The sequence below is a fragment of the Rhodanobacter sp. FW104-R8 genome (assembly GCF_001617365.1).
Classification (GTDB): domain Bacteria; phylum Pseudomonadota; class Gammaproteobacteria; order Xanthomonadales; family Rhodanobacteraceae; genus Rhodanobacter.
The window spans coordinates 1-100,393 of record NZ_LVJR01000022.1; the positions used below are offsets into that span (position 1 = coordinate 1).

At 68.5% G+C, this 100,393-nt stretch carries 85 protein-coding genes, 1 tRNA gene, 1 other RNA gene and 1 riboswitch; of the genes, 42 read left to right on the plus strand and 45 right to left on the minus strand.

Going from position 1 to position 100,393, the window contains the following annotated elements; translation table 11 throughout:
* Positions 1-180: 180 nt before the first annotated feature.
* From RHOFW104R8_RS06075 to RHOFW104R8_RS06085, 3 genes are all read right to left on the minus strand, one after another.
* The gene (locus RHOFW104R8_RS06075; RefSeq protein WP_068094995.1) at positions 181-1,614 is read right to left on the minus strand and encodes a M20/M25/M40 family metallo-hydrolase; all 1,434 of its coding nucleotides are present in this window, start codon (positions 1,612-1,614) and stop codon (positions 181-183) included.
* A gap of 179 nt (positions 1,615-1,793) precedes the next feature.
* Positions 1,794-2,204: a large-conductance mechanosensitive channel protein MscL gene (mscL, locus tag RHOFW104R8_RS06080; RefSeq protein ID WP_068094992.1), complete on the minus strand. Its 411-nt coding sequence runs from the start codon at positions 2,202-2,204 to the stop codon at positions 1,794-1,796.
* Between the two features lie 90 nt (positions 2,205-2,294).
* Positions 2,295-2,981, minus strand: a complete 687-nt coding sequence (locus RHOFW104R8_RS06085) for a fumarylacetoacetate hydrolase family protein (RefSeq protein ID WP_068094990.1) — start codon at positions 2,979-2,981, stop codon at positions 2,295-2,297.
* Between the two features lie 226 nt (positions 2,982-3,207).
* Here RHOFW104R8_RS06085 and RHOFW104R8_RS06090 point away from each other — a divergent pair, with 226 nt between their 5' ends.
* The 4 genes from RHOFW104R8_RS06090 to RHOFW104R8_RS06105 all read left to right on the plus strand — a co-directional run bounded on the left by RHOFW104R8_RS06090 (position 3,208) and on the right by RHOFW104R8_RS06105 (position 7,994).
* Positions 3,208-4,449: an efflux RND transporter periplasmic adaptor subunit gene (locus RHOFW104R8_RS06090; RefSeq protein ID WP_082823545.1), complete on the plus strand. Its 1,242-nt coding sequence runs from the start codon at positions 3,208-3,210 to the stop codon at positions 4,447-4,449.
* Positions 4,450-4,588: 139 nt separating this feature from the next.
* Positions 4,589-5,275 (plus strand): ABC transporter ATP-binding protein, encoded by a 687-nt coding sequence (locus RHOFW104R8_RS06095; RefSeq protein ID WP_068094988.1) that lies wholly within the window; start codon positions 4,589-4,591, stop codon positions 5,273-5,275.
* 214 nt (positions 5,276-5,489) lie between these two features.
* A complete protein-coding gene (locus RHOFW104R8_RS06100) occupies positions 5,490-6,656 on the plus strand; it encodes an FtsX-like permease family protein (RefSeq protein ID WP_068094985.1) in 1,167 nt (388 codons plus the stop codon).
* 12 nt (positions 6,657-6,668) lie between these two features.
* The gene (locus RHOFW104R8_RS06105) at positions 6,669-7,994 is read left to right on the plus strand and encodes an ABC transporter permease (protein WP_201028699.1); all 1,326 of its coding nucleotides are present in this window, start codon (positions 6,669-6,671) and stop codon (positions 7,992-7,994) included.
* A 113-nt stretch (positions 7,995-8,107) separates the two neighbouring features.
* On the opposite strand, the gene RHOFW104R8_RS06110 is transcribed toward RHOFW104R8_RS06105, so the two are convergent.
* From RHOFW104R8_RS06110 to RHOFW104R8_RS06120, 3 genes are all read right to left on the minus strand, one after another.
* A complete protein-coding gene (locus RHOFW104R8_RS06110) occupies positions 8,108-9,496 on the minus strand; it encodes a short-chain fatty acid transporter (protein WP_068094997.1) in 1,389 nt (462 codons plus the stop codon).
* 355 nt (positions 9,497-9,851) lie between these two features.
* On the minus strand, positions 9,852-10,763 hold the full coding sequence (gene yedA / locus RHOFW104R8_RS06115) for a drug/metabolite exporter YedA (protein WP_068094983.1): 912 nt from the start codon (positions 10,761-10,763) through the stop codon (positions 9,852-9,854).
* A 78-nt stretch (positions 10,764-10,841) separates the two neighbouring features.
* Complete coding sequence (locus RHOFW104R8_RS06120) at positions 10,842-11,117, minus strand: hypothetical protein (protein WP_063089744.1); 276 nt, start codon at positions 11,115-11,117, stop codon at positions 10,842-10,844.
* Between the two features lie 78 nt (positions 11,118-11,195).
* Between RHOFW104R8_RS06120 and RHOFW104R8_RS06125 the strand changes: the two genes are divergently transcribed.
* Positions 11,196-11,564, plus strand: coding sequence for a Rieske (2Fe-2S) protein (locus RHOFW104R8_RS06125; protein ID WP_068094980.1), 369 nt, complete (start codon positions 11,196-11,198; stop codon positions 11,562-11,564).
* A 40-nt stretch (positions 11,565-11,604) separates the two neighbouring features.
* Here the strand turns inward: RHOFW104R8_RS06125 and RHOFW104R8_RS06130 are convergent, their stop codons facing one another.
* Together RHOFW104R8_RS06130 and RHOFW104R8_RS06135 are read right to left on the minus strand one after the other, a co-directional pair.
* Entirely contained in the window at positions 11,605-12,873 is a 1,269-nt protein-coding gene (locus RHOFW104R8_RS06130; protein WP_068094977.1) for a nucleotide sugar dehydrogenase, read from the minus strand.
* Positions 12,874-12,974: 101 nt separating this feature from the next.
* A complete protein-coding gene (locus RHOFW104R8_RS06135; RefSeq protein ID WP_068098601.1) occupies positions 12,975-14,792 on the minus strand; it encodes an SLC13 family permease in 1,818 nt (605 codons plus the stop codon).
* 318 nt (positions 14,793-15,110) lie between these two features.
* On the opposite strand from RHOFW104R8_RS06135, the gene RHOFW104R8_RS06140 reads away from it, so the two are divergent.
* Positions 15,111-15,458, plus strand: a complete 348-nt coding sequence (locus RHOFW104R8_RS06140) for an endonuclease domain-containing protein (protein ID WP_068090135.1) — start codon at positions 15,111-15,113, stop codon at positions 15,456-15,458.
* A gap of 175 nt (positions 15,459-15,633) precedes the next feature.
* Here RHOFW104R8_RS06140 and trmB read toward each other — a convergent pair whose 3' ends face one another.
* From trmB to RHOFW104R8_RS06160, 4 genes are read right to left on the minus strand one after another with little or no spacing between them, the layout of a single operon-like run.
* On the minus strand, positions 15,634-16,338 hold the full coding sequence (gene trmB, locus RHOFW104R8_RS06145; RefSeq protein ID WP_068090137.1) for a tRNA (guanosine(46)-N7)-methyltransferase TrmB: 705 nt from the start codon (positions 16,336-16,338) through the stop codon (positions 15,634-15,636).
* A 53-nt stretch (positions 16,339-16,391) separates the two neighbouring features.
* Positions 16,392-17,192, minus strand: a complete 801-nt coding sequence (locus RHOFW104R8_RS06150; RefSeq protein WP_068090139.1) for a thiazole synthase — start codon at positions 17,190-17,192, stop codon at positions 16,392-16,394.
* Positions 17,193-17,225: 33 nt separating this feature from the next.
* The gene (gene thiS, locus RHOFW104R8_RS06155) at positions 17,226-17,522 is read right to left on the minus strand and encodes a sulfur carrier protein ThiS (protein ID WP_407071432.1); all 297 of its coding nucleotides are present in this window, start codon (positions 17,520-17,522) and stop codon (positions 17,226-17,228) included.
* Between the two features lie 40 nt (positions 17,523-17,562).
* Positions 17,563-19,842 carry a FecR family protein gene (locus tag RHOFW104R8_RS06160; RefSeq protein ID WP_068090141.1) on the minus strand — a complete coding sequence of 760 codons (2,280 nt, stop codon included), beginning with the start codon at positions 19,840-19,842 and terminating at the stop codon, positions 17,563-17,565.
* Between the two features lie 207 nt (positions 19,843-20,049).
* Between RHOFW104R8_RS06160 and RHOFW104R8_RS06165 the strand changes: the two genes are divergently transcribed.
* The 8 genes from RHOFW104R8_RS06165 (at position 20,050) to RHOFW104R8_RS06200 (ending at position 26,789) form a co-directional block, all read left to right on the plus strand.
* A tRNA-Gly gene (locus RHOFW104R8_RS06165) sits at positions 20,050-20,123 on the plus strand.
* 33 nt (positions 20,124-20,156) lie between these two features.
* Positions 20,157-20,612: a RimK/LysX family protein gene (locus RHOFW104R8_RS06170; RefSeq protein ID WP_068090143.1), complete on the plus strand. Its 456-nt coding sequence runs from the start codon at positions 20,157-20,159 to the stop codon at positions 20,610-20,612.
* Positions 20,609-21,532 (plus strand): 30S ribosomal protein S6--L-glutamate ligase, encoded by a 924-nt coding sequence (rimK, locus tag RHOFW104R8_RS06175; protein WP_068090145.1) that lies wholly within the window; start codon positions 20,609-20,611, stop codon positions 21,530-21,532. The genes RHOFW104R8_RS06170 and rimK overlap by 4 nt, the downstream gene beginning before the upstream one ends.
* A gap of 304 nt (positions 21,533-21,836) precedes the next feature.
* Positions 21,837-22,322, plus strand: coding sequence for a hypothetical protein (locus RHOFW104R8_RS06180; RefSeq protein WP_068090147.1), 486 nt, complete (start codon positions 21,837-21,839; stop codon positions 22,320-22,322).
* Positions 22,323-22,379: 57 nt separating this feature from the next.
* Positions 22,380-22,775 carry a BlaI/MecI/CopY family transcriptional regulator gene (locus RHOFW104R8_RS06185; protein WP_068090149.1) on the plus strand — a complete coding sequence of 132 codons (396 nt, stop codon included), beginning with the start codon at positions 22,380-22,382 and terminating at the stop codon, positions 22,773-22,775.
* A complete protein-coding gene (locus RHOFW104R8_RS06190; RefSeq protein ID WP_068090151.1) occupies positions 22,775-24,511 on the plus strand; it encodes a M56 family metallopeptidase in 1,737 nt (578 codons plus the stop codon). The genes RHOFW104R8_RS06185 and RHOFW104R8_RS06190 overlap by 1 nt, the downstream gene beginning before the upstream one ends.
* Before the next feature lie 324 nt (positions 24,512-24,835).
* Entirely contained in the window at positions 24,836-25,522 is a 687-nt protein-coding gene (locus tag RHOFW104R8_RS06195; protein ID WP_068090153.1) for a response regulator transcription factor, read from the plus strand.
* The gene (locus RHOFW104R8_RS06200) at positions 25,506-26,789 is read left to right on the plus strand and encodes a HAMP domain-containing sensor histidine kinase (protein WP_068090155.1); all 1,284 of its coding nucleotides are present in this window, start codon (positions 25,506-25,508) and stop codon (positions 26,787-26,789) included. The genes RHOFW104R8_RS06195 and RHOFW104R8_RS06200 overlap by 17 nt, the downstream gene beginning before the upstream one ends.
* Before the next feature lie 276 nt (positions 26,790-27,065).
* Here RHOFW104R8_RS06200 and RHOFW104R8_RS06205 read toward each other — a convergent pair whose 3' ends face one another.
* The 4 genes from RHOFW104R8_RS06205 to ahcY form a co-directional block, all read right to left on the minus strand.
* Entirely contained in the window at positions 27,066-27,983 is a 918-nt protein-coding gene (locus RHOFW104R8_RS06205; RefSeq protein WP_068090157.1) for a branched-chain amino acid transaminase, read from the minus strand.
* A gap of 53 nt (positions 27,984-28,036) precedes the next feature.
* Positions 28,037-28,615 (minus strand): DUF4124 domain-containing protein, encoded by a 579-nt coding sequence (locus tag RHOFW104R8_RS06210; RefSeq protein ID WP_068090159.1) that lies wholly within the window; start codon positions 28,613-28,615, stop codon positions 28,037-28,039.
* Positions 28,616-28,640: 25 nt separating this feature from the next.
* Positions 28,641-29,465, minus strand: a complete 825-nt coding sequence (gene metF, locus RHOFW104R8_RS06215) for a methylenetetrahydrofolate reductase [NAD(P)H] (RefSeq protein WP_068090162.1) — start codon at positions 29,463-29,465, stop codon at positions 28,641-28,643.
* Positions 29,466-29,713: 248 nt separating this feature from the next.
* Positions 29,714-31,150: an adenosylhomocysteinase gene (ahcY, locus tag RHOFW104R8_RS06220; protein ID WP_068090163.1), complete on the minus strand. Its 1,437-nt coding sequence runs from the start codon at positions 31,148-31,150 to the stop codon at positions 29,714-29,716.
* Between the two features lie 80 nt (positions 31,151-31,230).
* A riboswitch (S-adenosyl-L-homocysteine riboswitch) is annotated at positions 31,231-31,324 on the minus strand.
* 95 nt (positions 31,325-31,419) lie between these two features.
* Here ahcY and ppc point away from each other — a divergent pair.
* Positions 31,420-34,125: a phosphoenolpyruvate carboxylase gene (ppc, locus tag RHOFW104R8_RS06225; protein WP_068090165.1), complete on the plus strand. Its 2,706-nt coding sequence runs from the start codon at positions 31,420-31,422 to the stop codon at positions 34,123-34,125.
* Positions 34,126-34,274: 149 nt separating this feature from the next.
* Here ppc and RHOFW104R8_RS06230 read toward each other — a convergent pair whose 3' ends face one another.
* From RHOFW104R8_RS06230 to RHOFW104R8_RS16890, 7 genes are all read right to left on the minus strand, one after another.
* Positions 34,275-34,544: a GIY-YIG nuclease family protein gene (locus RHOFW104R8_RS06230; protein WP_068090167.1), complete on the minus strand. Its 270-nt coding sequence runs from the start codon at positions 34,542-34,544 to the stop codon at positions 34,275-34,277.
* Between the two features lie 4 nt (positions 34,545-34,548).
* On the minus strand, positions 34,549-35,178 hold the full coding sequence (locus RHOFW104R8_RS06235) for a glutathione S-transferase family protein (RefSeq protein ID WP_068090273.1): 630 nt from the start codon (positions 35,176-35,178) through the stop codon (positions 34,549-34,551).
* 160 nt (positions 35,179-35,338) lie between these two features.
* The gene (locus RHOFW104R8_RS06240) at positions 35,339-37,201 is read right to left on the minus strand and encodes an ATP-binding cassette domain-containing protein (protein WP_068090170.1); all 1,863 of its coding nucleotides are present in this window, start codon (positions 37,199-37,201) and stop codon (positions 35,339-35,341) included.
* Between the two features lie 80 nt (positions 37,202-37,281).
* Positions 37,282-37,830, minus strand: coding sequence for a DUF6933 domain-containing protein (locus RHOFW104R8_RS06245; RefSeq protein WP_068090172.1), 549 nt, complete (start codon positions 37,828-37,830; stop codon positions 37,282-37,284).
* Entirely contained in the window at positions 37,827-37,973 is a 147-nt protein-coding gene (locus RHOFW104R8_RS17570) for a hypothetical protein (RefSeq protein ID WP_161487736.1), read from the minus strand. Before RHOFW104R8_RS17570 ends, RHOFW104R8_RS06245 begins: the two co-directional genes overlap by 4 nt.
* Positions 37,974-37,991: 18 nt before the next feature.
* Positions 37,992-39,281, minus strand: coding sequence for a restriction endonuclease subunit S (locus tag RHOFW104R8_RS17300; RefSeq protein ID WP_153021628.1), 1,290 nt, complete (start codon positions 39,279-39,281; stop codon positions 37,992-37,994).
* Positions 39,278-41,521, minus strand: coding sequence for an N-6 DNA methylase (locus tag RHOFW104R8_RS16890; RefSeq protein ID WP_082823546.1), 2,244 nt, complete (start codon positions 41,519-41,521; stop codon positions 39,278-39,280). The genes RHOFW104R8_RS17300 and RHOFW104R8_RS16890 overlap by 4 nt, the downstream gene beginning before the upstream one ends.
* A 91-nt stretch (positions 41,522-41,612) precedes the next feature.
* Here RHOFW104R8_RS16890 and RHOFW104R8_RS06260 point away from each other — a divergent pair, with 91 nt between their 5' ends.
* Positions 41,613-42,677 carry a GSU2403 family nucleotidyltransferase fold protein gene (locus RHOFW104R8_RS06260; protein WP_068090176.1) on the plus strand — a complete coding sequence of 355 codons (1,065 nt, stop codon included), beginning with the start codon at positions 41,613-41,615 and terminating at the stop codon, positions 42,675-42,677.
* Between the two features lie 50 nt (positions 42,678-42,727).
* On the opposite strand, the gene metK is transcribed toward RHOFW104R8_RS06260, so the two are convergent.
* The 9 genes from metK to RHOFW104R8_RS06305 form a co-directional block, all read right to left on the minus strand.
* A complete protein-coding gene (metK, locus tag RHOFW104R8_RS06265) occupies positions 42,728-43,927 on the minus strand; it encodes a methionine adenosyltransferase (protein ID WP_068090178.1) in 1,200 nt (399 codons plus the stop codon).
* A 199-nt stretch (positions 43,928-44,126) separates the two neighbouring features.
* On the minus strand, positions 44,127-44,957 hold the full coding sequence (locus RHOFW104R8_RS06270) for a class I SAM-dependent methyltransferase (RefSeq protein ID WP_068090180.1): 831 nt from the start codon (positions 44,955-44,957) through the stop codon (positions 44,127-44,129).
* A 103-nt stretch (positions 44,958-45,060) separates the two neighbouring features.
* A complete protein-coding gene (gene dusB / locus RHOFW104R8_RS06275; protein ID WP_068090275.1) occupies positions 45,061-46,047 on the minus strand; it encodes a tRNA dihydrouridine synthase DusB in 987 nt (328 codons plus the stop codon).
* 39 nt (positions 46,048-46,086) lie between these two features.
* Positions 46,087-46,758, minus strand: coding sequence for a hypothetical protein (locus RHOFW104R8_RS06280; RefSeq protein WP_068090183.1), 672 nt, complete (start codon positions 46,756-46,758; stop codon positions 46,087-46,089).
* Positions 46,759-46,871: 113 nt separating this feature from the next.
* Complete coding sequence (locus RHOFW104R8_RS06285) at positions 46,872-48,149, minus strand: nucleoside permease (protein ID WP_068090185.1); 1,278 nt, start codon at positions 48,147-48,149, stop codon at positions 46,872-46,874.
* A gap of 119 nt (positions 48,150-48,268) precedes the next feature.
* Positions 48,269-48,853 carry a uracil-DNA glycosylase family protein gene (locus RHOFW104R8_RS06290; RefSeq protein ID WP_068090277.1) on the minus strand — a complete coding sequence of 195 codons (585 nt, stop codon included), beginning with the start codon at positions 48,851-48,853 and terminating at the stop codon, positions 48,269-48,271.
* Between the two features lie 65 nt (positions 48,854-48,918).
* Positions 48,919-50,292 carry an FAD-binding oxidoreductase gene (locus RHOFW104R8_RS06295; protein WP_068090187.1) on the minus strand — a complete coding sequence of 458 codons (1,374 nt, stop codon included), beginning with the start codon at positions 50,290-50,292 and terminating at the stop codon, positions 48,919-48,921.
* A 27-nt stretch (positions 50,293-50,319) separates the two neighbouring features.
* Positions 50,320-50,676, minus strand: a complete 357-nt coding sequence (locus tag RHOFW104R8_RS06300) for a YraN family protein (RefSeq protein WP_068090189.1) — start codon at positions 50,674-50,676, stop codon at positions 50,320-50,322.
* Complete coding sequence (locus tag RHOFW104R8_RS06305) at positions 50,676-52,598, minus strand: penicillin-binding protein activator (protein ID WP_068090191.1); 1,923 nt, start codon at positions 52,596-52,598, stop codon at positions 50,676-50,678. Before RHOFW104R8_RS06305 ends, RHOFW104R8_RS06300 begins: the two co-directional genes overlap by 1 nt.
* 81 nt (positions 52,599-52,679) lie before the next feature.
* Between RHOFW104R8_RS06305 and rsmI the strand changes: the two genes are divergently transcribed.
* The 17 genes from rsmI to lpxC all read left to right on the plus strand — a co-directional run bounded on the left by rsmI (position 52,680) and on the right by lpxC (position 71,164).
* Positions 52,680-53,516, plus strand: coding sequence for a 16S rRNA (cytidine(1402)-2'-O)-methyltransferase (gene rsmI, locus RHOFW104R8_RS06310; protein WP_068090193.1), 837 nt, complete (start codon positions 52,680-52,682; stop codon positions 53,514-53,516).
* 89 nt (positions 53,517-53,605) lie between these two features.
* An RNA gene (rnpB, locus tag RHOFW104R8_RS06315) (RNase P RNA component class A) lies at positions 53,606-53,972 on the plus strand.
* A 324-nt stretch (positions 53,973-54,296) separates the two neighbouring features.
* Positions 54,297-54,743 carry a division/cell wall cluster transcriptional repressor MraZ gene (mraZ, locus tag RHOFW104R8_RS06320; protein WP_068090196.1) on the plus strand — a complete coding sequence of 149 codons (447 nt, stop codon included), beginning with the start codon at positions 54,297-54,299 and terminating at the stop codon, positions 54,741-54,743.
* 42 nt (positions 54,744-54,785) lie between these two features.
* Positions 54,786-55,727 carry a 16S rRNA (cytosine(1402)-N(4))-methyltransferase RsmH gene (gene rsmH, locus RHOFW104R8_RS06325; protein ID WP_068090198.1) on the plus strand — a complete coding sequence of 314 codons (942 nt, stop codon included), beginning with the start codon at positions 54,786-54,788 and terminating at the stop codon, positions 55,725-55,727.
* 5 nt (positions 55,728-55,732) lie between these two features.
* Positions 55,733-55,993, plus strand: a complete 261-nt coding sequence (gene ftsL, locus RHOFW104R8_RS06330; protein ID WP_201028701.1) for a cell division protein FtsL — start codon at positions 55,733-55,735, stop codon at positions 55,991-55,993.
* Complete coding sequence (locus RHOFW104R8_RS06335; RefSeq protein WP_068090203.1) at positions 55,993-57,807, plus strand: penicillin-binding protein 2; 1,815 nt, start codon at positions 55,993-55,995, stop codon at positions 57,805-57,807. The genes ftsL and RHOFW104R8_RS06335 overlap by 1 nt, the downstream gene beginning before the upstream one ends.
* Entirely contained in the window at positions 57,804-59,312 is a 1,509-nt protein-coding gene (locus tag RHOFW104R8_RS06340) for a UDP-N-acetylmuramoyl-L-alanyl-D-glutamate--2,6-diaminopimelate ligase (RefSeq protein WP_068090205.1), read from the plus strand. Before RHOFW104R8_RS06335 ends, RHOFW104R8_RS06340 begins: the two co-directional genes overlap by 4 nt.
* On the plus strand, positions 59,309-60,682 hold the full coding sequence (murF, locus tag RHOFW104R8_RS06345) for a UDP-N-acetylmuramoyl-tripeptide--D-alanyl-D-alanine ligase (RefSeq protein WP_068090207.1): 1,374 nt from the start codon (positions 59,309-59,311) through the stop codon (positions 60,680-60,682). Before RHOFW104R8_RS06340 ends, murF begins: the two co-directional genes overlap by 4 nt.
* A complete protein-coding gene (mraY, locus tag RHOFW104R8_RS06350; RefSeq protein WP_068090209.1) occupies positions 60,672-61,775 on the plus strand; it encodes a phospho-N-acetylmuramoyl-pentapeptide-transferase in 1,104 nt (367 codons plus the stop codon). The genes murF and mraY overlap by 11 nt, the downstream gene beginning before the upstream one ends.
* Entirely contained in the window at positions 61,775-63,016 is a 1,242-nt protein-coding gene (ftsW, locus tag RHOFW104R8_RS06355; protein ID WP_068090211.1) for a putative lipid II flippase FtsW, read from the plus strand. Before mraY ends, ftsW begins: the two co-directional genes overlap by 1 nt.
* Positions 63,013-64,101 carry an undecaprenyldiphospho-muramoylpentapeptide beta-N-acetylglucosaminyltransferase gene (murG, locus tag RHOFW104R8_RS06360; RefSeq protein ID WP_068090213.1) on the plus strand — a complete coding sequence of 363 codons (1,089 nt, stop codon included), beginning with the start codon at positions 63,013-63,015 and terminating at the stop codon, positions 64,099-64,101. Before ftsW ends, murG begins: the two co-directional genes overlap by 4 nt.
* Entirely contained in the window at positions 64,098-65,537 is a 1,440-nt protein-coding gene (gene murC / locus RHOFW104R8_RS06365) for a UDP-N-acetylmuramate--L-alanine ligase (protein ID WP_068090215.1), read from the plus strand. The genes murG and murC overlap by 4 nt, the downstream gene beginning before the upstream one ends.
* 2 nt (positions 65,538-65,539) lie before the next feature.
* A complete protein-coding gene (locus RHOFW104R8_RS06370) occupies positions 65,540-66,490 on the plus strand; it encodes a D-alanine--D-alanine ligase (protein WP_201028702.1) in 951 nt (316 codons plus the stop codon).
* Positions 66,487-67,221: a cell division protein FtsQ/DivIB gene (locus RHOFW104R8_RS06375; RefSeq protein WP_068090219.1), complete on the plus strand. Its 735-nt coding sequence runs from the start codon at positions 66,487-66,489 to the stop codon at positions 67,219-67,221. Before RHOFW104R8_RS06370 ends, RHOFW104R8_RS06375 begins: the two co-directional genes overlap by 4 nt.
* A gap of 10 nt (positions 67,222-67,231) precedes the next feature.
* The gene (ftsA, locus tag RHOFW104R8_RS06380; protein ID WP_068090221.1) at positions 67,232-68,464 is read left to right on the plus strand and encodes a cell division protein FtsA; all 1,233 of its coding nucleotides are present in this window, start codon (positions 67,232-67,234) and stop codon (positions 68,462-68,464) included.
* Between the two features lie 124 nt (positions 68,465-68,588).
* Positions 68,589-69,776, plus strand: a complete 1,188-nt coding sequence (ftsZ, locus tag RHOFW104R8_RS06385; protein WP_068090223.1) for a cell division protein FtsZ — start codon at positions 68,589-68,591, stop codon at positions 69,774-69,776.
* A 473-nt stretch (positions 69,777-70,249) separates the two neighbouring features.
* Positions 70,250-71,164: a UDP-3-O-acyl-N-acetylglucosamine deacetylase gene (gene lpxC / locus RHOFW104R8_RS06390; RefSeq protein ID WP_068090225.1), complete on the plus strand. Its 915-nt coding sequence runs from the start codon at positions 70,250-70,252 to the stop codon at positions 71,162-71,164.
* Positions 71,165-71,346: 182 nt separating this feature from the next.
* Here lpxC and RHOFW104R8_RS06395 read toward each other — a convergent pair whose 3' ends face one another.
* A complete protein-coding gene (locus tag RHOFW104R8_RS06395) occupies positions 71,347-71,829 on the minus strand; it encodes a DUF721 domain-containing protein (protein WP_068090227.1) in 483 nt (160 codons plus the stop codon).
* Between the two features lie 27 nt (positions 71,830-71,856).
* Between RHOFW104R8_RS06395 and RHOFW104R8_RS06400 the strand changes: the two genes are divergently transcribed.
* Both RHOFW104R8_RS06400 and secA read left to right on the plus strand, forming a co-directional pair.
* A complete protein-coding gene (locus RHOFW104R8_RS06400; protein WP_068090229.1) occupies positions 71,857-72,786 on the plus strand; it encodes a M23 family metallopeptidase in 930 nt (309 codons plus the stop codon).
* A gap of 180 nt (positions 72,787-72,966) precedes the next feature.
* Positions 72,967-75,705 (plus strand): preprotein translocase subunit SecA, encoded by a 2,739-nt coding sequence (gene secA / locus RHOFW104R8_RS06405; protein WP_068090231.1) that lies wholly within the window; start codon positions 72,967-72,969, stop codon positions 75,703-75,705.
* A 74-nt stretch (positions 75,706-75,779) separates the two neighbouring features.
* On the opposite strand, the gene RHOFW104R8_RS06410 is transcribed toward secA, so the two are convergent.
* The 9 genes from RHOFW104R8_RS06410 to RHOFW104R8_RS06450 all read right to left on the minus strand — a co-directional run bounded on the left by RHOFW104R8_RS06410 (position 75,780) and on the right by RHOFW104R8_RS06450 (position 85,090).
* Entirely contained in the window at positions 75,780-76,631 is an 852-nt protein-coding gene (locus RHOFW104R8_RS06410) for a symmetrical bis(5'-nucleosyl)-tetraphosphatase (RefSeq protein WP_068090233.1), read from the minus strand.
* Positions 76,632-76,646: 15 nt separating this feature from the next.
* Entirely contained in the window at positions 76,647-77,030 is a 384-nt protein-coding gene (gene apaG / locus RHOFW104R8_RS06415) for a Co2+/Mg2+ efflux protein ApaG (RefSeq protein WP_068090235.1), read from the minus strand.
* A 59-nt stretch (positions 77,031-77,089) separates the two neighbouring features.
* A complete protein-coding gene (gene rsmA / locus RHOFW104R8_RS06420) occupies positions 77,090-77,884 on the minus strand; it encodes a 16S rRNA (adenine(1518)-N(6)/adenine(1519)-N(6))-dimethyltransferase RsmA (protein WP_068090237.1) in 795 nt (264 codons plus the stop codon).
* Positions 77,885-77,942: 58 nt separating this feature from the next.
* Positions 77,943-78,938 carry a 4-hydroxythreonine-4-phosphate dehydrogenase PdxA gene (pdxA, locus tag RHOFW104R8_RS06425; RefSeq protein WP_068090239.1) on the minus strand — a complete coding sequence of 332 codons (996 nt, stop codon included), beginning with the start codon at positions 78,936-78,938 and terminating at the stop codon, positions 77,943-77,945.
* Positions 78,939-78,951: 13 nt separating this feature from the next.
* Positions 78,952-80,295, minus strand: coding sequence for a peptidylprolyl isomerase (locus tag RHOFW104R8_RS06430; protein ID WP_068090241.1), 1,344 nt, complete (start codon positions 80,293-80,295; stop codon positions 78,952-78,954).
* Positions 80,296-80,329: 34 nt separating this feature from the next.
* On the minus strand, positions 80,330-82,711 hold the full coding sequence (locus RHOFW104R8_RS06435; RefSeq protein WP_068090243.1) for an LPS-assembly protein LptD: 2,382 nt from the start codon (positions 82,709-82,711) through the stop codon (positions 80,330-80,332).
* Between the two features lie 258 nt (positions 82,712-82,969).
* Complete coding sequence (locus RHOFW104R8_RS06440; RefSeq protein ID WP_068090245.1) at positions 82,970-83,890, minus strand: histone deacetylase family protein; 921 nt, start codon at positions 83,888-83,890, stop codon at positions 82,970-82,972.
* Positions 83,891-83,898: 8 nt separating this feature from the next.
* Entirely contained in the window at positions 83,899-84,471 is a 573-nt protein-coding gene (locus tag RHOFW104R8_RS06445) for a cob(I)yrinic acid a,c-diamide adenosyltransferase (protein ID WP_068090247.1), read from the minus strand.
* A 7-nt stretch (positions 84,472-84,478) separates the two neighbouring features.
* Positions 84,479-85,090 (minus strand): hypothetical protein, encoded by a 612-nt coding sequence (locus RHOFW104R8_RS06450; protein ID WP_068090250.1) that lies wholly within the window; start codon positions 85,088-85,090, stop codon positions 84,479-84,481.
* Between the two features lie 89 nt (positions 85,091-85,179).
* Here RHOFW104R8_RS06450 and ubiH point away from each other — a divergent pair, with 89 nt between their 5' ends.
* Genes ubiH through RHOFW104R8_RS06465 form a run of 3 tightly spaced genes read left to right on the plus strand, consistent with a single transcriptional unit; the run spans position 85,180 to position 88,569 of the window.
* Positions 85,180-86,409, plus strand: coding sequence for a 2-octaprenyl-6-methoxyphenyl hydroxylase (gene ubiH / locus RHOFW104R8_RS06455; protein WP_068090252.1), 1,230 nt, complete (start codon positions 85,180-85,182; stop codon positions 86,407-86,409).
* Entirely contained in the window at positions 86,406-87,716 is a 1,311-nt protein-coding gene (locus tag RHOFW104R8_RS06460; RefSeq protein WP_068090254.1) for an FAD-dependent oxidoreductase, read from the plus strand. Before ubiH ends, RHOFW104R8_RS06460 begins: the two co-directional genes overlap by 4 nt.
* A gap of 58 nt (positions 87,717-87,774) precedes the next feature.
* A complete protein-coding gene (locus tag RHOFW104R8_RS06465; RefSeq protein ID WP_068090256.1) occupies positions 87,775-88,569 on the plus strand; it encodes a dienelactone hydrolase family protein in 795 nt (264 codons plus the stop codon).
* Between the two features lie 736 nt (positions 88,570-89,305).
* Here RHOFW104R8_RS06465 and RHOFW104R8_RS06470 read toward each other — a convergent pair.
* Positions 89,306-90,766, minus strand: a complete 1,461-nt coding sequence (locus tag RHOFW104R8_RS06470; protein ID WP_068090258.1) for a GTPase — start codon at positions 90,764-90,766, stop codon at positions 89,306-89,308.
* 184 nt (positions 90,767-90,950) lie between these two features.
* Between RHOFW104R8_RS06470 and RHOFW104R8_RS06475 the strand changes: the two genes are divergently transcribed.
* The gene (locus RHOFW104R8_RS06475) at positions 90,951-94,478 is read left to right on the plus strand and encodes a hybrid sensor histidine kinase/response regulator (protein ID WP_068090260.1); all 3,528 of its coding nucleotides are present in this window, start codon (positions 90,951-90,953) and stop codon (positions 94,476-94,478) included.
* A gap of 1 nt (position 94,479) precedes the next feature.
* Here RHOFW104R8_RS06475 and RHOFW104R8_RS06480 read toward each other — a convergent pair whose 3' ends face one another.
* Entirely contained in the window at positions 94,480-94,899 is a 420-nt protein-coding gene (locus RHOFW104R8_RS06480) for a DNA polymerase III subunit chi (RefSeq protein WP_068090262.1), read from the minus strand.
* 94 nt (positions 94,900-94,993) lie between these two features.
* Positions 94,994-96,484: a leucyl aminopeptidase gene (locus tag RHOFW104R8_RS06485; protein ID WP_068090264.1), complete on the minus strand. Its 1,491-nt coding sequence runs from the start codon at positions 96,482-96,484 to the stop codon at positions 94,994-94,996.
* A 100-nt stretch (positions 96,485-96,584) separates the two neighbouring features.
* Here RHOFW104R8_RS06485 and lptF point away from each other — a divergent pair, with 100 nt between their 5' ends.
* From lptF to ltaE, 3 genes are all read left to right on the plus strand, one after another.
* Entirely contained in the window at positions 96,585-97,700 is a 1,116-nt protein-coding gene (gene lptF, locus RHOFW104R8_RS06490) for an LPS export ABC transporter permease LptF (protein ID WP_068090266.1), read from the plus strand.
* Complete coding sequence (gene lptG, locus RHOFW104R8_RS06495) at positions 97,697-98,797, plus strand: LPS export ABC transporter permease LptG (protein ID WP_068090267.1); 1,101 nt, start codon at positions 97,697-97,699, stop codon at positions 98,795-98,797. The genes lptF and lptG overlap by 4 nt, the downstream gene beginning before the upstream one ends.
* 73 nt (positions 98,798-98,870) lie before the next feature.
* Positions 98,871-99,890, plus strand: coding sequence for a low-specificity L-threonine aldolase (ltaE, locus tag RHOFW104R8_RS06500; protein WP_082823548.1), 1,020 nt, complete (start codon positions 98,871-98,873; stop codon positions 99,888-99,890).
* Positions 99,891-100,393 lie beyond the last annotated feature (503 nt).

A 100,393-nucleotide genomic window follows, 5' to 3' on the forward strand; every position in this document is an offset into this window, starting at 1 on the left:
TGTCTTCGTCATGTCGTTCTCCTTGCGTGGATTGAATCACACGGCAAGGGATACGTTTCTCGCGGGCAAGGTCAGGGGTTCGCTCTTGATCTTGCAGCGAAGAGCGACCCCACTCTCCGCAAGGGATTCCCTTCGGTCACAACCCTCCCCTGCATTCGCAGGGGAGGGAGCAAGGCGGGATTACTCGCCGGCGCCATCCTTCGCGAACGCACCCGGCGCGGAGCCGAAGTCGCCATTCGCCTGCGCGGCCATGTACGAGAACGCCGCGTACACCGCCACGTTTTGCGCCAGCTCGGCGGGGTCGATCTTGTCCAGCGTGTCGTTCGGGGTGTGGTGCCAGTCGAAGTATTTCGTGCCGTCCTGGGTCAGCGACAGCGCGGCCATGCCCTTGGCGTGCATCTGCGACAGGTCCGAACCGCCGCCGCCGGGACGGGTGGCGTCGTAGGCCACGCCGACCGGTTCCAGCACCTTGGCGATCTGGCCGATCGCATCGCGCGCCTCAGGCTTCACGCTGGCGCTCATGCGCCAGATCTTGCCGGCGCCGAAGTCGGATTCGGTGCCGAGCTGGAACTTCGCCACCTCGGCGCCATGCTTGTCGGCGTAGGCGCGGCCGCCCCACAGGCCCATCTCCTCGTTGGCGAACGCGATCACCCGGATCGTGCGGTCCGGCCGCCGCGGCAGGTCGCGGATCAGCTTGCCGGCCGCCATCGCGATCGCCACGCCGGCGCCGTCGTCGATTGCACCGGTGCCCGGGTCCCACGAGTCGAGGTGGCCGCCGATCGCCACCACCTGGTCGGGATGCCTGCGGCCGGTGATCTCGCCGATCACGTTGGCGCCGGTGTATTCGCCGGTCACGCCGCAGTCGAGGTCGAGTTTCAAGGTGACCGGCTTGCCGTAGGCCAGCACGCGTTCGAGCTGGTCGGCATCGGGATTGGTCAGCGCGGCGGCGGGGATCGCTTTGGCCGGGTCGCGGAAGCCGGTGACGCCGGTATGCGCGGCGCGCTGGTGCTCGTCGGTACCGGCCGAGCGCAGCAGGTAGCCGGCGGCGCCCTTGGCCTGGGCGATCACGGCGCCCATCGTGCGCACGGCCGAGCCCATGCCGTAGCCGTGGCCGTCCTTCGCGCGTTCCATGCGGTAGCCGACGTAGACGATCTTGCCCTTGATGCCGGCCGGGTCGGCTGCCTTCAGCGCGTCCAGCGTGTCGAACTTCACCACCTCGGCGGTCAGTCCGCCCTTCGGCGTGCCGGCCGAATAACCCAGAGCGGTCAGCGTCAGCGGCTGCGGGAACGGCGACACGATCGCGGCGTGCTCGCTGCGGCGCTCCCACAACGGGTAGGTCACCGCTTCGGTGTAGACCTTGTCGTAGCCGAGCTCCTTGAACTTCGCCACGGCCCAGTCGCGTGCGCGCTGGTCGTTCGGGCTGCCGGCCAGGCGGGCGCCGACTTCGGTGGTCAGCGAGGCGGTGACCTTGTACGCGGTGTCGTCGTGCAGCGCCTTGTCGCGCAGCTGTTCGGCCGTCTTTACGGCCGTGGCGGGAATCGTGGTGTTGGCGGCGCTGGCGATGCCGCTGGCCAGCAGGCCGGCAGCAAGCAGGGTGAGGGGAAGACGGCGCATCGGGGGACTCCGCGGAGGAAACCCCGATTATGGCGTTGTTGCCCGTTCCCGCTTAGGCCAGAAGTCATGGATGGCCGAGTGCCGCTTCGTAGCGGCGGGCAGTGCCCGCCGCTCTTGCCTGGTTGTGCCGCAAAGAGCCGGCGGGCAGTGCCCGCCCTACGAAGCCATGGTTTCTCTCGTTATGGCTTGTTCTTCAGCAAATCGCGGATCTCGGTCAGCAAGGCCACGTCGGCCGGCGGCGCGGCGGGTGCCGCCTCTTCCTTGCGGCTGAGCTTGTTGATCGCCTTGACCACCATGAAGATCGCGAACGCGATGATGATGAACTGGATCAGCGTGTTGATGAAGGCGCCGTACTGGACCGCCACCTCGGCGATCTTGTGCTTCGGATCGCTGTCGTCGCCGGGCTTGAGCACCCACTTCATGGCAGAGAAGTCGATGCCGCCGGTGAGCCAGCCGATCGGCGGCATGATGATCTGGTCGACCAGGGAGGTGACGATCTTGCCGAACGCGCCACCGATGACCACGCCGACCGCCAGGTCGATGACGTTGCCACGCATGGCAAAGGCCTTGAACTCGCTGATCATGCTCATGCTGCGGGTACTCCCTCTGGTTGGGCCGGATGGCGGGACGACTTTAGCGCGACAACCTAGGTGCGCACAGATGAAGGCGGCGTGGAAGCGTCAGACGACGCGTCCGTCCAGTTCGGCCACGCCGACCAGTTCGGCGTGGAAGCGGTCGCCGCGCCGCAGCGCGGCCACGCCGGCCGGGGTGCCGGTGAAGACCAGGTCGCCGGCTTGCAGCTCGAACAGCGTGGACAGCGCCGTAAGGATGTGCGGTACGTCATGCACCATCTCGCCCAGCGTGGCCTGTTGGCGCAGCTCGCCGTTCACGCTGAGCCGCAGCACGGTCCGCGCATCCACGGCGACTTCGCCGGCCGGGCGCAGCGCGGAGACCGGGGCGGAGTGGTCGAAGCCCTTGCCCACGTCCCACGGGTGGCCTTTCGCCTTGGCCTGTGCCTGCAGGTCGCGGCGGGTCAGGTCCAGCCCCACGCCATAGCCCCAGACCAGGGCGGCGGCTTCGCCCGGGGCGAGGTCACGGCCGCCGGCGCCCAGCGCCACCACCATCTCCACCTCGTGATGCAGGTCGGCAGTGGCCTGCGGATACGGCACGTCGGCGCCGTCGGCGACCACCGCGTCGGCCGGCTTGCAGAAGAACATCGGCGCGGACCGGTCCACCGTGGCGCCCATCTCGCGCGCGTGCTCGGCGTAGTTGCGGCCGATGCAGAACACCCGGCGGATCGGGAAACGCCGGTCGGAGCCGATGATCGGCAGGCTGGGGATGGCGGGCGGGGCGATGGCGTAGTTCATGGCCGCAAGCGTAGCAAAGCCTGGCCGGGCGTGGCCGGAACAAGACGTCGAACGGCGGCGTGCCGCGACGTGTCGATCCCGCGTGTTCCCGTTCGTCATCCATGGGGTGGCGACGGGATGCGGATGACAGCTGTCACCGCCGGTGGTTGATGTCATGCTCTGGCCGCGCGCCGGCTGGGCGTCCATGATGCCCCCTGTCACCTTGAACATGGCCGTTTGAGCAGGAGTGGATGTGGGCAACGCCGAACTGTTGAAGGAATTGCGCATCGAGCGCCACCAGCGCGAAGACCACGGCCGCCATCCGGGTCGCTGGCCGTGGATCGCCGTCGCCGTGGGGGTGGTGCTGTTGGCGCTCGGCGGTGCCGCATGGCTGTTCGTCGGCCATCGCGTGGTGGCCGTGCAGACGGCCCTCGCGGTGGCGCCCGGTGCCGGCAGCGAGGCGGGCGCGGTGTTGCAGGCGACCGGTTACGTCACCGCGCGGCGCCGGGCCACGGTGTCGGCGCAGATCACCGGCACGCTCACCGCGGTGCTGATCGAGGAGGGCGACCACGTCACCCAGGGCCAGGTGCTGGCGCGGCTGGACGACAGCGGCTTCAAGGCCGGCCTGGCCGCGGCGAAGGCGCAGGCCGATTCGGCACAGGCGCAGGTGGCACAGATCCAGGCGCAACTGGCACAGGGCATCCACGACGCCGCGCGGCTGGAGTCGCTGGCCGCCCGCGGGCTGGTGTCGAAGCAGGCCGCCGAACAGGCGCGCACCCAGGTCGACAGCCTGCGCGCGCAGCTCAATGCGCAGCAGCAACAGGCCAGGGCCGCCGTCGCCCAGGCGGCGGTGGCGCAGGTCAACTTCGACTACTGCGTGGTGCGCGCGCCGTTCAGCGGCGTGGTCACCACCAAGGATGCCCAGGTCGGCGAGATCATCTCGCCGCTGTCCGCCGGCGGCGGCTTCACCCGCACCGGCGTGGGCACCATCGTCGACATGGATTCGCTGGAGATCGACGTCGACGTCAACGAGGCCTACATCGGCCGGATCAAGCCCGGCATGCCGGCCGAGGCGGTCCTCGACGCCTACCCGGACTGGAAGATCCCTGCCCACGTGGTCGCCATCGTGCCCACCGCCGACCGCGGCAAGGCCACTATCAAGGTGCGCGTGGCGCTGGAAAAGAAAGACGCCCGCGTAGTGCCCGACATGGGCGCGCGGGTGTCGTTCCTGGAAGAAAAACCGAAAGCCGCCGCCAGCGTGCCGCAAGGTGTGCTGGTGCCGGCCACGGCCATCGTGCAGCGCGACGGCCGCAGCGTGGTGTTCGTGCTCGACGGCAACCGGGTGCGCCAGCGCGCGGTGAATCCCGCGGCGCAGGCCCATGGCGATTTGCGCCTGCTGCCGGCCGCGGTGAAGCCGGGCGACAGCGTGGTGGTGTCGCCGCCGGCCGAACTGAAAGATGGTTCGGACGTCCAGATGAAGAAACCGTAGTTCGCTCCACCCCGTCACGCGTAGGAGCCCGCTCGCGGGCGATGCTCCAGCTCTGGATGCCCTTGGATGGAAGATCAAGGCAAGAGCATCGCCCGCAAGCGGGCTCCTACGGAAAATCCATGTTCATCGGAGAACTGCCATGGGTACGCTGATCGAGATCAAGGATCTTGCCAAGACCTACGAGCGCGGCAAGCAGAAAGTCGAAGTGCTGCACCACGTCAACCTGGACATTGCCGAAGGCGATTTCCTGGCGCTGATGGGGCCGTCCGGCTCCGGCAAGACCACCTTGCTCAACCTGATCGGCGGGCTGGACGCGCCCAGCGCCGGCAGCATCAGCGTGGGCGGCCAGCGCATCGACCAGCTGGGCGGCGGCGCGCTGGCGAAGTGGCGCGCGTCGAACGTGGGCTTCGTGTTCCAGTTCTACAACCTGATGCCGATGCTGTCGGCGCAGCGCAACGTGGAACTGCCGCTGCTGCTGACCAAGCTGTCGGCGGCGCAGCGCAGGAAAAATGCGGCCATCGCGCTGCAACTGGTCGGCCTGGCCGATCGCGGCAGCCACAAGCCGGGCGAACTGTCCGGCGGCCAGCAGCAGCGCGTGGCGATCGCCCGCGCGATCGTCTCCGACCCGGAGCTGCTGGTCTGCGACGAACCCACCGGCGACCTCGATCGCCAGTCCGCCGAAGACGTACTCGGCCTGCTGCAGCAACTCAACCGCGAGCACGGCAAGACCATCGTGATGGTCACCCACGATCCGAAGGCCGCCGAGTACGCCAGCCACACGCTGCATCTGGACAAGGGCACCCTCGTCGAACAGGCGCTGGCGTGATGGAGACGCTCGGCTTCCTGGCTCCTTCCCCTGCGTGCAGGGGGAGGTTGGGAGGGGGTAAGGCTTTTGACCTTGCGGCAAAGAGCGACCCCACCCCGGCCCTCCCTGCGACCGAAGGAAGTCCCTTTAGGGGCGTGCAGGGGAGGGAGTACATCCCCGGCTTCTGCGCCATCGTGCAGCGGAGCGGGCCTCGTGATCCCCAGAGGATTCCGTCATGAAATACCTCCACCTGATCTGGGCCGCGCTGTTCCGGCGCAAGACCCGCACCATCCTCACCCTGGTGTCGATCGCCGCCGCATTCCTGCTGTTCGGCATGCTCGATGGCGTACGCACCAGCTTCGCCAATGCCGGCAAGAGCGCGGCCGGTGCCGAACGCCTGCAGACCGGCTCGAAGCTGTCGTTCATCCAGCCCTTGCCGTCGGCGTTGCAGGCGAAGATCGCGAACGTGCCCGGCGTGAAGGACGTGGCCTCCGCCAACTGGTTCGGCGGCGCCTACCAGGACTCGCACAACCAGATCTTCACCTTCGCGGTCAGCCCGAACTACATCGACATGTACCCGGAGATCACCATCACGCCGGCCGAGCGCAAGGCCTTCGAAAGCACCCGCACCGGCGTGCTGGTCGGCGACGTGCTGGCGAAGAAGTACCACTGGAAGGTCGGCGACAAGATTCCGCTGATGTCGAACATTTTCCCCAATCGCGACGGCAGCAAGAACTGGACCTTCGACATTGCCGGCATCATGCACGCCAGGGATCCGGATCACGGCGAGTTCCTGCAGGGCGGCATCCTGATGCACTGGAAGTACTTCGACGAGTCCAACCCCTATAACCAGGGGCAGGTGGGCTGGTACGTCAGCCGCGTCGCCGACCCCGCCCAGGCTGACCAGGTGGCCCGGGCCATCGATGCGCTGTCGGCCAATTCCGACCATGAGACCAAGACGCAGACCGAGCAGGCTGCGATGGCATCGTGGATCAAGCAGATGGCGAACATCGGCCTGATCGTGTTCTCGATCATGGGCGCGGTGTTCTTCACGCTGGTGTTCCTGACCGGCAACACGATGGCGCAGGCAGTGCGCGAACGCACCTCGGAGCTGGGGGTGATGAAGACCATCGGCTTCTCCAGTACCAGCGTGCTGATGATCGTGCTGGCCGAATCGGTGCTGCTGGTGCTGCTCGGCGGCGTGCTGGGGCTCGGCCTGGCGGCGGTGCTGGGGCCGGTCGCCAGCGCCGGCAGCGGCGGCGTGATCAACATGCCGCCGGTGCACGCGGGCAGCTGGCTGCTGGGTGTGGGCCTGATGGTCGCCATCGGCCTGCTGGTGGGAGCACTGCCTGCGCTGCGGGCGATGCGCCTGAACATCGTCGATGCGCTGGCCGGCCGCTGAGGAGAATCCGTCATGGGCAAGTTGAAATCGTTTCTGCGCGGCCTCGGCCTGTGCCTGATCGTCGTCGTCGGCATCGCCGCATGGACCGTGCTGCCGTGGCCGGCGCTGCTGGCGCTGGCCGTGCTGTTTGCGCTGTGGATGCTGCTGGCGCGCACCGGCCGGCAGGCCGGCTCGGTCACCCGCGTCGGCGTCAGCACCCTGCCGCAGCGCATCGGCACCTCGTCGGTCGTGGTCATCGGCATCGCCGGTGTGGTCGCCGTGCTGGTGTCGCTGCTGGCGATGGGCGTGGGCTACCGCGAGACGTTGGACAGGAGCGGCAGCGCCGACACCGCCATCGTCCTGCGCGGTGGCTCGGCCTCGGAGGTGTCCTCGGTTCTCGATCATGCGAGCACCACGGTGATCGAACAGGCACCGGGCATCGCCCGCGATGCCGCCGGCAAGCCGATCGCCTCGCCGGAGCTGGTGGTGGCAGCGAACCTGCCGCTCAACGACGGCAGCGGCGACGAGGGCAGCGTGCAGGTGCGCGGCATCGGCGACGAAGCCTGGACGCTGCGCCCGGAGGTGAAGATCATCGCCGGGCGCAAGTTCACGCCGGGTCTGCGCGAACTGGTGGTGGGCAAGGGTGCGCAGCATCAGTTTGCCGGGCTGACGCCGGGTCGTGAAATCAAGCTGGGCAGCCAGGCCTGGACCGTGGCCGGCGTGTTCGAGTCGGGCAACGCGATGGACTCGGAACTGTGGGGCGACGCCAACGTGGTCGCCGATACCTACCGCCGCGGCAGCAGCCGCACTTCGGTGTTCGTGCGCCTGACCAGCCCCGCCGCCTTCGACGCGTTCAAGGCGGCGCTCGCCGGCGACCCGCGCCTGCAGGCGGACACCAGCACCACGCTGGACTACTTCCGCAAGCAATCCGAGGGCGTCACCAAGGCGATCACCATCATCGGCATCGTGGTCGGCGTGATCATGGGCATCGGCGCGGTATTCGGCGCACTCAATACCATGTTCGCGACCGTCGCCGCGCGAGCGCGCGAGATCGCCACGCTGCGCGCCATCGGCTTCCGCGGCCTGCCGGTGGTGGTGGCGGTGATGCTGGAGACCATGCTGCTGGCGCTGCTCGGCGGCGTCATCGGCGGCCTGCTGGCATGGCTGGTGTTCAACGGCTACAGCGCATCGACCCTGGCCCAGGGTACGGTCGGCACGCTCAGCTTCAAGCTCGCGGTAACGCCGGCGCTGTTCTGGACCGGACTCAAGTGGGCGCTGGCGATCGGCTTCATCGGCGGCCTGTTCCCCGCCGTGCGTGCGGCGCGGCTGCCGGTGACCACGGCGCTGCGCGAGCTGTAACGCCGGCGGCGAGGTGGTTCGGGGCGTCCGGCTTCGTAGGGCGGGCACCGCCCGCCGCTCTTCATCAAATTGGATGCAGAAGCTGGCGGGCATTGCCCGCCCTACGTCTGCTCTCAGGGCATCACCGGCGGCACGTAGGTCAGGGTCAGCCCCAATAGCCACAGCATGCCCAGCACCAGCGGCACGTGCACCACCAGCTGCACGAACGTGTAGCCCACCACGTCGCGCGCCTTCAACCCCAGCACGCCGAGCAGCGGCAGCATCCAGAACGGGTTGATCAGGTTCGGCAGCGCCTCGGCCGCGTTGTACACCTGCACCGCCCAGCCCAGGTGCACGTGCAGGTCGTTCGCCGCCTGCATCACGTACGGTGCCTCGACCAGCCACTTGCCGCCGCCGGACGGCACGAAGAAGCCGAGGATGGCCGAGTACGCGCCCATTACCGCGGGGAAGCTCTCGGTGCCGGCGACGTGCACGAACAGGTTCGACAGCCGGTGCGCCAGGGTGGCGCCGTCGGCGCCGGGCACGTGGGTGAGCAGCGCGGCGATGCCGCCGTACAGCGGGAACTGGATCAGCACGCCGGACGTGCTCGGCACCGCGCGGCCCACCGCATCGAGGAAGCTGCGCGGGCGCCAGTGCAGCAGGATGCCGAGGGTGAGGAACAGGAAATTGTAGGTGTTGAGGTTGGCGATCGCGGTGACCGCCGGCTTGCTGGCGAACTCGTGGCCCAGCCAGCCCAGCCCCAGCAGGCCGATCGCCAGCGCCAGCAGCGGGCTGTACTCCAGCCACTCGCCCGGCCGCGTGCGCGGCGGCAGCGCCGGCGTCGAGCTTTCCACCACGTCGAAATCCTGCGCAGTGCGCGCATTCGCGTCCGACGGCGCGGTGTACCAGCAGATCAGCAGCGACACCACGATCAGCACCGCGGTCAGCACGATCGACTGCCACAGGAAGATCGTCTGGCTGAACGGCAATACGCCGGTGATCGCCAGCAGGCCCGGCGGCATGCTGGCCGGGTTCGCCTGCAACTGCGCCGCCGACGAGGACAGGCCCATCGCCCAGATCGCGCCCAGGCCGAGGTAGGCCGCCGCACCGGCGGCACGGTAATCCATGCGCAGATCCTCGCGCCGCGCCAGCGCACGCACCAGCAGGCCGCCGAACACCAGCGAGAAGCCCCAGCTCAGCAGCGAGGCCAGCATGCTGACCAGCGCGATGTACACGATCGCGCCGCGACCCGTGCGCGGCGCCCGCGCCAGGACGTCGATGAAGCGCGCCACCACCGGTGCGGTGGCCAGCACGTAGCCGCCGATCACCACGAACGCCATCTGCATGGTGAACGGGATCAGGCTCCAGAAGCCGTCGCCGAATGCATTGACCGTCGCCGTTGGTGTGGCGCCGAAACCGAGGGCGGCCAGTGCCACCACCACCACGCCCAGCGCGGCGAACACCCAGGCATCCGGAAACCAGCGCTCCGACCATGCCGCGCTGCGCAATGCCACTCGCGCCATCCAGCCGTCCTGTCTCGCGTTCATGCTGCTCTCCGCCGGTGAATCACGACATCGTCGCGCCGCGGCGGCGGGGCGGGCAAGCCGACCATGGTCTAGCTTCAATGAAGCGAAACCAGCGCCGCCGCCAGGCGGCGCCACGTTGCCCCTCTCCCTGCAAAGCGGGGGGAGGTTGGCGACCGCAGGGAGTCCTTCGGGTGAGGGGGTAAAGCTTTTGACTTTGACTTTACGGCGAAGAGCAACCCCGCCCCGACCCTCCCCTGCGACCGAAGGAAGTCCCTTTGGGGCAAGCAGGGGAGGGAGTAAAAGCTGCGCCGCTCTGCTCCTTTCCCTGCTTTCGGGGGGCAAGGCTTCTGACCTACCGCTTCTGCTTCGCCAGCGTGATCACCGCCACGCCAGCCAGGATGATCGCCATGCCGGCCAGGTCGAACGTGCCTACGTGCTCGCCGGCCAGCAACACGCCGAACAGCACCGCCACCGGCGGGTTCACGTAGGCATAGCTGGTGGCCAGTGCCGGGCGGGTGTGTTTCAGCACATACAGGAACGCGCTGAACGCGATGATCGAACCGAACACCGCCAGATAGGCCAGCGCCAGCGTGGCGCGCATGGTCGGGTGCGCGGGTAGGTGTTCGCCGCTGGCGAAGCCCACGGCCAGCAGGGCGACGCTGGCGCACAGCATCTGCGCGGCGGTGTTCATCGGGCCCGGCGGCATCACCCGGCGCCGGCTCCACACCGCGCCGAACGCCCAGGCTGCGGCCGCCGTCAGCAGGGCGGCCGCGCCCAGCGTCGAGCCGGCCAGGCTGCTGCCCAGGTTCAGCACGATCACGCCGGCGAAGCCGATCGCCAGGCCGATCGTCTCGCGCCGGTGCGGCCACTCGCCGTACATGCCGGAAAACAGCGCCGCGAACAGCGGCATGCTGGCCACCGCCACGGCGGCGATGCCCGAACTCACCCTTTCCTCGGCGAAACACACCAGCCCGTTGCCCATGCCGAGCAGCAGCAGGCCGGTGATTGCCGCGTTGCGCCATTGCTCGCGTGTCGGCGGCGCCATGCCGCGCCAGCGCAGGAAGCCGTACAGCAGCACGCCCGCGCACAGGAAGCGCACGCCGGCGAGCAGGAACGGCGGCCAGCTTTCCAGCGCGAAGCGAATGCCCAGGTAGGTCGAACCCCAGATCACGTAGAGCGCCAGCAACGCCAGCGGAATCAGGACGCGGGAATCAGTCGGGCTGCGCGGCGTTTCCACCGCGACGGAGGCAGGCGTGTCGGACATGGGGGCGGATCGTGTGGGGACGGCGCATTATCCGCGCGTCCGTGCCGGCTGTCCGCAGCAGGTTGTCGAAAAACGCGATCAGTGCGCGACCGGCCGCCCCTGGCGAATCACCACAAACTCGCCTTCCAGCACGGCCGGCTGCGCGTGCGCGTTGGATGCCGCCAGCTTTGCCGGGGCGCGGCCCTGCCTCCACTGGTGCACGGCCAGCAGCACCAGGCCGCCGACCAGCAGCACACCGGCCACCACCAGCCCGAACACCAGCAGCACGCCAAGCACCACCACGCCCAGCAGCAGCGACAGGGCACGGGCCAGCGGGTGGCGGGAGCGACGCAGGGAAGGCATGGCGAAGTACATGTGTTAAAAATCCGTGTGGTAAAATCAACGACTTACGCGTACAACCATGGGGCCATCCGGCCCGCGAGGCAAGTGCCGATGGATACATCCTTTCCCGTCGAATCGTCCAGCCGCCCGCTGCTGTGCCGGCTGGACGAGATCCCCGACGGCGGCGCCACCGCGGTCGATGCCGTGCTGGCCGATGGCGAGGAAAACCTGATCCTGCTGCGCCGCGGCGCCGAAGTGCGCGGTTACCTCAACATATGCCCCCACGCCGGCCGCCGCCTCGATTACGCCCCCGGCAAGTTCCTGCTGAAGAACGACACCCTGATCTGCGCCGTGCATGGCGCCACCTTCGACCGGGCCGACGGCCTGTGCATCGCCGGCCCGTGCCGCGGCGAGCACCTGCGCGTGGTGGCGGTAAGGGTGGAGGCGGGCGAGGTGAGGCTGGCGCAAGACACCGCCTGATCAGGCACGGTCGGCGGCCGGCCGCCGATGCGGACAGAGACTACAGCCGGCCGTCGACCATGGCGGCCGGAAGCAGGCTCTTGATATCGAACAGGGCGCAGTGCTCGCGGCCGAAGCGGCGGATGCCCTCGCTGCCCAGGTCGAGGAAGGTCTGGTGCGCCACGGCCAGCACGATGGCATCGTAACTGCCGGCAGTGGGGGCATCGACCGGGTGGATGCCGAGTTTCTCCTTGGCCTCGGCGGGATCGGCCCAGGGGTCGTACACGTCCACCCGGGCATGCGCGGTTTCGAGTTCGCGCACGATTTCCACCACGCGGGTATTGCGCAGGTCCGGGCAGTTCTCCTTGAAGGTCAGGCCCAGCACCAGGATGCGCGAGTCGACCACGTGGATGCGCTTGTTCGCCATCAGGCGCATCACCCGGTGCGCCACGTGAAGGCCCATGCGGCTGTTGATGCGGCGGGCGGTGAGGATCAGCTCGGCGTTGTAGCCGAGGATGGTGGCCTTGTGGGTGAGGTAGTACGGGTCCACGCCGATGCAGTGGCCGCCGACCAGGCCGGGCTTGAACGGCAGGAAATTCCACTTGGTGCCGGCGGCGTCGAGCACGTCCTGGGTGTCGATGCCCATGGTGTTGAAGATCATCGCCAGCTCGTTGACCAGTGCGATGTTGACGTCGCGCTGGGTGTTCTCGATGACCTTGGCCGCCTCGGCCACCTTGATGCTGGACGCCTTGTGCGTGCCGGCGGTGATGATGCGCCGGTACAGCGCGTCGACGAAGTCGGCCGTCTCCGCGGTGGAGCCGGAGGTGATCTTGGTGATCGTGGGCAGCCGGTGCAGCTTGTCGCCGGGGTTGATCCGCTCGGGGCTGTAGCCGCAGGTGAAGTCGTGGTTGAAACGCAGTCCCGAGACCCGCTCCAGCACCGGCACGCAGATCTCCTCGGTGGTGCCGGGGTAGACGGTGGACTCGTAAATCACGATGTCGCCGCGCTTGAGCACGCTGCCGATGCTGGCGCTGGCGCTTTCCAGCGGGCGCATGTCCGGCCGGTTCGCCTCGTCGACCGGGGTGGGCACGGTGACGATGAACACGTTGCACCCCGCGATGTCCCGCACGTCGGTGGTGAAGCTGAGCCGGCCGGCCGCGGCGAGCTCTTCGGCCGAGGTCTCGAGCGTGTGGTCGCGGCCTTGGCGCAGTTCGTCGACCCGGCTGGCACTGGTGTCGAAGCCGACGGTGTCCAACTGGCGGCCGAACTCCACTGCAAGCGGCAGCCCGACGTAGCCGAGCCCGACGAGGGCAATCCTGGGTTCGTTCACGCGATTTCCCCTGTTTGCGGAAGGCGACGCATCATGCGGCGCGCGGTCTGGCGGCGAAAATACCAGCGATGCGGGCCGCTGTCGCTTGCCCGGCGCGTATTTCAGCGGAACAGCAGGTTGATCGCGAGCAGGGTGACGACGAGGACCAGGAAGGTCAGCGGCAGGCCCACGCGCAGGAAATCCTTGCCCTTGTAGCCGCCGGGGCCGGTGACCATCATCAGCGCGGGATGGCCGGAGCTGAGCAGGAAGGTGTTGGAGGAGGACACCGCCACGATCAGCGCGTAGGCCGAGGGGTTGCCGCCGGTGGCGACGGCCACGCTGATCGCGATCGGCACCATCATCACGGTGGCGCCGACGTTGGACATCACCTGCGAGAACAGCAGGGTTAGCACGGCCAGGCACAGCTGCAGCAGCCACGGCGACGCGCTGCCCAGATGCTCCAGCACCACCTGGGCGATCCACGCGGCGGTGCCGGTGGCGTCCATCGACCAGCCCAGCGGGATCAGGCAGGCGGTGACGAAGATCGTCTTCCAGTTGATCGCCTTGTACGCCTCGTCCATGTTCAGCACGCCGGTGAGCAGCATGCCGATCGCGCCGGTCATCATCGCCACCGACAGGTCGAGGTTGGTGAACAGCGCCAGGCACTTCGCCAGCACGAAGAAGCCCACCGCCTGCCAGATCTTGCCGGGGCGCTGCTGCTCCTTGGGGATGTCGGTGACGACGACCAGGTCGCGGTCTTCCGCGGCCAGCGACAGGTCGCGCCAGTTGCTGTGCAGCACCACGGTGTCGCCGGCGCGCAGGCTGACCGAGCGCACGTCGTCGCGCAGTACCTGGTCGCCGCGGTTCACCGCCAGCACCGAGATGCCGAAGCGCTTGCGCAGGCGCAGCTCGCCCACGGTGTGCCTGATGAAGCGCGATACCGGCGGAATCACCACTTCGGAAATGCCGGCGCGGGTCGGGTTGAACAACTCGCCGAGCTGGCGCATGCGGGTGGACAGCCGGCACAGCTGGTTGTTGGCGAACTGGTTCAGCTGCTCGCGCGGGCCGAGCACGCCGAGTACCGAGCCGACCCAGATCACAAGGTCGGCCGGCGGCGCCATACGCGCCTCGTTGCCGCTCTTGATCGCCAGGATCAGCGGGGCGCCGTGCAGTTGCTCCACCTCGCCGATGCTCATGCCGACGAGCGGGCTTTCCGCGGTGACGGTGAGCTCGGCGGTTTCGCCGACGATGCCGTAGGTCTCGGCGAAGTAGCTCTCGGTGCGCCCGGGCGTCACCTTCAGCCGCTCGTCCTCGTGCCCGGGCAGCAGCCTGTGGCCGAAGAAGTAGAAATAACCCACGCCCAGCAGCGCCAGCGCCAGGCCGATCGGGGTGACGCTGAACAGGCCGAACTTCGGGATGGTGTGCGCGCCCGGCGGCAGGTTCACGTTGGCGCTGGCGATCAGGTCGTTCAGCACGATCAGCGGCGAATTCGCGATCAGCGTGGTGTTGGTGGCGGTGAGGATGCAGAACGCCATCGGCAGCAGCAGCCGCGACAACGGCACGCCGGTGCGCGCCGCCAGCCGGCTGCTGACCGGGATCATCAGCGCCGCCAGCGCCTGGCTGGGGATCACCGCGCTGAACAGGCTGGCAACCAGGTTGATCACCATGCCGAGGCGCGATTCCACGCCACGCGCCATGCGCATCACGAAGTTCGCGGTGAGGCTGAGCACGCCGGCGCGGTCGAGCCCCTCGCCCATGATCATGATCGCGATGATCGCGATCACCGCGTTGCCGGCGAAGCCGTTGAAAACGCGGTCGGATGGGATCAACCCGGTCAGCCCGATCACCACCACCACCAGCAGCGCCACCATGTCGGCGCGGATCCACTCCAGTACCAGCATCAGCATGGTGAAGCCCACCAGCCCGAGTACCAGGACCATTTCGGGGGTGAGCGAGAGTGCCACTAGCCGACGTCCCGGAAGGGCAGCGGGCTACGGCGGATACGGCGGGGCAGTGGAAGCTTCACGCTGCTGTCGATTCGTCCCTGGGCGGATGACCGTGAGTATAAGCGGGGTGGTGCGCTAGCTGGTGAACCCAAGGCCAAGAGCGAACCCCTCCCCGACCCTCCCCTGCCTTGCAGGGGAGGGAGCACAACACAGTGGCGTGAGAGTACTGATTTTTGCTCCTCCCCCTGCCTGCAGGGGGAGGTTGGGAGGGGGTTAGGCTTTTCCGCATTCAACCCCAGCGAAGGACTCGCCATGCAGCGCATATGGATCAATGCCCGCCGCCTGCGCAACGACAGCACCGATGCCGAGCGTCGTCTGTGGTACTTCCTGCGCCGACAGCAGCTGGGCGGGCACAAGTTCCGCCGCCAGTATCCGCTGGCTGGCTACATCGCGGACTTCGTCTGCGTGTCGGCGAGGCTGGTGGTCGAGCTGGATGGCGGGCAGCATCTCGATGCGCTGGCGTACGACCAGCGACGCACCGCGGCCTTGCGGCGCGAAGGTTATCGCGTGCTGCGCTTCTGGAACGACGACGTGCTGCTGCGCACGGAGGATGTGGTGGCGGAGATTTTTCGGGTGCTGGAGGAAAGGTCAAAAGCTTGACCCCACCCCAACCCTCCCCTACTGCGTAGGGGAGGGAGAACAGCTGGCATCGCTTCCTCCCCAGCTTGCCGGGAGAACAGCTGGCATCGCTTCCTCCCCTGCTTGCAGGGAGAAAAACTGGCATTGCTCCCTCCCCTGCGCAGTAGGGGAGGGCCGGGGTGGGGTCGCTCTTCGCTCAAACCTTCCGGTACAACAAATCCCACACCCCATGCCCCAGCTTCAGTCCGCGCCGCTCGAAGTGGGTTTCGATGCGCCATTCCGGCTTTTCGGCGTACTGGCCCGGGCCGGTGGCGTTGCGCCAGCCCGGGGCGGCTTCCATCACCTCGAGCATGTGCTCGGCGTAGGGCTGCCAGTCGGTGGCCAGGTGCAGCAGGCCGCCGGGGGCCATGCGCGAGGCGAGCAGGGCGACGAAGGCCGGCTGGATGATGCGGCGCTTGTTGTGGCGCTTCTTGTGCCATGGGTCGGGGAACCAGATGCGCGCCTCGGCCAGGCTGTCGGCGGCGATCTCGTGTTCCAGCACCTCGACCGCGTCGTGCTTGTACAGCCGCACGTTGGCGGCGCCGCGCGCGGCCAGCGCATTCATCAGCCGGCCCACGCCGGGGCCGTGCACCTCGACGCCGATGAAGTCGCGCGACAGGTCGTGCTCGCTGGCCCAGGCCAGCGCCTCGCCGTTGCCGAAACCGATCTCCAGCACCAGCGGTGCCCGCCGGCCGAAACTGGCGGCGAAATCGTGCGCCGCGCCGCGGTAGTCGATACCGTAGCGCGACCACAGCGTGTCGAACGCGCGTTGTTGCGCCGGCGTCATGCGCCCCTCGCGCAGCACGAAACTGCGGATGCGGCGCAGGTGTTCGGGAGCCTCGTGGTGGGGCGTGTCGGTCATGCGGGGTCCGGGGAGGGCGGCTTCCAGCACCTCCCGTGCAGAGGAGCCTGGGCTCAGCCGATGGTGCCGTCGATCGGGCTGGAGGCGGAGGCGTAGCGCTTGCGCGGGATGCGCCCGGCCCTGAACGCGGCGCGGCCGGCCTGGATCGCCAGCTTCATCGCATGCGCCATCAGCACCGGGTCGCGCGCGCCGGCGATCGCGGTGTTCATCAGCACGCCGTCGCAGCCCAGCTCCATCGCGATCGCCGCGTCGGAGGCGGTGCCCACGCCGGCGTCGACGATGATCGGCACCTTCGCGTTCTCGATGATCTCCAGCAGGTTGTAGCGGTTCTGGATGCCCAGGCCCGAACCGATCGGCGCGGCCAGCGGCATCACCGCGACGCAGCCGATCTGCTCCAGCCGCTTGGCGAGGATCGGGTCGTCGCTGGTGTAGACCATCACCTCGAAACCGTCGGCGACCAGTTCCTCGGCGGCCTTCAGCGTCTCCACCACGTCGGGGAACAGCGTCTTCTGGTCGCCGAGCACTTCCAGCTTCACCAGCCGGTGGCCGTCCAGCAGCTCGCGCGCCAGCTTGCACGTGCGCACCGCATCGGCCGCGTTGTAGCAGCCGGCGGTGTTCGGCAGCAGGGTGAATTCGCCCGGCGGCAACGCATCGATCAGGCTGGGCGCGGAGGGATCCTGGCCGATGTTCACGCGGCGGATCGCCACCGTGACGATCTCCGCGCCGGCAGCCAGCGAGGCGGCGCGCGTCTCGTCGAAGTCCCGGTATTTGCCGGTGCCGGTGAGCAGGCGCGAGCCGTAGCTTTTCCCGGCGATGATCAGCGGGTCGGTCGGAGCGGTGGTCTTGAGGTTCATGCGGGACTCTGGGGTGCGCAAAACGGGGCGGATTCAGCCGCCGCCGATGGCGTGGACGATTTCCAGCCGGTCGCCGTCGGCCAGCAACTGGCTGTCATGCCGGCTGCGCGGCACGATTTCCTGGTTCAGTTCCACGGCCACGCGGCGACCGGCGTAGCCGGCCTGTTCCAGCAGCCGGGCGACGCTGGTGGCGGAGTCGCAGTCGCGCGGCTGGCCATTGAGGATGATCTGCATGCGGACATTGTAGCGGCTGGCGTCGCGCTTTACCGGCGGCGGCCTCGAAAGCCGCGCCCGATGCCGCATCCCGGCCGCCACCGGGACGACGGCCATCGCGGGCGGGACTCCTGCGCCCCGCACGAGCGAGACGATGTCAGTTCTGCTGCCGGTCCTCGCTCTCGCGTGGCGCGGATTTGCGCGGCGGTTGCCGCGGCTCACCGCGTGGCGGCTGCGGCGCTTCCTGGACGCGTGGCGGCGGGTCGAAGCGCGGCGGTGCGGGCTGGTAGGACGGCGGCGGTCGCGGCGGCTGCATCATTTCGCGCGGTGGCGCGGCCGCAGCCGGCAGTGCTTCCTCGCGGACATAGCCGCGGGGTGTCGGCTCCTGGCGTTGGAAGCGCGGTGCCGGTTCGGAGCGCTGGAAGCGGGGCTCCTCGGCAGCGCGCGCACGCATGGGGTCGCGTTGCATCGTGCGGTCTGCCGGCGGCTCGTAGCGAGGGGTGCGTTCGGTGGTCGCCGGCACCATCTCCCGGTCGGCCAGGGGCGCGCGCCGGATCTGCGGCATCGGCGGCAGCGCGGGGCCGCCGGTGGTCGCCGGGCCGGCCCGGTCCGCAGGGGCGATGTAGCTGACGCCCGGCCGCGGACGATCGGCGATATCACCGCCACGCGGGTGGGCGAAGCGCGCGGAGCGCAGTTCGGCACCCTCGCGCGGCGCGGGCGGGTTGTCCTGCGCCGCGGCCGGACTGATCCGGTTGACCTCGGGGAGCGTCGCGGCGGGAGCCGTCGGCTGCCGGAACCCGTTACCGTCGCGTCCCGCGAACTCCGGGCGCGACGCGGCCGGGCGCGTCGCGCGATCGGCATTGCCGTGCGCGTTCAGCATGCGCACGTTCGGGCGGAAGGCGTCGTCATGCTCCCCGTCGGCCACCTGGGCGGCCCGGCCGCGGGCGACAGCTTCCGGCGTCATGCCGGGCGGGGCATGGCGCGCCACCACCTCCCGCTCGAAGCCGCCGGCCGGCAGGTCGCGCACGTGCGCGCTGCGCGGCGGCATCGCGCTGCCGGCGACCACCGGGGGCGGCCGGTCGGCGCCGCGCACCAGCACCGGGGCATCGGCCAGCTTGCGCGGGTCGACACGGATCCGGTCGCGCTGTACGCGGCTGCCGTCGGCGAAGGCATTGCCCGGCATGGCGGTGAAGCCGCGCGGCGCCATGCGGTTGGCGTAGCCGGCCTCGCGGAACGGGCGGCCCGCGCGGTAGTAGTTGTACTGGTTGTCGATGTTGTTGATGACCGTGGTGCGGTTGATGGTGTTGTGCACGTAGATGTTGGTGACGTTGACCCGCGTGTAGTAGTTGCGGTCGCAGTGGTACCACGGGTTGTAGACCTCGCCCGGGCCGAGCGGGAACCAGCCCACCGGCGCGCTGCCGATGCCGATCGACCAGCTGCCGCCGCCGACGAACGCAACCAGCGCCGGCGCGTAGATCGGGCGCACGCTGACCGGGCCGGGGATCCAGCCCCAGTCGCCACGCACGTAAGCCCAGCGCCCGTAGTGGTAGGGCGCGAAGCCCCACGGCGCGTCGTCCACCCAGGTCCAGCCCCACGGCGCGATCCAGGCCCAATGGCCGGTGCGGTACGGCGCCCAGTCGGGGTCGACATGGCTCGGGAACCACACCGCGCCGTATTCGCCGGTGTCCCGCCAGCTGCCGTACTGGTCGAGATCCTGGTAGCCCACCACGTCTTCCGATACGTAGCGGCGGCTTTCCGACCGCACGTAGCGCCGGTCGCGCCCGTTGACCCAGTCGTCGAACGTATCGCCGTCGTCGATGTCGGTGATCGTCACCGTCGCCAGGCTGGCGTCGGTGAAGCGGTAGCTTCGGCCGGGGTTGATCGTGCGCTGCGCGTTGTTCTCGCCGAACACGGTGGCGTCGCCGTCGAATGCGGTGACCCGGGTGCCGCCGTTGCGGTCGTCGATGTCGACGCGGAAGGTGCCGGGCCGGTCGACCACCAGCGCCACCGTCGGCGTGTCGATCTCGTAGCTCTGGCCATTGCCCAGCCGGCGCACGGTGAGGCTGAGCGTGCCGCGGGTCAGTTCGAGCTGGGCCAGCTTGTCATTGAGGTCGAGCAGGCCGACGTCCGTCCGGTCGTCCATGCGCAGCGTGCCGCCGCCGAATTCCAGTTCCGCGCGCGCGTTCCGTGCGGTGGACAGCTTGTCGCCGGTGGTCAGCGGACGGTTGAGGTTGGCGTCGCTCCAGCCCTTCGCGCCGGCCGGCAGGAACCCGAGGTCGCCGGCGATGTACGACAGCCGCGCCACCCGGCTCGGCGGATCGATGCCGTCCGGGCGGGATTGCGCCTGGACCAGTCCCGCCGCCGCGCACAGCAGCACGATCGCCAGCGCTCGCCAGTGACGGCGCCACGGGGCGGACAACTCGGCAAACCTGGGCATGGATGCTCTCCTCGCGAGCGAAGGCGGGTGCGGCACGGGGTTCCGTCCGACACACCCGCCTCAACGTGCATTGGAGTACAGGTGATGACCGCGTGGGAGATCCCCGCCCGCCGCCGTTCAGCACGCGTTGGCCCGGCAGGCGCCGGCAAGGAGGGGCGCGCGCGCTTTCCAACTGTGCGAATCCCGGGTTAACATCCGCCGGCCAAGGCGGGTGTAGCTCAATGGTAGAGCTGTAGCTTCCCAAGCTACTGACGAGGGTTCGATTCCCTTCACCCGCTCCACTCCCCGATCCCCGAACGACTCCCCGAACCCACATGGCGGATCTGATCACACTCGGCTGGCGGGAGCGGCTGGCGTTGCCGCAGCTGGGCATCGGCGTGCTCAAGGCGAAGCTCGATACCGGGGCGCGCAGCAGTTCGCTGCATGTGGACACCCTGGAAACCTTCCTGCGCGACGGCGCAACCTGGCTGTGCTTCACCATCCATGCCGGTCGCCGCCAACCGCTGGAGATCCGCTGCGAGGCGCCGGCGCTGGATCGCCGCGCGGTGACCGACACCGGCGGGCGGCGCACCGAGCGCTGGTTCATCCGCAGCGAAGTGCAACTGGCCGGGCAGCGGTTCGACGTCGACATCAACCTGACCGATCGCCGGCATATGCTGTTTCCGATGCTGCTGGGCCGCAGCGCGCTGAGCGGGCGTTTTGCGGTGGACCCGGCGCGTTCCTACACCCAGTCACGGCCGCCCCGGGTGGCCACGGATCTTTCTGCATGAAGATTGCGATCCTGTCGCGCAATACCCGCCTCTATTCGACCAAGCGGCTGGTCGAGGCCGCCCGCGTGCGCGGCCATGTGGTGCGCGTGCTCGATCCGCTGCGCTGCTACGTGCGCATCGCGCCGGGCGCGTCATCGATCCGCTACAAGGGCCGGGAGGTGCGCGACATCGATGCGGTGATCCCGCGCATCGGCACGACCAGCACGTTCTACGGCACCGCCGTGCTGCGCCAGCTGGAGATGATGGGCGTGTACACGCCGAACCCGTCCGATGCGGTGCTGCGTGCGCGCGACAAGCTGCGATGCCTGCAGATCCTGGCGGCGCAGGGCATCGACATGCCGGTGACCGTGTTCGGCGACAACCCGGACGATGCCGACGACGTGCTCGCCCTGCTCGGCGATCCGCCGCATGTGATCAAGCTCAACGAAGGCAGCCAGGGCACCGGCGTGGTGCTGGCCGAGAAGCATGCCGCGTCGCAGAGCGTGATCGAGGCGTTCCGCGGCCTGTACGCGAATTTCCTGGTGCAGGAGTTCATCGCCGAGGCGCAGGGCAGTGACCTGCGCTGCTTCGTGGTCGGCAAGAAGGTGGTGGCGGCGATGCAGCGCGACTCCAGCCCCGGCGATTTCCGCGCGAACCTGCACCGCGGCGGCAGCGCGACCGCCGCCACGCTGAGCGCGGAGGAAAAACGCATCGCGGTGCGCGCGGCCGGCGCGCTCGGGCTGGGTATCGCCGGCGTCGACCTGCTGCGCTCCAGGCGGGGTCCGCTGCTGCTGGAAGTGAACGCCTCGCCCGGTCTGGAGGGCATCGAGGCCGCCACCGGCGTCGATGTGGCCGGTGCGGTGGTGGAGCTGCTGGAGGCCCAGGCCGGTGGTGCGCGCACCGATGACAAGGTGCATCGTGGCAGTCTGCGGAAAGCCTAGCCGCGAACGCGTTCGTTGAACGCGTCTGGAGCCATCGCACGGTTGGCCCCGTACCTGTCCGTGGACGCCCGCATCGGGGCGTGGTCCGGCGCGAAAGGCGGAAATGCAAGCCCGGATGCCGTTTTTCGTACGATCACGGGCTGCATTGTTGCCGTGTGCCTGCCCCGAGTGGGCTCTACGAAGGTACTAGTACGATAGTCTTCGTTGACTTTTTCTCGAAAGGCGCCATACGATCGGTGCGCGTGGAATCCTGCGCCAGCTGTTCCGGTCCGGGACACGGCAGGATTTGGGAGGGACGCGGTGCATGAAACTGAAGATATGGCTGATCGGCATGGTGGTGGGCATGACGCTGCTGCCGCTGGGGGGCGTCTATGCCGCCAAGACGGAAGTGGTGGTCAAGGCTGAAAACAAGGACGACTTCGCGGCAGTGGTCGCTGCCGTGCGCCAGCAAATGGCTCCCGGAGGACGCTACGAGTTTGTCGACAGCTCCGAGCGGAAAACCGTCGACACCAGTCTGGGCAAGATGCAGTCGCTATTCGACCAATACGGCACTGTTGCCCAGATGACGGTGGAAGCGAAGACGCAGCTGTTCAACCATCAGGAAACCGTCAACGCAATCCTGAACCATCGCGACGACAAGAGGCAGGTGTGCGAGTCGGAGCGCCCTCTGGGATCGCTTTTCCCCAGGTCGGTCTGTCGCACTTACGGTGACATCGAAAGAGAACGGCGAAGCAGCCAGCACTTCATGCAAGACCACCCCAAGGCTCCGCAGCGGCAGCCAGGTGGTTGAGACCCTTGCCCGGGAAGTGCTGCATGAGCTGATCGCGGGGGCGGTGGAAGAACCGACATGAAAGCGCAATCTTCCGTTGTGCCGAAGCCCACCGAGGCGGAGCTGCAGATCCTGCACGTCCTGTGGGCACGCGGTGCGTGCACCGTGCGCGATGTGCATGAGGTGCTCCGTCTGGGGGATGGCACCGGTTACACCACGGCGCTGAAACTGCTGCAGGTGATGCATGCCAAGGGCCTGGTCGAGCGCGACGACTCACAGCGCGCGCATGTATATCGTGCTGCAGTGAGCAAGGAGCGCACGCAGAAGCGCTTTCTGCTCGACATGGTGCAGCGGGTGTTCGACGGTTCGTCCTCGCAACTGGTGCTGCATGCGCTGGGCAGCCAGCGGGCCAGCCGCGAGGAGCTGCGTGAGATCCGCAACCTGCTGAACAAGCTGGACAAGGACGCACCCTGATGGACACGCTGCCGTTGTTGCTCGAAAGCGCTCGGGTGATCGGCTGGGCCTTGGTGCATTTCATCTGGCAGGGTGCCTTGCTGGGTCTGGTATATGCCGCCGTTCGGGTGGCGCTGCCGCGTGGCGAAGCCCGCTATCGCTTCGGGCTGGGCGTGCTGGTGGTACTCGCCGTGTGCCCTTTGCTGACGGCGTGGCGTTTGCTGCAAGCCGCACCGCCGCTCGTCCCGTTGGCCGCCGACATGGTGGCTGCAACTGCCGGTGGCCCTGACGTGACGGTGGCTGCTGCGTGGGCGTCTGGCAGCGGTTTCAATGCCCTGTTGCCGTGGCTGGTACTGGCCTGGTTGCTGGGCGTGCTGCTGTTGTCGCTGCGCGCGTGGCGGCAGTGGCGCACCTTGAAGGCGCTGGTGCGCGTGGCCGAGTCGATGCCGCGATGGCAGGCGCAGGTCACTCATATGGCGCAGCGCTTTGGCTTGCGCCGACATGTCACGGTACTGTGCAGCAAGGTCATTGCGACGCCGGCGCTGGTGGGCTGGATACGACCGGTGATCCTGTTGCCGATGGCGGTCGCATGCCGTTTCCCGTGTACTCAGATCGAGCTGATCCTCGCCCACGAGCTGGCGCATCTGCAGCGCTGGGATCCGCTCGTCAACCTGTTCCAGGTCATCCTGGAGACCTTGCATTTCTATCATCCGGTAGTGCACTGGATTTCACGCGACGTGCGCAACGAGCGTGAAATTTGCTGCGACGAACTGGCACTGTCGGCCAGCGGCGGCAGCCGGCATGTGTTTGTGACGGCACTTGCCGAACTGGGCGAGTTGCGGGAGCGGCATGGCTCGCTGTTGCTCGCTGCCAGTGGGGGCGTCTTGCTGGATCGCGTACAACACATGATCGCGCCGGCAAGCAGGGCTCCACGCCTGCACACGTCGGCACGTTTCGTTGCCCTGCTGGTTGGGGCCGTGCTGGCGGCACTTGCATTGAGGCTGGAGTCGGGCAGGATGCAGCTGCAACGCGGCCTGGATGAGTCCATCATGCAGGTGCAGTCGATACTGGCGCCGTCCTGGCTGCCATTGTCGCGATCCCGTGCAATGTGGCTTTTGCCGGATCTGGCGCCGGCGCACGCTGCCGTGATAAGGCCGGTGGTGGAGGCCGCTGCGGTCCCCACGGATAATTCCGCGCTTCCGCCGGAGGCGATCGACACGGCCTTGGTAGTGACAGATCCATTGCCACGGCGGGCATTCGCCCTGGCGCCGATCCAGGGCGGCGAACCTGCCCGCATCGGCGGGCAAGTGGAGCACCGTGTCGCATCGATGGCGGCTGTTTCCGGGCCTTTACCGGTGCATATCCGCCAGCCGGTATATCCGCCGACGGCGCTGGCGCGGGGCATCGAAGGCCAGGTCGTGGTCGAGTTCGGTCTTGCCCCCGATGGCCGTGTGCAGGACTTGCGGGTGATCAGTGCCGAACCCGCCGGCGTGTTTGAGCAGGCGGCGCTGCAGGCCGTGCACGGCTGGTTGTATTCCGCGAATGCGGGCGCGATGCCGCAGCGACGCTATCGCCAGACCATGGTGTTCACCCTGAACGCCGACGCCGCCAGGAACGTTCCATCCGGCGCATCCGTCAACGAGGAGCTCCGGGCGCGGATCGACTGTCGAGTGGTGATCGGTACCCACATCTGCCGCTGGCCCGACGCTGCCGGCCCCCAAGCAAACGACGCTGCCATGCGGGCCGGTCGGCAATGAACCGCCGCAGCTGGTGGGTGGACGCCCGGTGGTTTAACGCGCGGGCGGACGCCGGTTAACTCCACCGTAACCATGCTCGCCCTATAAAGCAGTCACTGTTGATTTGTCCGGCGCTTGCACAGCAAGATCTGGTCGCGGCAGACGATGGTATCGGGGCAGTAGTTCGGGCCCAGGCGTGGCGACGGCGAGTCGCTCGTCTGGGCTTTTTTCTTGCCTGCGCGTCACCCGTTCAGTTTCGCGGCGCGCCGGGTGCGCCGCGTTCACGCAAGCTTGTTAAGCTTGCCACTCCAGCGGGTCCGTTCGCCGGCTGTGCAGGAGCGACACATGCGTGTTCTGGTGATCGAAGACAACAGCGATATCGCAACCAACATCGGCGACTATCTGGAAGATCGTGGCCATGTGGTGGATTTCGCGGGCGACGGCGTGACCGGCCTGCACCTGGCGGTGGTGCACGATTTCGACGTGATCGTGCTCGATCTCACCCTGCCCGGGATGGACGGCCTGGAGGTCGCCCGCAAGCTGCGCCACGAGGCGCACAAGCAGACGCCGATCCTGATGCTTACCGCGCGCGATGCGCTGGAGCAGAAGCTGACCGGCTTCGAGTCCGGTGCCGACGACTACATGACCAAGCCGTTTGCGCTGCAGGAACTGGCCGCGCGGCTGGAAGTGCTGGCACGTCGCGGCAAGGGGCCGCAGAGCCGCGTGCTGAAGGTGGCCGACCTCACCTTCAACCTCGACACGCTCACGGTGAACCGCGAGGGCAAGTCGATCCAGTTGAACCCGATCGGCCTGAAGCTGCTGCAGGCGCTGATGGAAGCGAGCCCGTCGGTGGTCACCCGGCAGGATCTGGAGCAGCGCGTGTGGGGCGAAGAGCTGCCGGACAGCGACTCCCTGCGCGTGCACATCCATGGCCTGCGCGCGGCGATCGACAAACCGTTCGACAAGCCGTTGATCCACACGCGGCACGGCATTGGCTATCGGATGGTCGAGCCGGATGCAGTCCAGGCGTAAGCTGCGGTTCCGCCTCATCGTCTCGTTCGCGCTGTTCGGCTTCGGCCTCAGCGCGCTGTTCGCCGTGGCCGCGCTGTACGTTCGCGCCAAGGTGGAGGAGCAACTGGTGGCCTCGGCGCTGCAGCAGGATGCCGACAGCTACGTGCAGCAGATGCACGAGTCGCCGGGGCAGCCGTTCTATTCCAAGCTGATGACCGGCTGGGGCTGGAGCGACCGCACCCTCTACAAGGCGCCGCTGGCATGGCAGCCGTTGCCCAGCGGCGTGCACGACATCTACGAGACCGACACGGACGGCCGCCAGCGGCACTACAAGCTGGCGGTAAGCCGCAAGTACGGCCTGATCGCCTTCGTCAAGTACGACGTCAGCCGCGACGACCTCGGCAAGCGGCAGCTGCTGATCAGCGTGATCGGCGCGGTGTTCCTGTTCGGCCTGCTGTCGCTGGTGCTGGGCCTGTGGCTGTCGCGCAAGGTGCTCAAGCCGGTCAGCGAGCTGGCCAATCGCCTGCGCGACTTCCGCAAGGCCGGCAAGGCCGAACCGCTGGCTCCGCATTTCGCCGACGACGAGGTGGGCGAACTGGCGCATGCGCTGGACGAGTACTCGGCGCGGCTCACCGCGATGGTCGAGCGCGACCGCGAGTTCAATTCCGACGTGAGCCACGAGCTGCGCACGCCGCTGGCGGTGATCGCCTCCACCACCGAGCTGCTGCAGGGTTCGCCCGACCTCACCGAGAAGCTGAGCGAGCGACTCAAGCGTATCGAGCGTGCCTCGCGCCAGGCCACCGAGCTGATCGAGGCGCTGCTGCTGCTGTCGCGCGCCGAGCGGCGCGGCCCCACCCGCGGCGAGACCACCGAGGTCGGCAAGGTTGCCGCCGACGTGATCGAGAGCCAGCGCCCGCAGATGCGCGGCAAGCCGCTGACCATCGACCTTGCCGTCAACGAACCGGTCAACGTCAACGCGCCGGCCTCGGTGTTGTCGGTAGCGCTGACCAACCTGGTCGGCAACGCGATCAAGTACACGCTCGAAGGCAGCGTGCGGGTGGTGGTGGAGAACGGCTCCATCGAGGTGATCGACACCGGCCCCGGGATCAAGCCCGAGGATGCCGAACGCCTGTTCCAGCGCGGCGTGCGCGGCGAAGGTGCCGGCGGCAGCGGCGCCGGCCTCGGCCTGGCGATCGTGCGCCGGCTGTGCGAGCTCTACGGCTGGGACGTCTCGATGCGCCCGCGCAGCGACGCGAACGGCGCGATCGCCAGCATCAGGTTCGCCTGACGCCTTTGGTTCCTCCCCCTGCTTGCTCCCAAGGGACTTCCTTCGGTCGCAGGGAGGAGGTTAGCGACCGCAGGGAGTCCTTCAGGTGAGGGGTTGTTCGGGCTTGCGGAGGAGATCAAGAGCTGACCCCACCCCAACCCTCCCCCTGCGCAGCAGGGGAGGGAGCAAAGCAGAGAGGAAACGAAAACGCCCCGCATCGCGGGGCGTTTTTGGTGGGCGGTCAGGTCGAGGCCCTCTCGTTTCCCGCTGCTCGTACTTGACCCGCTTCCCCAGCCCTCACACCTGCTCCAGCCAGCCCCACTTGTCGTGGGTGCGGCCGTCGAACAGGCCGAAGAACAGCTCCTGCAGGCGCAGGGTGACGCGGCCGGCCTTGCCGGCGCCGATCTGCTTGCCGTCGACCGAGCGGATCGGGGTGATCTCGGCGGCGGTGCCGCACATCAGCACTTCCTCGGCGAGGTACAGGTATTCGCGCGGGATGTCGCGCTCGACCACCTCGATGCCGTCCTCGCGGGCCAGCGTCATCAGCGTGTTGCGGGTGATGCCGGTGAGCAGCGAGGCGCTGGCCGGCGGGGTGTGCAGCACGCCGTCGAAGACCAGGAACAGGTTCTCGCCGGCGCCTTCGCTGAGCAGGCCGGTGGAGGCCAGCGCGATGCCTTCGCCGAAGCCCAGGCGGCGCGCCTCGCGCGCGATCAGCTGGCCCGAGAGGTAGTTGCCGCCGGCCTTGGCGCCGGCCGGGATGGTGTTCGGCGCGAAGCGCTGCCAGCTCGACACGCAGGCATCGATGCCGTTCTGCAGCGCCTCGGCGCCGAGGTACGGGCCCATCGGCCACGCGGCCACGGCCATGTCGATCGGCGTTTCGGCGGAGAGGCCGAAACCGCCCAGGCCGCGCCAGGCGACCGGGCGCAGGTAGGCGGCGCCGAGGCCGTTCCGGCGGATCACCTCGCGGCAGGCCGCGGCCAGCTCGTCGGCGGTGTACGGCAGCGCCATGTCATAGATCCTGGCCGACTGGTACAGCCGGTTCAGGTGGTCGGTGAGGCGGAAGATCGCTGCGCCATCGGGCGTGGCATAGCTGCGGATGCCCTCGAACACCGACGAGCCGTAGTGCAGCGCATGCGACATCACGTGGGTGGTCGCCTCGGCCCAGGGCTTGATGCTGCCGTTCTGCCAGATCCATTCGGGGTATTGCTGCGCCATGTCGGTTCTCCAAAGGTGACCGCCCATGATAACTGCTGGGCGTCGGGCCGGCGTCAATCCGCGTTGCGCAGCCACAGGCAGCCGGCCTGGCGCACGATGTCGAAGCGCAGTTCGCGCGGGCCGCCGCTGCCGTCGTTGCCGGCGGTGTGCAGCAGCAGCCGGTCGTCGGCCGGCGGCGGCGCGCGCGGGTTGTCGGCGGTGAGCGGGGCGTCGGTACTGGCGGCTGCGGCCGGCACGGCGCCATCAGGAATGTCCACGTCCAGCAGCGGCTGCTTCATCAACCCGGCCAGCGAGTGGATGTCCGCGATCGCCGTGCCGCGGCCATAGCCGTTCCACAGCATCAGGCCAGCCAGGCGGTTCGCATCGCGGCTGGCGAACGCGTCGATCACGCTCTGGCGCAGTTCGTGGCGGCTGGCCGCGCACAGGATCGGCGGCGGTGCGGCGGCCGCCGCTGCGGCGTTGCCGGGTCTGGCGGCGGGGGCGACCGGAGTGGCCTGCAGCGCCGCGCAGGGCTGGTCGGTGAACACCGCGCCGCCGTTCGCGCCGATGCAACGATGGATCGGCGCCTGCGCCGCGGCAGGCGCGGTGCAGGCCAGCAGGATCAGGCGGAGCAGGGTGGCCAGCCGGTGCATCGCGCCAGCATACCGGCCTCGCGGATCATGAAAGTTGCTGCAGTACCGCTTGCGTGGCGCGGGCCCGGTTCAGCGTGTAGAAGTGCAGCCCCGGCGCGCCGCCGTCGAGCAGGCGCCGGCACAGCTGCGCCACCACCTCGGCGCCGAGCGCGCGTACCGATTCGGCGTCGTCGCCGTGGGCCTGCATGCGCTTGGCGATCCAGCGCGGGATCTCGGCGCCGCACAGGTCGGAGAAGCGCTTCAGCTGGCTGTAGTTCGCGATCGGCATGATCCCCGGCACGATCGGCACGCTGACGCCGAGCCGGTGCACGTCGTCCACGAAGCGGAAATACGCGTCGGGGTTGAAGAAGTACTGGGTGATCGCGCCGTTTGCGCCGGCATCGATCTTCGCCTTGAAATGCTGCAGGTCGCGCAGCGCGTCGTCGGCCTGCGGATGGGTTTCCGGATACGCCGCCACCTCGATGTGGAAGTGGTTGCCGCAGTGCTCGCGGATGAAGCCCACCAGTTCGGCGGCATAACGGAAGTCGCCCGCACTGGCCATACCCGAGGGCATGTCGCCGCGCAGCGCCACGAGGCGCCGGTAGCCCGCGGCGCGATAGCTGTCCAGCAGCGCGCCGATCTCGGCCCGGGTGCCGCCCATGCACGACAGGTGCGGCGCCACCTCCAGGCCGTGCTCGTGATACAGCCGCGCCACCGTATCGCCGGTGTAGCTGAGCGTGGAGCCGCCGGCGCCGAAGGTGACCGAGGCGTATTCCGGCTGGTGCGCCTTCAGCACCTGCGCCGCCCGGTCCAGCTGTGTGCGCTGTTCTTCGGTCTTGGGCGGGAAGAATTCGAAGCTGATCGAAGGCATCGCACGGGTTCCTGGTCGCGGTACCGGCGAGTATATATCTTTGTGTCGCGATGGAGCGATAGATGGCGGAATCAAGAATCGAAGCCGGGAATGGTTGAGAGCGAAGAGCGACCCCACCCCGACCCTCCCCTGCGTGCAGGGGAGGGAGCAGGCCGGACGCATAAAAAAACGGGGCGCATCGCTGCGCCCCGTCATGCGGGGGAACCGGGCCCTGATTCCCGATTCCCATTCCCGATTCCCGGCAACAATCAGTAGCGGTAATGCTCCGGCTTGTACGGACCTTCCACCGGCACGCCGAGGTAGGCGGCCTGCTCGGCGGTAAGCGTGGTGAGCTTCACGCCGATCTTCTCCAGGTGCAGGCGGGCGACTTCCTCGTCGAGCTTCTTCGGCAGGATGTACACCTTGGCCGTGTAGCTGTCCTTGTGCGCCCACAGGTCGATCTGCGCCAGGGTCTGGTTCGAGAAGCTGTTGCTCATTACGAAGCTGGGGTGGCCGGTGGCGCAACCGAGGTTGACCAGGCGGCCTTCGGCGAGCAGGAAGATCGCGTTGCCGTTGGCGAACGTGTACTTGTCGACCTGCGGCTTGATGTTGAGGCGGGTGGCGCCGGAGGCGTTCAGCGCGTCGACCTGGATCTCGTTGTCGAAGTGGCCGATGTTGCAGACGATCGCCTGGTCCTTCATGCCCTGCATGTGGGCCAGCGTCAGCACGTCCTTGTTGCCGGTGGTGGTGACGTAGATGTCGCCGCGGCCCAGGGTGGATTCGACCGTGTTGACCTCGAAGCCTTCCATCGCCGCCTGCAGCGCGTTGATCGGATCGATCTCGGTGACCACCACGCGCGCGCCGTAGGCACGCAGCGAGTGCGCGCAGCCCTTGCCGACGTCGCCGTAGCCGCATACCACGGCCACCTTGCCGGCCAGCATCACGTCCATCGCGCGCTTCAGGCCGTCGGCCAGCGACTCGCGGCAGCCGTACAGGTTGTCGAACTTGCTCTTGGTGACCGAGTCGTTGACGTTGATCGCCGGCACCAGCAGCGACTTCGCCTCGGCCAGCTGGTACAGGCGGTGCACGCCGGTGGTGGTCTCCTCGGAGACGCCCTTCCAGTCCTTCACCACGGTGTGCCAGTAGCCCGGGCGCTCGGCGTGCACGCGCTTGAGCAGGTTCTTGATCACCTGCTCCTCGTGCGAGGAGGCCTTCTCGTCGACCCAGTTCGAGCCGTTCTCCAGCTCGTAGCCCTTGTGGATCAGCAGGGTGACGTCGCCGCCGTCGTCCACCACCAGCTGCGGGCCGAGGAAGCCGCCCTTGCCGTCGGGGAAGGAGAGCGCGTCCAGCGTGCAGTCCCAGTATTCCTCCAGCGTCTCGCCCTTCCAGGCGAACACCGGCGTGCCGCTGGCGGCGATCGCGGCGGCAGCGTGGTCCTGGGTCGAGAAGATGTTGCACGAGGCCCAGCGCACGTCGGCGCCGATGTCCTTCAGCGTCTCGATCAGCACCGCGGTCTGGATCGTCATGTGCAGCGAGCCGGTCACGCGCACGCCCTTCAGCGGCTGCTGCGGCGCGTACTTGCGGCGGATCGACATCAGGCCCGGCATCTCGTGCTCGGCGATGTCCAGTTCCTTGCGGCCGAAATCGGCCAGCGAGAGGTCGCGGATCTTGTAGTCGTGGGTGTTTTCTTTGAGTGCGGCGTTCATCGGGGATCTCCGGTTAGCGCAAGGCTCTCGTGAAGAGTCCGGCCAAGGAAGGCCGGTCTATCGCGAAGGGACTCGCGTAAAGCAACCGGGCGCCGTTGTGGAACGTGCCGCGCCGAGCCTGGCCGGCTCCCGTGAAGCTCGTGCACGGGAACGGTCGCAGCGCCCCTCGACGGGCAGTACAAGCTACCTATTCTAGCGGCAGAAGCGGGCAGATGCTTCTACCGGGCCAATTCGTTTAGGCTGGCCGTTCACCCAGTCCGGAGCCCCGCATGGAATCCAGCCGCGAACCCGAGTTCCTGCCGCCCGACGGCCCGCTGCGCGAGGACGTCAGCCGGCTCGGCGCGATGGTCGGGCGGATGCTGGCCGAACAGGGCGGCGACGTGTTCTTCGAGCGGGTCGAACAGGTGCGCACCGCGGCGATCCGCCGCCGCCGCGAGGGCGCCTCGGTGGAGGAACTGGCCGCTTCGCTGGCTGGTCTCGACGCCCACGACGCCGAAGCGCTGGCGCGTGCGTTCGCCACCTATTTCCAGGCGGTGAACACGGCCGAGCGGGTGCACCGCATCCGCCGCCGCCGCGACTACCAGCGCGAGGGCAGCACGCCGCAGCCGGAATCGCTGCTCGACGTGCTGGGCCGGCTGAAGGCCGAAGGCGTGGGCGCCGACGAACTGGTCGGCTGGCTCGAACGGCTGTGGATCGAGCCGGTGTTCACCGCACACCCGACCGAGGCGGTGCGCCGCTCGCTGCTGGAGAAGGAGCAGGCGATCGTCGCTTCGCTGATCGACGGCTTCGACCAGCAGCGCACGCCGCAGGAGCGCCGGGAGGACGACGACCGCATCTACATGGCGCTGTCCGCCGGTTGGCAGACCGCCGAGGCTTCGCCGGTGCGGCCCAGCGTGCAGGACGAGCGCGAGCACGTGGATTTCTACCTGGCCAACCCGCTGTACCGGATCGTGCCGGCGCTGTACGAATCGTTGGCGCAGGCGCTGCAGCGCACCTATGGCGTGGCGATCCGGCTGCCGCGGCTGCTGCGTTTCGCCAGCTGGGTCGGCGGCGACATGGACGGCAACCCTAACGTGGGCGCCGACACCATCGCCGCCTGCCTCGACTCGCAGCGCGCGCTGGTGCTGGAACGCTACCGCGAGGACGTGGCCGCGCTGGCGCGGCTGCTCAGCCAGACCGAGGGACGGGTTGCCGTGTCCGCGGCGCTGCGCGCGCGGCTGGCGGACTACCGTGAGCGCTTTCCCGCGGCCGCAGCGCTGATCCGGCCGCGCCACGCCGACATGCCGTACCGCTGCCTGCTGCAGCTGGTCGGCGCGCGGCTGGCGCTGACCCGGGACGATGGCCCGGACGGCTATGCGTCCAGCAGTGGATTGCTGGACGATCTGCAACTGATCGCCGACAGCTTGTTCCAGCATCACGGCGTGCACGCCGGCGCCTACGCTGTGGAGCGGCTGCTGTGCCGCGTGCGCAGCTTCGGCTTCCACCTGGCGCGGCTCGACGTGCGGCAGGATTCACGCGTGCACGACGACGCGCTGGCAGCGCTGCTCGCCGATCCGGACTGGGCCATGCGCGACGGCGCCGCGCGTGCCGATCGACTGCGCCCGTATGCCTGCGGCGAGGCGGCGTTCCCGCACAGCAGCGACGCGAATGCCGCATCGCTGCAGGCGGTGTTCGCCACCCTGCGCGACAGCCGCGCCAGCCACGGCGAGGACGCCACCGGCCTGTACATCATCAGCATGGCGCGTTCGGCCGCCGATGTGCTGGCGGTGCTGGCGCTGGCGCGGCGTGGCGGGCTGGTCGACCAGGCGAACGACGTGCCGCTCAACATCGCGCCGCTGTTCGAGACCGTGGACGACCTGAATAACGCGCCGGCGACCTTGCGTGCCCTGCTCGACGACCCGGTCTACCGCCGTCACCTCGCCGCGCGCGGCGACCAGCAGTGGGTGATGCTGGGCTACTCCGACAGCGGCAAGGACGGCGGCACGCTGGCCTCGCGCTGGGGCCTGCAGCGCGCCCAGGCGGCACTGCTGGAAGTGGCGCACGCCGCTGGCATCCAGCTGGCGTTCTTCCATGGCCGCGGCGGCTCGGCCAGCCGCGGCGGTGCGCGCATCACGCCGGCGCTGATGTCCGCGCCGCGCGGCGCGGTGGCCGGCGTGCTGCGGGTGACCGAGCAGGGCGAGGTGATCCATCGCAAGTACGGCATCCGCGCGCTGGCGCTGCGCAACCTGGAGCAGACCGTGGGCGCGGTGCTGCGCGCCTCGCTGCGCCCGCCCGGGGGCGAACCGCGCGTGGAGCGCTGGTGCACCTTGATGGACGCGCTGTCGGCGACCAGTCGGCGGCACTATCGTGCCTTCGTCGAACGCGAACGCTTCGTGGACTATTTTCGCAGCGCCACGCCGGTCGACGTGATCGAGCGGATGACCCTGGGCTCGCGTCCGGCCAGCCGCCGCAGCATGCGCGGCGTGCAGGACCTGCGGGCGATCCCGTGGGTGTTCGCCTGGACCCAGTGCCGCACGATCCTGCCCGGCTGGTACGGCCTGGGCAGCGCGCTGGAGCAGGGCGTACAGCAGTTCGGTGAAGCGGCGCTGGCGGAGATGGCACGCGACTGGCCGTTCTTCTGCAACTTGCTGGACGACGTCGAGATGGTGCTGGCGAAGTGCGACCTGCACATCGCCGAGGCGTTCTCGAAACTGTCCGGCCCGCTGCACGACGAATTCTTCGGGCTGATCCGCGCCGAATTCGCGCGTACCCGCCACTGGCTGCTGCGGCTGAAGGGCAGCGAGGTGCTGCTGCGCGGCGAGCCGCGCCTGGCCGCCTCGATCCGCCTGCGCAATCCCTACGTCGACCCGATGAGCCTGCTGCAGGTCGATCTGCTGCAGCGCTGGCGCGCCAGCGACCGCCAGGACGATGCCGTGCTGCAGGCGCTGGTCGCCTGCGTCAACGGCGTCTCGCAGGGCCTGCAGAACACCGGCTGACCACGGCCCTTCGTAGGGCGGGCACGGCCCGCCGCTCTCGATGGGGACATGCCGCGAAAAGCTGACCGCGGCGGGGACCCGTAGGAGCGCACCCTGTGCGCGATGGCTTTTCGTGACATGACGAAGAGCATCGCGCACAGGGTGCGCTCCTACGGTTTGAGGCTTGCCTGCAGGGCCGCGATGCGCTGGTCGCGCGGCAGCCGCTTCCAGGCGATCTCCAGCTGCAGCGCCTCGCTGCGGCTGGCGACCCAGACCCAGCCGAGCAACCGTTTCGGTGGGTTGGCGCGGGTGAAGCGGGCGCCCTTGCCGCTGAGGTGTTTCGCGTAGCGCTGCTCGGGATCGCGCGCGATGCCGGTGTAGACGCGACCGTCGGCGCATTCCAGCAGGTAGACGGCCCAGCTGTCAGCGCCGTCGTTCATGCGTTCAGGCCCACTCGACCAGGCCCTCGGCCTCGCACACCTGCTTCCACGATGGCCGTGCCTTCAGTCGCGCGGCCAGCGCGGCCAGCTGCGGCCATGCCGTCGCCGGGCGCGGCATGTTGCGCGACCAGCGCATCAGCATCAGTGCGTACAGGTCGACCAGGCTGAAGCGGTCGCCGAGCATGTACGGGCCGTGGGCGTCGAGGTGGGCGTCGATGTGCGACCAGCTCTTCTCGATGCCGGTGCGGGCGGCTTCCTTGACCGTGTCGGCGCCGGCGGGCAGGTGGTCGGCTGGGTAGAACCACTGGCGGAATAGCGGCTGCAGGGTGTTGGCCAAGTACAGCATCCATTGCAGGTAGTCGGCACGCTGCGCGCTGCCGGTGGCCGGCGTCAGCGCGGCCTCGGGGTGCCGCTCGGCCAGCAGCATGGCGAGCGCCGCGGCCTCGCCGTGCGGCACGCCGTCGACCAGCAAGGTCGGCACCACGCCGTTCGGATTGATCGCCAGGTATTCGGCGCTGCGCTGCTCGCCCTTCTCGATGTCGATGCGCTTGAGCTCGTGCGGTGCGCCGATTTCCAGCAGCGCGAGGTGGACGACGAGGTTGGCCGAGCCGGGGGCGTAGTAGAGCGTGTACATGGCGATCATCCGCAGGGGCAATCCGCGAATGATACGCCGGACCGGAGCGCCGCCTGCGGCGCGCCGCGGGAAAGCCGAGGAGTGAGGAGTGCGAACAAGCCTCAAGCGTGGCGCGTCCCGCTTTCCCTCGCCCCTCACTCCTCTCCACCCACTCCTGGAATCAGCTGTCCAGCTCCGTCCAGCGCGCGTAGGCCGCGTCAAGCTCGGCCTGCAGTGCCGCCAGTGCCTCGTTCGCCTTGACGATGGCGGCGCTGTCCTGCTGGAAGAAAGTTGGCTCGTTCATCGCGGCGGTGCGCGCGGCGATGTCGCCTTCCAGTTGCTCGATGCGCTTGGGCAGTTGCTCTAGCTCGTGCTGCTCCTTGAAGCTGCGCTTGCGCTTTGCCGCGACGGGGGCCGCAGGCGCCGGGGCCGGCGTGGCGGATTTGCCGGTGGCGGGCGTGCTGCGCGCGGCGGGCCGCTGGCGCAGCCAGTCCGTATAGCCGCCCACGTATTCGCCGACCCGGCCCTCGCCTTCCAGCACCAGGGTGCTGGATACCACGTTGTCGAGGAAGGCGCGGTCGTGCGAGACCAGCAGCAGGGTGCCCTGGTAGTCGGTGAGCAGCTCTTCCAGCAGTTCGAGCGTTTCGACGTCGAGGTCGTTGGTGGGCTCGTCCATCACCAGCAGGTTGGACGGCTGCGCGAACAGCTTGGCCAGCAGCAGGCGGTTGCGCTCGCCGCCGGACAGGCGGGTGATCGGCGCGCGCGCGCGCTCGGGCGAGAACAGGAAATCCTGCAGGTAGCCGATGATGTGCTTGCGCTGGCCGTTGAGCTCGATGTACTCGCGGCCCTCGGCCACGTTGTCCAGCGCGTTGAGCTGGTCGTTGAGCTGCAGCCGGTGCTGGTCGAAGTAGGCGATCTGGATGCCGGTGCCCAGCTCCGCGGTGCCGCGTTGCGGCTTGAGCTCGCCCAGCATGATCTTCAGCAGGGTGCTCTTGCCGGCGCCGTTCGGGCCGATGATGCCGATGCGGTCGCCGCGCATCACCGTGGTGGTGAGGTTCTCGATCAGCACGCGACCGCCGTAGGCCTGGCGCACGTGATCGAGATCGATCACCTTCTTGCCCGAGGCCTGCGCGTTGGCCGCGGTCATCTTCACGTTGCCGCCCAGCTCGCGGCGTTGCGCGCGCTCGTTGCGCAGCGCCTTCAGCGCGCGCACGCGGCCTTCATTGCGCGTGCGCCGGGCCTTGATGCCCTGGCGGATCCACACTTCCTCCTGCGCCAGCTTCTTGTCGAACAGTGCATTAGCCTGTGCCTCGGCGTGCAGGCGCTCCTCACGCCGGCGCAGGTAGTTGTCGTAGTCGCCGGGCCAGTCGGTGAGCGCGCCGCGGTCGATCTCCACGATGCGCGTGGCCAGCGCACGCAGGAAGCTGCGGTCGTGGGTGACGAAGATGATGCTGCCGGCGAACTGCTTGAGGAAGGTCTCCAGCCAGCCGATCGCCTCGATGTCGAGGTGATTGGTCGGCTCGTCCAGCAGCAGCACGTCGGGCTTGCGCACCAGCGCCTGGGCCAGCAGCACGCGGCGCTTCATGCCGCCGGACAGCGCGGCGAAGTCGGTGTCGCCGGGCAGCTCCAGCTGGGTCAGCACGTCGCTGACGCGGCGGTCCAGGTCCCAGCCGTGCTGCGCCTCGATCTGGTGCTGCACGTCGCCGAGCGCATCGAAGTCGCCTTCCGCCAGCAGGTGGTGGTAGCGCGCCAGCAGATGGCCGAGATCGCCCAGCCCCTCGGCGACCACGTCGAACACGCTGCCGGCGGTGCCTTGCGGCACTTCCTGCGCCATCCGCGCGACCACCACGCCGTTCTGGATGCGCACCTCGCCGTCGTCGGCCTGCAGCTCGCCGGCGATCAGCTTCATCAGGGTGGATTTGCCTTCGCCGTTGCGGCCGACGATGCACACACGCTCGTTCGCCTCGATCGACAGATCGACGTGCTCGAGCAGGAGCGGGCCGCCGATGCTGAAGTCGACGCATTGCAATTGGATAAGAGACATCCGCCCATTGTACGTGGACGCGCGATCGCTGGCGTGTCGGCGGCTCTGGAATCGGTCGCTGGTCAGTTCGCAGCGCTGACTCAGTGCAGGTCGCGGGTGGGATGAAGCGGGATGATCTTCGCCGAGGGCATCAGTCTGGCGCGCAGCAGATCAGCCGCGAAGTGGAAGTCGCGACCCAGATCCTTGCGTGAGAACGGCGTCTCCAGCATGCGCAGCGCCACCTCGAACGCCGTGAGGCGACCATGGGCGAATTGCGACCACGCCTCGTACTTGCGCTGGTTCATCGATGAAACCAGGCTGCGATTGCCGTTGCGGGCGAATGCCGGTGGCGATCGCCAGGCATCCAATTCGCCTTCGGCCAGCGCACCACCGATCCCGCAGGCGGCCAACAGGAACCGCAGCTGCTCTGCCGCCATCTCGTACAGGCGTTTCAAATCGACGGCGCGGCCAGGCACGACCAGCACCGTTCCCGTGGCGGCGTTCATAAGCAGCACGAACGGCTGGCGGTCGATGAAGTCGATGTCAGCGCACCACTCGCCCAGTGGGTTGTCCGACGGTGCCGGTTCAGCCAGCGCGGGCGGCACACGCAAGCGCTTGAGCAGCTTTTGCGAGCAGCGGACGACGGTCACGGTGCACCGCTGGCGGGCAGTTCGAATGAAGCGAGGTGCCGCAAGGCGGCGGCCTCGGAGTCCTCAATGGCGAGTTCGACGGCGCGCTTGGCCGCATTGAGAAGCTCGGCGGCGCGCTCGCGGCTGCCCTGCGCGGCGCGCACGTTCGTTACGATCTGGGTCTATACGCTTGCCTCGATGCGGGGGAACGGCAGTGCCAGCAGATCCGCTTCGGCTATAGCCGGATACAGGCTGGCGCTGGTGTGCAGATCCATCAGTTCGCACACCGGCAGCAGGCGCAGGTAGGCCAGCAGCACCTCGGGTGCGACAGTTTCCGGCTCAAGCACCACGAAGCCGGATGAGCACACACTGCCGTCCTGCTCCGGGGCGATCAGGGCTGAGAGTCGGCGAATCGGCCGTACCATCGAGGTAACTACGTCGCCCGCGTGCACATGCCAGGTCGCGCGACTGGGCGCGTCGGACTGCTCCGTCTGCACTGCCATTGCGGTGCCGTCGGCGCGCAGGTTGCCGATCTCGATGTAGTCGAACGTGCCGATGGCCGATGCGACGAAGCGTTCGTGCCGCGCCGGCGCCACATCGCGGATGCGTTGGCCATGCTGGCCGAGCCGGCCAAGCAGTTCGGCGACGCGCGGTGCGAAGTACTCCGCATCCAGTCGTCCAGCGGCGAAGGCATCGCGGCTGCTGCGGGCGTAGCTTAGCGGCTCCGGTGGTTGCCAATTCTCCAGCCCCAAAGCGGATAGGAGTCCGTGCTCTGCTTCGTGCTGCGCCGCAATCGCAGCGGCGCGTGCTTTGTAGGAAGCCTGAACAAGCCGAAGACAATGCTCCTTCAATTCCTTGTTTGCGCGAAAAATCGGCAATTCGCGGACAAGAGTTATTGTCAGATGCGGCTGTGCCGTTTGCGAGCTCGAGCGTATCAAGGCGCGGTTGAAGAAGCCTGTTTGGAAGTAGAGATAGAGAAATACTCGGTCAACTTCCTGCAACTTTGAACTATTTAGAAAAATGAGGTCGCGGCTAACCGCTGCTTCAGCAGTTACCAAGCCAACACGTGCGACGCTTCCGCCTTTCGTAAATACAATGTCCCCTGGTGCCACCTTGGAGAGTGTGGGGAATTGATCGCACAAGCTCGCTGGGATTCGAGTACAGGTCTCGAAGTCGATAACCGAATCTACGTCCGCGACACGAAGAAACGGCAAATCGCCTTGATCGTAGTAGGCTTCTATCGAGGGATAGAAGGCGCTCGCATCAACTGAAACACAGAGCTGCCTGAACTTGCAGAATACCGAAGCCTTCTCGACGACGTGCATTGCATCGAGTAAATGTTGTCGCTGGAAATACTCGGGATCGAATCGAGTTGTCGAGGCACTGCGGAGCACATCCGAGAGCCGAACTTCTGAAATTTCCAGCCCCTCCAACAAGCCCACATAGCGGGCCGCGTCAAAGGGGCGATTCAAAAAAAACCGAGTTTCTCCTTCGCGGCGAACTCGGCAAAGGCCTCGGCGATACCGTCCTGGGTCAGGCCGTCGTGGTTGAACAGGTCGTGCTGGATCACCCAGTGCCCGTGGCTGTCGCGCAAAGGTTTGCGGTAGGTCTCGACCTCGCGCAGGCGCTGCAACTGATAGCCATCCTCCTTGCGAATCGCCTCCAGGCTGCCGTGTTGCTGGATCAGGGCCAGTCCCGATTCGACCCCTTGCTTGCCATCCGGATAATTGACTCGATACAGGCTGGCGGCTTCCGCCACCGCGAAGCGCTGTTTCAACTCACCTTCTGAGAGGTCTTCCAGCGTTGGCTTGTCGCTCTTTGTCCAGTCGAACAGACGATGGCGTGGCTGCGATAAGGCAATGATTTTCTCGCCGCTGTTGTCCTTGCTGGCCAGTTGCTGGGTGGCGAAGAAGATCGGGTAGTCGTCGGTGCGCGGGCAGTGGTAGCGCGGATCGCTGGCGTCGTCGTTCCACTTCTGCACGAACAGCACGCTGGTCTTGGTGCCGGTGTGCGGCTTGAAGGTGTTGGGGTGCAGGCCGACCACGGCGAGGATGCGGCAGCGTTCGGCGATGAACTCACGTACGCGCTGGTCGCTGGCGTTGTTGAAGCGGCCTTGCGGCAGCACCACGGCCATACGCCCGCCGGGGCGCAGGAAGTCCAGGTTGCGCTCGATGAACAACAGGTCGCGGCCGACCTTGCCTTCCAGTTTGCCGTTGGCCTTGTGGCCCAGCTCGTAGGGAGAGAGCATATCGCTCTGCTTGATGTCGCCGGCGAACGGTGGATTGGCCATCAATACGTCGAAGCCGAACGTGCGGTTCTGGTTCTTCGGATGTCGGAGCTTCTTGAGCTTGGCCCAGCCGGGGCCGTAGGTTTCCTGCCAGTCTTCGTCCTGCCGGATGCGCTCGTCCCATTTGGTCCAGTCCAGCGTGTTCATGTGCAACACGTTGGTCTGACCGTCGCCGGCAATCAGGTTGAGGCAGCGTGCCACGCGCACGGACTTCTCGTCGAAGTCGATGGCAAATACCTTGTTGCGCACGTAGTCGCGGCAGCGCTGCGGCTTGTCTTCCATGGTGAACAGGTGCGATACCGGCAGGCCTTCGTCAGCCAGGATCTGCCTCCATACATGGAAGATCGAATGCACGGTGAATCCGGCGCTACCAGCGGCGGTGTCGATCACGGTTTCCGATTCGTGCGGATTCATCATGCGCACGCACATGTCGATCACCCAGCGCGGCGTGAAGTACTGGCCCTTCTCGCCCTTGGACGACTTGCCGACCAGGTATTCGAAGGCGTCGTCCACCACGTCGAGGTTGGAGTTGAACAGCTTCCATTCCTCCAGCGAACCGACACAGACTTGCAGGTGCTCCGGACCGAGCTTGATCTTGTCATCCTCGGCGAACACCCCGGGCCATTCCTTCTTGGCGTCGTCGAACAAGGACTGGATGCTGACCTTGAGCTGCGCGGCGGTGTTGCTGTTGCGGAAGCGCAGATACTTGTGGCGGCCGCGATAGCAGTACATCTCGTCGTAGAGCTTGCTGAAGATCAGCTTGAACACTTCCTCGAACACGTCCACACCGGCATTGGCAAGGACTTCGTTCTCCATTTCCTCGATCAACTGCTTGAGGCTGCGCGTGCGCTTGCCCTCGATTTCGCGGCGCTGCTCAACCTCGATCAGCGTCTGCATCGTCCACGGCTGGCCGGCGATGTCATCGATGGTCTGGCCGACGTTGGGAACGTCGGGAATCTCGACGAAGTAGTTGGGATTCTTGCGGTGCCACGCGACCGATTCCATGCCGTTGCACCACATTGCCAGCGGCGCGCCGGTGGCGTGGGTGTACGAGCGAAGTTGTTCCTTGCCGTCCTTGAGCTTGCCTTGCTTCACTTCGACGATGAGGTAGGGCACGGTGGGGCGGTCGGCATCCATCACCACGATGTCGGCGCGCTTGGAGGTATCGCGGCCGAAGGTGACCGGATATTCCACGCCAAGTCGCGATGCCGGGTACCCGTAGTACAGCGTCAGTCGTTGCAGCCACAGTTGCCGCACCAGTTCCTCGCGCTTGGCCTGCACAGGTTTGTCGCGCACCAGGCAATGCACGTAGGCCTTGCCATTCTTTTCCGTCAGGCTGGCTTCGACCGCTGCGAGCGCGGCCCCGCCGAAGAGCTCGGTCAGGGAATCTCGGTCGATGTCGTTGAGCAACTGGTCAAGGTGCATGGGGCGGCCGTTCGTGCGAATGAAAAAGATACCGTGGTTATACCACTCATTCTTTGTGAGTGGTATAACCACGGTATCCGCCGGAGCCCTGATGATGGCCTTGTACCGCGAACTTCCCGTTGCCGCCCAGACCGCCTACGCCGAACTGCAGGAGCTGGTTCAAGTGGCTGAGACCATGCGTTCGCCGGCGTCGCTGACCGGGACGGTGGGCTGGAAGACAATCAAGGGACGCCGCTACGCGTATTGGCAGTTCAAGGAGATCGACGGACGCAAGCGCGAGTATTACCTGGGGCCGGAGGGACCGCCGATCGAGGCGATCGAAAATGCACGCGACAAACCGGTACCGGCATTTGAAGCGGTGGCGCGACAGGCCAGTGCGGCATTCGCCCAGGGCAATGCGCTTACGCCGGCAAAGCACTTTCGCATCGTCAAGCGATTCGCCGATTACCAGTTCTTTCGTGCCGGCGGATTGCTGGTGGGCACGCAGGCGTTCCTCGCCATGGGCAACCAGCTGGGAGTGGTGTGGAGCGAGGGCGCGCGCACTCTCGATCTTGATTTTGCGCATGCGGGAGCAGGCGGCAACGTGGAGGTGGCGTTGCCGGCCAATATGCATGCGGATGTGGACGATGCGCTGAAGTCACTGGAGATGGGATTCCTGCCGGCACTTGGCGGCAGTCGCGGCTTCGCCAGCAACTATGTCAGCGAGAAGGAACCCGATTTGCGTATCGACTTTCTGACCGTGATGCGCCGTGGCGGCAAGGATGTGTCGATGCCGGATATCGGCGTGGCGCTGACGCCGCTGAAGTTTCTGGATTATTTGTTGGAGCGGCCTGGGCAGGCCGTGCTGCTGGACCGGGCCGACGCTTGCCTGGTGAATTTGCCCGACCCAGCGCGCTACGGCTTGCACAAACTGCTGGTGGCCGCCGAGCGTGGACCGCGGCATGCGAAATACGCCAAGGATATTTTCCAGGCTTTGAGCCTGATCGACTGGCATCTGCAGCGTGCGCCCAGTGTGCTGGTGGAAGCGTGGGACGACCTGGCCGCTCGGGGTGCGGGCTGGGTCAGGCGCGCACGGCAGTCGTTGCAGGCCGCACCTGCGGTACAACATGAACTGGTGTTGCGCTTCGGAAAGGCTGTTGGTCTGAAACTGAAATAGAAACGGGCCGCACGAAGGCGGCCCGTTCGTTCCAATGTGCAGCGCCGGCCTTACTTCAGCTTGGCATCCTTGCGCAGCGCCTCGGCGCGGTCGGTCTTTTCCCACGAGAACGCGGTGAAGGCCTTGCCGTCCGGACCCTTCATCTGGTGCGGGGTGCGGCCGAAGTGGCCGTAGCTGGCGGTCTGCTGGTACATCGGGTGGATCAGGTCGAGCATCTGCAAGATGCCGTACGGGCGCAGGTCGAAGTGCTTGCGGATCAGCTTCTCGATCTTCTCGTCGCTGATCTTGCCGGTGCCGAAGGTGGTGACCGAGATCGAGGTGGGGTGGGCCACGCCGATCGCGTAGCTGACCTGCACTTCGCAGCGGTCGGCGATGCCGGCGGCCACGATGTTCTTGGCCACGTAGCGTGCGGCGTAGGCGGCCGAGCGGTCGACCTTGGACGGGTCCTTGCCCGAGAACGCGCCACCGCCGTGACGGGCCCAGCCGCCGTAGGTGTCCACGATGATCTTGCGGCCGGTCAGGCCGCAGTCGCCCACCGGGCCGCCGATCTCGAACTTGCCGGTCGGGTTGATGTGGAACTTGGTTCCCTTGTGCAGCAGCTTGGCGGGCAGCACCGGCTTCAGGATGTGCTCGCGCACGGCCTCGATCAGGTCCTTCTGCTTCACGCCCGGGTCGTGCTGGGTCGACAGCACCACGGCGTCGATCGCGGTGGCCACGCCATGCTCGTAGCGCAGGGTGACCTGGCTCTTGGCGTCCGGGCGCAGCCACGGCAGCGGCGAATTCTTCTTCTTGCGCACCTTCGCCTGCTGCTCGACCAGGCGGTGCGAGTAGTAGATCGCCGCCGGCATCATGTCCTTCGTCTCGTTCGTCGCGTAGCCGAACATCAGGCCCTGGTCGCCGGCGCCCTGGTCTTCCGGGTTCTTGCGGTCCACGCCCTGGTTGATGTCCGGCGACTGCTTGCCGATCAGGTTGATCACGCCGCAGGTGGCGCCGTCGAAGCCGACGTTGCTGGAGTCGTAGCCGATGTCGACGATCACCTTGCGGGTGATCGCTTCGAGGTCGATCCACGCGCTGGTGGTGATTTCGCCGGCGACGATCGCCACGCCGGTCTTGACCATGGTTTCGCAGGCCACGCGGGCGCGCGGATCCTGCGCGATGATTGCGTCGAGCACGGCGTCGGAGATCTGGTCGGCGACTTTGTCCGGATGGCCTTCGGAGACCGATTCGGAGGTGAACAGGTAGTTGGACATCGCGGTTTATATCCCTTCGTGCGGATAGAAAGATAAAAGAAGTCCGGCATGATACATCGCTGCCCCCGGTTTTGCAGCCCGCCGGGATTCTGGGGGCCGGTGGGTTAGGCGGATGTTCAGCCGTTTGGACGGCTTTACGGCCTGCGACGGCGGGCTCGGCCGGGCGTGGCCTGGGGGACGAGGATGGTCCGCCTATGGCTCAGTAGGGGGTGGCGCGGGCCTGCACGAACGCAAAGAAGAACACCGCATCGGGGTCGTTGCGGACCGCCTGCAGCTCCATGCGCATGCCTTCGACCGTGGCGGCATCGACCTTTCCGGCGAGCACCAGCTGCTCGGCCGCCGACACCAGCAGTTCTTCCCAGAATTCGATCATGCGCTTGCGTCGCGCCGGCTGACGGTTGTCCAGGTGGATGCTCTTCACTTCCGTCTGCACGTCGCGGTAGCCGCCGGCCAGCAGCAGGTTGCCCAGCTTGGCGCCAATGAACGGGTCGCCGCCGGTGTCGTACTGGTAATCGTTGAACGCCATCCAGTAGCGCAGCAGGTTCGGCGAATAGGGGTCGAGGAAGAAGGAGGAGTTGAGCACCTCGGTGACGTAGACAGCGGCGCCGGGGCTGAGCACGCGGCGTACCTCGCTGAGTACGCGCGAAGGGCTGGGCATGTGTTCCAGCACCCAGCACAGGTAGGCTGCATCGAAACTGCGTTCGGCGAAGGGAAGGTCCGTGGCGTCGGCCTGGCGCAGGGTATAGCGCGTCGCGCACCAGGTGGTTTCGGCCAGGTTGTGTTCGGCGGCGGCCAGTTGCGCAGCGGAGCGGTCGATGCCGGTGACATGCAATTGCGGAAACCGTCGCAGCAGGATCTCGGTCTGTGCGCCGACCCCGCAGCCGACTTCCAGCAGGCGGGTCGCGTCGCTGTAGTCGATGTGGTTGAACAGGCTGGTTTCGAACATGCGGGCCTGCCGCACCAGCCGCGACTGCTCCTCCGCGGAAAATCCGTGGATATAGGGGAATTCGCCTGTGGCCGTGCTGTTCATCGTCGTGGCAGGGGATGCGAGGGAGCCGCCGCTGCTTGCCACGGTACTCCTCCGCCATGGCAGCGGGGGGAGTGCGCTCGGCGGTTTTCCGCGGAGCGTTCGCTCAGGCCGCCAGGCGCGCCTCGTCCTGCAGCGCCGCGAAATACTCGCGGGTCAGGCGCAGCTGCTCGCCGGCGGTTTCCGCGCGGTTGGCCACCTGGCGGAAGGCGGCGTTCTCGGGGCGGTCCTTCGCGTACCAGCCCAGGTGCTTGCGCGCGATGCGCACGCCGGCCGGTTCACCGTAGAACGCGTGCAGGTGCTCGAGATGGCCGAGCAGGATCGCGGCGACCTCGGCCGGTTCGGGTTCGGCCAGCAGTTCGCCGGTGGCGAGGTAGTGGGCGATCTCGCGGAAGATCCACGGCCGGCCCTGCGCGCCGCGGCCGACCATCACCGCGTCGGCGCCGGTGAGATCGAGCACGTGCTTCGCCTGCTGCGGCGTGCAGACGTCGCCGTTGGCCAGCACCGGGATGCGCACGGCGGCCTTCACCGCGGCGATGGTGGCGTACTCGGCCTCTCCCTCGTACTTGTCGGCGCGGGTGCGGCCGTGCACGGCCAGCGCGGCGATGCCGGCATCCTCGGCGATGCGCGCGATGTTCAGCGCGTTGCGGTTCTGCCGATCCCAGCCGGTGCGGATCTTCAAGGTCACCGGCACGTCGACCGCGTCCACCACCGCCTTCACGATGCGCGCCACCAGCGGCTCATCCTGCAGCAACGCGGAACCCGACCACACGTTGCACACCTTCTTCGCCGGGCAGCCCATGTTGATGTCGATGATCTGCGCGCCGTTGGCCACGTTGAAGCGCGCCGCCTCGGCCAGCATCGCCGGGTCGTAGCCGGCGATCTGCACGCTGACCGGCTCGGGTTCGCCAGCGTGGTCCATCCGGTGCAGCGACTTGCGCGTGTGCCACAGCTTCGGGTCGGCGTTGGTCATTTCGGACACGGCCAGGCCCGCGCCGAGCCGTTTGCACAGCAGGCGGAACGGCTTGTCGGTGACGCCCGCCATCGGGGCGAGCACCACCGGCGGGTCGATGAGGTAGGGGCCGATGCGCATGCCGCGCATTCTACCGGGCCGCAGGCGCGGGCACCCGGATCAGGTTTCGCGGCGCAGGCACAGCCACGCCACGGTGGCGCCGAAGATGACGTAGACCAGCGGCAGGTAAAGGACGGAATAGAGTGTGTCGAATCGCGTCCCGAGGACGTATACGTCCAGCGAACGCAGCAGCAGGCGCGCGGCGTTCAGGCCGAACGCGAGCCTCGCCAGCCAGTCGAAGCGATGGCCTCCAAGGGCCGCGCACAACGCAATGCTTCCCAGTGCCTGCGCCAGCCCCAGGGGGAAGTACAGCGCATGCTGCACTGCCTGGAACACCGACTGGATCTCCAGCACACGTACCTGCCCGGCAGCTGTCGCCGCCTGATAGAGCTTTGGCAGTTCGAGGTACACGTAGAACAGTTCGACCGAACGAAGCTGCAATTCCAGCAGGCAGAAGGCGAAGAACCCAAGAAACGCCGCGACGGCGGCCAGCGGCTTGCGCCGGAAGGCCAATCCGCAGGCGACGAGGTAGAGATACGCCAGCCCGAAAAAAGAGAGCAGCATCAACGTGGCGCGTGCCAGGTTCAGCGGCAGCGGTCCCTGCAGCAGGGCCTGCACTGTACCTTCGGCCTCCGGCAACCGGGTGAAGACGAACGACTGGAACGACTGGATCGCGATGTAGAGCACGGCCACCGCGGCAGCTGCAAGGCGATGCGTCCTGGTTTCGAACATGCCTGTTTCCGTTGTCATCGAAAATACTCGGGGAACCGGGAGGCCGCGTCGGCAGCCACGCCGTGGCAGGTGTTGAACGCCCCGGTCTCCACCGTCCCGCCGGCGGCCGCCGTTCAGGGGTGGTTGACGTCGGCGGCGCCGTGCACCAGGGCTATTCCGTTGCGCACGTGCTTGTGCCGGAACAGGATCGCGAACAGCACCGCCACCACCAGCGAGTAAGCCGCGAAGGTGGTCCAGATGCCATGCCAGTCCTTGCTGCCGTCGGCGTGGGTGAACCAGAGGTCGATGATCACGCCGCTGATCGAACTGCCCAGGATCGCGCCGATGCCGTTGGTCATCAGCATGAACAGGCCCTGCGCGCTGGCGCGGATCGCCGGGTCGCTCTGCTCTTCGACGAAGAGCGAGCCGGAGATGTTGAAGAAGTCGAACGCCATGCCGTACACGATGCACGACAGCACGATCATCCACAGGCCTGGGCCCGGGTCGCCGTAGGCGAACAGGCCGAAGCGCAGCACCCAGGCGACCATGCTGATCAGCATCACCGTCTTGATGCCGAAGCGCTTGAAGAAGAACGGGATAGCCAGGATGAACAGCGTTTCGGAAACCTGCGAGATCGACATGATGATCGCCGGGTAGCGCACCGCGAGCAGGCCCTGGTACGCGTCGACCTTGGCGAAGTCGTGCAGGAAGGTGTCGCCGTAGGCGTTGGTGAGCTGCAGCGCCGCGCCCAGCATCATTGCGAACAGGAAGAAGATCGCCATCTTGGCGTGCCGGAACAGCGCGAAGGAGGTCAGCCCCAGCGTATCCAGCCATGATTTGTGCGCCTGGCCGCGCAGTCGCGGCGGGCACGGCGGCAGGGTGAACGCGTACAGGCCCAGCAGCAGCGCCGCGGCGGCGGCCACGTAGAACTGGCCGCCCGAGGTTTCCAGGTGCAGCAGGCTCACCGTCCACATCGCCGCGATGAAGCCCACCGTGCCCCATACGCGGATCGGCGGGAATACCAGCACCACGTCCGCGCCGTCGCTCTTCAGCGCGTTGTAGGCCACCGCGATCGCCAGCGAGATCGTCGGCATGTAGCACATCATGTTGAGCAGCATCACCCAGAACAGGGTGGCCGGGTTGTCGATCATCGGCACGATGAACAGCACGATCGCGCCGCCGATGTGCAGCAGGCCGTAGAGCTTCTCCGCGTTGAGCCACTTGTCCGCGATCACGCCCATCAGCGAGGGCATGAACAGCGAGGCGATGCCCATGGTCGAGAAGATCGCGCCGAACTGCGCGCCGGACCAGTGCCGGTACTGGAACCAGTACGCGCCGATGGTGATCAGCCACGCCCCCCACACGAAAAACTGCAGAAAATTCATCACCACGAGGCGGAGCTTGATGCTCATCGGCCGTTATCCAGCATATTGGTTTCCCCAGACGAGGCCGAGGGAAAGCCCCGTGGCCATGAAGCCCGGGCAGGTTAGATGAATCCGCGGGCGGGCGGCAAGGCGCGCCGCGGCGTGATTCAGTCGTCGCCGCGCAGCGCCGCGGCCACGCGTTCGCGCAGCACCGGCAGCAGTTCCGCCTCGAACCACCGGTTGCGCGTGAGCCACAGCCGGTTGCGCGGGCTGGGGTGCGGCAGCGGCAGCACGCCGCGTTCGAGATGCGTGCGCCAGTCGCCCACGGTATCGGTGAGCGTGGCCCCACGCACATCGCCCAGCAGGCCAGCCTGCGCGTACTGGCCGATGGCGAGGGTCAGCCGCACCTGGGTGAGCAGCGGGAGCAGCCGCGGATGCCAGATCGCGGCACACGCCGGCCGGGGTGGCAGGTCACCGCTTTTGCCCTTGCCGGGATAGCAAAAGTCCATCGGCACGATCGCCACCTTGTCGGCGTCGTAGAACGCGGCGCGGTCGATGCGCAGCCAGTCGCGCAGCCGCTCGCCGCTGACGTCGTTGAACGGGATGCCGGTCTCCTCCACCTTGCGCCCCGGTGCCTGGCTGACGATCAGCAATCGCGAGCGCGTGGACGCCTGCAGCACCGGGCGCAACCCCGGCGGTTGCTGGAGCGCGCAGGTCCGGCAGGAGCGGATGTCCGCCAGCAGGGCGTCCAGCGTATGCACTTGCCGCGCGGTCACCGGGCTTTTCCGATTCCCCGTTCCCGAATCCCGATTCCCGTTCAAGGCAGCAGCTTCCCCGGATTGAGGATGCCATCCGGGTCGAACGCGGCCTTGATGTTGCGCATCAGCTCCAGCGTGGCCGGTTCCAGCGCCAGCGGCATGAACTCGCGCTTGACCACGCCGATGCCGTGCTCGCCCGAGATGGTGCCATCCAGCGCGAGCACCAGCGCGAACAGTTCGGGCAGCGCCGCGTAGGCACGCTCGATCTCGTCCACGTCGCGCGGCAGCAGGTTCACGTGCAGGTTGCCGTTGCCGGCATGGCCGAAGCTCACGATGGGCACGGCGTGCTTTTCGGAAAGTGCACGCACGCCGTCCACCAGTTCGGGCAGGCGGCTCACCGGCACCACCACGTCCTCGTTGATCTTGTGCTGCGTGACGCTGCGCTGGGCCAGCGACAGCGCCTTGCGCGCGGCCCACAACGCACGGGTCTGCGCCTCGTCGCGCGCCACTTCCAGCTGCACCAGCCCGTCCACGCGGGCGGCGGCCTCGATGGCGGCGGTGGCACCGTCCAGGGTATCCGGCGCGCCATCCAGCTCAATCATCAGCAGCGCCTCGGCCGCCGGCACGCCGGCCTCGGGCTGGTGGTCGCGGGCCAGCTTCAGCGCCAGCGCATCCATGAACTCCAGCGCGCAGGGCGTGGCCGGCTGCGCCATGATGCGCGTCACCGCCCGCGCGGCGCTGGCCACGTCGCGGTAGGTGGCGCGCAGGGTGCGCACGGCGGCGGGTCGGGGAGTGAGTTTCAACGTGGCTTCGGTGATCACGGCCAGCGTGCCTTCCGAGCCGACCACGAGGCGGGTGAGGTCGTAGCCGATCGCGCTCTTGGTGGTGTGCGTGCCGCAGCGGAAGCTCTTGCCGCTGCCGGCCACGGCGGCGAGGCCCAGCACGTTGTCGCGCGTCGAGCCGTATTTCACCGCGTGCGGCCCGGAGGCGTTGCAGGCGAGGTTGCCGCCCACCGTGCACCACGGCGCCGAACCCGGGTCGGGCGCCCAGAAGAAACCGTATGGCGCCAGCGCCTGTTGCAGCGCCTCGTTGCTCACGCCCGGCTCGACCACCGCGAGGCGGTTGTCGGGGTCGATGCGCAGGATGCGGTTCATGCGCATGAAGTTCGCCACCACGCCGCCCGCCATCGGCACCGAGGCACCGGTGGAGCTGGTGCCGCCGCCGCGCGCGGTGAGCGGCACGCGGTGTTCGCGGCAGGCGCGCACCAGGGCTTCCACCTGGTCGTGCCCGGTGGGGAATACTACAAGCTCGGGCAGGGCGCGGTAGCGCGAGTTGTCGTGCGCGCACTCGTTACGCACGGCGTCAGAGGTGGAGAGTTCGCCGCCGGGAAAGATCGCGCGCAGGCGGTCGAGCAAGGTGGCGGGCAGGGTCATGCCGGGGATTATCGCACCGGCGGGTATTCAGCACGCCTCGAATGCGCCACGCAGCCACTGCATGCGCACCGCGGCGGCCGGTCCGTCGTAGCTGACCACGTCGAAGCGACAGGCTCGCCGCGCGTGCTGCGGGTGCGCGGCGAGCCAGTGTTGCGCGGCAAGGATCAGTTTGGCCTGCTTGGCCGGGGTGACCGAGCTGGCGGCGTCGCCGTGGCTGGCGCTCTTGCGGTAGCGCACTTCGACGAATACCACGGCATCGCCGTCGCGCATCACCAGGTCCAGCTCGCCGTGGCGGGTGGTGTAGTTGCGCGCCAGCAGCGTCAGGCCGGCGCGTTCCAGTTCGGCGCAGGCGCGCTGCTCGAAATCGTCGCCGGCGGCGCGCATCAGCCCGGGACGGACTGGAAGCTGCCGCCGCTGGATGACGGGCTGGCCGGCGCGGGCGAGGCGGCGGGCGGCGCGTTCGACGGCACGTCGTCCAGTTGCAGGCTGCCGCCCAGCGGACGGGCCAGGCCGTCCTGGAACTGGGCCCAGATCAGCACGCGGCGTACCCGGCCGAACTGGTCGGCGGTGAGCTGGCCGCTGGCGCCAGGCACGTAACTGCCCGGGTGGGCGCGCAGCCATTCCAGGTACGGCACCAGGTTCCAGGCGTCCATGCCGAATGCGAACAGCCGCGCGGCGCCGCCGTGGGCGGCGGGCAGGCGGGCGGCGATCTCGTCGCGGTTCGGCAGGCCCGGCTGGGCGTTGAACAGCCACGGCGCGTCGCAGAATTCCACGCCGTCCAGGTCGCGGTTGGACGAAGCGTCGTCGCTGCCTTCGTAGACGTGCGAGGTGGCGATCACCGGCAGCTCGACCCGCGCGATGCGCAACTGCGGCAGCAGCAGGCGCGCCTGGGCCGGGCGCATGCTGATGAAGATGCCGCTGTCGCCCGTTGCGCCGCCCGTGGCCGGGGCGCTGGCCGCCGCAGGCTCGGCGGGAGCGGCCGGGGCGGGTGCGCCGGCGGGAAGGTGCAGGTCGGCGATGAGGCTGGCGTAGTTGGTGGCGCCCGGCGGCAGGGTGATCGTGCCGGCGAGTTCGCCGCCGCGGGCGGCCAGCTCGGCCTTGAAGGCGCTGGCCGCACGCTGCGCGAAATCGTCGGTGGAAATCACCGCGTAGACCCGGCGCAGGCCGCGCTCGACCATGTGGTCGGCGGCCTGGGCGCCCTCGCTTTCCGGCAGCAGGCCGAACTCGCTGGCCTCGCCGCTGGGCAGCTGCTTGTCGTCGGGGTGGTTCAGCGCGAGCAGCGGCACCGGCAGGGTCGGCTGGCTGAAGATGGCCGCGACCTCGCCGCGGGTCAGCGGGCCGACCACCAGCCTGGCGCCATCGCTGGCCGCCTGGCGGTAGGCTCTGACCGCGCCGTCGGCGGTGCCCTGGCTGTCGTAGACGCGCACCGACGGGCGCGGCGCACGGTTGCGCCCGGCGTCGATGTAGGCCGCGAAGAAACCTTCGCGGATCGCCGTGCTGGCGGCCGCGTAGCTGCCGTCGTTGGGCAGCAGCAGGGCGATCTGGGCGGGTACCTTGTAGCCTTCGCGCACGTTCGCATCGGCGCCGGGCAGCAGGGTGCCGACCGGCTGCTGCAGTTCCGGCGGCGGCTGGGCCACGGCGATGCCGAGCCGGCTCAGCGCCTCGTTGACCCACGGCAGCATGCGGTCGCCGCGATGCATGGCGGCGGCGCGCTGCTTGAGCGGGTCGACGCCGACCTGGCCGAGCAGTGCGAGAATCTGCTGGCGGTTCTGCGCGTGGTCGAAGCCGCTCAGCTGGTCATCCATCTGCACGCGGGTGCGGGCGGCGCCCCAGGGGTCGCCGCTGGCCGCCATCGCGCGGGCGCGCCACTCCAGCAGGCGCAGCTGCAGCGGGGCGGGCACCGCCACGTTCGGCTGGGTGGTGAGGCGCAGCGCGGTGGCCGTGTCGTGCCGGTCGAGCGCCAGCTCGGCGCGCAGCAGGTCCAGCCGCAACGGTTCATCGCCGCTCAGGCGCTGGCGCTTGATGCCGTCCAGTACCGGGGCGGCGCGGGCAAGCTGGCCTTCCTCGCGCCATGCCTCGGCGGCCAGCAGGCGGTAGCTGTCGGCGTGCCCGCCCGATTGCGTGGCCAGGTTGAGGTAGGCCTGTGCGGCCTGGTCGTACTGTCCCTGCCGGGCCAGCGCCTCGGCACCCTGCGCGGCGGCCATCTCGGCCGGCGAGCGCGGCGCGTTTGCGGGCACGCAGGCGGCCAGTACCAGCGAAAACAGCAGTCCGGTCGCGACGGCGCGCGAGTGGCGCATGAAGCGCATGGGAAATCCCTTGTTCGTCATGGTCGTCAATGCGCGATCATAGCGGATCGATTTGCCGGCTTACGGCGCAGGAGTTCTCAGATGTCATCAGGGTCCGTTCAGCCCGGTTCCTTGTGGGTGGTGGCCACGCCGATCGGCCACCGCGACGACCTTTCCGCCCGCGCGATCGAGACCCTGCGCGCGGTGGCCGTGATCGCCGCCGAGGACACCCGCCACAGCCGGCCGCTGCTGGTGCATCACAACATCGACACGCCGCTGGTCGCGCTGCACGAGCACAACGAGCGCGATGCGGTGGAGGCGATCGTGCGCCGGATGCAGGGCGGCAACGCGGTGGCGCTGATCTCCGATGCGGGCACGCCGCTGATCAGCGATCCGGGTTTCCGGCTGGTGCGCGCCGCGCGCGCGGCGGGCATCCGCTGCATTCCGGTGCCGGGCGCCTGCGCGGCGATCGCGGCGCTGTCGGTGGCCGGCCTGCCCAGCGACCGTTTCGTGTTCGAGGGCTTCCTGCCGCCGAAGGCGGCGGCACGGCGCAGCCGGCTGCAGGAGCTGGCGGGCGACGCGCGCACCGTCATCTTCTATGAGTCGTCGCACCGCGTCGCCGAGAGCCTGGCCGACATGCGCGACGTGTTCGGCGCCGACCGCGAGGCGGTGCTGGCGCGCGAGTTGACCAAGCTGTTCGAGACCGTGCTGGGCGAGCCGTTGGGGTTGCTGGCGGCGCGGGTCGCCGCCGATCCCGACCAGCAGCGCGGCGAATGCGTGGTCCTGGTCGCCGGCCGCGGCGAGGAGGCCGACGCGAAGCTGGCCGAGGGCCGGCGCGTGTTCGCGATCCTGCGCGAGGAACTGCCGCCGGCGAAGGCGGCGAAGCTGGCGGCGGCGATCAGCGGCGCGCCGCGCAAGGATCTTTATAGAAGTGAGTGAAGAGGAGCGAGAAGCGAGAGAAAAGCCGCTAAAGACGCTCGCTCGGCTTTCTCTCACTTCTCACTCCTCGCTCCTGTATCCTTGCCGGTGGAGTCGGCCGGACAGTCGCGTCGCGCGCAAGCGCATCGAGGAAAGTCCGGGCTCCGCAGGGCAGAGTGCCAGGTAACTCCTGGGCAGCGTGAGCTGACGGCCAGTGCAACAGAGAGCAGACCGCCGAACGGCATCTTCGGATGCGCGTGGCAAGGGTGAAAGGGTGCGGTAAGAGCGCACCGCGTACGGGGCTAACGCCGTACGGCACGGTAAACCCCACTCGGAGCAAGACCAAATAGGGGAACGATAACGCGGCCCGCGTTGTTCCCGGGTAGGTTGCTGGAGCCAGGCGGCGACGCCTGGCCGAGAGGAATGACTGTCGCGCCGCAAGGCGTACAGAACCCGGCTTACAGGCCGACTCCACCTCTTCTTCGCCTTCATCACCACTGCGATCCGTCGTCGCGGTGGTGATGAAGGCGCCTGCGTGAACGGCGGTTCATGCCGGCGTGGCATCGTGGCGCCGATCCGGTGGGATTTCCCCCGGTTCGGGGCCAAGTCGGCGTGTTTGTATTTATAAAAAATTCCCTGCTTTCAAACACCTTGCCGGCGTTTCTCAGAAAATGCTGCACGTGTGGCCAGCATTCCGCCTTTACTCCTTGATTCACAAGCGATTTCCCTTGACAGTCTCATGGGGCGAGATTATCGTGGGCTCCAGTGTGAAATTGTGGGTTTTAGTGGAGTCTGCTGACCGTGTTCCAGGGCGAAACCGCCATCACCATCGACGACAAGGGCCGCCTGACCATCCCGACCGCCTATCGGGAGCAGGTGGCGGGCGAGTGCGCCAATCGCCTGGTGATCACCTACAACCCGTTCGAGCCGGGCTGCCTGTGGCTGTTCCCGCATGCGGCGTGGGAGCTGGTGCGCGATCAGGTCAACGCGCTTTCCAAGGTGGTCAAGGCGCATCGCGACATGCAGATGAAGCTGGTCGGTGCGGCCGCCGTGGTCGAGCCCGACAGCGCGGCACGCATCCTGCTGCCGGCCAGCCAGCGCGCCACCACCGGTATCGAGAAGAGGGCGGTGCTGCTGGGCATGGGCGACAAGTTCGAGCTGTGGAGCGAACAGGAGCACCTCAAGAAGATCCGCCAGACCATCGGCGAAAGCGAGATCACACAGGCAATGGCGGAATTGCGCCTGTAAGGCGCGATCGGCATGTGGGCGGGACGGGAGCGGGAGTGCGGCATGGCCGAGCAAGTTTTGCGGCACATCCCGGTGATGCTGGGTGAAGCAGTGGAGGGACTCGCCGTGCAGGCTGGCGGGCGCTATCTCGATGGAACCTTCGGTCGCGGCGGTCACGCCCGCGCGGTGCTGTCGCGCCTCGGCCCCGGCGGCCGCCTACTGCTGATGGACCGCGATCCGGCGGCGATCGCCGCCGCGCGGGCCGAGTTCGCCGGCGATCCGCGCGTGGCGATCCGCCACGCGAACTTCTCCAGCCTGGCCGAGTGGGACGAAACCGCGGCCGGCCTCGACGGCGTGCTGCTCGACCTGGGCGTGTCCTCGCCGCAACTGGACGAGGCCGCGCGCGGCTTCAGCTTCATGGCCGATGCGCCGCTGGACATGCGCATGGACCCCAGCCAGGGCGAGAGCGCCGCGGATTTCCTGGCCCGGGCCGGCGAGCGCGAGATCGCCGACGTGCTGTGGCACTACGGCGAGGAGCGCCACAGCCGGCGCATCGCCCGCGCCATCGTGGCCGACCGCGATGCCACCCCGTTCACCCGCACCGGCCAGCTGGCCGCGCTGATCGAACGCGTGGTCGGCCGGCGCGAGCCGGGCAAGCACCCGGCCACGCGCAGCTTCCAGGCGCTGCGCATTCGCGTGAACGGCGAGCTGGATGCCCTGCAGCAGGGGCTGGACGCGGCGCTGGAACGGCTCAAGCCCGGCGGCCGGCTGGCGGTGATCAGCTTCCATTCGCTGGAAGACCGCGCGGTGAAGCTGTTCATCCGCGACCACTCCGGCCGCGTGCAGAACAGCCGCCGCGGGCCGCCGGTGCCGGCCGCGCCGGCGCGGCTGGCGGCGGTCGGCAAGGCGCAGTTCCCGTCCGCGGCCGAGCAGGCGGCGAACCCGCGTTCGCGTTCGGCCGTGCTGCGCGTGGCGGAGAAGCTTGCCGAGGGAGCGCGCGCATGAAGGCGATCGGCGCCCTCTGCCTGATGCTGCTGCTGGTCGCGGTGCTGGCCAGCGCGCTCGGCGTGGTGTGGACGCGCCACGAGAGCCGCGTGCTGTTCGTCAACCTGACCGCGCTGCAGAACCAGCGCGACGAGCTGAACATCGAATACGGCAAGCTCGAACTGGAGCAGGCCACCTACGCCGAACCGCGGCGCATCGACGACGAGGCCCGGCAGAAGCTGGGCATGATCGATCCGCGTCCGCAAGACATCCGGTTGCTGCGCTGATGAGCTGGCGCAACCGCATCGCACCCGCCCAGCCCGGCCGCCGCCGCGGCGCCGGCCCCAGCGCGCGCCGGCGCATGGTGGTGGTGGTCGGCCTGCTCGGCCTGGTCTCGGTCGCGCTGATCGCGCGGGCGTTCGACCTGCAGGTGGTGCGCAAGCAGTTCTACCAGAAGCAGGGCGACGCCCGCTTCCTGCGCGAGGTGCCGATCCCGGTGTCGCGCGGCACCATCTTCGACCGCAACGGCGAGCCGCTGGCGGTATCGACCCCGATGATGTCGATCTGGGCCAACCCGGCCGAGGTGCTGGACAGCGACGAGCACATCCCGGCGCTGGCGCAGGCGCTGGGCGTGGATGCGGACGGCCTGAAGGCGCAGCTGGCGCAGCGCTCCGACCGCGAGTTCGTCTACCTGCGCCGGCAGATGGCGCCGGCCGCGGCGCAGGCCGTGCTGGACCTGGGCATTCCCGGCATCAACGGCCAGCGCGAGTTCAAGCGCTACTACCCGTCCGGCGAAGTGACCGCGCACGTGCTTGGCTTCACCAACATCGACGACCGCGGCCAGGAAGGCCTGGAATTGGCCTACGACGACTGGCTGGCCGGCAAGCCGGGCGCGAAGCGGGTGATCCGCGACCGCATGGGCCGCGTGGTCGAGGACATCGAGCAGGTGCGCGCGCCGAAGCCGGGGCAGAACCTCACGCTCAGCATCGACCGCCGCATCCAGTTCCTGGCCTACAGCGAGCTGAAGAACGCGCTGGAAAAATCGCAGGCCAGCTCCGGCTCGATGGTGGTGCTCGACGTCAGGACCGGCGAAGTGCTGGCGATGGCCAACCTGCCGACCTACAACCCGAACGCGATCGGCGGCAGCCGGCCGGACCAGCGCCGCAACCGGGCGATGACCGACGTGCTCGAGCCGGGCTCCACGGTGAAGCCCATCCTGATGGCGGCGGCGCTGTCCAGCGGCAGGTTCACGCCGACCAGCCCGATCATCGACACCACCGGCGGCCACTGGTACTTCCAGGGCCACGACATCCACGACACGCACAACTACGGCCTGCTGACGCCGACCGGGGTGATCACCAAGTCCAGCAACGTGGGCGCCGCGCGCATCGCCATGCAGCTCGACACCTCGCTGATGTACGACACCTATCGCGCGTTCGGCCTGGGCAACAGCACCGAGAGCGGCTTTCCCGGCGAGGCGTCCGGCCACCTGCGGATCGGCCGCGACTGGCGGCCGCTGGAGAAGGCCATCCTCGGCTACGGCTACGGCCTCAACGTGACCGTGCTGCAGCTGGCCAATGCCTACGCTACCATCGCCGACGGCGGCGTGATGCACAGCCCCACCTTCATCAAGGGCGGCGAGAGCGAGGCCAGGCAGATCATCTCGGCGGAAGTGGCGAACCAGCTGATCCGCATGATGGAGACGGTGACCGGCCCCGGCAGCACGGGCACGCTGGCGCGCATCGCCAACTACAGCGTGGCCGGCAAGACCGGCACGGCGCACAAGGCCAGCGTCGGCGGCTACGCCAAGAGCAATTACACCTCGGCCTTCGCCGGCATCGTGCCGGCGTCGAATCCGCGCCTGGTCGGCGTGGTGGTGATCGACGATCCGCAGAAGGGCAGCTACTACGGCGGCACGGTGTCCGGGCCGGTGTTCTCCAAGGTGATGGAGGGCGCGCTGCGCCTGCTCGACGTGCCGCCGGACAATATCGGCCGCTGGTACGTGGGCGGCCCGCTGCAGAACGTCGACGGACTGGTCGGCAGCAAGCCGCCGGCGGATGCGCCGCTCGACGACGCGCCGCTCGACGGGGGTACGCCATGAGCACCGGTCACCTCGACCAGCTGCTGCTCGGCATCGCCGACGCGCAGGTCGCCGCCGTGCCGGGCGCCGGCCGCATCGTGGTTTCCGGGTTGGCGCTGGATTCGCGCCGGGTGCAGCGCGGCGATGCGTTCTTCGCCCTGCGCGGCACCCGGGACCATGGCATCACGTTCGCCCCGGGCGCGGTGCAGCGCGGCGCGCGGGTGGTGCTGGCCGAGGCGCCGGTGGCCGGCGACGTCGCCGCGCTGGAAGTGCCGGTGCTGTGGATCGATGGCCTGCACGGCCAGGTCGGCGAGATCGCCGCACGCTTCTACGAGCGTCCCAGCGAGTCGATGCGGATGGTCGGCGTCACCGGCACCAACGGCAAGACTTCGTGCGTGCAGCTGCTGGCGCAGGCGCTGACCCTGCTCGGCCATCGCGCGGCCTCGATCGGCACGCTCGGCGCCGGCGTGCACGGCCGCTTGCGCGAAGGCGAGCGCACCACGCCCGACGCGATCAGCGTGCAGGCGCTGCTGGCGGAGTTCCGCGACGCCGGCGCCAGCCACGTGGCGATGGAGGTGTCCTCGCACGCGCTGGAGCAGGGCCGCGTGGCGGCGGTGGATTTCGAGGTGGCAGTGTTCACCAACCTCACCCGCGACCACCTGGACTACCACGGCAGCATGGAGGCTTACGGCGCGGCGAAGGCGAAGCTGTTCGCCTGGCCGGGCCTGCGCAGCGCAGTGGTCAACATCGACGATGCGTTCGGCCGCGAACTGGCCGGGCAACTGCCGCCCGGCGTGCAGCGGCTGCGCTTCAGCATGGCCGGCGACGGCGAGGCGGAAGTCGCCGCCGGCGCGATCGCCACCTCGGCCGAAGGGCTGTCGTTCACGCTGCGCACGCCGTGGGGCACGCGGGCGGTGCGCAGCCACCTGATCGGCCGCTTCAACGTGGCCAACCTGCTGGCCGTGGCGGCCTGCCTCGGCGCGCTGGGCGAGCCGTTCGCGCGCATCGTCGAGGCGGTTGGGCAACTGCAGCCGGTGAACGGCCGCATGAGCCGGCTTGGCGGCCTGCATGGCCAGCCGCTGGTGGTGGTCGACTACGCGCACACGCCGGATGCGCTGGAGCAGGCGCTGGCCGCGGTGCGCGCGCATTGCGCCGGCAAGCTGATCTGCGTGTTCGGCTGCGGCGGCGAGCGCGACGCGGGCAAGCGTCCGCTGATGGGCGAGATTGCGGCGCGGCTGGCCGACGTGGCGATCGTTACCGACGACAACCCGCGCGGCGAGGACGGCGACGCGATCGTGGCGCAGATCGTCGCCGGCATGGCCGCGGCGCGCGCGATGGCGGTCGAGCGCGACCGCGCGACGGCGATCGCCGATGCGCTGCAGCTGGCGCGTTCCGGCGACGTGGTGCTGATCGCCGGCAAGGGCCACGAAACCTACCAGGAGGGTGCCACCGGCAAGCATCCGTTCGACGATCTGGCGGTGGCGCGTGCCGTGCTGGAACGGATCGGCGGGGAGGCGCGCCCATGATGCAGCTCGCCGCCATCGCGCTGTGGACCCACGGCCGCCTGCTCGGCAGCGACGTCGAGGTGACCGGCGTCGCCATCGACACGCGCAAGCTGCAGCCGGGCGACCTGTTCGTGGCGATCAGGGGCGAGCGCGTCGACGGCCACGACTACCTGGCCGAGGCGGCGGCGCGCGGCGCGGTCGCTGCGCTGGTCACGCGCAAGGTCGACAGCGTGCTGCCGCAGGTGCTGGTGGACAACACCGAGCTGGCGCTGGGCGACCTGGCCAGCGCGGTGCGCGCGCAGCGCAACGTGCGCGTGGTCGGCATCACCGGCTCCAACGGCAAGACCACGGTGAAGACGCTGGTTGCCTCGATCCTGGTGCGGCACGGCCGCACCCATGTCAGCGCGGGCAACTTCAACAACGAGCTGGGCTTGCCGCTGAGCCTGCTCGCGATGCCGCAGGACACCGAATACGCGGTGTTCGAGATGGGTGCCGGCAAGCCGGGCGACATCGCCTACCTGGCTGCCATCGCACGGCCAGATATCGGCCTCGTCACGCTCATCGCGCCGGCGCATCTTGCGCGCATGGGCAGCATCGAGGGCGTGGCCGAGACCAAGGGCGCGCTGTACCAGGCCTTGCCGGCCGACGGCATCGCGATCATCAACGCCGACGACGCGTTCGCCAGCTTCTTCACCGGCCTGGCCGGCGCGCGCAAGGTGCTGCGCTTCGGCCTCGACCGGCCTGCCGACGTCGGTGCCGACATCGTCGAGCAGCGCGTGGACGGCTCGCGCTTCGTGCTGAGCACGCCGCAAGGCGACGCCGAGGTGGCGCTGCCGCTGCCCGGCCGCCACAACATCGCCAACGCGCTGGCCGCGACGGCGGTGGCGCTGGCGCTGGCGGTGCCGCTGGACACCATCGTGGCCGGGCTGGAGCAGGTGCCCGGCGTGGCCGGCCGGCTGCGCCGCGAGGTGACGGCCGGCGGCTGGACGCTGATCGACGACAGCTACAACGCGAACCCCAGTTCGATGGCGGCGGCGATCGACACCCTGCTGCTGGCCGGCGGCGAACGCTGGCTGGTGCTGGGCGACATGGCCGAGCTGGGCGCGGAGGCGCGCGCGCTGCATGCCGGCATCGGCGCACGGGCGCGCGAGCGCGGGGTCGACCGGCTGTTCGCGGTGGGTCCGCTCGGCGCGGCCACGGTCGAGGCGTTCGGCGCGGGCGGCGAGCATTTCGACGACAAGGCCGCGCTGATCGCCTCGTTGCGGGCGCAACTGCACGCGGGCGTCACCTGCCTGGTGAAGGGCTCGCGCTCGGCCGGCATGGAGCAGGTGGTGGAAGCGCTCGGTGGCCATACCGGCAAGAACAAGGGGGGTGCATCCGATGCTGCTTGAACTGGCCGACTGGATGGCACGGCATTTCACCGCGCTGCATCTGTTCCAGTACATCACCTTCCGCACGATCATGGCCGCGCTCACCGCGCTGGCGATGTCGCTGCTGTGCGGGCCGTGGCTGATCAACCGGCTGGCCGCGCTGAAGGCCGGCCAGGTGGTGCGCAGCGACGGCCCGCAGACGCACCTGGTCAAGGCCGGCACGCCGACCATGGGCGGCGTGATGATCCTGCTCTCGGTCACCGTCGCCACCTTGCTGTGGGCCGACCTGCACAACCGCTACGTGTGGGTGGTGCTGGCGGTGCTGCTGAGCTTCGGCGCGATCGGCTTCTACGACGACTACCGCAAGCTGGTGCTGAAGGACAGCCGCGGCCTGGCCAGCCGCTGGAAGTATTTCTGGCAGTCGGTGTTCGGCCTCGGCGCGGCGCTGTTCCTGTACTACAGCGCGCCGCACGCGGGCATCGCCGGCCTGCCGGTGGCGGAGACCGCGCTGTACGTGCCGCTGTTCAAGCACGTGGTGCTGCCGCTGGGGCTGTTCTTCGTGGTGGTCACCTATTTCATGATCGTGGGCTTCTCCAACGCGGTGAACCTCACCGACGGCCTGGACGGCCTGGCGATCATGCCCACCGTGCTGGTCTCCGGCGCGCTCGGCGTGTTCGCCTACCTGGCCGGCAACAAGGTGTTCTCCGAATACCTGGGCATCCCCTCGATCCCCGGCGCGGGCGAGCTGGCGATCTTCACCGGCGCGCTGGCCGGGGCGGGGCTCGGCTTCCTGTGGTTCAACACGTATCCGGCGCAGGTGTTCATGGGCGACGTCGGCGCGCTGGCGATGGGCGCGGCGCTGGGCTGCGTGGCGGTGATCGTGCGCCAGGAAGTCGTGCTGCTGGTGATGGGCGGCGTGTTCGTGATGGAAACCGCGTCGGTGATGATCCAGGTGGCGAGCTTCAAGCTCACCGGCAAGCGGGTGTTCCGCATGGCGCCGATCCACCACCACTTCGAACTGAAGGGCTGGCCGGAGCCGCGGGTGATCGTGCGCTTCTGGATCATCAGCGTGGTGCTGGTGCTGATCGGTCTTGCCACGTTGAAGGTGCGCTGATGCCGATCTTCGACGCCACCACCCAGGCCAAACGCCGTAGCGGACCACGCGGCAGCTTCGACCTGTGGCTGCTGGTCGGGCTGGTCGGGCTGGCCAGCGTGGGCGTGGTGATGGTGACGTCCAGCTCGATCGCGGTGGCCGACAGCCAGCACATCGGCGCGTTCTACTTCCTGAAGAAGCACCTGCTGTTCCTCGGCCTGGGCCTGTTCGCGGCCGGTTTGGCCATGCGCACCGAACTGAAGCTGCTGGAGAAGTTCGCGTTCCCGCTGCTGGCGCTGGCGTTCCTGATGCTGCTGGCGGTGTTCGTGCCGCACCTGGGCATGCGCATCAACGGCGCGCGGCGCTGGCTGAACCTGCTGGTCACCACGTTCCAGCCGGTCGAGGCGGTAAAACTCATTCTGGTGATCTACGTGGCCAGCTACCTGGTGCGCCATCGCGAAAGCGTGGAGACCCGGTTCCTCGGCCTGTTCAAGCCGCTGCTGGTGGCCGGCGTGATCGTGCTGCTGCTGCTGGCGCAGCCGGACTTCGGCTCGGCCACGCTGGTGATCGCGGTGACCATCGCGATGGTCTGGCTGGGCGGCGCGCGACCGATCTTCCTGTTCCTGATGGGCCTGCCGCTGATGCCGCTGCTGTACGTGGCGGCGACCGGTGAGAGCTACCGCATGAAGCGGCTGACCTCGTTCATGGACCCGTGGAAGGATCCGTTCAACGACGGCTTCCAGCTGACCCAGTCGCTGATGGCGATCGGCCGCGGCGAGTGGACCGGGGTGGGCCTGGGTTCCAGCGTGCTGAAACTGTCCTACCTGCCGGAGGCGCACACCGATTTCATCTTCGCGGTAATCGGCGAGGAGCTGGGCCTGGCCGGCGTGGTGCTGGTGATCGGCCTGTTCGGCCTGGCGGTGGGGCGCGGCCTGTACCTGGGCCTGAAGGGCGTCGAGGTGGGCCAGCGTTTCGCCGGCTACGTCGCGTTCGGCGTCTCGCTGATGCTGGCGATGCAGGCGTTCGTGTCGGTCGGCGTGAACCTCGGCGCGCTGCCGACCAAGGGGCTGACCTTGCCGCTGATCAGCTATGGCGGCTCGTCGATGGTGCTGACCTGCGCGATGGCCGGCGTGCTGCTGCGTGCCACTTACGAGATCAATCGCGCGCTGGACGCGCGGCAGATGGCCACGCGGATGCCGGCGGCGGTGGCCGTGGCCGATGCGAACGTCGCGGCGAAGCCGCGCGAGGCGGTGGCTGCATGAGCACGCAAGCGCCCGTGCTGATCATGGCCGGCGGCACCGGCGGGCACATCTTCCCCGGCCTGGCCGTGGCCGAGTGCCTGCGCGCGCAGGGCGTGCCGGTGGTGTGGCTGGGCGCGGTCGGCGGGATGGAAACGAAGGTGGTGCCGGCGCAACGAATCGAGCTGCACACGGTGGCGGTCGGCGGCTTGCGCGGCAAGGGCATTAAGACCCGGCTGCTGGCGCCGCTGATGCTGCTGCGTGCGCTGTTCGCCTCGCTGGCCGTGCTGCGCAAGGTGCAGCCGCGCAGCGTGCTGTCGATGGGCGGCTACGTGGCCGGCCCCGGCGGACTCGCCGCGTGGCTGCTGCGTCGGCCGTTGCTGGTGCACGAACAGAATCGGGTGGCCGGCTTCACCAACCGCAAGCTGGCCGGGCTGGCGAAGCGCGTGCTGGCCGGTTTCGCCGATGCCTTGCCACGGGCCGAGTGGGTCGGCAACCCGGTGCGCGAGGCGATCGCGGCGCTGCCGCCGCCGGCCGAGCGCATGGCCGGGCGCGACGGCAGGCCGCGCCTGCTGGTGCTGGGCGGCAGCCTGGGCGCGCGCGCGCTGAACTTGGCGCTGCCGCCGGCGCTGGCCCAACTGACCCCGGCGCAGCGTCCCGAGGTGCTGCACCAGTGCGGCAGCCGCGGTCTCGACGAAGCGCGCGAGGCGTATGCGAAGGCCGGCGTCGAGGCGCAGGTGGTGGCGTTCATCGACGACATGGCCGGCACGTATGGATGGGCCGACCTGGCGGTCTGCCGCGCCGGTGCGCTGACCCTGGCCGAGCTGGCCGCGGCCGGGTTGGGCGCCGTACTGGTGCCGTTCCCGTACGCGGTGGACGACCACCAGACGCGCAACGCCGAAGTACTGATGGCGGCCGGAGCCGCCGAACTGATGCAGGAGAACGAGCTGGACGTACAGATACTGGCGCAGCGGCTGGAGTCGCTGCTGGGTGACCGCAACCGCCTGCTGGCGATGGCCGAAGCCGCGCGCACGCTGGCCAAGCCCGACGCGGCGCAGGTCATTGCTGCCGCATGTATTGAAGCCGCCTGCCCGGAGGTGGCCGCATGACGCCGCGTCGCCTGCACGCACACGAAGACCCGATGAGCACATTCCGCCGGGTGCACTTCATCGGCATCGGCGGTGTCGGCATGAGCGGCATAGCCGAGGTGTTGCACAACCTCGGCTATGCGGTGTCCGGTTCCGACCGCGCCAACTCGCCGACCGCGCAGCGGCTGCGGCAGCTGGGCATCGACGTGCACGTCGGCCATGCCGTGGAAAACATCGGCGACGCCGACGTGGTGGTGACTTCCAGCGCGATCAGGCAGGACAACCCGGAACTGCTCGCCGCCCGCGAGGCGCGCATCCCGGTGATCCCGCGCGCGGAGATGCTGGGCGAGCTGATGCGCTTCCGCCGCGGCGTGGCGATCGCCGGCACCCACGGCAAGACCACCACCACCAGCCTCACCGCCAGCGTGCTGGCCGAAGCCGGCTACGACCCGACCTTCGTGATCGGCGGCCAGCTCAATGCGGCCGGCGCCAACGCGCGGCTGGGCACCGGCCAGTATCTGGTCGCCGAAGCCGACGAATCCGACGGCTCGTTCCTGCTGCTGTCGCCGGTGATCGCCGCGGTCACCAACATCGACGCCGATCACCTGGAGAACTACCACGGCGATTTCGCCGAGGTGAAGAAGGCGTTCGCCGACTTCCTGCACCGGCTGCCGTTCTACGGCCTGGCCGTGCTGTGCGTGGACGACCCCGAAGTGGCCGCGCTGGCGAAGTCCACCACGCGCCGCGTGATGACCTACGGCATCGACGCCGCCGACGCCGACGTGCGCGCGCGCAACGTGAGCCAGCACGGCTTCGAGATGCACTTCGAGCTGCTGCTGCCGGGGCGGCCCGAAGCGCTACCGGTGAAGCTCAACCTGCCGGGCCGACACAACGTGCTGAACGCGCTGGCCGCCGCCGCGATCGGCTGGCAGCTGGGCGTGGAAGCGGATGCGCTGGCGCGTGCGCTGGCCAACTTCCAGGGCGTCGGCCGGCGCTTCCACCGGCGCGGCGAGATCGCGCTGGACCAGGGCAGCGTGCTGCTGGTCGACGACTACGGCCACCATCCGCGCGAGTTGGCGGCCGTGTTCGCCGCCGCCCGTGGCGGCTGGCCCGGGCGCCGCCTGGTGGTCGGTTTCCAGCCGCACCGCTACAGCCGCACGCGCGACCTGCTGGACGATTTCGCGAACGTGCTGGCCGAGGTCGACGTGCTGGTGCTCACCGACGTCTACCCGGCCGGCGAGGCACCGATCGCCGGTGCCGACGGCCGCGCGCTGGCGCGCGCGGTGCGCGCGCGCGGCAAGGTCGATCCGGTGCTGGTCGAGCACCCGCGCGAACTGAAGGAAACCCTGCCGGCGCTGTTGCGCGACGGCGACCTGCTGCTGCTTCTGGGCGCCGGCGACATCGGCGCGGCGGCGGTCGAGCTGGCCCAGCTCGGCAACCTGAGGACGCACAAGTGAGCATGAAGGTGACCGTGGACAAAATCAGCGATCCCGCGCAGTTCGGCCGGGTCGCCGTGGTGATGGGCGGCAGCTCGGCCGAGCGCGAGGTGTCGCTGGATTCCGGCCGCAACGTGCTGGAAGCGCTCAAGGCGCGCGGCGTGGACGCGCATGCGGTCGACGGCATCCCGGCACTGCTCGACGCGCTGCGCACCGACCGCTTTGCGCGCGTGTTCAACATCCTGCACGGCCAGCACGGCGGCGGCGAGGACGGCGTGCTGCAGGGTGCGCTGGAGGCGTTGAACGTGCCGTACACCGGCTCGGGCGTGCTTGGCTCGGCGTTGTCGATGGACAAGCCCCGCGCCAAGCGCGTGTGGCAGTCGCTGGGCCTGCCGACGCCGAAGTTCGTGGCCTTGCCGCGCGGCGCCGATGTGCACGCGGCGGCGAAAGAGGTCGGTTTCCCGCTGATCGTGAAGCCGGCTTGCGAAGGTTCCAGCGTGGGCGTCACCCGCGTGTTCGAGGAATCGCAGCTGGACCAGGCGGTCGAGCTGGCCGCGAAATATCCGGGCGACCTGCTGATGGAAACCCTGATCGAGGGCGACGAGCTGACCGTCGGCATCCTCGGCCGCCAGGTGCTGCCGAGCATCCACATCGTGCCGAAGGGCGCGTTCTACGACTACAACGCGAAGTACATCGCCGAGGACACGCTCTATCTGTGCCCCGGCCTGGAAGGCGATGCCGAGACGGAGCTGCGCGCGCTGGCGCTGGCCGCATTCGATGCGCTGGGCTGCTACGGCTGGGGCCGCGTCGATGTGATGCGCGACCGCGCCGGCCGCAACTGGCTGCTGGAAGTGAACACCGCGCCGGGCATGACCTCGCACTCGCTGGTGCCGAAGGCGGCCAAGGTCGCCGGCATCGACTACCAGGAGCTGTGCTGGCGCGTGCTGGAAACCAGTTTCCGGGAGGGCCTGTGAAGGGAGCCGTCCGCCTCATCGCCTGGTGCCTGGCCATCGCGCTGGTCGCGCTGCCGATCGTCGGCGTGCTGCGCGGCTGGTTCGCGGCCGGCCGCTGGCCGGTGACCCAGCTGACGGTACAGGCCGAGTTCAAGCACGTCAGCGCGGACGACATCCGCGCCGCCGTGCGGCCGCGCCTGGGCAAGGGCTTTTTCGCGCTGGATCTCGACGCGGTGCAGAGGGCAGTGGCCGCGCTGCCGTGGGTGGAGTCGGTCGAGGCGCGCAAGCGCTGGCCGGACACCTTGCAGTTGCGCATCTACGAGCGCCAGCCGTTCGCCCGCTGGAACGACAAGCGGCTGATCAGCCGGCAGGGGCTGGTGTTCGACGCACCGGGCATGGCCGATATCGGCACGCTGCCGGACCTGCGCGGGCCGGATGCGCGGCTGGCCGAGGTGGTCAGCTTCTATGCGGAAACCCGCAAGGCGTTCGCCGGCACCCATCTGCAGATCACCGGCGTGGCGCTGACCGAACGCGGCAGCTGGAGCGTGAGCACCGCGAATGGCGCGCAGATCGTGATCGGCGACCGCGAGCAGGCCGGGCGCCGGCTGCGCCGCTTCCTCGACGTCTACCCGCAGCTGATCGTCGGCCACACCGACGGCTTCGCCTACGCCGATCTTCGCTACACCAATGGATTCGCCGTGCGCTGGCCGCAGGCGCCCGCCGCCAATCAGGGAGGTTCGCCCCGCTCATGAGCATTTCTCTATGAAGCCGCGCAACGACAAGCAACTGGTGGTCGGGCTCGACATCGGCACCTCGAAGGTGGTGGCGATCGTCGGCGAGTACGAGCCGGGCGAACCGATCACCGTGATCGGCATCGGCACCCACGTCTCGCGCGGCATGAAGCGCGGCTCGGTGGTCGACATCGAATCGACCGTGCACTCGATCCAGCGCGCGGTGGAGGAAGCCGAGCTGATGGCCGGCTGCGACATCCGCTCGGTCTACGCCTCGATCTCCGGCAGCCACCTGGAAACCCGCAACTCGCACGGCAACGCGGCGATCCGCGACCGCGAGGTAACCGCCAGCGACCTGGAACAGGTGCTGGAAGCAGCCAGCGCGGTGGCGATCCCGGCCGACCGCAAGGTGCTCTACAAGGAGTCGCAGGAATACCGCATCGACGGCCAGGACGGGATCCGCGCGCCGATCGGCATGAGCGGCGTGCGGCTGGAGGCGAACGTGCACCTGGTCACCGGCGCGGCGGCGGCGGTGCAGAACGTCACCAAGTGCATCCAGCGTTGCGGCCTCACCGTGGACGAGCTGGTGCCGTCGGCGGTGGCCAGCGCGAAGGCGGTGCTGACCGACGACGAGCGCGAGCTGGGCGTGTGCCTGGTCGACATCGGCGCGGGCACCACCGACATCGCGATCTATACCCAGGGCTCGATCCGCTACACCGCCTCGCTGCCGGTCGGCGGCGACCAGGTCACCAGCGACATCGCCTACGGCGTGCACACGCCGACCGCGCACGCGGAGGAAATCAAGATCAAGTACGCCTGCGCGCAGACCGGGCTGGCGCACGCCGAGGAAACCATCCAGGTGCCCAGCGTGGGCGATCGCCCGCCGCGCCGGCTGGCGCGGCAGTCGCTGGCGCAGAGCGTGCAGGCGCGCTACGAGGAGATCTTCGAGATGGTGCAGGACCAGCTGCGCCGCTCCGGCTACGAGAGCCTGGTCGCCGCCGGCGTGGTGCTCACCGGCGGCGCCTCGAAGATGGAAGGCGCGCTGGAGCTGGCCGAGGAGATCTTCCACAAGATGGTGCGCATCGGCGTGCCGCAGCAGATCGACGGCCTCGGCGAAGTGGTTTCCAGTCCGCTGCACGCCACTGGCGTGGGCCTGCTGCTGCACGGCGCGCGGGCCGGCGGCACGCGGGCGGGCGGGCCGATCGGCGGCAGCGTCGGCGGCGTGGTCGGCAAGTTGCGCAACTGGCTCACCAGGAATTTCTGAGTGACGCGTTTCAGGGTGGCGCAGGAGGCGCCGCCCCGGGTGGAGGGACATCCGCCCACCACCATGGACCGACAGGAGTCGCCCCCCATGGTTACAACGACAACAACTCTACGGAGGACGGGAAATGTTTGAACTGATCGATAAACTCGCACCCAATGCAGTCATCAAGGTGATCGGCGTGGGCGGCGGCGGCGGCAATGCCGTGGCGCACATGCTCAATGCCAACATCGAGGGCGTGGAATTCGTCGTCGCCAACACCGACGCGCAGGCGATGAACAGCTGCGGCTCGCGCACCCACCTGCAACTCGGCGGCAACGTGACCAAGGGTCTCGGCGCCGGCGCGAACCCCGAGGTCGGCCGGCAGGCCGCGCTGGAGGATCGCGAGCGGATCGAGGCGATGCTCGAGGGCGCCGACATGGTGTTCATCACCGCCGGCATGGGCGGCGGCACCGGTACCGGCGCGGCGCCGGTGGTGGCGCAGTTGGCCAAGGAGAAGGGCATCCTCACCGTGGCGGTGGTGACCAAGCCGTTCCCGTTCGAGGGCCGCCGGCGCATGCAGGTCGCCCTGAAGGGCATCGAGGACCTGTCGCAGCACGTCGACTCGCTGATCACCGTGCCGAACGAGAAGCTGCTCAGCGTGCTCGGCCGCGAGGTCACTTTGCTCAACGCGTTCAAGGCCGCCAACGACGTGCTGCAGGGCGCCGTGCAGGGCATCGCCGACCTGATCACCGCCCCGGGCCTGATCAACGTCGACTTCGCCGACGTGCGTACCGTGATGTCGGAGATGGGCCTGGCGATGATGGGCTCGGGCACCGCCCGCGGCGACGACCGCGCCCAGGCCGCCGCGGAGGCGGCGATCAAGAACCCGTTGCTGGAGGACGTGAACCTCAACGGCGCCTGCGGCATCCTGGTCAACGTCACCGCCGGCCCGAACCTCACCATGCGCGAGTTCGACGAGATCGGCCGGATCATCCACGACTTCGCCAGCGAGGACGCCACCGTGGTGATGGGCACCTCGCTCGATCCGGAGATGAAGGACGACGTGCGCGTCACCGTGGTCGCCACCGGCCTCAACCGGGCGATGGCCTCGCGCCAGCATCCGCCGATCCGCATGGTCGAGACCCAGCAGGTGCAGATGCGGCCGCGCCCAGTGGTGCTGCGCACCGGCACCGGCAACGAGGTGGTCGACTACGCCCAGCCCGACATGGCAGTCAGCCAGGGCCGTGCGGAACCCGCGGCGCCGGCGAAGCACGCCGAGCCGGGCTTCGACTACCTGGACATCCCGGCGTTCCTGCGTCGCCAGGCCGACTGACGGAGGCTGGCTTGCAAACAACTTGCACCGGTTAAGGAGATGCGAAAATATTGAACAAATGCTCGTTGGGCTGGTCACTCTTTCCAGCGTGTCGGGTTGGCTGCCTGCAGCCGGGGCGGCATCGTCGGTAAATCTCGGCAGGCTTGAGATGCAGGGAGTGGCCGCGGGCGGGCCGGGGTTCATCGTGGTACAGCAGCAAGACTGTGCGTCGGGATGACGCACGGCCGCCTGCCGCGGCTCCGTCCGCGCCGGCAGCCCGATGTCCCGTGCCGGATTCCCGTCCCAGGCACGGGGCGTCGTGTCGATTCAGCGGTTTCATCGGACCAGACGACGGTGGACGCACGAAGCTTTCAAGGATGAAAGAAACATGAAGGGTTAATCAGACTGTACGGTACGGTTTGCTTTCACCACAGGTTAAAACTGTGTTAGCATCCGCCCCTGATTGGCTGCTGCCTACACAGGTACCAACAACAATGATCAAGCAGCGTACGCTCAAAAACATCATCCGCGCGACCGGTGTGGGTCTGCATACGGGCGACAAGGTGTACATGACCTTGCGTCCCGCGGCGCCGAATACGGGCATCGTGTTCCGCCGCACCGACCTCGATCCGCCGGTGGACCTCCGCGCCCGCGAGGACAATGTCGGCGATACCCGGCTGTCGACCACGCTGGTCAACGGCGACGTGCGCGTCTCCACGGTCGAGCACCTGCTCTCGGCGATGGCTGGCCTGGGCATCGACAACGCCTATGTGGACCTGTCCGCGCCGGAAGTGCCGATCATGGACGGCAGCGCCGGTCCGTTCGTGTTCCTGCTGCAGTCCGCGGGCATCGAAGAGCAGAACGTGGCCAAGCGCTTCATTCGCATCAAGAAGCCGGTGAAGGTGCAGGAAGGCGACAAATGGGCCGCCTTCGAGCCGTTCGAGGGCTTCAAGGTCGGCTTCTCGATCGATTTCAACCACCCGATCATCAGCCAGCGCACCTCGCGTGCCGAGATCGACTTCTCCACCACCTCCTTCGTCAAGGAAGTGAGCCGCGCGCGCACCTTCGGCTTCATGCGCGACATCGAGATGCTGCGCGAACACAACCTGGCGCTGGGCGGCTCGATGGACAACGCCGTGGTGCTCGACGACTACCGCGTGTTGAACGAGGACGGCCTGCGCTACGAGGACGAGTTCGTCAAGCACAAGATCCTCGATGCGATCGGCGACCTGTACCTGCTCGGCCACAGCCTGATCGGCGCCTACCACGCGCACAAGTCCGGCCACGAGCTCAACAACAAGCTGCTGCGCACGCTGATGGCCGACGCCACGGCGTGGGAAGAGGTCAGCTACCAGGACGATCCGGCCACCTCGCCGATCTCCTACGCGCACCCCGCCCAGGCGACCTGAGCCGGGCCAGCGCTTCGCTGGGCAAGGGCTCCATGAAGACGGCCGTGTCGGATGACACGGCCGTTTTCGTGATGCAAATCACATTTTCCCCGCGTTCGGCTTCACGCCTTCATGACGAGGCGGGTTATGTCTTAACAAACCCCGTGCTATAAAACCCGTCGCCGGCACCCGGACGGGGCGAGTCAGTCCGTGCCGGGCGAGGGGGAATCAGCGGTTTCGGCGAAGGACGCCAGTTCGAGGAACAGGGCCCGCAATTCGGGGTCTGTGAATGACGCGGCGGCTGCCTTGAGGTGGGTGGCCGCGGCGGGCGAAAGCGGTTTCGACCGATCCGGCGGTGTTGCGACCGGTGGTTGGGGGGCCACTTTCACGGTGACTGAACTGGCGCGTATGCCGATGGCATGCGCGGCGGCAAGGATCTGCGTCTGCATCAAGCGCAGGCGTGATGCCCAGCCCGGTGAAGACACCAGGAAGACGAGGCGGTCGTTGTGCAGGTCGGCGAATCTGGCCTGCTCGCGCAACGGCGAGGGCAACGTCTGGCGCAGTGCGCGGTCCAGCGCTTCCAGCGCGCCGGCCTTTCGGGCCAGCGTCGCGAAGGAGCCGCATTCGGCGAGGGGCTTCGGCCCGTTGCCGGCGCGGCGGGAAGTGGCCGGGGTGGCGCGTTGCATGGTGCCGGAATTCGATCTTGGAAAGTCATGCAAATCATACTCGTCTCACGCGCCGGAAAACTGCCGAAAACCCTCGATCTGGCCGATCGGCGCCTGCGCTGGAAGCTGCTGGCGACGGTAGCGGCGGCCGTGCTCGGCTGCATGGGTACCGGGGTGGCGCTGGCATTGCTGGTGGCCAGTCCGCGTGACCGCGCACTGGCGGACATTCGCGACATGCAAAGACAGATCCGGCAGCAGAACACCCAACTGGCCGGCGTGCGCCAGGATGCCCATCGCGACCTCGACGCGCTAGCCATGAAGCTCGGGCAGCTGCAGGCCCAGTCGACCCGGCTGAATGCGCTGGGCGAGAGGCTGGCCGAGGTCGGCAAGCTCGACGACGGCGAGTTCAACTTCGACCAGCAACCGGCGGTGGGCGGCGTGGAGGACACCGCCGGTGTCGCCTACGCGCTGCCGCCGACCCTGGAAAGCGGCATCAACCAGCTGGCGGGCCAGTTCGACACCCAGCAGGCGCAGCTGTCGGCGCTGCAGAGCCTGTTGCTGGACGCCAGGATCGAATCGAACCTGAAGCCGACCGGGATGCCGGTGCCGGGCTACATCTCTTCCTATTTCGGGGTGCGTCCGGATCCGTTCGATGGCCGGTCGGCGCGACATACCGGCATCGACATCGCCACCCCGTTCGGCACTCCGGTGCACGCCGTGGCCGAGGGCATGGTGACGTTCGCGGGCCAGCGCAGCGGCTATGGCGACGTGGTCGAGATCGACCACGGCAACGGCTACATGACCCGCTATGCGCACAACAGCGCGCTGGATGTGCGCCCGGGCCAGCACGTGCAGGTGGGCGACGTGATCGCCAAGGCCGGGTCCACCGGTCGCTCCACCGGCTCGCACGTGCATTTCGAGGTCTGGTACGACGGCCGCGTGGTCAATCCGCTGGCGTTCGTGCGCAACCGCCGCTGAGGTCGTTCCCCAGCCGCGATATCCCTTGAATCCGGCCCAGGCCGGCACCATGCAGGGCGGGTCGGCATGTTCCCCGTTCCCGCAAGGTCCCTTCGCGGGCGGCGTCCTGATGGCATGTAGTAACATGCCCGATTGGCCCGTGCTCATGGCGGGCGCCTTGTTCCCCAATCCGGAAAATCGATGTTCAATCGTGCCCTGACGAGCCTGTTTGGTAGCCGCAACGAGCGCGTTTTGCGCCAGCTTTCCAGAAGCGTCAACCGCATCAATGCGCTGGAGGCCGAGTTCGAGAAGCTGGACGATGCCGCGCTGCGCGGCAAGACCGACGAATTCAAGCAGCGCGTCGCCGCCGGCGAGTCGCTGGACAAGCTGCTGCCCGAGGCATTCGCGGTGGTGCGCGAGGCGGCCAAGCGCACCCTTGGCATGCGCCACTACGACGTGCAGATGATCGGCGGCATGGTGCTGCACCAGGGCAAGATCGCCGAGATGCGCACCGGCGAGGGCAAGACCCTGGTCGGCACGCTGCCGGTCTACCTCAATGCACTGGCCGGCAAGGGCGTGCACGTGGTGACCGTGAACGATTACCTGGCGCGGCGCGACTCGGCCCAGATGGGCAAGCTGTACGGCTTCCTCGGGCTGAGCGTGGGCGTGGTGTACCCGGGCATGGACCATGCCGACAAGCACGCCGCCTACGCCGCCGATATCACCTACGGCACCAACAACGAATTCGGCTTCGACTACCTGCGCGACAACATGGCGCTGAGCAAGGAACAGCGCTACCAGCGCGGCCTGCACTACGCGATCGTCGACGAGGTGGACTCGATCCTGATCGACGAGGCGCGCACGCCGCTGATCATCTCCGGTCCGGCCGAGGATTCCCCTCAGCTGTACATCGCGGTGAACAGGATCGTGCCCCACATGATCCGCCAGACCGAGGAAGACGGCGCCGGCGACTACTGGGTCGACGAGAAGCAGAAGCAGGTGCACCTGTCCGAGGAGGGCATGCAGCACGCCGACGAACTGCTGCGCGCGGCCGGCGTGATCGAGCAGGACAGTGGCCTGTACGACTCCAAGAACCTGGCGGTGGTGCACCACCTCAACGCCGCGCTGCGCGCCAACGGCATCTACCAGCGCGACGTGGACTACATCGTGCGCGACGGCGAGGTGATCATCGTCGATGAATTCACCGGCCGCACCCTGCCGGGCCGGCGCTGGTCCGATGGCCTGCACCAGGCGGTCGAGGCGAAGGAGGGCGTGCCGATCCAGCGCGAGAACCAGACGCTGGCCACGGTGACGTTCCAGAACCTGTTCCGCATGTACAAGAAGCTGGCCGGCATGACCGGTACGGCCGACACCGAGGCGTTCGAGTTCCAGAGCATCTACGGCCTGGAGGTGGTGGTGATCCCCACCCACAAGCCGATGATCCGCAAGGACAACTCGGACATGATCTTCCTCTCGCAGGAGCCGAAGTACCGCTCCGTGATCGAGGACATCAAGGACTGCCACAAGCGTGGCCAGCCGGTGCTGGTCGGCACCACCTCGATCGAGGTGTCCGAACTGCTGTCCGGGATGCTGAAGAAGGCCGGCGTGGTGCACGAGGTGCTGAACGCCAAGCAGCACGAGCGCGAGGCGCACATCGTGGCCCAGGCCGGCGCCCCCGGCCAGGTCACCATCGCCACCAACATGGCCGGCCGCGGCACCGACATCGTGCTCGGCGGGAGCCTGGAGGCGGCGCTGGCGGCGTTGCCGGCGGACGCCAGCGAGATCGACCGCGCCCGGGTCAAGTCGGAGTGGAACAAGCTGCATGAACAGGTGCTCGCCGCCGGCGGCCTGCACATCATCGGCACCGAGCGGCACGAGTCGCGGCGCATCGACAACCAGCTGCGCGGCCGTTCCGGCCGCCAGGGCGATCCGGGCTCCTCGCGCTTCTACCTGTCGCTGGAGGACAACCTGCTGCGCATCTTCGGCGGCGAAGGCCTGGTGCGATGGATGAAGCGCTTCGGCATGAAGGACGACGACGCGCTGGAAGACCGCATGATCAGCCGCCAGATCGAGAAGGCGCAGCGCAAGGTCGAGCAGCACAACTTCGACATCCGCAAGCACCTGCTGGAGTTCGACGACGTCGCCAACGACCAGCGCAAGGTGATCTACCGCCAGCGCGACGAACTGCTCGACGGCGACGACGTCTCGGCCACCGTGGCCGACATCCGCGACGACGTGGTGCAGTCGATGGTGCGCGCCTACGTGCCGGAAGACAGCATCGACGAGCAGTGGGACCTGGCCGGCCTCGACCGCGAGCTGGAAAGCGAGCTGGGCCTGTCGCTCGACCTCAAGCACTGGATCGAGCAGCAGCACGAGATCGACGCCGGGATGATCCTCGAGCACGTGCGCGGCGCGGTGAACGAGCTGTTCCAGGCGAAGGAGGCGCAGATCGGCGCCGAGACCATGCGCCAGCTGGAAAAGCACATCATGCTCACCGTGGTCGACAACGCCTGGAAGGATCACCTGGCCAGCATGGACTACCTGCGCCAGGGCATCTACCTGGTCGGCTATGCGCAGCAGGATCCGAAGCAGGCGTTCAAGCGCGAGTCGTTCAAGCTGTTCTCGGCGATGCTGGACCGGATCAAGGCCGAAGTGACCCAGATGCTGGCGCGCATCCGCATCCGCAGCGAGGAGGAAGTCGCCGCGATGGAGGCCGAGCAGCGGCGCCTGGCCGACCGGCTGCAGAAGCAGATGCAGGCGACCGGCGGCGGCGCCCCGCCGGCCGGCGCGTTCGGCGGCGAGGCGGAGGCGGCAGTCAGCGCCGGCATGCGCCTGGCGCAGCAGCCGGCACAGCACGACGGTCCCAAGATCGGCCGCAACGATCCGTGCCCGTGCGGTTCCGGCAAGAAGTACAAGCACTGCCACGGCCAACTGGCCTGAGCGAGGAGTGAGAGAAGAGGGAAGGATGTGCAGCTTTCCCTCACTGCTCACCCCTCTTGGCTCACTCCCGCTGTTCAGTCCTCGCCGCCCGGCGGCCGTTTACGGTGCGGCTCGGCATCGACGGTGAAGTACCGCGGTTCCTCCGCGTCCAGTTGCAGGGCGGTGAGCTGCCCGCCCCATACGCAGCCGGTGTCGATCGCGTACACGCCGCAACCGGCGAAACGGCCCAGCGTGGACCAGTGGCCGCAGACGGTGCGGGTGTCGCGGCGGCGCATGCCGGGCACCTCGAACCACGGATACAACCCGGGCTTCTGCGTGCCGGGCATGCCCTTGGCCTCGAAGTCGATGCGGCCGTTGACGTCGCAGTAGCGCATCCGGGTCATCGTGTTGATGGTGGCGCGCTGGCGGTCGAGTCCCTGCAGGCGGCTCGTCCACAGCGCCGGCCGGTTGCCGAACAGGTTGCGCAGCAGCCGCGGATGGCGCGGGCTGGCCAGCTCGCGCTCGACGTCCTGCGCGGCGCGCTGCGCTTGCCGCAGCGTCCACATCGGCGCCAGGCCGGCATGCACCATGGTCCAGTTCAGCTGTTCGTCGTGGTGCAGCAGCTTCTGCGAACGCAGCCATTCGAACAGCACCGGCGCGTCGTCGGCGAACAGCACCTCGCGCAGCTCGGGATTCACCCGTGCCTGCGCATCGGGCCGGCGCTGGGCGATCGCCAGCAGGCTGAGGTCGTGGTTGCCCAGGGTGACCACGCTGTGTTCGCGCAGGCCGTGGATCAGCCGCAGCGTGTCCAGCGACTGGCCGCCGCGGTTGACCAGGTCGCCGCAGAACCACAGCCGGTCCCGCGCCGGGTCGAAGCGCAGCTTGTCGAGCAGGCGTTGCAGTTCGGGGTAGCAACCCTGCACGTCGCCGATCGCGTACGTAGCCATGTCAGCGCAGGACCGTCAATGCAGCGTACGCGGAATGGACAGGGTGAAGGTCGGGATGGGCGCCTCGAACTCCGTGCCGTCGTCGGCCAGCATGCGGTAGCTGCCGCCCATGGTGCCCACCGGCGTCTCCAGCACCGCGCCGGAGGTGTATTCGAAGTCGTCGCCGGGGCGCATCCACGGCTGTTCGCCGACCACGCCGTCGCCGGTCACTTCCTCCACCTTGCCGTTGGCGTCGGTGATCATCCAGTGGCGGCCGAGCAGGCGCGCGGGCATCTTGCCGGCGTTGCGCAGGGTAACGGTGTAGGCGAAAACGTAGCGATTGTCGCCGGGCTTCGATTGGTCGGGGACGAAGCGGGTTTCGACCTGCACGTCGATCGTGTAGGAGGATTTTTCAGTCATGCCCGGATTGTAAGGCCTGCCGCCGCGATTGGGGCGGTAGCGGCCAACGGCATGCGCTCTCACGGCGGGAGGCCGTGGCAAGCCTTGGCCAGCCGAACGAAGTCGGCCGGGGCGAGGGTTTCGGCGCGCGCCTTCGGATCGACGTCGGCACGGCGGATCGCGTCGGCGTCGAGCAGTTGCCTGAGCGCGTTGGCCAATGTCTTGCGGCGTTGCCCGAACGCGGCCTTGACCACGGCGTGGACGTGCTCGGGCGATGCGTCGTGCAGCTCGTGCGCCGGCAGCGGCACGAGCCGCACCACGGCGGAGTCCACCTTCGGCGGCGGCCGGAACGCCTCCGGCGGCACGTCGAACAGCGGCTCGACCCGGCACGCCAGCTGCAGCATCACCGACAGCCGGCCGTATACCTTGCTGCCCGGCTCGGCGGCCATGCGTTCGACCACCTCCTTCTGCAGCATGAAGTGCATGTCCTGGATCGCCGCGGCGTGCTCGACGCAGTGGAACAGGATCGGGCTGGATATGTAGTACGGCAGGTTGCCGGCAAGCCGCAGCCGCGGTACGCCATGGCTGTGCGCCAGCGCGCCGAGATCCACCTTCAGTACGTCGGCGTGGATGATGTGCAGTTCGCCCGCGCCGGCGGCGCGCGCCTGCAGGCCGGGGATCAGGTCGGTGTCCAGTTCGATCGCGGTGAGCGAGCCCGCCGCCGCCAGCAACGGCAAGGTCAGCGCGCCCTCGCCGGGGCCGATCTCGACCACGAAATCGTCCGGCCGCGGCGCCATCGCGGCGACGATGCGGTCGATATAGCGCCGGTCGTGCAGGAAGTGCTGGCCGAAGCTTTTCTTGGGGCGCGCGTTCATGAGGGCAGGAGTGAGTGAGGAGGAGAGAGGCATGAGAGTGGCGTCGGGCGGCTTTTGCTCACTCCCTGTTACTCCCTTCTCGCCGGTGCACCAGCGCCAGCGCCAGGTTCGCCGCGGCAATCAGGCTGGCCGGATCGGCGCTGCCGCTGCCGGCCAGGTCCAGTGCGGTGCCGTGGTCGACCGAGGTGCGGATGAACGGCAGGCCGAGGGTGAGGTTCACGGTGCGGTCGAACGCCTCGCTCTTCAGTACCGGCAGCGCCTGGTCGTGGTACATCGCCAGCACGGCGTCGTAGCGCGCGCGCTGGGCCGGCACGAAGGCGGTGTCGGCGGGCAGCGGGCCGAGCAGGTGCATCCCCTCGCGGCGCAAGGCGTCGAGCGCCGGGATCAGCGTGTCGATCTCCTCGTGGCCGAGGTGGCCGCCTTCGCCGGCGTGCGGGTTCAGGCCGAGCACCGCGATGCGCGGCTCGGCCAGGCCGAATTTCGCGCGCAGCTCGGCGTGCACGATGCGCAGCGTGCGGGTCAGCGATGCGCGCGTGATCGCCGCCGGTACCGCCGCCAGCGGCAGGTGGGTGGTGGCCAGCGCCACCCGCAATTCCGGGCTGGCCAGCATCATCACCACGTCGGCGTGCGCGCGGTCGGCGAAGAACTCGGTGTGTCCGCTGAAGCGGATGCCGGCGTCGTTGATCGAGGCCTTCTGCAGCGGCGCGGTGACCACCGCATCGTAGCGGCCGGCCATGCAGCCGTCGGCAGCCTCGGCCAGCGCGGCGAGCACGTGGCCGGCGTTGCGCGGGTCGGGCCGCCCGGGAACCTCGTCGACGGCCAGCGGGATGTGCCGCAGGCGCAACGTGCCGGGGTCGCGTACGGACTGCGCGCTGCCGTCGTCGTCGACCAGTTCGATCGCTATGCCGCAGCGCGATGCGGCGCGTTGCAGCAGGGTGCGGTCGGTGACGGCGACGAGGCTGGCCGCCAGCGGCGTGGCGGCCAGCCTGACCAGCAGCTCCGGGCCGATCCCTGCCGGTTCACCCGCGGTGAGTGCGAGCCGCGGCAGAGGCATGTCGTCCAACCGCTTACGGTGCGCCGGCGGCGCCAGCCCGGGTGTCCGCGGCGCGCAGCTCGGGTACCAGGATGTTGACGTAGGCGCCGGAGCGCAGGTCGCGCAGGAAGTCGTCGTAGACCTGGTCGGACTTGCGGGTGCCGATCGCCTGGCGTGCCTGGTCGCGTGCGATCTGCGCGGTCTGGTCGCTCTGGCGTTCGCCGAGCCGCTGCACGATGTGCCAGCCGGCGGAGCTCTGGAACGGCTTCGACACCTCGTTGTCCTTCAGCTGGGCCAGCTGGGTGGCGATCGCCTCGCCCCACGACTGCGGCGGGAACCAGCCCATGTCGCCGCCGAGGTTGGCGGTGGTGTCGTCCTTGGAGTTTTCCTTCGCCAAGGCGGCGAAATCCTCGTGCTTGTCGACGATGCGGTGGTACAGATCCTGCGCCTTCTGTTCGGCCTGCGCCGGCGACACCAGCTCGCTTGGCTTGATCAGGATCTGTCGCGCGTGCAGTTCGGTGACCATCTTGCGGCTGTTCTGGCGCTGGTCGATCAGCTTGAGGATGTGGAAGCCGGTGGGGCCGCGCAGTGCCGGGCTGACGTCACCGGGCTTCATCGTGGCGATGGTGTCGGCGAAGGCCGGCGGGATCTCGTCCATCCGGCGCCAGCCGAGGTCGCCGCCTTCCAGCGCGTCCTGCGCGTCGGAGTAGCGGATCGCGGCGGCGTTGAAATCCATGCCGCCCTTGATCGCGGCCAGCGTCTGCTCGGCCTTGGCCTGGCTGGCCTGGATCGCGGCGGCATCGGCGCCGCCCGGAATGCTGATCTGGATGTGCGCCAGGTGCACCTCGCCGGACTTGTAGGTCGGGCTGTGCAACAGGTTGTCGATCTCGCTGTCGGTGACCGAGACCGAATCCTGCACCACGCTCTGGTGCAGCCGCTGCACGGTGATCTGGTCGCTGATCTGGTCGCGGAATGCGGCGTAGCTGGCGCCGCTGCGCTCCACTTCCGCGCGCAACTGCTCGGGGGTGAGCCGGTTCTGCTGCGCCACGCCCTGGACGGCCTGGTCGATGTCGGCGCTGGAGACGTGGATGCCCTGGTCCCGCGCCTTCTGCACCTGCAGCCGCATCAGCACCAGCCGGTTGAGCACCTGCTGCTGCAGCACGTTCACCGGGGGCAGCTGTTCGGCGTGGCCGGCGTACTGCTGCCGCACCGAGGCCACCGCGTCGTTCAGCTCGCTCTGCAGGATCACGTCGTCGTTGACCACGGCCACGATGCGATCCAGCGACTGGCCGGCCGGCGCGGCGGGCGTCAGCAACTGGGCATGGGCGGGGAGCACGATCGCGAGCGCGAGCAGCAGGGATGCAATGGGTTGCTTCATCGGTGGACAGCCTGGATCGCCGGGGCGAATGCGTTTATTGATAGCCGAGAATATCACGGCGCAGTAGCGGATCGATCTGGCCGCCGGTGGAGCCCAGCCCCTTGAAAACCACTTCGAACATCACGGCATTGTCGCGATGGTTGAGGTTGTTGCCGGTGGGCGCCGGGCCGAAGCCGTAGTAGTACTGGTTGACGTAGCTGCGGCCGACCAGCCGCAGCGACACGCAGCAGCTGTCGTATTCCACGCCCGCCAGCGCGTCGACGCTCTCGTGATCCTTCACCGAGTAAGTCCATGCGCCCACCAGCCGCCAGCGTTCGGATACCGGGTAGACCAGCGAAGCGCTGTATTGTTCCAGCAGGCCGCGGCGGTAGCGGTAGGAGAAGTTGAAGATGCCGTCGGTGCGCACGCGCCGCTGCAGTTCGACCGCTGCCATGTCGGTGAGGCGGGTGTTCGGGTTCCACTGGTAGGCGGTGTTCAGGCGCCAGCGGTCGTTGAGCTGCACGTCGAGCTGGGCCACGTAAGCCGAGTGGACCCAGTCGGTACCCAGCACCTTCTGCGGGCTGAAGTAGTGGATCTGGCCGATGCTGGCCGACACCCGCTCGACGCCGCCGTCGTCGAGCAGGCGGGTGCTGAGCGCCGCCGTGAGGTTGTTGGCGTCCATCTGGCGGTCGGCGCCGGAGAACTGGTTGGTCGAGAACAGCTGCCAGTAGTCGAACGACATCACGTTGGTGTCGAACAGCGGCAGGTTGTTCTGGTTGCGGTAGGGCACGTACAGGTAGTACAGCCGCGGCTCCAGTGTCTGCGTGTAGCTGCTGCCGAACAGGGTGGTGCTGCGGTCGAACACCAGTCCGCTGTCGAGGCTGACGATCGGCAGCGCGCGGCTGGGCGACTTCTGGTCGAACGGCGAGGTTGCGCCGCCGCCGAGCCGCCCGCCGAAGCCGTAGTCGCGATAGTCGCCGTCCAGCTGGTAGGCGGTATAGCGATAGGCCAGCCGCGGCCGCACGAACCAGGCCGAGGTGCCGAAGCTGGCGGCGAGGTAGGGATAGAGGTCCTCGCGCTGGCCACCGATGAAGCCGTTCTTGCGGAACGCTGCCGCCGAGCTGTCCATGCCGACTTCCAGCCAGCGCGACAACGGCACGTCCATGCTGAATCGCGCGTAGGGCAGCTGCTTGTAGGGCAGCACGCTGTCGGTCACGAACGGGTTCAGGTTCTGGTAGATCGTGCCGCCGAAGGAGGCACTCCACCACTTGCCGCCGCCCATGATTGCGGCGCCGGAATCCAGCATGTAGACCGCCGTGTGCGACAGGTTGTTGCCGAAGTCGTACAGGTAGCTGCTGTCCGAAGCATGGTTGTACGAGCCGACGAACTGCCATCCGCTCCACAGTTGCGTGCGGTCGGAGAACCGGACCAGGTAGCGGGAGTCGCCCTGGGTGTTGGCGAGGCCGTCGTTCTTGCCGTGGTCCCTGGGCACGTATTCCACGTTGAGCTGGCCGTTGGTGCCGGGCAGCAGGTAGCGGAACTCGCCGGCCAGCATCGCGCCGCGGTCGCTGTAGTAGCGTGGGTCCAAGGTGGCGTCGTAGTTCGGCGCCAGGTTCAGGTAGTACGGGGTGCTGATCTCGTAGCCCGAGCGGCTGCTGTGGCCGATGGTCGGGTACAGGAAACCGCTCTTGCGCCGGTCATCGACCGGGAAGCTGAAATACGGCAGGTACAGGAACGGCACGTTGCCGAGCCGCATGGTGGCGTTGCGCGCCACGCCGACGCCGGTGTCCTTGTTGATGGTGATGGACTTGGCGCGGAATTCCCACAGGTGGTGGCCCACGTCGCAGGTGGAATACGTGGCCATCGTGTAGCGGGTGTGCAGCGCGTCCAGCATGTGGCCCTGCTTGGCCGAGCCGTTGCCGCGCGCCTCGAGCAACTGGTAGCGCACGTCGTCGGCGATGCCGCGGCTGGCGTCCGTGTTGCCGCGCAGGTGCGAGGCCGCCAGCAGCTGGCTGGCTTCCTGGTAGCGCACGTTGCCGCGGGCGTCGTAGTCGGTGCTGGTGTCGTTGTAGTCGACGCGGTCGGCCTGCAGCAGCTGGTCGGCGCGCTGCAGCCGTACCTCGCCGGACAGGTGGTAGACCGACTGGTCCGAGCTGTCCACGTGCTGCGCCTGCACCTGGGTCGGGCTGGTCTCGCGCAGGCTGCTGTCCGTGCTCAGGGCGGGATCGTAGAACTCGAGCAGCGCATTGGGCCGGCACATCGCGTAATTGAGCGGGCGTCGTGCGCAATGGAACGAGCCCAGCGGGCAAGCCTGGTCGGCGGCCTGGTCCGTGCCGTTGGCGGCCGGGGTCCGGGCGGGGTGGGCGTCGGCCTGGCCGCCGATCAGGGCAAGCGCGGCGGCGACCGCGAGCAGGCGGCGTGGGGGTAGCTTGGGCATCGCGGGAAATCTGCCGGCTTCGAAGGCTCGTTAAGCTAGCAGAAAGACCCCGTCGGCGGCAGGTAAACCTTGGTCCGGGCAGGGGCGGGATTCAGCCTGGAGGGTGGGCCGCGGGCGGGTTCGGTGCCGGTTGGCGTGCGGGTCGAGGGCGTGGGAGATCACGTTCCGGCGCCGTTCTTCACGCGGGCGACACGAGGCAGTGAACCCGCGCCGCATCCATCTTCGCCGGGGGTGCGGCAGGCGCGCCTGGCGGGAATTTCAGTCCATGAGGGCGGCGACGTGCGCACTGGCGCAAGCGGCCAGGGCGGCGAGGTTGTAGCCGCCTTCCAGGCTGGAAACCAGCCGACCGCCGGCATGCGCGTGGGCCAGCGCCACCAGCCGCTCGGTGATCCAGGCGTAGTCGTCCGGCCCCAGCCGGAGGTCGGCCAGCGGGTCGTCGCGGTGCGCGTCGAAGCCGGCCGAGACCAGCACCAGCTGCGGCTTGAACGCATGCAGCCGGGGCAGCAGCACGCCATCCCACAGTTCGCGGAATTCGTACGAACCGGCGCCGGGCGACAGCGTGCCGTTGGCGATGTTGCCCACGCCGCGTTCGTCCTCGCTGCCGCTGTCCGGGTACAGCGGCGACTGGTGGCTGGAGGCGAACAGCACGCGCGGCTCGCGCTCGAAGATCTCCTGCGTGCCGTTGCCGTGGTGCACGTCGAAATCGGCGATGGCGACCCGCTTCAGGCCGTGTGCGGCCAGCGCGTGGGCGGCGCCCACCGCGACGTTGTTGAGCAGGCAGAAACCCATCGCCCGCTCGCGCGTGGCGTGGTGGCCAGGCGGACGCACCGCGCAGAACGCGCGCCGCACCTCACCGCCAAGCACCGCGTCGACGGCGGCCACCACGGCGCCGGCCGCACGCAGGGCCGCCTCGGTCGAGCCGGGGCCCATCACGGTATCCGGGTCCAGGGCGAGCATGTCGTCCGGCGGCGCACCGAGCAGGATTTCCCCGACGTGGGCCGCGCCGTGCACGCGCCACAGCTGTTCGCGGGTCGCCTGGGGTGCCTCGATGCGGTCGAGCGCGGCGTAACGGTCGTGATCCAGCGCCTGCAGCACGGCGCGCAGCCGCGCCGGTCGTTCGACGTGTCCCGGGCCGGGATCGTGCTGCAGGCAGGCGGGGTGGGTATACAGCCGCAGCATGCAGCGGCTTACCCGGCAGGCTTGGGTTTGCGGCGGCGCTCGTGCTGCCACAGCACCTCGCCGTGGCCGCTAGCGCGAGCCAGCACCCGCGAGATCACGAACAGCAGGTCGGACAGCCGGTTCAGGTAGCGTTGCGGCTGGCGGCGGATCTCCTCCGCGCGCGACAGCGCGATCACCTCGCGCTCGGCGCGGCGGCACACGGTGCGTGCCAAATGGCCGCAGGCCGCGGCCATGCCGCCGCCGGGCAGGATGAATTCCTTCAGCGGCGGCAGCGGTTCGTTGAGCGTGTCGAGGATGCGTTCCAGCCGCTCGATGTCGCTGTCCTCGACCATCGCCATGCCGGGAATGCACAGCTCGCCGCCCAGGTCGAACAGGTCGTGCTGCACCTGGGTCAGCGCCTCGCGCACCTCGTCGCCGACGCCGTCCGAGGCGAGCAGCATGCCGATCGTGCTGTTGAGCTCGTCCACCGTGCCGTAGGCGTTGACACGCAGCGAGTCCTTGCCCACCCGCGAGCCGTCGCCGAGGCCGGTGCTGCCGTCGTCGCCGGTGCGCGTGTAGATTTTCGAGAGCCGGTTGCCCATGGCCGGGTCAGCGCGACTGGCCGGCCCGGTGATCGGCGTGCAGCATGCGTGCGGCCTGGGTCGCCAGCACGTGCAGCACGGCGCCGATGCCGACATACAGCGCGGTGGTCTGCAGGAACGGCAGGTACCAGTCGGCCAGGTTGGCGGACCAGGCGGCGAAGCTGCGCGGCAGCGGCACGCTGTTGCTGAGCCAGTAGAAGCTGCCGTTCGACAGCAGGTAGCAGGCCGCCCAGCTGACCAGCAGCGCCACCGCAGCAAGGCCCAGCGTCTGCAGGCGCAGGCCGGCCTGGTGCCGTGCCAGCCAGCTCCCGCCCAGCCACAGGCTGAAGTACGACGGAACCAGGAACCAGTAGGCGGCCGACACGCAGTAGTGGCTCCAGAAGTCGAGGCCCTGGCCGCTGATCACCAGGTAGTCGATCGCGACCGCCTCGGCCATCAGCAACGGGAAGGCCCAGCGGCCGGTACCGCGCAGCCAGAAGCCGGCCAGGAAGAAGATGCCCCACGAAGCGTCCGGCAGCGCATCGAAATGATGCAGCAGCGAGTGATGCATGCGGGTGGCCGCCATCACCACCATGAGAGCGAGGAGGATGCCGAGGCGTTGGGCCGGTGTCTTGACCATGGGAGTTCCAGATGGGCGTCAGGTGAGACGTGTAGTCTAGCCCAACGCACTCCTGCGGCGCAGACGGCGGCAGCGGGTATCATCGGCGCATGAATGTCCCCGAAGCTCCCGCGCCGAACGGGTCCGGCGTGCTGATCGTCGGCGGCGGCCTGGTCGGCGCCAGCCTGGCGATCGCGCTGGACGTCGCCGGCGTCGCCGCCACCCTGGTCGAAACCGCCGCGCCGCGCGCCGACGCGCAGCCCAGTTACGACGAGCGCAACCTGGCGCTGGCCCGGGCCACCGTCAACGGACTTGCGGCGATCGGCGTGTGGCGGCACGCGGCCGCCCGCGCCACGCCGATCCGGTACATCCACGTCAGCCGCGCCGGCGAGTTCGGCAGCGCGCGCATCGACGCGGACAAACAGGGCGTCGACGCGCTGGGCTGGACCCTGCCGGCACGCGAGCTCGGCGCGGCGCTATCGCGCCGGCTGGACGAATGCACCCGGCTGACCCGGCTGGCGCCGGCCACCCTGTCCGCACTGCAGCCGCTGGCCGGCGGCTGGCGCGCGCAGGTCGAAACCGCCGGCGGTGCGCACAGCCTCGATACGCCGCTGCTGGTCGGTGCCGACGGCACGCAGTCGTTCGTGCGGGCGCAACTGGGCATCGACGCCGAAAGGCACGATTACCGGCAGACCTTGTTCGTTTGCACGGTCACGCCGGAGCGCGACCACGCGAACCGCGCGTGGGAGCGCTTCGGCGACGAAGGCCCGGTCGCGCTGCTGCCGCTGGCTGAGCGCCGTTGCGGCCTGGTGCTCACGGTGGCCACCGACGAGGCCGAGAAGGTGGCCGCGCTGGACGACGCCGGCTTCATCGAGCTGGCGCAGCGCCGTTTCGGCTGGCGGCTGGGCCGACTCGGCCGGCCGGGCCGGCGCCATCCGTACGCGATCCAGCGGGTCGCCGCCACGCGGCTGACCGCGCCGCGCGCGGTGCTGGTGGGCAATGCCGCGCAGACCGTGCACCCGATCGGCGCGCAGGGGTTCAACCTCGGCCTGCGCGACGCGCTGACCCTGGCCGAGCTGGTCGCCGCGGCGCCCGATCCGGGTGCGGCCGACCTGCTGGCGCGTTACGCCGCGCGGCGTGCGCCGGATCGTGAAGGCACCATGGCGATGAGCCACGGCCTGGTGCAACTGGCCTGCCTGCCGCAGCCGCTGCTGGCGCCACTGCGCTCGCTGGCCCTGCTCGCCTGCGACCGGCTGCCGCCGCTGCAGCGCGCGCTGGCGCGGCGCGGCATGGGTTTTCGCGGCCAGCCGCCGCTGGCGGTACTGGAGCGCCTGCCGTGAACGCGCCGGCACAAGACATCTCTTCCCGCCGCCGCGCACCCGCGCTGGACGTGGCCGTGGTCGGCGGCGGCATGGTCGGCGCCGCCGCCGCGCTGGCGCTGGCGCGGGCCGGCTTCAGCACCGCCCTGCTGGAGGCACGCGCGCCGGCGGCATGGGATGCGAACGCCGAGCCGGACCTGCGCGTGGTCGGGTTGGCGCCGTCATCGGTCGCGTTGCTCGACGAACTGGGCGTCTGGACGTCCATCCGCGCTGCCCGTGCCGGCCCGTACACGCACATGCACGTGTGGGACGCCGAGAGCGGCGCGGCGATCGACTTCGATGCCGCCAGGGAGGGGCGCGACCGGCTCGGCTACATCGTCGAGAACAGCCTGGTGCAGTGGGTATTGTGGCAGGCGCTGGAAGCCGCCGGCGGCAGCTCCAGCGCATCCGGCAATTGCTCCTTGCATTGCTCTGACTCCGGCATCCCTGCTGTCGCCTGCGCCCGCAGCACTGGCACATCCCTGTGCGGCGTGCGCCGCTTGTGCCCGGCCGAGGTGAAGGGTTTCGAGGCGCGCGAGGATCGCATCCAACTGGAGCTGGCGAACGGCGAAACGCTGGCTGCCGCGTTGCTGGTGGCCGCCGATGGCGCCGCTTCGCCGTTGCGCCAACTGGCCGGCATCGGTACGCGCGGCCGCGACTACGCGCAGACCGCGGTGGTGGCGCACGTCGCCACCGAACGCCCGCACGAGAACACCGCGTGGCAGCGTTTCCTGCCGGGCGGCCCGCTGGCGCTGCTGCCGCTGGCCGACGGGCGCAGTTCGATCGTGTGGTCGCTGCCCGACGCCGAGGCGCGGCGCGTGCTGGCGCTGGACGAGCAGGCCTTCATGGACGAGTTGGGCGTGGCCAGCGATTTCCGGCTGGGCCGGATCGTCGCCACCACGCCGCGTGCGGCGTTTCCGCTGAAGCTGCAGCTGGCCGAGAGCTACCAGGCCGATCGTTTCGTGCTGCTGGGTGACGCCGCGCACGCGGTGCATCCGCTGGCGGGGCAGGGCGTCAACCTGGGCCTGCGCGACGTGGCCGAGTTGCGCGACACTTTGATCGACGCACGCGCGGCCGGCCGCGACATCGGCGCCACGCACGTGCTGCGCCGCTACGCGCGCCGCCGGCGCAGCGCCGACACGCTGGACGCGCTGGGCTTCGACGCGCTGGCGCGCATCTACGCATGGCAGTCGCCGGCGCTGGTTGCCGCGCGCGGCGTCGGCGTCCGTCTGCTCGATCGGCTAGGGCCGCTGAAACGGCGGCTTTCGGAGCACGCCGCAGGGTTTTGAAGTTTTGCCCCTCCCCCTGCATGCACGGGAGGGAAGCAACTCCACTGGAGGATCGATCATGCGTATCGCCCGACTCTGCTGTCTGCTGTTGCTCGCCGGTTCGAGCCTTGCCGCCCAGGCGAAGATGGTGCATCGCCCGGTCGAATGGACACAGGACGGCACCCGCTTCCACAGCGTGCTGGTCTACGACGATGCCTCGAGCGCGAAGCGCCCGGGCCTGGTGATGGTGCCGAACTGGTATGGCATCAACGACGTGGCCGTAAAGAAGGCCGAGATGATCGCCGGCAAGGATTACGTGATCCTGCTCACCGACATGTACGGTGCCGGCGTGCGCCCGCAGCCGGGCAACGCGGCGCAGGCACAGGCGGCGGTGAAACCGCTGTACGGCGATCGCGCGCTGATGCGCAAGCGGATCAACACGGCGCTGGACCAGCTCAAGGCGCAGGCCGCGAGTGCCCCGCTCGACGCGTCGAAGCTGGCCGCGATCGGCTTCTGCTTCGGCGGCTCGGCGGTGCTCGACCTGGCGCGCAGCGGCGCCGACATTGCGGCGGTGGTGTCGTTCCACGGTGGCCTCGATACCGACAACCCGGCACTGGCGAAGCACATCAAGGCGCGCGCGCTGGTGATGAACGGCGCCGACGACAAGGGCACCATGCCGGACGCGGACAAGTTCATGGACGAGATGCGCATGAGCCCCGCCGACTGGCAGTTCGTGGTGATCGGCCACGCGGTGCACTGCTTCACCGAGGTCGGCGAAAACTCTCCCGGCTGCCGCTACGACGAGCGCGCCGCCGCGCGCAGCTACCGCCTGATGCATGACTGGCTGCGCGCCGCTTTTGCCGGGATACCGTAGTTTCAGGATGCTTGTTGGAGATTCCTGCGGTCACCGCACGGTGCTGTTTGGTGTGGCTAGCGAGAAGTCAGAAGCGAAAAGCTTTCGTGCGCCTACGGCGCCCGAGTTACTCTTCTCTTGCGTGGCCAAGAGAAAAGTAACCAAAAGAGAAGGCCACCCCGCTTGGCGCTTGCCGGGCTCCTGCCCGGCAAGTCCGTGAGGGCCGGTCGGGTTTTTCGACCGGACTCCTGTCCGGGCGAAAAAGGATCGGCATCCCTGCCGATCCCCCTGCGGGCCTGTCGTCCGTCCCTCACCGCCGCACAGGGGCCCCCGGTAGAGCAGCGGGCCATCGTGGCCCGCACTCTTCAGAAGAGCCAGGTCAACAGCCAAGTCAACCGCAAAGCCGTAGCAAAACATCGACAGAGCGAAGGTCTGCTGTTGCTGTTGCTTCTCGGCTTTACACCGAGTGCGGGCCACGATGGCCCGCTGCTCTACCCGGGCCCCCTCTGGAGCGGCGGGCGGGTGGAGGAAAAGCCCGCAGGGTGGCCGGCAGGGATGCCGGCCAGTTTGGCGTCAGGGCAGGATGCCCTGTCGACAAACCCCGTAGCCCGGCCGCGAACCTTGCGGGCAGGATGCCCGCAAGGCGCGTAAGCGGGGTGGCCTTTCTCTTTGGTTATCTTTCTCTTTGGCCACGCAAAGAGAAAGTAACTCGTCCACCGTAGGTGGACGAAAGCTCTGCTCTTAGAACCAGTTCAAGTTAGTCCGCGCGCTCGCGCACCGCTTCCATCGTCAGCGCGGCCAGCTGGCGCAGCCGCGTGCCGCCGGCATCGGCGAGCAGTTCCTTGAGGCGTTCGCCGGCGTCGTCCTGGTCGAGGCTGTGGCGTTCGGCCAGCGAGGCGGCGAGGGCGCGGCCCATCGAGTCGAAGATCAGCGCGTAGGCGAATGCGTGCAGCACGCCGCCGCCCAGCGTGCCGAGGCCGGGGAAGGCTTTCATCGCGTTGCCGGCGACGGCCAGCACGATCGAGCTGCCGGTGCGCAGGGTGAGCCGGGCCTGCTGCACGAAATCCTCGATCTGCACCTCGCTGACCTTCACGCCGTACAGCTCGGCCAGCGCGCGGGTGAGGCCGGTGGCGAGCACGCCCTGGATCACCAGGTCGCTGCCTGGCGCTACCGCGGCCAGTGCGCCGACGATGGCGCGGCGGGCGTATTTGCGCACGATGCGTTCGGCTTCCGTTGCGCGGGTTTGCGCCTCCAGCGTGCCGGTGCGCTGGTGCAGGCCGGCCAGCACGGCGTTCTCGCGCAAATCCTCCAGGCCTTCGGCGCCGGACGCGGTGAGCCGTTCGAGTGACCGCAGCAGCGGCTCGATCGCGGGCTTGCGCTGGCGCTCGACCGACTCGGTGCTGCCGTCGGCGAGCTGGCGTCGGTAGCGCTCGCTGCCGCCGGCGCTGATCGCCAGCACCGCGCTGGCGACGCCGCGCGCGTGCCGGCGCAGGCGCGCCAGCAACTGGTCGCGTTCGGCCTCGCTCCACTGGTCGGCCTTGTTCAGCACCAGCAGCAGCGGCTTGCCGAAGTCGGCCAGCCAGCGCAGTTCCTCGGCCTGGCTGCGGTTGAGGTCGCCGGCGCACAGGTAGACCACGGCATGCGCGCGCAGCGCTTCCTCGCGCGCCAGCGTTTCGTGCGCCTCGCCGCCGGCCTCGCGGCTGCCCGGCACGTCGGCCAGCACCAGTGTGCGGCCGTCCGGCAGCCGGCCGTCGTAGTGGCCGACGGTGCGGGTGGTGCCGCCGCGCACGTCGCTGGCGACCTGCGCCTGCGGCGCCAGTGCACGGACCAGGCTGGACTTGCCGGTGGAGATTTCGCCGAACAGCGCCACGTAGACGCGCGCGCTGGCGCGGCGGCGGTCGAGCTCGCCGAGTTCGGCCGCCAGCGCGCCGGTGTCGGCGCCGTGTTCGCGCAGCTGGCCGATGCGCTGTTCCAGGCTGCCGCGATCGGGTACCGGCAGCGGGCGCCGCTTGCGGCGCGGACGCAGCAGCCACCACAGCACGCTCAAGCCGGCCGCGGCGAAGACCAGCAGTACGCCGCCCAGCGTCCACTGCAGCCACGTCGGCAGATCCAGAAAGCGCTGCGCCAGCGCCAGCGCGCGTTCGGCGGCGGCGAACAGCAGCCACAGCAGCGCGGCCATGGCCAGCGCGGTGAACAGCAGTCGCAGGCGTCGGGACATCCGCGCATTCTAGCCAGCTTCGCGCGGCTGCCTTTGCAAGAGTCCCGGCTCGCGCCCGGGTCGGGGTTTTGGCACTATCGTGCGTGGGTGGCATGGCTGCGGCCGAAGCCGGTGCGGGATGCAGCACCGGTTCGCGGGGGACTGGATGGGGAACGGATCGAGGTTGTCCGCTTGGCTGCTGGGCATGGTCCTGGGCGTGTTCGTGTCCGCACCGGGCCATGCCTTCGCCGCGCCGGCGGCGTCCGGCGCCCGGGCCGCCGGCCCGTTGCCGACGCCGCAGTTCCGGCGTTATCAGACCGCGGACGGACTGCCCGGCAGTACGGTCTATTCCGTGGTGCAGGACAAGCAAGGCCTCATGTGGTTCGGTGTCGGCGTCGACCTGGTGCGCTATGACGGCGTCGATTTCCAGACTTTCAGCCATCACTCGGACGACCCGGCGTCGTTGCCCGAGGGTTCGGTGTACAGCCTGTTCGCGGATCGCGACAACCAGCTGTGGGTGGGAGGGTTCGGTTCGGGGCTCAATCGTCACGAACGGGAGAGCGGTGGCTTCCGGCATTGGCGTCATGATCCGGTGGATCCACGAAGCCTGGCCAGCGACAACGTATGGTCGATAACGCAAACGCCGGACGGCGGTCTATGGGTGGCTACGGATGCCGGGCTCGATCGCCTGCTTCCCGATGGTCGGCATTTCGAGCATGTGCGCAATCCTTTGGGTAAGAATCCGGATGAAGGATTCGGCGCCGTGCGTGCCTTGCTGGCCGAACCGGACGGAAAACTGTGGATCGGCTCCAGCCTTGGCGTGTTTGTGCGCGAGGTGGACGGCAGCATGCGTCAGGTACCGATCGATCCACGCCTGCAGGCGCTGAAGGTGTGGCGGATCCAGGGCGGTGGCGACGATGTGCGGATCGCAGTACGCGGCGGCCTGTTACGGGTGGGTGCGGATGGCAAGGCGTGGATGTATGCGCCCGGGCAGATTCCGTCCATCGACGTGTACAGCAGCACCGTGGACCAGGCCGGGCATCTGTGGATCACCACGCGCAATGGACTGTATCTGGACGATGGCAGCTCGCAGATCCACGCCATCTCCGGTCAGCCGCTGCTGCTTGGCAGCCTTCCCGCGCAGCAGGTGTGGCAATCGCTGTGCGACAGCGAGGGCGGCCTGTGGTTCGTCATGGGGGACGGCGGCATCGCCTACCTCGCACCCGGCTGGAACCAGTTCACCCGGTTCACTCATGTTCCTGACGACTCCCACAGCTTGCGCGGCAACGCGGCGACGGCGGTGCTGGCGAGTTTCGATGGTCGGTTGTGGGTGGGTGGACATGGTCTTGTCGACAAGCTCGATCCTATTACCGGTGACGTCCAGCATGCGATCTCCGGCTTGCAGGGGAACGTGCTGGACATGGCGGAGGATGCGCGCCGGCGCTTGTGGATTGTCAGCGAGGGGGGCGTCTACCGGTATGCCGACGGCAAGTTGGTTGAAGTGGATTTGGCCGCATCCCGGGTCGCGCATCCACGTCGACTGACGATGGGTCCGGATCGCCAGATATATCTGGTGTCGATCCGCGACGGGCTTTTCCGTATCGACCCCGATACGCTCGCGGTCGATACCAAACCTGTTGCATCCGCTGATGACACCGGTTTTGTGGGCAATCGATTGACGCCCTACAACAGCCTAGGCTGGTACGCCGATCAAGGGCGGTTGTTCCGGTGGAATGCCGTGCGCAACGAACTCGAGCCGATCGCGGGCTTGTCGGACGAGGGCTACATCTATGCACTCGAATTCACGATGGACGGGTTCTGGGCAGCGCGCAACAAGATGTTCGAGCATTACCGGCTGGATGCCGGCAAAGTGGTGCGCGACCAGTTGGTTCCGATTCCGTCGAGCTGGCCTTCGATGGTGCTGATCGCCATGCATGTCGATCGTCAGGGGCGATTCTGGATGTTCTGCAAGAATGGTTTGTGGAGGTTCGATCCGCACAGTGGCGAGTTGAAATCGTTCGGCCTGCGCAATGGCTTGGTCAATGGCGAAGTCCGTGGCGACTCACCGGCCGTCACACCGGATGGCACGATCTATGTTGCGAGTCTGGGCGGTGTCTTCGGCTTTCAGCCGGATCGCGCGCCGGCAACAGCCCGCCCGGCAGGGGTGGTGATTACCGGTGCAAGCGTGCGCCATGCGGGTGCCGTCCGCGAGTTGCCGGTTCGGGCAGGATCGGTCCAACTGGCGTGGAGTGACCGTGGGCTGCGCGTCGAAGTGCGCTTGAGTTCGTTCGTCGACCCCGCCTCCAACCGCTATCGTTTCCGCCTGCACGGCTTCGATACCGCGTGGGTGAATACCGGCAACCATGGCGAGCGCGATTTCACCGGGCTGGGTGCGGGCAACTACACGCTGGAGGTGATGGCGGCGGGAGCGGACGGTATGTGGGTGAAGCTGGCCCGGCCGCTGTCGATCCACGTGGACTCGCCGCCGTGGCTGCGCTGGTGGGCATGGGCGATCTACGTGCTGCTGCTGGCCGTGCTGGTGGGGCTGGTGCTGCGCAGCTGGCGGCGCCGGCTGGCGCAGCGACACCACATGCAGCTGGTCGAGCAGCAGCGGCAGCTGGCGGAGGCGGCGAGCGCGGCGAAGACCCAGTTCCTGGCCACGCTGAGCCACGAGATCCGCACGCCGATGACCGGGGTGATGGGGATGGCGGAGCTGCTGCTGAGCACGCCGCTGGACCCGCAGCAGCACGACTACACCAAGGCGATGCAGCGCTCCGGGGGGATGTTGCTGAAGCTGCTCAACGACGCGCTGGACCTGGCGCGGATCGAGGCGGGCAAGCTGGAGCTGGAGCCGGCGCCGTTCGAGCCGCGCCAGCTGCTGGAGGACGTGGTGCAGCTGGAGCAGGGGCTGGCGCACGCCAAGGGCATCCGCTTCGTGCTGGAGATGGCCGAGGACCTGCCGGCGCAACTGCTCGGCGACGCGTTGCGGATCAAGCAGATCCTGCTGAACCTGGCCAGCAACGCGCTGAAGTTCACCGAGCACGGCAAGGTGACGCTGCGGGCGCAGCGCACGGACGAGGGCCTGCTGCTCAGCGTGAGCGACACCGGGCCGGGCATCCCGGAGGCGAGCCAGGCACGGCTGTTCCAGCGCTTCGAGCAGGCCGAGGGGCCGCAGCGGCGGGTGGGCAGCGGGCTGGGCCTGGCGATCTGCCGCGAGCTGGTGGAGATGATGGGCGGCAGCATCGAGCTGGAGTCGCGCCTGGCGCACGGCAGCACGTTCCGGGTGCGGCTGCCGCTGGCGGTGCCGGCGTCGACGGCGCCGGTGGCGTGGGCGCCGGGTCGGCCGTGCCAGCTGCTGCTGGTGGAGGACGACACCATCGTGGCGACGGTGATCCGCGGGCTGCTGGAGCGCGAGGGGCATACGGTGGTGCACGTGGTGAACGGGCTGGCGGCGCTGGCCGAGCTGGCGCATGCGGGGTTCGATGCGGTGCTGCTGGACCTGGACCTGCCCGGGGTGGACGGGTTCCAGGTGGCGCGGCTGATCCGCCAGCGCGAGCACGCGGGGCAGCACCTGCCGATCGTGGCGGTGACGGCGCGCTCGGGCAGCGAGGACGAGGCGAAGGCGCGGGCGGCGGGGATGGACGGCTTCCTGCGCAAGCCGGTCAGCGGCGAACGGCTGGCCGATGCGCTGGCGCGCGTGCTGGGCGGCGCGGACGCGCCGCTGCCGGCATGAGCTACATGTCGAACTTGTGCAGCTCGAAACCGAGCCGCTGGTATTCGCGCCAGCGCGTGCGCGAGCCGTCGCGCTCGGCCGGGTCGGCGGCCACCACCTCCAGCACGCGCTGGTAGCGGCCGGCGGCGCAGGTTTCGCGCAGGTTGATCACCAGCGGTCGGTCGGCCGTGTCGATGCCCGGCGGCACGATCAGCACGGCGGTGTCGTCGTCATCGTCGTCGCCGGCCAGCTGGTGCGGGATCATCGCGTCATCGTCGAACGCCCACAGCAGTTCGTCGAGGGCCTCGGCCTGGGCGAAGTCGCGGGTCAGCACCAGGGTCGGCTGCCGCGACTCGAATGCCTTCTTCGCCAGCTCGCACGCCAGCAGCAGCGGCTGTTCGCGGAAGCGCGGCTTGTCGATCAGGTAGAAGTCGGCGCGCATAAGGCAGGAGTGAGTGGAGAGGAGAGAGGAGCGAGAGAAGAGCAGTGGGCATGATGCCTCAAACTCTCATCCTTCACTCCTCACTTCTCGTCACTCACTTCTCGCTCCGGTCCATGAGCCACTGCGCCAGCAACGCCACCGGGCGGCCGGTGGCCAGGCCCTTGCGGCCTTCCTCCCAGGCGGTGCCGGCGATGTCCAGGTGGGCCCAGCGCTGGCCGTCGGTGAAGCGCGACAGGAAGCAGCCGGCGGTGATCGCGCCGGCGCTCTTGCCGCCGATGTTGGCGACGTCGGCGAAGCCGGAGTCGAGCTGGGCCTGGTAATCGTCCCACAGCGGCAGGCGCCAGGCGCGGTCGAGGGTTTCCTCGCCGGCGGCGAGCAGTTCGGCGGCGAGGTCGTCGTGCTTGCTCATCAGGCCGCTGGCGTGCTTGCCCAGCGCAATCACGCAGGCGCCGGTCAGGGTGGCGGCGTCGATCAGCGCCTGCGGCTGGTAGGTCTGCGCGGTCCAGGTCAGCGCGTCGCACAGGATCAGCCGGCCTTCGGCGTCGGTGTTGAGCACTTCGATGGTGAGCCCGGACAGGCTGGTCAGCACGTCGCTGGGGCGGTAGCTGTCGCCGTCGGGCATGTTCTCCACGGCCGGCACCACGCAGACCAGGTTGAGCTTCAAGCCCATCTTCACCGCGGCCACGAACGCGCCGAGCACGCCGGCGGCGCCGCCCATGTCGAACTTCATCTCCTCCATGCCGGCGCCGGGCTTCAGGCTGATGCCGCCGGAATCGAAGGTGACGCCCTTGCCGACGAACGCGTACGGCTTGTCGCCCTCATTGCCGCCCTTGTACTCGAGCGCGATCAGGCGCGGCTTGTTGACCGAGCCGCGGGCCACCGCCAGCAGCGAGCCGAAGCCGAGCTTCTCCATCCCTGCTTCGTCGAGCACGGTGCAGCTGACCTTGTCCTGCGCATCGGCGAAGGCCTGGGCCTGCGCCGCGATGTAGGCCGGGTTGCAGATGTTCGGCGGCAGGTTGGCCAGCTCGCGGGCGAAGCGCACGCCCTCGGCGATGGCTACCGCCTGGTCGAGGCCGCCCTGCGCATCGGCGCCTGCGGCGAAGGTGAGCGCGGCCAGTTCCGGCTGCTTGTTCTTGTCGCGCGGCTTGAAGGTGGCGGTGTAGCGGTAGGCGGCATGGTCGCAGGCCAGCGCGGCGGTGCGCACGCGCCAGGCGCCGTCGCGGCCGGGCACGTCCACCTCGGTGAGGCAGGACACCGCGTTCGCCACCGGCAGCCGGGCCAGTGCACGGGTGGCCTCGATGTTCACCTTCTGGAAGCGCGCCGCGTCGAACGATTTCTGCGCGCCCAGGCCGACCACCAGCACGCGCTGTGCGGCGATGCCGGCCGGCGCGAACAGCACGGTGGTGGAGCCCGCCTTGCCGCTGATGTCGCCGCTCTCCACCTGGCGCTTGATCGCTCCGCCGGCAGCGCTGTCCAGCTGGGCCGCGGCACTGGTCAGCACGCCTTGCTCGTAGACGCCGACCAGCACGCAGGCGCTGTCGACGGTGGCGGGGGCGGCGGTGCCGAGGCTGAACTGAAGGGTCATCGGGACGTTCCTGCGTGGGCCCGGCTTGCGGCCGGACAGGCTAGACTGGCGGCTTGCCGGCGATCGCCGCCGGGGCCGGATAAGCAGACAAGTTTATCGCATGCTGAGCATCCTCGATCGCTATTTCCTGCGCGAGCTGGCGCAGACCGTGGCCGCCACCGTGGTCGTGCTGCTGGTGATCGTCGCCGGCAGCGCGTTCGCCAAGGTGCTGCAGCAGGTCGCCAACGGCAGCTTCCCGGCCAGCGTGATGTTCCAGGTGCTGGGGCTGCGCACGCTCGACGGGCTGACCAACATGATGCCGCTGGCCAGTTTCGTCGGCGTGCTGATGGGGCTGGGCCGGATGTACCGCGAGAGCGAGATGCACGTGCTGTCGTCTTCCGGCATGGGACCGGGCGGGCTGCTGCGCCCGGTGCTGATCCTCGGCGCGGTGCTGGTGGCGATCACCGCGCTGGTTTCGCTGTGGCTGGGGCCGTGGGCGGTGCGTACCAGCGATGCGCTGGTGATCGAGGCCAACCGCTCGGTGATCGCCGCCGGCCTGGATGCGGGGCGCTTCACCGAGCTGCCGGGCAAGGGCGGCATCATCTTCGTCGAGAGCCTCAGCCGCGACGGCAGCAAGCTGGGGCGTACCTTCGTGGCCACCCAGAGCAGCAGCAAGGACGGCACGCTGCACGCGAAGGTGGTCAGCGCCGCCAGCGGCGAGCTGTACCAGGAAAGCAACGGCGACGGCCGCTTCATCGCGTTCAAGGACGGCTGGCAATACGACATCCCGCTCGGCGCGAACAACTGGCGGCAGATGCGCTACCAGCGCAACGACACCTCGCTGTCCAGCGTGAAGGGCGACGAGGACGACGATCCGTCGCACTCGAAGGGCAGCTGGACCCTGTTCAAGTCGACCGACCCGGGCGACCGCGCCGAGTTCGCCTGGCGCGCCAACGCGCCGCCGCTGACCCTGGTGCTGCTGCTGCTGGCATTGCCGCTGTCGCGGCAGAGCCCGCGCGAGCCGAAGTACGGCCGGCTGCTGCTGGCGGTGGTCGCGTTCTACCTCTACTACACGTTGCTGGCGCTGGGTCGCGCGCAGATCGGCAAGGGCCACTGGCATGGCGAGGCCCCGCTGTGGATCCTGCATGCGCTGGTGCTGGCGCTGGCCGGCTGGATGCTGTGGCGGCAGTACGCTCCGCGCCAGTCCAGGCAGCTGCGGGCGGGCATGCCGGCATGACGGTGTTCAACCTCAAGCGGGTCGACCGGCTGGTGGCGATGAGCGTGCTCGGCTCGCTGTTGATGGTCTGGCTGGTGCTGACCGGCTTCGACGCGGTCACCCAGCTGCTGCGCCAGCTCGGCAACGTCGGCAGGCACGGCTACACGCTGAACAACGCGGTGGTCTACGTGCTGGTGACGTTCCCCCGCCGTGCCTACGAGATGTTCGGCAACGCGGCGCTGATCGGCGGCCTGCTCGGCCTGGGCGGGCTGGCCGGCACCGGCGAGCTCACCGCGCTGCGTGCGGCCGGCATGTCGCGGCTGCGCATCGCCGGCTCCGCGGTGGGCGTGGTCGCGGTGCTGATCGTCGCCGTGGTGGTGATGGGCGAGACGCTGGCGCCGTGGGGCGACCAGCAGGCGCAGACGATGCAGCTGCGCGCGAAGACCGGCAGCCTCGGCATGGGCACCAGCAGCGGGCTGTGGGCGCGCGACGGCGACGACATCATCAACGCCCGCGGCACCTCGCTGAAGCAGCGCGACGGCGTGGGCACGGTGCAGCTGAGCGACGTGCGCATCTTCACCTTCACCGCCGACGGCCAGGTCAGCCGCTTCCGCTGGGCCAGGATCGGCGAACACGACGGCCGGCAATGGGTGCTGCGTGACGTGCGCACCACCACGCTCGATGCGCAGGGCACGCATGCCAGCACCGACGCCAGCCTGCCGTGGCAATCCAGCCTCAACCCGCAGGTGCTGGCGCAGTCGGTGATCCAGCCGCAATACCTCTCGATGCGCGACCTGCGCCGCAACATGGACTACCTGGAAGGCAACGGCCAGAGCCCCGGCAGCTACGCGGTGGCGTTCTGGCGGCGTGCGCTGTATCCGCTCAACGTGCTGGTGCTGGTGCTGTGCGCGATGCCGTTCGCGTTCGGCGCGTTGCGTTCGGGTGGCCTGGGCAAGCGCATGTTCATCGGCATCCTGCTGGCGCTCGGCTGGTATTTCCTGCAGCAGGCGATGGTGAATTTCGGCACCGTGTACGGCATGCCGCCGCTGCTGGCGAACCTGCTGCCGGCCATGGTCCTGGCTCTCGCCGCGTGGCTGTACTTCCGCCGCCTCGGCTGAGGCGCCGGGGACTTGTCCGGGACGCGCGATGCGGCCAAGCTGGCCGCCTTTGCCGGGAATCGAGGAGTGCATCGTGGAATGGGTTGATCTGCGCAGCGACACGGTGACCCGTCCCACCGCCGCGATGCGCGCGGCGATGCTGGCGGCCGAGGTCGGCGACGACGTCTACGGCGAGGATCCCACGGTCAACGCGCTGCAGCAGCGGCTGGCCGAAGAGCTCGGTTTCGACGCCGGCCTGTTCGTGCCCAGCGGCACCCAGTCCAACCTGCTGGCGCTGCTGGCGCATTGCGAGCGCGGCGACGAATACCTGGTCGGCATGGACGCGCACACCTACAAGTTCGAGGGTGGCGGCGCCGCGGTGCTGGGCTCGATCCAGCCGCAGCCGATCGTGCAGGCGGCCGACGGCACGCTGCCGCTCGAGCGCATCGAGGCGGCGATCAAGCCGGTCGATCCGCATTTCGCGCGTACCCGCGTGCTGGCGCTGGAGAACACCTGGCACGGCCGCACGCTGCCGCTGGATTACCTCAAGGCTGCCCACGACGTGGCGCGATCGCGCGGACTCGGCCTGCACCTGGATGGCGCGCGGTTGTACAACGCCGCGGTGGCCTGCGGCGTGCCGGCGCGCGCGATCGCGCGGCATTTCGATACCGTGTCGGTGTGCCTGTCCAAGGGGCTGGGCGCACCTGTCGGCTCGGTGCTGGTGGGTTCGCACGCGCTGGTCGACAAGGCGCGCCGCTGGCGCAAGGTCGCCGGCGGCGGCTGGCGCCAGGCCGGCATACTCGCCGCGGCCGGCCAGTATGCGCTGGACCATCACGTGGCGCGGCTGGCCGACGACCATCGCCGTGCGGCCTACCTGGCCGGCTGCCTGCGCGAGATCGCCGGCATCGACCTGCTCGGCCAGTACACCAACATGGTGTTCGTCGACGTGCCCGCCGAACGCTTGCGCGAACTGGACGCCCATCTGCGCGAAGCCTGCATCCGCATCAGCATCGGCTACCTGCCCACGCTGCGGCTGGTGACGCATCTCGATGTGGATGATGATGGCATCGAGCGTGTCGTGAAGGCGTTCGCCACGTTTTTTGGTGGGCGCTGACGTATTTGACGAGAGTGGGCTCGGCAGTTCCCTGCGCTTGCTGTTTTCAGGGCAAAGGGCTTTCGTTGCTTGCGGCGGCCACATCGCGGGCTCGTTGTAGGAGCCCGCTCGCGGGCGATGCTGTTGCTTGTCCCTGCATTCAGAGCGAAGAGCTTTCGTCTGCCTACGGCAGCCGAGTCACTTTCTCTTTGCGTGGCCAAAGAGAAAGTAACCCAAGAGAAAGGCCACCCCGATGGCGCGCCCTGCGGGCCTCGGGCAACCGCTCCTTGCGTTGCCTCAACTCGGGCATCCATGCCCTCGCCTGCCCTCCGGGTGCGCAGGTGGGCTACGGGGATTCGCCGACAGGGCTCCTGCCCTGACGTCGAACTGGCTCGCATCCCTGCGAGCCACCCCTGCGGGGCCTTTCCTCCGCCCACCTGCCGCGCCATAGGGGCCCCGGGAAGAGCAGCGCGCTCCCGGCGCGCACTCTTCAAAAGAGCCAGATCAAGAGCGGGAGCGAAGCC

Coding starts and splice junctions, on each gene's coding strand:
- dusB (WP_068090275.1), bottom strand. CDS start 46,047: ATGCGCATCGGCCCCTACCTCATCGACCCGCCGGTGGTGCTCGCCCCG.
- RHOFW104R8_RS06095 (WP_068094988.1), top strand. CDS start 4,589: ATGGGTACGCTGATCGAGATCAAGGATCTTGCCAAGACCTACGAGCGC.
- RHOFW104R8_RS06075 (WP_068094995.1), bottom strand. CDS start 1,614: ATGCGCCGTCTTCCCCTCACCCTGCTTGCTGCCGGCCTGCTGGCCAGC.
- murC (WP_068090215.1), top strand. CDS start 64,098: ATGACGCCGCGTCGCCTGCACGCACACGAAGACCCGATGAGCACATTC.
- RHOFW104R8_RS06305 (WP_068090191.1), bottom strand. CDS start 52,598: ATGCGCTTCATGCGCCACTCGCGCGCCGTCGCGACCGGACTGCTGTTT.
- RHOFW104R8_RS06135 (WP_068098601.1), bottom strand. CDS start 14,792: ATGGTCCTGGTACTCGGGCTGGTGGGCTTCACCATGCTGATGCTGGTA.
- RHOFW104R8_RS06370 (WP_201028702.1), top strand. CDS start 65,540: ATGAAGGTGACCGTGGACAAAATCAGCGATCCCGCGCAGTTCGGCCGG.
- rsmI (WP_068090193.1), top strand. CDS start 52,680: ATGTCATCAGGGTCCGTTCAGCCCGGTTCCTTGTGGGTGGTGGCCACG.
- lptG (WP_068090267.1), top strand. CDS start 97,697: ATGACGGTGTTCAACCTCAAGCGGGTCGACCGGCTGGTGGCGATGAGC.
- RHOFW104R8_RS06160 (WP_068090141.1), bottom strand. CDS start 19,842: ATGCCCAGGTTTGCCGAGTTGTCCGCCCCGTGGCGCCGTCACTGGCGA.
- trmB (WP_068090137.1), bottom strand. CDS start 16,338: ATGACCGACACGCCCCACCACGAGGCTCCCGAACACCTGCGCCGCATC.
- murF (WP_068090207.1), top strand. CDS start 59,309: ATGATGCAGCTCGCCGCCATCGCGCTGTGGACCCACGGCCGCCTGCTC.
- RHOFW104R8_RS06285 (WP_068090185.1), bottom strand. CDS start 48,149: ATGAGCATCAAGCTCCGCCTCGTGGTGATGAATTTTCTGCAGTTTTTC.
- RHOFW104R8_RS06205 (WP_068090157.1), bottom strand. CDS start 27,983: ATGGCGCAGCAATACCCCGAATGGATCTGGCAGAACGGCAGCATCAAG.
- RHOFW104R8_RS06465 (WP_068090256.1), top strand. CDS start 87,775: ATGCGTATCGCCCGACTCTGCTGTCTGCTGTTGCTCGCCGGTTCGAGC.
- ftsZ (WP_068090223.1), top strand. CDS start 68,589: ATGTTTGAACTGATCGATAAACTCGCACCCAATGCAGTCATCAAGGTG.
- rsmH (WP_068090198.1), top strand. CDS start 54,786: ATGGCCGAGCAAGTTTTGCGGCACATCCCGGTGATGCTGGGTGAAGCA.
- ubiH (WP_068090252.1), top strand. CDS start 85,180: ATGAATGTCCCCGAAGCTCCCGCGCCGAACGGGTCCGGCGTGCTGATC.
- RHOFW104R8_RS06100 (WP_068094985.1), top strand. CDS start 5,490: ATGAAATACCTCCACCTGATCTGGGCCGCGCTGTTCCGGCGCAAGACC.
- RHOFW104R8_RS06210 (WP_068090159.1), bottom strand. CDS start 28,615: ATGCACCGGCTGGCCACCCTGCTCCGCCTGATCCTGCTGGCCTGCACC.
- RHOFW104R8_RS06235 (WP_068090273.1), bottom strand. CDS start 35,178: ATGTACACGCTCTACTACGCCCCCGGCTCGGCCAACCTCGTCGTCCAC.
- lpxC (WP_068090225.1), top strand. CDS start 70,250: ATGATCAAGCAGCGTACGCTCAAAAACATCATCCGCGCGACCGGTGTG.
- RHOFW104R8_RS06270 (WP_068090180.1), bottom strand. CDS start 44,957: ATGAACAGCACGGCCACAGGCGAATTCCCCTATATCCACGGATTTTCC.
- thiS (WP_407071432.1), bottom strand. CDS start 17,522: ATGGCCGTCGTCCCGGTGGCGGCCGGGATGCGGCATCGGGCGCGGCTT.
- rimK (WP_068090145.1), top strand. CDS start 20,609: ATGAAGATTGCGATCCTGTCGCGCAATACCCGCCTCTATTCGACCAAG.
- RHOFW104R8_RS06280 (WP_068090183.1), bottom strand. CDS start 46,758: ATGTTCGAAACCAGGACGCATCGCCTTGCAGCTGCCGCGGTGGCCGTG.
- RHOFW104R8_RS06445 (WP_068090247.1), bottom strand. CDS start 84,471: ATGGGCAACCGGCTCTCGAAAATCTACACGCGCACCGGCGACGACGGC.
- ppc (WP_068090165.1), top strand. CDS start 31,420: ATGGAATCCAGCCGCGAACCCGAGTTCCTGCCGCCCGACGGCCCGCTG.
- RHOFW104R8_RS06260 (WP_068090176.1), top strand. CDS start 41,613: ATGATGGCCTTGTACCGCGAACTTCCCGTTGCCGCCCAGACCGCCTAC.
- rsmA (WP_068090237.1), bottom strand. CDS start 77,884: ATGAACGCGCGCCCCAAGAAAAGCTTCGGCCAGCACTTCCTGCACGAC.
- apaG (WP_068090235.1), bottom strand. CDS start 77,030: ATGACTGAAAAATCCTCCTACACGATCGACGTGCAGGTCGAAACCCGC.
- RHOFW104R8_RS06140 (WP_068090135.1), top strand. CDS start 15,111: ATGCAGCGCATATGGATCAATGCCCGCCGCCTGCGCAACGACAGCACC.
- RHOFW104R8_RS06185 (WP_068090149.1), top strand. CDS start 22,380: ATGAAAGCGCAATCTTCCGTTGTGCCGAAGCCCACCGAGGCGGAGCTG.
- RHOFW104R8_RS06240 (WP_068090170.1), bottom strand. CDS start 37,201: ATGTCTCTTATCCAATTGCAATGCGTCGACTTCAGCATCGGCGGCCCG.
- RHOFW104R8_RS06480 (WP_068090262.1), bottom strand. CDS start 94,899: ATGCGCGCCGACTTCTACCTGATCGACAAGCCGCGCTTCCGCGAACAG.
- mraY (WP_068090209.1), top strand. CDS start 60,672: ATGCTGCTTGAACTGGCCGACTGGATGGCACGGCATTTCACCGCGCTG.
- RHOFW104R8_RS06150 (WP_068090139.1), bottom strand. CDS start 17,192: ATGAACCTCAAGACCACCGCTCCGACCGACCCGCTGATCATCGCCGGG.
- ahcY (WP_068090163.1), bottom strand. CDS start 31,150: ATGAACGCCGCACTCAAAGAAAACACCCACGACTACAAGATCCGCGAC.
- RHOFW104R8_RS06120 (WP_063089744.1), bottom strand. CDS start 11,117: ATGTACTTCGCCATGCCTTCCCTGCGTCGCTCCCGCCACCCGCTGGCC.
- RHOFW104R8_RS06335 (WP_068090203.1), top strand. CDS start 55,993: ATGAGCTGGCGCAACCGCATCGCACCCGCCCAGCCCGGCCGCCGCCGC.
- RHOFW104R8_RS06470 (WP_068090258.1), bottom strand. CDS start 90,766: ATGTCCCGACGCCTGCGACTGCTGTTCACCGCGCTGGCCATGGCCGCG.
- RHOFW104R8_RS06180 (WP_068090147.1), top strand. CDS start 21,837: ATGAAACTGAAGATATGGCTGATCGGCATGGTGGTGGGCATGACGCTG.
- RHOFW104R8_RS06430 (WP_068090241.1), bottom strand. CDS start 80,295: ATGAAGCAACCCATTGCATCCCTGCTGCTCGCGCTCGCGATCGTGCTC.
- RHOFW104R8_RS06475 (WP_068090260.1), top strand. CDS start 90,951: ATGGTCCTGGGCGTGTTCGTGTCCGCACCGGGCCATGCCTTCGCCGCG.
- RHOFW104R8_RS06110 (WP_068094997.1), bottom strand. CDS start 9,496: ATGGCGCGAGTGGCATTGCGCAGCGCGGCATGGTCGGAGCGCTGGTTT.
- ftsW (WP_068090211.1), top strand. CDS start 61,775: ATGCCGATCTTCGACGCCACCACCCAGGCCAAACGCCGTAGCGGACCA.
- RHOFW104R8_RS06200 (WP_068090155.1), top strand. CDS start 25,506: ATGCAGTCCAGGCGTAAGCTGCGGTTCCGCCTCATCGTCTCGTTCGCG.
- lptF (WP_068090266.1), top strand. CDS start 96,585: ATGCTGAGCATCCTCGATCGCTATTTCCTGCGCGAGCTGGCGCAGACC.
- RHOFW104R8_RS06190 (WP_068090151.1), top strand. CDS start 22,775: ATGGACACGCTGCCGTTGTTGCTCGAAAGCGCTCGGGTGATCGGCTGG.
- RHOFW104R8_RS06300 (WP_068090189.1), bottom strand. CDS start 50,676: ATGCGCGCCGCCGGCGACGATTTCGAGCAGCGCGCCTGCGCCGAACTG.
- RHOFW104R8_RS06485 (WP_068090264.1), bottom strand. CDS start 96,484: ATGACCCTTCAGTTCAGCCTCGGCACCGCCGCCCCCGCCACCGTCGAC.
- RHOFW104R8_RS06125 (WP_068094980.1), top strand. CDS start 11,196: ATGGATACATCCTTTCCCGTCGAATCGTCCAGCCGCCCGCTGCTGTGC.
- murG (WP_068090213.1), top strand. CDS start 63,013: ATGAGCACGCAAGCGCCCGTGCTGATCATGGCCGGCGGCACCGGCGGG.
- RHOFW104R8_RS06295 (WP_068090187.1), bottom strand. CDS start 50,292: ATGACCCTGCCCGCCACCTTGCTCGACCGCCTGCGCGCGATCTTTCCC.
- RHOFW104R8_RS06230 (WP_068090167.1), bottom strand. CDS start 34,544: ATGAACGACGGCGCTGACAGCTGGGCCGTCTACCTGCTGGAATGCGCC.
- RHOFW104R8_RS06195 (WP_068090153.1), top strand. CDS start 24,836: ATGCGTGTTCTGGTGATCGAAGACAACAGCGATATCGCAACCAACATC.
- RHOFW104R8_RS06450 (WP_068090250.1), bottom strand. CDS start 85,090: ATGGTCAAGACACCGGCCCAACGCCTCGGCATCCTCCTCGCTCTCATG.
- RHOFW104R8_RS06440 (WP_068090245.1), bottom strand. CDS start 83,890: ATGCTGCGGCTGTATACCCACCCCGCCTGCCTGCAGCACGATCCCGGC.
- metK (WP_068090178.1), bottom strand. CDS start 43,927: ATGTCCAACTACCTGTTCACCTCCGAATCGGTCTCCGAAGGCCATCCG.
- RHOFW104R8_RS06400 (WP_068090229.1), top strand. CDS start 71,857: ATGCAAATCATACTCGTCTCACGCGCCGGAAAACTGCCGAAAACCCTC.
- RHOFW104R8_RS06085 (WP_068094990.1), bottom strand. CDS start 2,981: ATGAACTACGCCATCGCCCCGCCCGCCATCCCCAGCCTGCCGATCATC.
- pdxA (WP_068090239.1), bottom strand. CDS start 78,938: ATGCCTCTGCCGCGGCTCGCACTCACCGCGGGTGAACCGGCAGGGATC.
- RHOFW104R8_RS06340 (WP_068090205.1), top strand. CDS start 57,804: ATGAGCACCGGTCACCTCGACCAGCTGCTGCTCGGCATCGCCGACGCG.
- RHOFW104R8_RS16890 (WP_082823546.1), bottom strand. CDS start 41,521: ATGCACCTTGACCAGTTGCTCAACGACATCGACCGAGATTCCCTGACC.
- secA (WP_068090231.1), top strand. CDS start 72,967: ATGTTCAATCGTGCCCTGACGAGCCTGTTTGGTAGCCGCAACGAGCGC.
- RHOFW104R8_RS06395 (WP_068090227.1), bottom strand. CDS start 71,829: ATGCAACGCGCCACCCCGGCCACTTCCCGCCGCGCCGGCAACGGGCCG.
- RHOFW104R8_RS06410 (WP_068090233.1), bottom strand. CDS start 76,631: ATGGCTACGTACGCGATCGGCGACGTGCAGGGTTGCTACCCCGAACTG.
- mscL (WP_068094992.1), bottom strand. CDS start 2,204: ATGAGCATGATCAGCGAGTTCAAGGCCTTTGCCATGCGTGGCAACGTC.
- RHOFW104R8_RS06105 (WP_201028699.1), top strand. CDS start 6,669: ATGGGCAAGTTGAAATCGTTTCTGCGCGGCCTCGGCCTGTGCCTGATC.
- ftsA (WP_068090221.1), top strand. CDS start 67,232: ATGAAGCCGCGCAACGACAAGCAACTGGTGGTCGGGCTCGACATCGGC.
- RHOFW104R8_RS06435 (WP_068090243.1), bottom strand. CDS start 82,711: ATGCCCAAGCTACCCCCACGCCGCCTGCTCGCGGTCGCCGCCGCGCTT.
- metF (WP_068090162.1), bottom strand. CDS start 29,465: ATGCCTTCGATCAGCTTCGAATTCTTCCCGCCCAAGACCGAAGAACAG.
- RHOFW104R8_RS06170 (WP_068090143.1), top strand. CDS start 20,157: ATGGCGGATCTGATCACACTCGGCTGGCGGGAGCGGCTGGCGTTGCCG.
- yedA (WP_068094983.1), bottom strand. CDS start 10,763: ATGTCCGACACGCCTGCCTCCGTCGCGGTGGAAACGCCGCGCAGCCCG.